The sequence below is a fragment of the Corynebacterium sp. MSK297 genome (genome assembly GCF_030232885.1).
Taxonomy (GTDB): domain Bacteria; phylum Actinomycetota; class Actinomycetes; order Mycobacteriales; family Mycobacteriaceae; genus Corynebacterium.
In genome coordinates this window covers 173,015-281,158 of sequence record NZ_JASPGD010000004.1, presented here as the reverse complement: position 1 = coordinate 281,158, position 108,144 = coordinate 173,015, and the positions used below count along the sequence as shown (strand labels likewise).

The window sequence follows — 108,144 nt, the reverse complement described above, 5'->3', positions numbered from 1 at the left end:
GCGGCCATCGTGGTTATCCCTTTCGAGGAAGTGTGGTTATGGAATCGAAAGGTACTACGGTGGCCGTCGGCATCATTCATGAGGGCCCACCGTCAGTTACAGATACACCACACTAAAGGACGCAACCGACTGTGAAATCTTGTTTTCCCTGCTGCAACGACTGCGCAGTATGCCCACCCAGCGTTTTATCTAGCACAAATTCTTGCGGGATATTTTCGCTTCTCCATCCATAAAGCACATGGCCAGGCATGGAATCTAAGTCCGGCAAATATTCTTCCACCCCATTTACCAAGCGCTTGCCGCCGTTACGGTACTCCGGTACCCGAATACCCGGCACTACAGGTAGCTCTACTAAGAATTTCGCCTCGCCAGATCTCGCGGCCAATGCCGCCTTCCATGCAGCAAACTGCCCCTTAGTTGATGGCTCAGCAAACGTCGCATCGACCCAAAGATCCCACAAGTCGCGGTTAATCTGCGGCAAATCCTCTGGGCGAGCAACCTCAATACCCAAACATCGGCAATTATCGTGATACTCCCTGCCCCTACCAGTTTTCACCACAGTCTCACGAGAATAATCCGCACCACTTTTTTTCGTTTAGGTCGTTTAACCCTGTTTTTGGGGTCTTTTTTACAAATAAGCCCGCCGAAAACGGCCTTTTCCGTTCACTATTTGTAAAAAAGACACAATATGCTGGTCGAGGCCCCGGCCGGACACGCTTTTGTCGTTGAGTCCCACTTTTGACCCAGAACCGACCTAAATCAGACCAAACCAAACTGAGTCTAAAAACAAAAATACCCAAACTACCTGGCATTTGTCCTGATAGCTAGGGTTAAAGATGGTGCCCCAGGTGAGACTCGAACTCACACTGGACGGGTTTTGAATCCGTTGCCTCTGCCAATTGGGCTACTGGGGCGTGCGCTAAATAGCCTATAACACCATTACCGTAATTAACTAATCAGCTGCTCATAAGCTATTTTCGTGACCTTTAGAGAATGGCAGCAGCCACCAATTACCGACACTTCCCGGTTTGGCCATTACTGGCGCCACGCGATGCATATAATAGCGCGCATGGTTACTCATCTCCTCAACATTCTGCGCGGTGCGCTGATCGGTTCCGCAGAACTGGTTCCCGGCGTATCCGGCGGAACCGTCGCGTTGATCGTGGGCATCTATGAACGCGCCCTCCACAACGCCAACCTGCTGCTGAAAGCAAAATTCCGCGAAGTCGAATGGATCTTCCTGCTCACCATCGGCGTCGGCATGTTCGCCGCCGTATTCGGCCTATCCGGCATCCTGAGCTCTTTCGTGGAAGGCACCCCAGATGTTGCCCGCGCCCTATTCTTCGGCATGGTGGCGGTCTCCATCATCGTGCCGCTGATGATGATTGACGAGGACCTGAGCAAAAAGAAAGGCCCGGCGATCATCACGTTCCTGATCGCCGCCGGGCTCGTCGCATTCGTTACCGGGTTTACCTCCGAACCGAACCGGGACCCGTCACTGATCGCGGTCTTCTTCGCCGCAGCTATTGCGGTCTGCGCCCTAGTGCTGCCGGGTGTGTCCGGCTCGCTGATCCTGCTGACCCTGGGCCTGTACAACTTCGTCATCGGCTCGGTCTCCGACCGCGACCTCACCGTGCTGGCTGTCTTCGCCGCGGGTGCACTGACCGGCCTGGTGGCCTTCGTGAAGATCATCAACTACTTGCTGGACCAGCACCGCACCCTGACCCTAGTAGCCATGGCTGGCCTGATGGTCGGCTCACTGCGCGCGATTTGGCCCTGGCAGGGCGACGGTGATGCAAACTTCCTGACGCTCATCCTGATGATGCTGCTTGGCGCGGCCATCGTGGCGGCCTTCGTTATCGCCGACCGCACACAAATGAAAAAGAAGGCACAGGTTTAACCAAATTTTTCGGCGATGGCTTTGGAAACCGGCTCCGGCAACAGGTCCGAAACATCGCCGCCAAAGCGGACCACCTCTTTGACCAACGACGAAGAGGTATAACCGTATTTTTCATCGGTGAGCAAGAAATAAGTATCAATGCCAGATAGCCGCTTGTTCATCTGCGCCATCGGCAGCTCATATTCATAATCCAACGAGCTGCGCAGGCCTTTGACCAAACAATCAATGTTGTGCTCATCGGTGTATTTCACCAGTAGATCGCTCCAGGCATCGACACTGACGTTATCGCAATCGACGGAACGCCGGATCAACTCCATACGCTCTTCGACGCTAAACAACCCCTTCTTATTCGGGTTAGCTGTCACCAGCACCGTGACGTGATCAAAAGACCGCGCAGCACGGGTGATGATATCCACGTGCCCCATGGTCACCGGATCAAACGATCCCGGACACACTGCGGTGGTGCGTTTATTCTGCTGGGTATTATCGCTCATTGCTTCTCCTTGTGTTGCTGGGTAGTCGGAAAGCCAAGGCCCCGGAATTTTCAGTCCGAAATTTCAATTTCGGGGTGTTAGTAGCAGGCTTATAGATATCAGCCGTCGTTCTCAGTTCCACGGTAATTGGCCATATCCATCCGCGCTTTGCCGTAGGTGCGGCGTTTCAATTTCTGCGTGGTCGGAACAAAGCCTTCTGGCCACGGAGCTTCCGCTGAGCGCACTTCCCGCTCGATCACCACCATGGCATCCGGGTTCAGCACTCGTGGTAGCTGATCCAACAGCTCTGCCAGCTCGTCGTTGCCTACCGCATAGGGCGGGTCTGCTAACACCAGATCAAAGCGCTCACCAGTGCGCGCAACATAATCCAGCGCGGGTGCGGCAACCACATCAATCTGGGCGTCTATATCAGCCAACACGGCAGCATTGCCACGGATGATTTCGCAGGCCTCCTGGCTGGCGTCGACAAGCACCACCCGGTCTGCTCCCCTACTGGCAGCCTCCAAACCCAGTGCGCCGGAACCAGCAAACAAATCCAACACCCGCGCGCCGGGAAACTCCAAACGCGCATTCAACGCAGAAAACAGCCCCTCCCGGGCGCGGTCACTAGTCGGGCGAGTGCCTTCTGCGGGCACCGCAATCTTCCTGCCACGGGCACTGCCTGCAATAATCCGAGTCATGCCCACCAGTGTAACCGGCGAAAACCTGGCAAACCGCGCTAGCCTAGCTAGGTCTTAGCTAAATACTCGTAGCCATCATCGTCAATGCCTGCGACCATCGCGCGTGCCATCGCCACATCGTGTTCGATGATGCTTGCGGCTTGCACCTTCGCCTGCTCGATCAGCGCGGAATCATTCTGCACATCCAACAACCTCAACTGCGAATGCACACCAGACTGCTCAGTACCCAAAACGTTGCCTTCCCTGCGGTGCGCAAGATCAATCTGGGCAACAATGAAACCATCATTAGTACCCGCCACCTGCTGCAAGCGTGCATTCGCCGGGTGGCCCTCCGGAGCCAAAGTGTGAAACAAACACACCGAAGGCTGGGTGCCACGGCCAATACGGCCACGCAATTGGTGCAACTGCGAAAGACCAAAGCGCTCCGATTCGCGCACGATCATCATGGTGGCATTAGGCACATCCACCCCCACCTCAATAACGGTGGTGGAAATCAACACGTTGATCTCACCAGCAGCGAACTTCTGCATCACCTCTTCTTTATCCGGCCCGCTCATCCGGCCGAACAACACACCAATGCGCGCGCCTGCAATCTCCGTGGGTACGTCGTCCAGAACCTCACGCTTGGGTGGCTCGAAAGCAGCAAACAAACTGTCCTGCGGCAGCGGGCGCTCATCCTCGCCATAACGCGCACACGGGTCCACCTCTGCCAGATCCTCCGGGGCGGAATTCGGCATAGCCACCGGCGGGATCTCCGCACCCAGCTTCAGGGCGAGCTCAATCACCCCACCCGCACCATCAATGCGTGGGGTGACCACATACGCCTGGCGTCCGGCCGCGAGTTCTTCTTCCAGCCGGTGCCACATGCGATCGGTCCACCCCTGCTGCTCATGCTGCACCACCGAAGAACTAATCGGCTGGCGCCCACGCGGGAGCTGCTTGATCGTCGATTCCGCCAGATCACCAAACACCGTCATCGCAATCGTGCGCGGAATTGGCGTTGCCGTCATCACCAACAGGTGCGCCACCGGGTAGGTCTTCGCGCGCAGCTTATCGCGTTGCTCCACACCAAACCGGTGCTGCTCGTCGACAATCACCAAACTGAGCTCGCAAAACTCCACCGTATCTTCCAACAAAGCATGCGTACCGATGACAATATCCGCCTGACCAGAAACAATCTGCAACAGCGCCTCACGCTTGGCTTTCACCGGCATGGAACCAGTCAGCAACACGACGTTTGCCTCTACCCCTGCCGCGCGCAAGGTAGCGGTGATGCTGCGGGCGTGCTGCGTCGCCAAGACCTCCGTCGGAGCCAACAACGCCGCCTGCTTATCGTTATCCGCCGCCTGCAACATCGCCGCGAGAGCAACCACCGTTTTGCCGGAGCCCACCTCGCCCTGCAGCATGCGCGACATCGGGAAATTACGCTGCATTTCCCCGCTGATCTCAGATAACGCCGATTCCTGATCTTCGGTGAGCCGGTAGGGCAAACCGTCGACAAGCTGGCGATATTTGTCCCCCGGCGGCAAGGGGTTGGCACTAGCCTTTTGCGCATCCAACCGGCGCAGCGCCATCACCAACGCGAGGGTGAGCGCTTCTTTGTCCTTCAGTGTTTCCACAGCCGGGCCATTGCCAAGAAAAGGTGGAAAATGCAGATCCCACAAAGCCTCATTCAGCGTCATACCGCCATTGGCAGGATCTGGCAACAGCGGCATCGTGCGCAAAGATTCATAAATCGCGCCTAAAATCCGCGCAGATTCCAGCCCACCTTTTTGCCGGTAAATCGGAATGAAAGGCTGGGCCGCAAGATAGCCGGTCAGCCCCTCATAGCGCTCCAGCTTTTTCATCGCCCCACTGCTGAAAGCTTTCTTCGGCTTACTATCAGGGCCTGTAGAAGAATTACTAAACACCAAGCATTGCGGGTGCGTAACAGTCAGATGCTTCTGAAAAACCCGCACCTTACCGGTGACCATGATCGTCGCACCTTTCCACACCCCAAAAACCTGGTGGTGGAAAAACACCAAAGTCACACCGTTGCTGAGAGAAATCTCGGTGCGTTTTTTACCCGTATCAATCTTGTCTGCTTTCACCACCGTCGAGATAAAAGTAATCGGGTCGGCAGAATTAAGATCCTCATCCGTGATGATGTCATCGCGGCGCGAGAAAACGCGGGGGAAATACGTGATTAACTCGCCGCACGTGTTGATCTCCAGGGCCTTGGCAATTGCCTTGGCTTCTTTCTCACCGACGACGTCGGCAAGGTCCCGGTCATCACGCCAGCCCAGCACGTCATTCCACCCCTAGTTCAATTGGCCCTGTTTCCGTGGCAAATACGATGACTTCTACGCCCAACTTAGCCAGTGCCTCGGCGTCAATAGCGGCCGGAATCGGGGTGAGCACGGTGATCTGTTCCGCATCGTCTCCCACCAGCTGAGATGCTATGCGTAGTACTTCGGGGCCGAGCTGATCACCGAACTCGGTTGGGTTTTCGATTATTGCTGTGCGCATGGCATTCGCGGCCTCACACATGATTTCGGTGGCTTCGGCTGGGGGCAGGGTTTTGTCGTACACCGAAATCGCGGCAATGCCCGCGCACAGTGAGACGGTTTCGATGACCTCTGCGCCCTGGGAACGCCACTGCTGGTGCTGCTGGGCGTTGGTGTAGCCGTTGCTGAGCACAGTTAACTGTGACATCTCCGCCATGCTGGCAGCTGTCACTGCACCGGGATGAGAGCCACTGGCGTCGGTGAATGCACCACCGCGATGCTGCTGCACAAAGTCCTGTGGCGCGAGCACATGCGCACCTGCTTGAGCGAAGAGCTCGGCGATCTTCGCATCATCCACCAAAGCCACCAGTTGCCGGTGTTTACTCACAGGCCGGATAACTTTGTCATTGCCTACTTCCCCAGCTCCAGAACCAGTCCCGGTCGCATCCTCAGCACCAACGCCAGCTTCCTGGTTGTCGCCGTCCCCATCTGCTTCCGCTGCCTGGCCATCGGGTAGCACCTCCAGGCGAATATCGCTCGGGCGGCCATGCGCCAGGCTTTCTTCAATCACTGCCCCTGCGCGGTGACTGTGAATGTGCACGGTGGCCTCGGTGTCGTTGACGCGGGCGATGATCAGGCTGTCGCCCAATGGTGCGATGCCGGCTTCGAGCTGGTCGACGTCGCCGGTGAAAAAGAACATCACTTCCAGGTGGTGGCTGCGGTTCTGGTCGGCGTGGGAGACGAAGGTATCGGTGGCCAGCGCACTGGCGTGTGGTTCTGTGCGGCCTTCGAGTTCGTCCACCAGCGTTTGCAGCAGCACTAGTAGGCCTACTCCCCCGGCATCGACGACGCCGGCTTCGCGGAGTTCTGGCAGCTGCGAGGGCGTGGCGGCGAGTGCTTGTTCACCGGCGTGGAGGGCGTCGCAGGCGGTGGTAAGTAAGTCTGTTTCTGTAGCTTCGGTCGCTGCCGTGGGATCCGCTGCCTGTGCGCAGGCGCGCAACACACTGATGATGGTGCCTTCTACCGGCGCGGCAATGGCTTTTTCTGATAATTCCACTGCGCTGTGCAACGCTAAGCGCAACTGTGGGGCTTGCAGGCAGCTATCTGGGCAAGAATCGGCAATGCCGCGTAGTACCTGTGAGAGGATCACCCCGGAGTTGCCACGTGCTCCGCGCGCAGCGCCCATGGCTAGTGCAGTAGCAACGTGGTTATCTGGGGTTTCGGTGGCTTGGGCCAGGGCCGAATCCATGGTGAACGACATATTCGAGCCAGTATCGGAATCCGGTACCGGGTACACATTCAGCCCGTTGATTTCGCTGTGCCGACGCTGCAGCTCTGTAGCGGCGCGCTGCGCCCAACGACGCAGACCTGCCCCGTCGAGGCGGGTGGCAGGTGCGGTGGCGTCGGCAAGAGTATCTGGGCGCAAAGACATGATGTTCTAGCTTACAATCTTATAATTGCCAATCAATTGGCTGGCAGCCCTGGTCTGTCAGGTACTGGTTGGCGCGGCTAAACGGGCGGGAGCCGAAAAAGCCGCGGCGTGCCGAAAGTGGTGACGGGTGTGGGCTGGTAATCACTGGACAGTCGAGGAATTTCTCGCATTCCTGGGCTTGTTTGCCCCACAGAATGGCCACCAAGTTTTCTGCCGGTAGGGCGCGCAGGATGGCTTCAGTCACGGCCTCCCAGCCTTGTTTGCGGTGTGAGCCTGCTTGGCCCGGCGCGACGGTGAGCACCCGGTTGAGTAGCAGCACGCCTTGTTCGTGCCAGGGGCGTAGGTCGCCGTCGGCGGTCACGGCGTGGCCAGTATCGGCGGCGAGTTCTTGGTAGATATTCGCCAGTGAACGTGGCGGTGCCCCGGTGGCTGCCGGGTGGGTGGAAAACGACAGTCCCATCGCGTGCCCGGGTGTTGGGTAGGGGTCTTGGCCGACGATGAGCACGCGGACCTTCTCCAGAGGTAGGGACAGCGCGCGGAAAACGTCGTCCTCTGCTGGCAGGTAGTCTCCTTGGCTGGCGTAGCTCATGGCCGCGATGATCTCGTCGCTCACAGTGGACAGTGCTGGGTACCAGGACTTGTCGACGCGATTGAGCAGGCCGGGCCAGGCGGAGAGTTTCTGGGCAAGCTCAGTATCGGTCATTGGAAAGACTCCCATCCTTGGTTGGCTGCGCTGTGTTGGATTGGTGTGGCATCCATACAGACATTGTGCTGCGCGGATTTCGTCCCGGCGGTGATATCACCGATGCGCCGGAAGCCGGACGGCGCGGATTTGGCCGTGGTTGCAAGCAGGGTGTGGTCTTCTCCCCCACCGAGTACCCAATCCCAGGGGTCAATGCCGAGCACCTCGCCAGCGTGGACGAGCAAGTCATCCGGGGCGAGCGCGGCAGAGTCCAGATCGACGCCTACCCCAGAACGTTGGCACAACAACTGCAGTTCGCGCAGCAACCCATCCGAGTTATCCGTCATCGCCGAAGCCCCTGCGGCACGGGCGATCATCCCACGGTTGGGGCTGAGCCACGGAGCGCAGTGGGCGTCGACAAGCGAAGTCAGCTCCCGGGGAATACCCGCCCGGCCAAACCGCTCCAACAACGCCAGCCCGGCGGCCGACCACCCCAGACGACCATGGGCAACCAGCTGCTGCCCGGCGCGCGCCCGGTCCAAAGTCAGCGGGCTACGGGAACCGCCCAACGAACCCACAGCGGTAATCGTGACGATGAGCTGGTTCGACTTGGTGACATCACCGCCGACCAACTCAGCGGTGTACCGGCGGGCCCGGGTGCCAATGCCTGCAGCAATACCGCGCACGACCTCCAGCGGGGTCTCCGGCGGGGCGGACAGCGACAACAACACCGCAGTCGGGCGCGCACCCATGGCCTCAATATCGGCGAAATTTTGCAGGATGGCTTTCTGTCCCACCTCTTCTGGGCTAGACCAATCCAGGCGGAAATGTCGGCCTTCCACCAAAGTGTCCGTGGCGACTACCGTGCGCGAGTTGGGTTGGCCCGGAAATAGTACCGCGGCATCGTCACCGTTAATCACTGACGGCGCAGCTTCGGTAATGGCCTGGATGACCTCACGCTCACTGACTTCACCGAGGGTACGGCGAGTTGGCTGGACTGTCTTGGCTGGCTGGGTTGGCTTATCGCTCACTCATAGCCTTTCATTCGATGCTGTTCGTTAGACTTTCGATTATGACTGCAGATCCCACCAACAGTGCAGAAAATGCAGATAGCGCAGATGGCGCTTCACCAGACAACGAGCTGGCAGCTACCGACCCGGTGGAAGGCATCGGCCGCGCCCCGATTTACACCTCGCTGGGCTTATCACTAGGCCTGGTCGCGGTGGTATTAGCGGGTGCGCGCATCATTGGTGGTGGTGCCCCGACGGTGACACTATCGGATTTGCCCGCCGAACACGCAGATTCTGCCGAATGCCAACAGCTTATCGACTCGCTTCCCGACGAAGTCGCTGACCTCCCACGCGCAGAAATCGCCGAGCCCGCCCCCGCCGGTGTGGCCGCCTGGGCCGCCGGAAGCTCTGGTGCTGGCGGAAACTACCGAGACCAAGTGAGCCTGCGATGTGGCGTGGACACTCCGTTCCAATACAGCGAATATTCACACACGCAAGTGGTTGCAGCCGACGGTGCTAGTTCTAGTGAGAACTCTAGCGGCAGCTCAAGTGACGGTAATACAGCAACCGAATGGCTCGAGGTACAAGACCAAACCCCAGGTTCAACGCTAACCACCTGGTATTCCACCAACCGCTTTCCGACGGTCGCGGTCACCGTGGACCGCGCAGGCGGCAACGCTGCAGAAAATGACGGTGCAGGCACTGGCGCTGCCGGAGAAAATACAGAGCAGGATAGCGCTGCCGCCACTTCCCGCGAGGCCCACAAAGCCATCGCACAATTGACTGGGGCAACAGAGGCCTTAGAACTTCGTAAGCACCAACCGCACCCGGCCCCGTTATCTGAACTCGCCTCCGGCAGCTCCGACGACCTCGCCGCCTGCCAGCCACTGATCAGCGCCGCCCAAGATGGTTTCACCCCGGCCGAAGGCTACGAACTGTACGACGACACCGCCAAAGACACCATCGCCTGGACACACCCGGGCTACGAGCCGATCGTGCTGCGCTGCGGCATCGCGGACCCCGACGTTCCCCTGGGTGAGCGTTTGCAACAAATCAACGAAGTGCCGTGGTTCGAAGACACCGTGCTTGCCGACGGCACTACTGCCTCCACCTGGTACCCGTTGGGTCGGGAAGTTGCGGTAGCAGTATCGACGCCGCAAGCTGCTGCGCAAGAATCGCTCTCACGCATCACTGAGCTGCTGAAGCAACACACTGCGGCCGCCCCCAATGCCGGCTAGCGCGCCGGGCCGACCTAGCTAGCTGCTAGCGCGCCAGCGCGGTCTGAGTCGCTAGCACTCCGGCGCGGTCTGGGTCGCTAGCGCGACAGCGCCGTCTGGGTCGCTAGCGCGACAGCGCCGTCTGGATCATGGTATCCAACAGCTCCGGGTAGGCAACACCACTGGCCTGGAATACCTGCGGGTACATCGAAATCGGCGTAAAACCTGGCATGGTGTTGATCTCATTGATCACCGGGCCGGATGCGGTAACGAAGAAATCCACCCGTGCCAGTCCCTGGCAATCAAGTGCCCGGAATGCGGCCTGCGCCATGTCCTGCAGCTGGCCGGTAAGCTCGTCATCATACGGGGCCGGAATGGTCGGGGTGACAACGTCGGCAAGATACTTAGTTTCAAAACCATAAAAGCCCTCTTCGCTGGCAGCAATATTGTTCAGCTTCGCTGGCACGGAAGCCACGATGCGGCCATCTGGATACTGCAAAACACCAACCTCGACCTCATCGCCGACGATCTCGGTTTCCACGATCGCCTTGCCTGCCACATCCGCATCACGCGCAGCATCCAGCGCAGCCGGGAAATCCTGCCAATCAGTGACCTTGGAAACCCCAATCGAGGAGCCACCGCGGGCCGGTTTCACAAACACCGGCAGGCCTAAACGCTGCTTGTCGTCGTCGGCAAGCACTTCACCTGCCCCGACGACTGCCTCCGGGGTGACCGGCAGCTGCTCAGCAACCAGCAGCTTTTTCGTGTACTCCTTGTCCATGCTCGCCGCCGAAGACAACACACCGGTGCCCACATACGGAATATCGGCTAATTCCAGCATGCCCTGAATGGTGCCGTCCTCACCAAACGGTCCATGGAGGACGGGGAAGACCACATCGAACTCTGCATGCACTTTACCGGTGGTGAGATCGTGCAGCACCCTACGCTGCGGGTTCAGCGATAATGCAAGCTCGTCACGCAGCGTAACTTCCGGCAACTGGCCAGCAACAATTTTTAAGCCCTGCTCGCCTACCGTGAACACACCGTCTTTAGTGATGCCGACAGGAATAACCTCATAACGGTCCGGGTCCAAGTGAGCCATGACCGCCGAAGCGGATACGCAAGAAACCGAATGCTCGGTGCTCCGACCACCATAAAATACTGCCACGCGCGTCTTGTTTGTCATGCGCGTCATGCTACCACCGGCACACCGCGTTTCTGCGGCTTATCCGGGCTACTCCGACTTTTTCGATCGCCCCATCAGCGAAACCATCATATCGGCCACCGCGAGATCTTTATGGCACACCGAATACACCGCCTGGGTCAGCGGCATATCGACGTTATGGTCCTGGGCAAGCTGGAAAATCGAATTCGACGAAATCACGCCTTCCGCCACCTGGCCTTTCGTTGCGGCTTTCGCTTGCGCCAAGCTATCTCCCAGCCCCAAACGCTTGCCAAAAGTACGGTTGCGGGACAACTCCGAGTTACACGTAGCCACCAGATCACCCAAACCGGCCAGGCCTGCGAAGGTGCGCTCGTCGGCGCCCAGGGCGTTGCCTAAGCGGGTAATTTCTGCCAACCCGCGGGTGATCAGCGTGGCCTGGGTATTTTCCCCCAGACTCAACCCGGTGGCCATGCCGCAGGCCAGCGCAATGACGTTTTTACAAGCCCCGCCGAGCTCGCAGCCGATGACGTCGGTATTGGTATACGGGCGGATATAGTGATTCGCCACCGCGGCCTGCACCAGCTTCGCGCGGTTTTCATCCACGCAAGCGATCACGGTAGCCGCGGGCTGTTCCAAAGCAACCTCGCGCGCCAGGTTCGGCCCCGATAAAACAGCGACGCGGTCTTCTTCAATGCCGGCTTCCACGATGACTTCCGTCATGCGCTTCAAGGTGCCGCGCTCAATGCCCTTCGAAATCGACAGCACCGTGGCATCGTTGGGAATCAGCGGCGCCCAGGCACTGACGTTATCGCGGAGAGTTTGCGAGGGCACGCCACACACCACGATTTCCGAACCGCCCAGCGCGGCCGCGATATCCGTGGTGACTTCCAGGGCGTCGGGAAGCGTAATACCCGGCAAATAATCCGGGTTTTCCCGGGTGTTGCTGATGGCTTCTGCCAGCTCTTGACGCCGCGCCCACAAGCAGACGTTATTTCCGGCATCGGCGAAAACTTTTGCCAGCGTGGTCCCCCACGAACCAGCTCCCATGACCGCGACCCTCATTGCGCCTCCTTGAAATACATCCCCACCAGCCTACCGGGTGGGCAGGTGCCACCACCAGACGATAGGCACAAAATTAGGCACAAATTGAACAGGGGGGTTAGGCTCGGGTTGGGCACGTGCTGGTTATGCAAAATGCGATAGTTTTCGGAAAGATAGTCATCATGGTGAAAAAATCCCAGATGAGCGAAGCTGATAAAGATAACCAGAGCGGATTTAGTCTGTCCGCCCGCTACCACCAGATCGCCAAAAACCCCGGCGCCGACTACCCCAAGCCGACGCTGGCCGCCGGTGCCGTCTTGTGGCGCCGCGGGGACAACGGCACTGCAGAGGTCGCGGTCATTCACCGCCCGCGTTACGACGATTGGTCACTGGCCAAAGGCAAAGTTGATCCCGGTGAGTCGTTGGCAAGCTGTTGTGTGCGCGAAATCGCCGAGGAGACCGGCTACCAGGTGCAGCTCGGCTCGCTGCTGGGATCAGTCAACTACCCAGTGCAAGGCCGCACCAAGGTGGTGTTTTACTGGAACGCGGAGGTCACCGGCGGGAAATTTCGGAAAAATGATGAGGTCAACAAACTCCGCTGGCTCAGCGTAAACGAGGCATGCGACAAGCTGACCTACGACACCGACCGGCGAGTCTTGGAACAGGCAGCCACCCGGCATGACGACGCCGTCGACACGCGCGTACTGTATGTGCGCCACGCAAAAGCACATGACCGCAAAACCTGGAGCGGCGATGACAATCTGCGCCCGCTGCATAAAAAAGGGCGTCGGCAAGCAGAATTTCTGGTGCCCATGCTAAGTGCGTACAAGCCGACCGCACTGTATTCCGCAGAACCGGCACGCTGTCAATCCACCATTGCCCCGTTGTCCGACGCACTAAGCCTGCCAGTCACTACCGAGCAGATTGTGGGGGATGCCGGACTGGATGACCTTGCCGCAGCCACCGCGCGATTCCGGGAGATTGCTACCGGCGGTGGAGTCCCGGTCATCGTCTCACAAGGTGGGATGATGCCGGAGATCATCGAGACTTTAGCGGCCGAGACCGACTTTGACATCGAACCGCGGGAATTTAAAAAAGCCGGCACCTGGGTGCTCGCGCTGCGCGAAGGCACGCTCGTCGGTGCCGACTATCTGGCCTCGCCACTGCCAGTGCGCTAGCTACGAACCTGTGGCTTGAAGCCCGGGCGGCGCGATTCGAAATCACTAATCGCGTCGTCATTTTTTAATGTCAGCCCGATATCATCCAAGCCTTCGCGCAGGCGCCAGGCCGTGTAATCGTCGATTTCAAATGGGTAGACATTCCCGCCGATCTTCACGGAACGCGATTCCAAGTCGACCGTCGCCTCAGTGCCGGGTTCTGCTTCCAGCTGCTTCCAAATCAGCTCGATATCGGTTTGTTCCATAATGCCCGCCAGCAAACCGGCTTTTCCAGCGTTACCGCGGAAAATATCGGCGAAACGCGGCGAAAATACCGCACGGAAGCCGTAGTCTCCCAGTGCCCAGACTGCGTGTTCACGAGAGGAACCGGTGCCGAAATCCGGGCCGACGAACAGCACGGAGCCATTACGGAATTCTTCGCGGTTGAGCACGAAATCATCATTTTTGCGCCAGTTGGCAAACAGACCGTCCTCGAAACCAGTGCGCGAGACGCGCTTGAGGTAGACCGCAGGAATGATCTGATCGGTATCAACGTTGGAGTACGGCATCGGCACACCAACGCCGGTGTGTGTGGTGAATTTTTCCATGGGTTGTGCTCCTCTTTGTCCTCGCTACTTTATAAATCCGCCGGGCTGGCCAGGGTGCCTTTGATTGCGGTAGCAGCGGCTACAGCTGGCGAGACCAAGTGAGTGCGTCCGCCGGGGCCTTGACGGCCTTCGAAGTTGCGGTTTGACGTCGATGCCGAGCGCTCACCTGGGCGCAGTTGATCCGGGTTCATGCCCAAGCACATTGAACAACCCGCGGTGCGCCATTCCGCACCAAAGTCGGTAAAGATCTTGTCCAAGCCTTCTTCTTCGGCTTGCTGTTTGACCCACGCCGAGGACGGCACCACCATCATGCGGGTATCCGGAGCCAGCTTGTGTCCGCGGACGACCTCGGCGGCAGCTCGCAGATCCTCAATGCGCGCATTGGTGCACGAGCCCAAGAAAACAGTGTCGATCTTGATATCACGTAGTGGAGTACCTGGCTGCAGGTCCATGTAGGCCAGGGCTTTCTCTGTAGCAGCGCGGTCGCTATCATCAGTGCAGTCTTCCGGGTTCGGCACCACTGCGTCTAGCGGCAATCCTTGACCTGGGTTAGTTCCCCAGGTGACGAATGGGCGCAGCGCAGAGCCATCGATCTCCACCACAGTGTCGAACTCGGCACCGTCATCCGTCGGCAAGGTCTTCCAATATGCAACAGCCTCGTCAAAATTTTCCGGGGCGAATTCGCGCCCGCGCACGTAATCAAAGGTCTTTTCATCAGGCGCGACCATTCCGGCACGCGCACCGGCTTCGATAGACATATTGCAGATGGTCATGCGCGCTTCCATCGAAAGCTTCTCGATAGCCTCGCCGCGATATTCAATGATGTGGCCTTGCCCGCCGCCGGTGCCGATCTTCGCGATGATCGCCAGGATTAGGTCCTTAGCCGTTACGTCTGGCTGCAGTTCACCGCTGACCTCAATGGCCATGGTTTTGAAAGGCTTCAGCGACAGCGTCTGCGTGGCCATAACGTGCTCCACCTCAGAGGTGCCAATGCCCATGGCAATCGAGCCGAATGCCCCGTGGGTGGAAGTATGCGAATCACCGCAAACGATGGTCATGCCTGGCTGCGTGATCCCGAGCTGTGGGCCGACGGTGTGGACAATGCCCTGTTGCTTATCCCCCATGGAATGCAGGCGGATGCCGAATTCTTCGCAGTTTTTGCGCAGCGTGCCCACCTGCGTGCGGGAGGTTTCTTCTTTGATCTCCAGCAGGTTACCTTTGGTAATACCTTGCGTTGGCACATTGTGGTCCTCGGTGGCCAGGTGTAGCTCCGGGTGCCGCATCGCACGACCATTCATCCGCAGCCCGTCAAAAGCCTGCGGGCTGGTGACTTCGTGTAGCAGCTGAAAGTCGATGTAGATCAGGTCTGGTTTGCCGTCTTCTCCTTCGACGACGACGTGATCGCGCCATACTTTTTCGGCCAGAGTGAGTTTTTCTGTCATGGTTTCCACCTCACTTGTTATCCCACATGTTAGGAAGATAGTATCATGGTATGGGACGGTATAGTGAAATCTCGGGAATCAAGGTGCTCGATCGTGCAATTGCGATTATGAAAGCCACCGCGACAACCCCCATGAACCTCTCCGAGCTGTGCGCCGACACCGGCATACCCCGCGCCACCGCACACCGGATTGCCAGCGCATTGGAGATGCACCAGATCTTGGCACGCCACGGCGACGGACGCTGGGGTGCCGGACCAGAACTTCCCGGATCCCAGGATAAACTGGTGGCCACAGCTACCCCATTTATGGAAAATCTGATGGAATCAACTGGCGAATCCGTGCAGCTTTACCAGCGCCGCGGCGACGAGCGCATCTGTATCGCCGCCTGCGAACCAACTTCAGGTTTACACAACGTGGTGCCGGTAGGTTCGACGCTGACTTTGAACTCAGGGTCAGCTGCCCGGGTTTTACTTGCCGACGTCACCCCTGATGAGCGCGACCGAATCCTTGCCACCGCCTCCTATTCGCTTGCCGACGTCACCGAGGCCGCCGAACGCGGTTGGTCGGAATCCATCGGCGAACGCGAACCAGGCCTGGCCAGCATCTCGGCACCGATATTTGATGCCAGTAATTCTCTAGTCGCAGTGCTCTCCGTTTCCGGGTCCACCGAGCGCATGCACCCCAGCCCTAGCGAGTGCTACGCAGGAATTATCCAACAAACCGCGCGGGAGTTGAGCGCACAACTATAGATGTGCAATGGTTTAAGATTAGCTTTATGCGTTTGTTCTCTGCTTTGCGCGGTTACCGCCCCCTCTACAAGGCTACGGTCTCGCTCGTCGGCTGTGTGACTATTGCGAGTTGTGCTGGTTGTTCTGCTGCATCGAATATGGCCGCAAATGTCTTTGGTGATGGCGCGACGACGACACGGACTTCCACGGTAGTCGAAACTGCGTCCGCAGACGCGAACAGCAGCAAGAATGCGAGCGCTTCTACAAACGACGACTCAGCACAAGGATCCACAAGCAGCAGCGATGCTCGCGAACCGCACACGCCGTCGGAAAGCCGGACCGGCTCATCGGAGAGCGCTAGCGAAGCAGAACAACGGGTCTACAACGAATTGAAAAGCCAAGTTTCCGGGCTCAAAGTCGGATCCCATATCCACCTTGATGGCATGAACCTCGAGGTATGCGTGTATGGCGATGGCCTGGGGATCTCGATCACCGCCGTCGATGCGAATAAAGGCAATACCTCATGCGAGTTTGCCGCAAACGTCGCACATGCCCTGATAGACGGTGTTTCTTTCGACGACGGACTGCGCGCAACTTTACCGCGCACGGTTTCCGTTAGTTCCCCGGTAACCGAGCACAAATACGATATGCGCTGCATCAACGAGCCCACGAAAATCATCCGCTGCACCGGCGGCAATGATGCGCTTGTGGTGCTGCGCTAACCAGCCTAGGCACTGCCCCGCCAGCACAGCAGGCCCCCTCCCGTACACAGACACAACGCTGAAAGGTTCGGTGTTGCATGCATGCCAAGTGAAAAAGACACTCCACAGCCGGCACTGATGTGGTTTCGGGATGATCTCCGCTTGCAAGATAACGCGGCACTCGCTTGGGCTGCGAAGCAAGGACCAGTAATTGCCGTTGTTATCGATGAAGATGCAGCTGTAACAGGGGCCCGGGCACTAGGCGCAGCCGCGCGTTGGTGGTGGCAACGCAGCGTGCACCAACTGAACAAGCGTTTGGCTACCCACGGTGTTCCGCTGCTGTATTACCAGGGCGATCCGCGCGAGATCATTCCTACCGTCGTCGAGAAATTCGGGGTATCCGCGGTGGGCTGGTCACGGCGCTATCACAAGCCTTTGCGCGAGCTGGATGCAGAAATTAAACAGGTGCTGCATGAGCGCGGCGTAGCTGCGAAAAGTTTTCCCGGACACTTATTAACCGAGCCCTGGGAAGTGCAGACACAACAGGGCAAGCAATATAAGGTCTACACTCCGTTTGCGAAAACCGCCCGCACTATTGCAGAAGATAATGTTGCCAGCTACCTCAACAATGTCAATGATCAAGCCCGTTCGCCGACAAGTCATGATGAACTAGGTCCAACTGGGATCGCAGGCCCCGGCATAGATTTTCCCGCCCCGCCCCCGCTGCCTGACTGGAACGAGCCCGACTGGACGCATTCCCTAGCCCAACACTGGAGCCCCGGAGAAAACCCGGCCTGGCAGGTCGCCGAAGGGTTTCTAGACCAATTAGCGGCGGCTGCACGGAAACAAGCGCCACACTATGTTGCTGATCGTGACCGTTTAGATAAGCAGGCAACTTCCCGGCTATCACCGTATTTACGCTTCGGCGAGATCAGCATCCACCGCCTGTGGGCTCTGGTTACCGAAGCGAGTGATACTGGGCGCATTGCTGGCGAGGACGCCTCTGCATTCCTACGTGAATTATTGTGGCGCGATTTTGCGTGGCACCGTCTCTATCATTTGCCAGAGCTGCACCGGCGCAATGTGCGGGAGCAATTCGATCATTTCGATTGGCACTGGGATGAAGAAGAAGCCCGACGCCTAGCGAACACGCGCCGAGATCCGCGTTGGCCAGAAACCGAGAAAGACATTCCGGAGGTCGCCACAGCCGACGATTTTCGCGACGTCTTCTCGGCATGGCGGGCTGGGAAAACGGGCATTGCGGTGGTTGATGCCGGGATGCGCGAATTGTGGGAAACCGGCACTATGCACAACCGGGTGCGCATGGTGGTTGCGAGTTTTTTGACGAAGAACCTCGGTATCCATTGGCGCCACGGTGAAGCGTGGTTCTGGGACACCCTGGTGGATGCTGACCCAGCATCGAACCCTTTCAATTGGCAGTGGGCTGCTGGTTGTGGCGATGACGCTGCACCATATTTCCGGATTTTCAACCCTGATACTCAGGCCAAGCGTTTCGACCCCGATTACCGTTATATCCAGCACTGGGTTCCAGAGTACGCGACTCCGATGTATCCGCAGCCGGTGGTAGATCTGAAAGAATCCCGTCGCCAAGCCTTAGCGTCTTACGACGAGATCAAAAACTAACACCCGCGGCCCGAATACACGGACCGCGGGTGAAAGCCAACTGAGCTTATTAGTCAGTCGCTTTTGTCAATCGCTTCTTAGTCGTTGACGTAGAAGGACTGCTTGTTCACGAACTCATCAAGCGCCAGCACGGAAAGCTCACGGCCGAAGCCGGAGTTCTTCACGCCACCGAATGGCAGCACTGGCGTCATGGCCTGTGGCAGGTTGACGTGGATCATGCCGGACTCGATCTTGTCGGCAACCTTCTTGGCACGTTCTTTGTCTTCCGAGAAAACTGCGCCGCCCAAGCCGTAGTTCGAGTTGTTTGCCAGCTCGATGGCTTCTTCTTCCGAGCTCACGGAGTAGATCTCAGCAACTGGGCCGAAGAATTCGTCGTAGTAGGACTCGGAACCAACTGGCACGTCGGTCAGCACAGCTGGGCTGTAGTACGCAGCGGACTCGTGCAGTTCACCGCCGGTGTGCAGCTTGGCACCTTCTTGCACCGCACGCTGTACCTGGTCGTTAAGCTTCTCCGCAGCATCGCGGGAAGACAGTGGGTAGAACTCGCCCTCGTTCGGGTTGAGTGGATCGCCAGGCTTGTAGGATTCTGCGATACGCACCATCTCATCAACGAACTCGTCGTAGATATCCTCCATGACAATGATGCGTTTGTTCGAGGTGCACGCCTGACCAGTGTTGTCGATGCGCTTTTCCCAAGCGACCTTTGCTGCGTCCTTGACATCGTTCGTATCCAGCACGATGTATGGGTCAGTACCGCCCAACTCAAGCACGCACTTCTTCAGTGCTTTACCTGCCTGTGAAGCAACCGCGGCACCTGCGCGCTCGGAACCAGTCAGGGAAACGCCCTGAATGCGCTTATCAGCAATGATAGTGGAGATCTGGCCGTGATTAGCATAAACGTTGTTGAAAACGCCTTCTGGTAGACCTGCCTCGAGGAAGATCTTCTCGAACGCTGCCGACGACTTCGGGCAGATCTCGGCGTGCTTCAAAATAATGCCGTTGCCGTTCATCAAGTTCGGGCCAGCAAAGCGGGCAACCTGGTAGTAAGGGTAGTTCCACGGCATGATGCCCAGCAGAACACCGAGTGGCAAACGACGCATCACTGCCTTACCGCCAGGAACCTCAATTGGCATATCAGCGGAGTATTCTTCTGCACGATCCGCGTAAAACGCCAGAATATTAGCGGAGAACTCAACCTCTCCTTCCAGCTCTGGGATCTGCTTACCCATTTCTTCTGCAGCGATCTTTGCTAGCTCGGTTTTACGCTCACGCAGCAAATCCGCAGCCTTGTTAACAATCTTGGCGCGCTCTGCGAAAGTGGTGTTCCGCCAAGTCTGGAATGCCTCATGAGCCTTGCTCAAAACATCCTGGATTTCCTGGTCTGTCGCCGTATCAAATGATTCGACGACCTCGTTCGTGGCCGGGTTTTGTACGCGATATGGAATGGACATGATAAAAAACTTCCTTTGCAAGATCAGAGAATCGTTTGCAGTTAATGTTCAGTTTGATTAGAGACTACCGAACACCATGTGATTTTCACACCGCGCGAAATACACAGGGCATAACACGCAGATTTTGGCGTTGGTAGTTGTTACCATTATGCAGCGTCTTTGACGACGACGCCGTCGTCCTGCTTCAGATACGCTGCTTCTGGATCGAGAATACCTATGATTAGCTGCTCGTTTCTTGCAATCTCCTCCTCTAAAGCTCCCGGGTTCTTACGCAACAGATCGAATCTTTCGGCCACAGTTGGTGTCGAAAACTCGAGAATCTGTTGCATTCGTTGGCACGCAATTCCGTACGTCTCCGGAACCCCCACCATGCGGCCTGCGACCTTCCACAGGTAGTAAATGTCCTGCTGTTCTTCCTTGGTCCAGGTATAACCCCAGAGCAGTATGTACACGACGCACATGCGCATGCATTGCCCGCACCATGCCAGTATGGAAGAAGCCTTCTCCTCCAGGTTGCAAGCCGTCCGGCAGATACAAAGAGTACGTCCAGTAGGGAGTGCGCCTGGGATTAGCGCATAGCTTCTGCAGATGTATCGTGCAGCGCGTAATCGGTCTTGACGTCAAGGTTGTTTTTCTCAAGGTGTTTTTGCACCAATTCGAAATTATCCAACCATGGCGGCCGCCCATCCTGGGCACGTTTTTGTTTCCGCTTGTTCGCCCCTGGAAGGTGATCTTTTGCGCGGTAGAAAGCCGCCTCAGCCCGAGCTTTCGCAGCAAAAGCCGCTGCAATGGGCTTGAGAGTGGCGTTTTCCCACTTAGTATCTTTCACCATGAATCGAACGTCGTCTTCTCCGACGATGAGGGTGAGCGCACCCAAGACGACAGCTGGAATCTTCTTATCAATTTCCTCGAGAGCGCTCATTAACGCTGTAGAAATCTGTACGCGGTAGTCGCTCGACATGCCACCATTGGCGTAGATGTAATCCGTCATTTTGCGCATTTCATCACCGGTTTTCGGGATAATGCGGTCTTCGGCCCCCATGACATAAAGAACGTAGGCCCAATACATCGCTACATCGTCCCAGTCTCGTCCAGAATGTGGCCGACCGAAGAATTCATCAATAGCCAACGGCATGAGCGCAAACCATCCCTCACCAGAAACCAAGAAGCTCGAGCCGATTGGGCGTCCAAAGGTGTTGTAGTGGTCTTTACCCCAGAGACGTTCCAGTCCGCGATTAGCTTGCGCATGTGCAACACGTACCCGAACTGCGGCTTTAAAACCATCGCTATAGCGATCAAAAACGCCATGGCGCCCGAGATCAACGAAGAACTGCACAGTTTCTTTAACTCGTTGCATGGCTTTATTTTCAAACATGGCCGTTTGTGCAGTTGCGGCAGACGTACGGTCTTCCATTGCAGTTGCCCAATAGGCAAAGGCGATGGCCAACAGCTCTGAAGAAGGCGTGACGTTATAATATGCAACTCGCCCACGCTCAGCTGCTTCCAGGTCCAGCCATTCCGGCAAGTGGTCGACGTGGTCGAAAAACGCCAGCAATTCCGGCTCCGGGTTGTTTACCGCCTCAATTCCCTGATTCAACGCGACTTCGAAATCGGAACGGCCCTTTTTCGCACCGACGCGCTTGAACATCTCAGCCAGCGCGTTGCCTTGTTCATCAGTCTGCCACATGTGGTCATCCAACAAACGCGTTTGCAGCGAATCATAGGTCCATTGATCACGAACGTGATGCCACTTATCGAAAATATTGTGGCGCAGTGTTGACCATGATGGTTTCGCAGTACGACGTTCTGGTGCCGGGCGAAGAGGCATACCATCTCGGTAAAAATAGCGGTAGTCCTCGTAAGGATTTTCCGAACGAGGCAAAATCTCCAATTCCCCAAGCGCGTGGGAAACGTGAGCCGTCTTCTGTTTCTCGTGATGGTTTGTGGTGGGACTAGACATTGTAATCTCCGTAATCTCGATAGCCCTCGAGCAACAATTGTGATCTACATCATTAATGAATTGAGTATATAGCGCCATTCACAAAATCTTGCATTGTTGGCGACGTAATGTTTATATATGGCACAATTGCACAATCAAAATCATCGGATTGTGCAATCAGAATAGAAACTGCGAAGTAGCTAAGAATGATGTCGCACCCTGCGACAAAAAACGCTGGTCGCTAGATTAGTCGTCTTGGTCACAACGGCGCAAGACGAGTTTTTCTCCCTCAGCACGAGATACACACGTAGCAATACGCCCTGCTTGGTGCTGTTCAGTACTAAACACCGAATCACGATGATCAGCAGCTCCTTCCACCACCATCATCTGACAGGTGCCACACGTACCTTCCTCACAGGAGGTATATACCGGAACATCATGCCTATCGAGAACCTCGGCGATCGTTTCCCTGACGCCGATAGTGAACTTTTCGCCATCGACCTCTACGACAAAAGGTTCGTCTCCTTCTTGGTGCGCCGAAGTCCGAGGATGAAAATTCTCATTATGAATACGAGTATCCGGCAAAAACTCACGAGCCACCGCACGGGCGGAATCCATGAACCCGGCAGGACCACACATATATACATGCACACCATGGAAACGAGCTGGATCGTCTTTCCCCAACACTTTCCGGGTAGCACGCTTCAAAAAGCCACCACTGCGTTGTTCTGGTTCCGGTCCTTCAATAACCTCTCGAACCATAGCAGTGTGGTCTGCCCTGCGGTTTTCACCAAAGACAAATTCCACGTTATCGGGACACATCTGCTTGAGTTCTTCGGACAGTGCCGCTTCCTCTGCAGATTTCGCCACGTACAAAACTTGAAAATTTGCGCCTTTTTCGTGCAGCCTGCGAGCGTGCTCGAAAATGGGTGTAATGCCTACTCCAGCAGCAAGAAAAACGTGGCGTTGTGCACCTCTAATCATAGGAAAGTTATTCCGCGGTTCGGAGATTTCTAACCGCGCGCCTTCTTCTAATTCATGCGCAGCAATTGAACCACCACGTGAATCAGGCTCGCGCTTTACCGCGATCCGGTAACAACTAGGGGCATCTCCACCGTTGCTAGCCTCTTTCCGGTCTCCGTGAGTGTCAAAATTGTCCGCGGAATTACCTCCAGAAGATTGTTCATCAGAGGGTAAACGGTACAACGAATACTGCCGCATGAAACCACCAGGCAAGTGCACATCGATATGCGCTCCCGACGTAAAGTTCGGCAATACTTCTTCACCTTCGGGCACCAACTTGAATGCACTGATCGATGGAGTGCATCGAGTGATCTCATCTACGCGAACATACATTGTGTCTACCCTCTCATACCGACGATTAACCTTCGAGAAGTTTCGCTACATAGCCTGTATTGAAATCTCCCGAACGGAATTTCTCGCTGTCCAACAGCATTGCTTGGAATGGTGCAGTGGTAACCACACCTTCCGTCACTAACTCATCAATCGAGCGCAACATCCGAGAAATCGCTTCATCGCGGTCTTCCGCCCAGACAATAAGCTTTCCGACCATCGAATCATAAAACGGCGGAATCGTATAGCCAGTTTCAATGTGGGTATCCATACGCACACCAAAACCGCCTGGGGCACGGAATTCGGTGATTTTTCCTGGACGCGGTGCGAAGTTCTCGTTAGGATCCTCCGCGTTGATGCGGCACTCAATGGCATGGCCTTTGATGTGCACATCGTCTTGGGTGATCGACAGCGGCAAGCCAGAAGCAATACGCAGCTGCTCTTTAATCAGGTCGACGCCGGTGACCATCTCGGTGACAGGGTGCTCCACCTGGATACGGGTATTCATCTCGATGAAATAGTACTTGTTCTCCGTGTTATCGAAAACAAACTCCACGGTACCGGCATTTTTGTATCCAACTTCTTTACAGAGGTTAATAGCCGCCTGTTCTAGCCCGGCACGCAATTCCTCGTCGATAGCCGGCGAAGGCGCCTCTTCAATCAGCTTTTGATTACGTCGCTGCGAAGTGCAATCGCGCTCGCCCAATGCAACAGCGTTTTCGCCATCAGCCAGCATCTGAATTTCGATGTGGCGGATGTCCGTCAGATAGCGCTCGATGTAGACAGATGGATCGTTAAACGCAGTTTCTGCCTCGGACATAATTTCGTCCAAGTCTTTGGCTAGCGTGTCTTCCGATTCCACCACACGCATACCACGGCCTCCACCACCGGCAGCTGCCTTAATCAACAACGGGAATCCTGCTTCTTTGGCAATTTTGAAAGCCTCATCAACATCACTCACCAAGCCATCGGAACCTGGCACAGTCGGTACGCCGGCCTTGCGTGCCACTTTCTTCGCGGCAATCTTATCGCCCATCAAGCGAATGTGGTCTGCCTTCGGGCCGACGAAACCAATTTCTTCTTCCTCGACCATGTCGACAAAGTCTGCTTTTTCCGAAAGGAATCCGTAACCCGGGTGAATCGCATCTGCACCAAAGGCCATTGCTGCAGACATAATCAATTCCGGATTGTTGTAGCTTTTTGCAGCGTTAGCAGGGCCAATGCATACGGCTTGATCTGCCAGCTTCACCGGCAACGAATCTTTGTCACCTTCGGAATATGCAAGGATCGATTTGATGCCGAGCTCACGGCACGCGCGAATGATGCGCAGGGCGATTTCACCGCGGTTAGCGATCAGCACGCTGTTTAATAATGTGCTCATAGGGAACAAACCTCGCAGCTTACTTCGGCTCGATAACCATCAATGGCTGACCGTGTTCGACTGGATCTTCGTTGTCAACAAGAATTTCTTTGACGGTTCCAGCGACCTTGGATTCAATGTTGTTCATCAGCTTCATCACTTCGACGATGCACAGAACCTGTCCTTCTTCGACTTCATCCCCGACCTCAACAAACGCCGGTGCGCCAGGCTTTGGAGCAGCATAGAAAGTACCCACCATCGGCGAGGTGACGGTTTCTCCACTCGCCTGTCCGGCGTTACCGCTAGCTGCAGGGGTTGATTCCTCAGTTGGTTTCTGGCTAGCTGAGTCGGCTTCCGCTGGCTTTTCCGCAGGCGCCTGCTGGGCAGCAGGAGCTGAGGTAGGAGCGTTATTCGAAGGCTGCGATGGAGCTTGCGCCGGGGCGGCGGGGGCTGCATTCAGCCCGCCTGGGGTCCGTGACATCGCAATCTGGATATCACCGTAGCTTACAGAGAGTTCTTCAATGTCTTCGTTGAGGTTGACCCACTTCAACAGGGACTTGAGTTCTTTGAGGCTGGTGTTGTCAGTCATAGCGTGAATTACTTCGCTTTCTTTGTCAGGTTGATGTCGAGATCTGGGGCAGAAATGTGGAATTGACCAGAATCCGCAGAATCGTAAACAGCCTTGATTAACGCTGTCAGTGCACCGGCTGCTTCTGCATCACCACTAGTGCCTTCAGCGACAGCTTTGTGCATCGCATCGACTTGGCCACCGGCAAACATGGCGCGCAGCAAGATCGTATCCAGGTCTTCATCTGGGTGGCGCTCTTGTAATCCCGGCAGCATTGGTTCGAGTTCAGGACGTTCTTCGGAAATTTCCGAAGACCCGTTGGCCAAAATCTTTTCGCGCGCATTCGGCTCGATAGGAGCCAAAAGTTCGCCGTAGTATTCCAAGGCGTATTTCTTCACCTCATTCGGAACCACGCTGTAACGGTCACCCGACATCACGTTCATCACGGCTTGTGTACCAACAAACTGTGCAAACGGCGTAATCATGATTGGATACGCGAGTTCTTCACGTACCCGAGCAACCTCATACAGCAATTCTTCGAAGCGATCGCCCAGACCCGCAGTTTCTAGCTGCGACTGGAAGTTCGTCAGCATGCCTCCAGGAAGCTGATGCATGTAATGCAGACCGCCATACGCACGTGGCTCGCCCAATGGTTTATCTTCATTGTCAGCGATTTCCTGTAGGCGCTCACTCACACGCTCAAGACGTTCGTCGTCAATGTTGACCGTATACCCTAGCGCGCGAAGGTCGCGTACCAGGCGCTGTGTCGACGGTTGTCCAGGACCGTCTGACAGCGGCTCGGTGGATGTATGAATAGCGTCAACACCGAGTTCTGCCGCAAACAGGTAGACCAATGGGGACAAACCGGTCAAGCTGTGCGTGTGGACTTCCAAAATACGATCGCCGATGGCCTCACGAATCGCCGGAATGATGGTCTTGATGCGATCTGGGGTGAGCAAACCGCCGGCGTCTTTGAGCATGATGCGGTCGACGTCTGCGCGTTCGACAAGCTCTTTAGCCTTTTCGACGTAGAGTTCGTCGGTGTGCACTGGGGATAAGCAGTATGACAAGCAACCGAAAGTCTCAGCTCCCAGCTCTTTTGCCAATACCAAACCGTCGACAATGTTATCGACGTCGTTCAAGCCATCAAAAGCTCCAATGACACGGAAGCCATTGGCATAGAGACGTTCAACCCAGCCACGAATTACGTCGTCGGGAAGAAAGTCGAATGATGCCAAGTTCTTGGAGCGAATTAACGCTCGGAACTTGGAATTCGGAGCGGCCTGGTGGACTTTACGCACACGCTCCCACGGATCTTGCTGTAGGTACCGCACAGAAACATCGAATTGAATTGGTGCAACCAAATCGATGTGCTCGAAACCTGCTTGGTCGAGATCTTCGATCATGGACATAATATGCTCGGTGGTCATACGGGTTGCCCAAATGGACTGGTGGGCGTCACGCAGCGTGGTATCAACGATTTTGATTTCGCCACGGCACCCCTCTTCACGTCCACCAGCAGCCAGGATTTCTGCAATGGTCTCTGTGCTGAGTTCTTCCGGACTCAAACCATTCATGTGTCCTCCTACAGGATAATTCTCGGCTCGCGGATTGATTGAGCGAGAAGCCAACGACGAAACTCAATTTAGTGATGGGATTCACTTATTTGATGTCTTCATGCTACCCAGCACACGAAAAAATACCGCAGTAAAAATCTGCAAAAAGATCTCACGAGTTTTGTGTACTTTGCACAGCCACACAGTTTAAGCAGCAATTTCACTTCACAAATCAACCACCCGACCTCCTGATTATCAGACGGCCAAAACCTACCCCTCACCCCCATTCGGGGCGCCTAGTGAACGAACGTTCTCTATGTGAACACCACAAGCTTTTCCCGACCTGAATCGCGCAATACAACACAACCAGCAATAAACATCCTGGATATGACGGTTTTAGATAGGATAAAAATCGAAATAACGAACCAAAATAACGAGGTGTCCCCCAGTTTTATCAGCCTCAGGCCGGTTCGACGCATGCTAGCTTTATGAGCGATTTGGATCACAATATCCAGCGACTATCACGAGCACCACCGCGAACCAAGGAGGGGTAATGACATCCAAAGTTGCCGGAGATTACGGCACTGAACAGCATCAGCCAGCGGATAGAAAGTCACTCGCAGCCAGTGTCGTAGGACAATTGCTCGAATGGTTTGAATGGAGCTCGTATGCCGTATTCGCACCGTTCATCGCAGCCGCCATGTTCGACCAAACAGACCCTGCCTCTGCATTGCTTGCAACATTCGGTGTTTTTGCGATCGGCTTTTTGGCTCGGCCACTTGGCGGAATTGTCTTCGGAATCATTGCCGATAAAAAAGGCCGCAAGAATGTTCTGATGACGACAATTTTGCTTATGGCAACCGCCTCAATCGTGATCGGAGTCATGCCTACTTACGAATCCATCGGGGTCTGGGCATCATTAGGTCTGTTGTTCATCCGCGTGATCCAAGGCTTCGCCCATGGTGGTGAGTCCGCAACTGCGAACTCATATATCCCCGAAATCGCACCGCCGGATAAGCGTGGCATGTGGGGTTCGCTAGTCTACGCAGCAATCTTCGGTGGTTCAGTCATTGCCTACACAATTGGTGGTCTCATCACCACCATACTGACCGACGAGCAGGTCTCCAGCTGGGGTTGGCGCATTCCTTTCTTGCTTGGCGCAGTAGCTGCGCTTGTTGCATTAATTATGCGTCGCAGCATGCAAGAATCAGAGGCTTTCCAAGCAGTCGACAACCCTACTGCGAAACTTCCGACAGCCAACGCGACCACCTCCGCCTCGCGGCCCCACGATGCGGACGGTGAAATTATCACTAAACCACGCATTAAACGACCAGTATGGGTATCGATCTTGTTGGTCATCGGTATGGTCTCGGGCGTCACAGCATCGCACTACACCTGGTCCTCATATATCTCGACCTACGCAATTTCGCACGAAGGCATGGCACCACAAAGCGCTTACTGGGTCACAGTCATCGCTCAATCTTTGGGACTCATCGCCTTGCCCCTATGGGGCAAGCTGTCTGACAAGATTGGACGCAAGCCAGTCATCTACATCTTTGGAGCAGCTCTAGCAGTCACGCAGCTACCAATGATGAATCTCATCAATAACCAACCGTGGACATTGTTGGTCGCATCCGGAGCTTCGTTGATCATCGTTGCCGCCGGTGGCGCTTTGCTCGCTCCAATTATGGCCGAGGTCTTCCCCACCGAACACCGCACCAAAGGCATTGGCCTGGCATATTCCCTGTCAGTGGCAGTATTCGGCGGTAGTGCCCCATACATCTTCCAATTGTTCGTGGCACACGACATGGCCTGGGCATCTAGTGTCTATGTCATTGCGATGGCGCTGCTGACGCTGATCAGCATGAAACTGTTGCCAGAAACCAAGGGTGTCAACCTGCACCACGTGTAGTACAAGTAAACGTACAAACAACGCCCGTGCGGTTTTTACTGCACGGGCGTTATTGCTGCCATACGCGATGACATTCAAAGATAAACTAACGAAAAATGTGGGGCCCGCTGCGTTATTTGAGCAGGAGAAACTATGGTACGACCCGCGCCACCCAACAAAGCTGAAAATTTGTTTGACGTTATTGGGCAACCTCAAAAGGAGCTTCTGTCGCTGCACGAACTGTATCTAAAGTTTCTCCGTCAGCGATTTCCACGAGAGTTAGACCCTTCTCCGAATCGACTCGGAAGACCGCAAGATCCGTGACAATCAAATCGACGCATTTGGCACCAGTCAGCGGCAAGCTGCATTCTGAGCGGATTTTTGAGCTACCGTCTTTGGTCTGGTGTGAGGTCAAAACAATGATTTCTTTGGCGCCGTGGACCAAATCCATTGCACCCCCCATTCCTTTCACCATCTTGCCCGGAATCATCCAGTTCGCCAGATCACCATATTGGGAAATCTCCATCGCGCCCAATACCGCCACATCAACGGAACGAGAACGAATCATCCCAAAAGATTGCGAGGAGGAAAAGAATGAACCACCTTCAGCTACCGTGATGGTTTCTTTCCCGGCGTTAATCAATTCCGGATCAACGTCGTCCTCAGCCGGATACGGCCCAACGCCAAGAATTCCGTTTTCAGAATGCAGGACCACTTGACGACCCTCCGGGAGATATCCAGGGATCAACGTCGGCATACCAATACCGAGATTGACGTAATCGCCATCACGCAGCTCCTGTGCCGCGCGTGCAGCCATTTCGTGTTTGGTCCACGCCATTATTTGCTCACCGTCCTAAATTCAATCCCAGTTTCTTGTGGGCCAACCCCCACGACCCGGTCAACATAGATGCCTGGCAGAGTGACCTCAGCAGGTGCAATAGCGTCAACCACCTTTTCTGCTTGCACAATGGTGACTTTCCCGGACATCGCGGCATCGGGATTGAAGTTTTGTGCAGTTTTTCGGAACACAACATTGCCAAACCGATCCGCCACTGCTGCGTGTACTAACGCGTAATCGGCACGAATACCTTTTTCAAGCACATATTCTTCGCCATCAAACTCCCGGACTTCTTTTTCCGGCGAATATTCCGCCACAGTGCCATCCGAGTTGTAACGAGCAGGGATCCCACCCGATGCAAGCTGAGTTCCGACACCAGCTTTGGTATAAAACGCAGGAATTCCGGCTCCCCCGGCGCGCAGCCTTTCGGCCAATGTTCCTTGTGGGGTGAACTCTACGGTGAGCTCGCCTGCGAGGTATTGCCGTGCGTATTCCTTATTGGTTCCTAGATACGAACCAATGGAGCGGGAGATACGGCCGTTGGAAAGCAACAAGCCGAGCCCGAAGCCGTCAGTGCCGAGATTGTTGGAAATGATGGTCAGGTCTGTAGCGCCTTGCTCACGTAGTGACTCGATAAGGACTGCGGGAATACCCACTAGCCCGAAACCACCGACGGCAATCGATGCGCTGTCGGGGATATCGGCCACTGCGTCGGCAGCAGATTTATATGACTTATCTAACATACTTCGATAGTCTAACTAGAGTTCACTTTGTGCACAACTGTTCGCACTGTGAACATCGCTGTTCGAGCATTACACTTACGAGCACAGTTGCCAAAAATTGCTAAAACACCAAGACGGAAAGGACTCAGCAGTGTCGGATACTCAAATCGTGCAATCACTCACGCGCGGGCTTGCTGTGATCAAGTCCTTCAGCGGAGAACGGCCACGACAAACGTTGTCGCAGGTAGCCACGCACACCGGGCTTGCACGTGCCACGGTTCGGCGCTCGCTACACACGCTGATCTCGTGCGGCTACGCAAGTACCGATGGCGTCGAATTTTGGCTAACACCAAAAATTCTGGAGCTCGGTTACGCCTACCTTTCCAGCCTAGGCCTGCCTGCGCTAGCCCAGCCCCATCTGGAGGCATTGTCACGCAGAATCGATGAGTCATGCTCCCTCAGTGTTTTAGAAGGTGCGGACATCGTCTACATTGCCCGCACAGCAGTGCGCCGCATCATGAGTGCCAATATCACCATCGGAACGCGGTTTCCGGCATACGCCACGTCCATGGGGCGAGTACTGCTCGCGCATTTACCCCGCACCCAGCTCGATGCTTATCTGCGAGACACACCGCTTACCGCAATTACCGAGCGCACCATCACCGATCCAGCGCTATTGCGAAAAGAGCTCAAAACCATCCGAGAAGAAGGCTGGTGCATCGTCAACCAAGAACTCGACGTGGGGTTACGGTCAATGGCAGCACCGATCTACGACGCCCACGGCACCGTCATCGGGGCAGTCAACATTTCCACCCAAATCGCTAACCACGACGAGCACTCTTTACACGAAAACCTGTTGCCAGCTCTCCTGGACTGTTGCGAAGATATCTCGTCGGACCTAGAAGCATCCCAAAACTTTTAGACCCATCACGCAGCCCGTCAGCTCTCCACTTCACCCCAAGCAAAAAGGAAATTCTCATGGCTTCCACAGCCCACGACAACCAAACCATCCCTACCATCGTCATCTGCCACCCAAAGCGCACACCAGTAGGCCGCTACGGTGGTGCTCTGAAAACCGTTCCCGTACAAGATCTCGCCAGCACGGTGGTAACGGCAGTAATGAACGATTCCGGCCTGGATCCCGCTGAAGTAGATGACCTCATCCTGGGACAAGCCTCTCCAAGCAGCGCTGCACCAGCACTCGGTCGCATCGTTGCCTTGGATTCTGGGCTCGGCCAACACGTTCCCGGCATGCAACTGGACCGCCGGTGTGGTTCTGGCTTGCAGGCAATCGCTACCGCCGCTGCACATATTGTTGCTGGTGCAGCTGATCTCATCATCGCCGGCGGTGCAGAATCCATGTCACAGACGGAATATGCCGTGGATGGGTCGATCCGCTGGGGAGTTAAAGGCGGCTCAATGGAATTGCACGACCGGCTCGCACAAGGCCGCGAAAAAGCCGGTGGAAAAAACCACCCGATTCCTGGTGGAATGATCGAAACCGCAGAAAACCTACGCCGGGAGTATTCCCTTCCGCGGAAACCACAAGACGAGCTAGCTGTCAGCTCACACCAGCGTGCAGCGAATGCGCAAAAGCAAGGATTCTTCGACGCGGAAATCGTGCCAGTCCGTATTCCACAGCGTAAAGGCGACGACATCATCGTCGACAAGGATGAACACATCCGACCAGAAACCAGCTTGGACTCATTACAAAAACTGCGTGCGGTTCGATCCAAGTTGGACAACGAGGCCACGGTGACAGCAGGCAACGCCTCCGGACAAAACGATGGTGCGGCGGCGATGATCGTCACCACTGCGGACAACGCCGAAAAGCTGGGCTTACAACCAGCCGTCAAACTCGTGGGCTGGGCCGTAGCCGGAGTAGCTCCAGAAACTATGGGGATCGGCCCAGTAGCAGCCGTCGACAAGCTGTTTCAACGCCTGCAGCTCAGCTTTGACGATATCGACCTGATTGAACTCAACGAAGCGTTTGCTGCACAAGCGCTGGCTTGTTTGCAGGAATGGGGCATCGACGCCGACGATCCCCGCTTAAACCCTTCCGGCTCCGGCATCTCTCTGGGACACCCGGTTGGTGCCACGGGTGCACGCATGATGGTCACCGCAGCGCACTATATGCACCGCACCGACGCACAACGCGGACTAGTCACGATGTGCATCGGGGGCGGCCAAGGCCTGGCAGCCATCATCGAAAAAGTCTAAGTCAAGTCTTTTCTGCTGCGGCTAGACCATCCGCACCAGCACAACGCCGAGGAAGATCCCAACCAGCCCACTGACTCGACGGGCAGTCAGTGGGCGTTGTGTTGCCCCAATCCAACCCCGCGTTTCCAGAAGTTGTCCTGCCGTAATGGTTCCAGATAACGCCGCAATTACCATCAACCCGGTACCCAGAATCGGGGCAAACAGCGCTCCCCCGACGACGAAAAACGCGCCCAGAACACCGCCGAGCCATTTCCACCACGGACCTGCCGGAATGGGGCGGAATACCCGCGAGCACCCGGGCAAAACGAGACTCAAGATAAACAGCACAGCGACGCCAACCACGAGCGAGAGCAGACCTGCATGAATTGGCGATCCAATAACTGCCCCCAAACGCCCGTTGACGGCAGTCTGGGTGGCTGAGCCCATGCCAATCGCAATACCAAAACCACGCCAAGCCCAGGCGGCTAGCCCCTGAGCGTTTCCCTCCCAGAGACGGCCACGGCCGATATCCAGCACCACCGCGGTGGCCCCCAGGACAATGAGCGCACCCAGCAGACGCAACGGCGAAACCGGCAGCACGTCATAGCCGAAAAGCCCAAAGTGATCGACAAGCAGGCCCATCAACATCTGGCCGACAATGGGCATGATGACGGTATGCACGCTCCCTATCTGTGGGAACAACAAGATATTGCCGACAATAAATAGCACCCCAAGTGGACCACCGAGAAATAACCACAGGGGGGGCGTCGGCAAGCGAAGAAAAATCCGGCACAGGCTGACCAGTGAGCAACCACGCCACCGGTAAAAGCGAGCTGACACCGATAAGGAACGAATACAACGCGGTGACGACAGGATCACGAACATCAGCACGTAAACGGGTATTAATAGCGGTTTGTACAGGCACAATTGCACCCACACCGATGGCTCCAGGAAGTGACAACATCGTGCTTATTCTTTCTGCTTCATAAAGTATTTGTGCTCGATTCGTCCCCATTTTGTCACCAACCGCCGGGCCTGACGCACCGAGTTGTAACCTACGCACAATCATCTGTGAAATAACACCGCAAAAATTGTGCACAGTAATCTGCATCACTAGCATGACCGCTAAAGAAAGAAAGGATGACCCATGACATCTTCACCAGTTGACCACAAAGCCGCCACCCAAGAGCAGTTTCCCCCAGATTCTGACGAACAGCGCGCAACCGGCACCCACGGCGAACCACGCCCAGAACAAGACCGCGAACTCAAGCGTGCACCGTTAGACGAAGATTCACTGCTGTGGCGCTACGGTGCTGACAGCCGCCTGCAGCTGATGCGCGGTTACACCGGCATCCTGCAAAACATGCACCCATCGATCGGCCAAGCGCTGCTGGATCACTCGAAGTTCTTCGAAGAGCCTTTCGCCCGCTTGGAGCGTTCCACACCACAGATCATCGAATCGATGTACACCCCATCCGATGAACTGTCGAAAAAGATTCGCGATTACCACGTCAACATTCGCGGCAAATTGCGCGATGGCCAGCGCTACCACTCCCTGAATCCCGATACCTACTGGTGGGCTCACGCAACTTTCGTCTACCGCGTGATCCGTACCCAGGACTTGTTCGGTACCCCGTTCACCCGCGAAGAGCGTGAACAAATCGTCCAAGAAGGTGTCACTTGGTGGGAAAAATACGGCGTATCCAACCGTCCGGTCTTCGACACCTACCAGGAACTGGTCGACTACATCGCTGAAATGACCGAAACCGTGCTCGAGCGCAACGACACCGTCGATTTCGCCCTGCGCACCGCCCGCGTTGAGCCCATCAAGGCACCAGATGGGGTTTCAGAGCGAGTATGGAAGATCATCTGGAAGCCAATCATGCGCAGCATGATCTGGTTGACTATCGGCACCCTGGAGCAATCGCAACGCGATATCCTGCAGGTTCCTTGGACAAAGAAGGATCAAAAGCGGTTTGACCGCTTGGCCAGCTTCATCCGTAAGGTTTACCCGAAACTGCCATTGTCGAAGCGCTACATGAACCCTGGCCGCGACGAGATGATCAAACACGAAATGTTTGACGAAAACGATCAGCTCAAGCCTATCGGCTCTTTCGACTAAGGTGCCTGCTTACGAGCAATCCGCTTATGGCACCGTAAGCTGACACATTCAGCTGTGGCGGCCCGATCGTAGTGATAAAACTGCCCGGGCCGCGTTTCGTTTTTAATACCCCTTTAATACTCCTTCCACAACGAACCCAGAAAGTTACACCATGGCACCACGCATCAAGGTTGCACCACTGCCCGATGATCTTGTGAATGGATATCTCCTGCTCACAGCCAACGTGACTGGCCGATTCCACAACGAATCTGACCGGCAAGACATTGAATCACCATTTTTGGATGAACCATTCGCACACGTTTATGTTGGCGATGAAGAAGTCGTGGACTACGCTTTCGGTCGCGCTCGTCAGGCTCAGCAACGTTGGGCAGACACTCCAATCAAACAGCGGCAACAAATTTTCCGCGATTTTCACGACCGAGTAATCGCACACCGCGAACTCCTCGTCGACATCGTGCAAATGGAAACCGGGAAAAACCGTTTATCCGCTCTTGACGAAGTCCTCGACGTAGTCAGTAACGCTCGCTTTTATGCCAACGCTGCCCCACGCCTGTTGGAAGAAAAATCCATGCCTGGAGCCATTCCTGGCCTCACCCGCTCGAAGTTGCAACGGACTCCGAAAGGCATCGTCGGACAGATCAGCCCATGGAATTACCCACTTGCCTTGGGTATGTCTGACGCGATTCCTGCACTGTTGGCAGGCAATGGTGTTGTGGCAAAACCAGACTCACAAACTCCATTCTCTCTGCTTTCCGTCCTACGGTTGCTCTATGAATCCGGCTTGCCACGCGACCTCATGCAGGTCGTCACAGGTTCTGGCCGTGTGGTCGGAAGCGCAATCGCGAATAAATGTGACTACCTGATGTTTACCGGCTCGACTGCCACCGGACGCATCTTAGGTCGTACTGCAGGTGAACGGCTCATTGGCTTTTCTGCTGAACTGGGTGGCAAAAACCCTTTGCTCATCTCCGCCGATGCCAATCTGGACCGCGCACTCCGCGAAGCAATCTCGGCATGCTTTTCCAACAGCGGTCAGCTGTGTGTATCCATTGAGCGTATCTACGTAGAAGAAGCTGTGTACGACGAATTTGTCTCACGCTTCAGCAAAGCTGTCAAACAAATGCGCCTGGCTTCCGGATTTGATTGGGATGCTGACATGGGCTCGCTGGTGAACGCTGACCAGCTTGAAACCGTCTCGACGTTTGTAGAAAATGCCAAGGACAAAGGTGCCCGCGTCATCGCTGGCGGACGCGCCCGCCCTGAGCTGGGACGATATTTCTACGAACCTACTGTGCTTGTCGACGTTCCCACCGACGCAGACTTATACCACGACGAAGTTTTCGGTCCCGTCGTCTTCATCGAAAAAGCTGCGAACCTGGACGAGGCCATCGCCAAGGCCAACGACACGTCTTATGGTTTGAATGCTGCAGTCTTTGCTGCTTCCGAAACTGGTTGGAAGGCCGCTGGACAACTACAAGCCGGCGGCGTGGGCATTAACGACGGTTACACCGCAACTTGGGCCACCGTTGCGAGCCCTCTAGGCGGCATGAAAGATTCCGGCGTTGCCCGCCGCCATGGCGACGAGGGATTACTGAAATACACGGAGCCACGCAACGTCGCGGAACAACGCGGTATTTCTATGCGCGGGCCAGCTTCGCTACCACGCAAGACGTACGGCACCTTGATGGCACAGGCAATGCTGTGGGGCAAAAAGCTGAAACTACTGCCCTAATTAGAAGCATTCCCTTATAAGGGTGCAAGGGCCTGCTACCCCGGTTGTATTATGATGACGTGCCCCGCACGTCCGACATACAGCCGGGGACTTTGCCTGTGCGCATATTCCCTACGCACTGAATCACAGAGGCACGCGACCACCTGCACACAGCGGTAGGAAACATACGAAAGCCACGATGTTTGTGAAAACACCGTGGCTATAACCAACGAACAATCGTTAGTTTTAAAGCTTATGCTCCGGCACGTTTGAACGCGTTGTCAGCGATCGGCACCATGCGCATTTTGCGTGGCAGTACTGCAAAGATGCCCCGTACGGTACGAGAGAACAAGAAGAAACGACGCTGGTCTTTCTTCGTCCAGCTCCACCCCAGTTTTTCCCGCAGATTTTCTGGAACTAGACCTGTAGAAACCCAAATGAGCAAGCGCGCAACGATCGGAGAAAGCGGCGCCCATAGCTTCGCAGGAATTGCTGGGTGCGGTGGATCGATATCGAGAACCCGGACAATACGAGACCGTTCAATGGTCTCTGTCTTCCGCAGCTTGTTGTCGATGAAATCGTTGACGTAGGCGTCGAACTCTTCGTAATTGGTTGGAGCATCCTTCGGTTCAGCGACACCGTAGTAAGAATACCACTTGCGGCATTCTTGAAAAAGCTGTTCTTTTTCTTGCTTGCTCAGCTTCGGTGAAAAATTACCAGCCAAAACATACGGCATCATTGCGAACGTGGCGTGCGCCCAGTAATAGGCATCGGGGTTCATGGAGTGGTAGCGAGTACCGTCCTCATGAGTACCTTTCACGTTGCGGTGGAAATCGCGAATCATCGCACCATATTCCTCGCCTTCATAGACGGTGCGAATAATGGGGAAAGCCGAACGGACCAGACGGGCGACTTCATTGTCAAAGAAGTTGGAGTGTTCGACCAAGGAGCGGCTGATATCTTTGTGTGTAGTTTGCAGCACACCGGCATACAACGCTGCAAACAGAGAGCGCCAATCACCGAAGCGCTGCCACAAAATGGAATCGGGTCCGAGCTCTGGTAGCTCGACTGCGGGCGCACCAGAGGCCAGATATTGGTTGGATTCACTGTCGGTCATGTGATCACGAGAACTCATGCTGGTAGTCATACGTATCTAGCTTTCTGTGAGTGGGGTGTGCGTGTGTGCAGCTTCCATGAAATCGCGCAACTGAGAGATCAGCTTTTTCCGTTCCGGTGCGGCCGTCTTCCAATAAGACCGATTGGCCGCCAGCTGACCAGGCCCTTTCACCTCAAGGCGACGGACCCAATGCTGTGCGTGATTAGCTTTAGCTTCAATGAGATCAAGCGGGTAGCTAAACAGCCCCTGCACCGCGGGCTCTGGGGCATCCATGAGTAACAGGTTCGGCGCCCCAATAGGAACGATATCGAGGTGTCGATGCAAGCCTGGGACATCAATTTCACGGCCGTGTGGCCCCCGAATTTCGTCCAGGCTGCTTGTGCCGGTAGCAAGAATCAAAACGTCAGCTTTAATAACCTCGTCATCAGCTTCGCCGGTATTCACATCGGTAACGGTGATGTGCCATTGTGCAGAGTCTTTATCGAACGCCGCGGTATCAGCGTGGGTCTCCAGGCGCAGCTGCGCTGGCGAAAAATCCAAGGCCGCTTTGATATGAGCACAAGCAGACTCCGCCGAGCCGTCATAACCGGCGTGCTTAAGGTTACCTTTCCGGAAACCGAATTTCTTAGGGCGGTCAGCAGGACGCGGCCCGGCGTATTTACCACCGACGGTATCTTTTTCCTCGACAACTACTGTGTCGAAACCGATCAATGCGCATTCCGCAGCGGCAGCGACACCAGCTGCACCTGCGCCGACCACGCATACCGTTGGTTTGCGATAGGGCTTCATCGCCATAATTGGCTCCTTAATCTGGCGGGATTGGGTAGTCGAAGTGTTATGGTTTGTTTGATCTGGCTACCTGGCATGCACGCTCAGGTTTGGCGCATCCAGTACATCGCCGTCGACGGACAATGCTTCCAGCGAAACATCACGCAACGAGATGTGATTCATGACTGCATCCGGAACTGCAAGCTCCGTGAGTCCAGCAGCAACGAGTTGATCTGTCAGTTCGTCAATATTGCCCGCAGCGTCGAGCCTGAGAGGAATCGTCTCTACCCCAGCTATAGCCGGGGTGGCGTTCAAGATGCGCGTACGCAGCACCGCAGGATTACCTTTCAACGTCGCTGTGGTTCCTGGACCTGAAGTCAATGCGCTCACTGCACCATCACGTCCAGGGAGATCGAATGCAATATTGTCAACAGACACAGCGTTGCCGCTAAGTTCGATCATTTTTTGTGGTCCTTGCTGAGTTTCCACGATGACGATCGCAATCTTGGCGTTGCCACTCACCGTCACTTCGTCAGCTGTCACCGGTTGCGTCACTCCCACAATGCTCGGAGCAACCGGGTCAACTTGCGCTTCGGCATACGGTTGTGGAGCGCTGACAACGGCGATACTGGCAGCCAGTGCCAATGCCACCGCTAGGACTGACTTGGTGGTTGAAGAGTTACCAAGTAGCTCATCTAGTGTCAGGTCTGTGGGTTTCTTCTTCTGATTATCCGCGGAGGTAGTGTTATGCGCGGCGGAAGAGTCCTGAGCGTGTGGTTCTGCATTTGTGGATGCTTGCCGACGCTTTTGGTTGGTTTTGTCCGCTTTTTTCTTGCGCCTGTCTTTTTTGACGCTTTCGCGGTCTCTTTCATCCCACGCGATAGCGAGGGAACCACCAATGATGCCGAACAATGCCCCAATGATGAATCCACCGAAATTTGAGGCCGGGAGTGAAACCACGGCGAGAACCAATGCGAGGATGCCAGCAAAAACTGTCAGATCCGGGCGTACCCATACACCAATACCGGACATAATGAGCATGATCCCAATCAGCAAAGTCGATACTCCCGACATAGCGGAGACGACTACGAGCAAATCCTGTATTTGAAAAGACAAATATGCCGGCGCCAGAATAATTACTCCAGCGAGGATCATAAACAGCCCGCCCATAAACGGACGCCCACGGCGCCATCGACGAAAACGCCCGGTCATAGACTGTGGTGCTTCTGCGGCGCTGGCTTTGGCGAATTGTTCGGTAACCAGCTCCGGAGACGCTCCGCTAAGCGAGTTTTCACCTGCGGATTTTCCGTTAGGTGGCACAGACATTGCCATCGCCCCTTTCGATGGTAACTGAGACGTTATTCACCGTGAGGTCGTCCGAGGCCAGCGACGTTGCATCGATATTGCGGGCATGGACGTTAATGTGGTCCGAAATCAATCCCCACGACCCTGGAGGAGCATCCGGGTTCCGTTGGCTGACATCCGCACCTAGACGAGGGCGTTGCAGTGTCAGGTCACCTTGCAGAACTTTCGCTCCAACAATCAGATTGTTACCTGCCACAGTGTTCTCACCGTCGGAAGTTAGTTTAAAGCTAACGTCACCAACACCGGGAATCGCACCCAGTTTGGCGGAAAGGCAAAGATCGGAGGCTGTTACTTCACCGAAGCGCAGGCGAGAAACTGGAATATCGCCATTTTCACCCAAGGTGTCGGAGTCAACGAACAGTGAAAAATCTGTTCCGTTCGCTTCTCCCATAGTGACTTTGAATATGGTTCCGGACAGTGCCAAACCAGCGTTCAAACCACCTTGTGCCATGGCTACACCCGCGCCGGCCGCGCCGATCATGCCTGCGGTGAGAGCTGCGACGAGTCGTCGTGCCCGTGTGTGTCCCATGCCTACTCCTTCTGTGAACTCGCCACCACTGTCTGCGGTGCTTCAGCTCACAGTACATTTTCGGGCAAGACACTCCGAATGGTGATAAGCAGTTTTGGTCACATTGCACAATTCACGCTATATTTTTCCTACGAGAATGTTAATTGGCTCACTTATTAATTAGGTAACCATAACCAGATCTGGAGCGTGTGCTTGTCGCTACTTCGCATACACGAGCCAAGCACCGCCAAGTACACACTGACGAACGTCAAGCACACACTCACAAATAAGGAAGGAACGTCCAGCCCATGGATAAACAAATCCGAGTAGTAGTCACCCAACACTTGAACAAAAATAGTCAATCTCTTACTGACTCAATTTGCGAACAAGTCAGCAAAGAGTTTCAGGAAATCTTCAATTCCGATTTCACCGAAACTATGCGGCAGAGCATCTATACCAATCTCATGCTCTTCAAAGACTTCGTTGCCTCCGATGGCGACCCCCGAACTATCCAACCGGGACAACCCTTGAGACGAATGGCACACACGCTCGCAGCACGAGGGATGCCGCTGTCAACCTTGATTATGCTATTTCATGGCACGCACAACGTCTTAGAGCATAAATTACTCCGGCTAACCCATGAGTTATTCCATGAATACGATGTGACCGATATTATTCAGATCCTTGAGCAGCTTCGAGTACTAGCGAACAACTTCGTGCGTATTCGAACAAACTCATTTCCCGCTATTTATGCCGAAGAAGCGGCCCGGCTGCGTGTTCCAGGCGACCCCGCATTGCTCAACGAAGTCCGTAAGGCTTTGCGTGCCCCGGAAGACGTACCTGTGATTATGGATTATTCACTCGACACCTGCCACACCGCTTTTCATCTCTGGGCCAACCCAACTAAGCAATTAGAACACGAAGAGCTGTTTCGCACAGCTAAAGAAATAACGGAAAAACTCGCGCCAATCGCCCCTCGCTCATCGTGCATTCCAGTCCTTCTTTAGTGTGGGGTTGGTGTGCATTAGGCACCGAACAGCTACACGGGCAGCACTTACCGGTGACGAACGACGAATTCCTGTCTATTGTGCCCACAGAATGTCACCTCACCATCGCTGCTGGTTTCACTGGCGCCAGTGGATTCAAGGACGCACACACCCAAGCAGACCGTCTACGGCGAGTAGCCGAAGCCCAGACAAATAAAGAACGCTCGGTCTTAAGCAGCGCCGACGAGGGTGCACTGACTGCCGCGGCTTTTATTGACCGGATCCCCCTAGCCCACAATCTGATCTGGTCAGTGCTGGGTGAACTTTCCGCCAGCGATGAATACTCCTTCGCCATCCGCGAAACGGCACGAAGCTTCTTAAAAAACGGTATTTCCGGCGCGGCGAAAGATATGGTGATTCACCGCAACACCGTCAAATATCGCGTCGACAAGTTCCGTGACGCGCTCGGCACACGTGATATCAACGGCGCCGAAGTGCGCCTTGCACTCGAGTTATCGCACTGGCTTAACAACGCAGAAACGAACTAAAGCCCGAGCAGCACATCAAAAACCGCTTGCATTTTACCAGGTACCAGCGATGATATCGGCGATATGGCGGTTTCCTTCATGCGTGTAGTGGAAGGTCATGTTGTACGGATCAGACTGGTTGTCCAGGAATCCAGCTACCCAGCGCTGTTCCTTCGGGGCACACTGGCCATGGCCATGAGTCGCACGGTTGAGGTCGAAGTATTCGACATCCTTGTCCGCGGCAACAGTCTTCTGCCAGTCTGTCACCGCACGTAAAGAATTACCCAACGGCGCAAACGGGAAGCTCAGTTCTACCTGGTTGAAGTGGACTGGGCAGACAAAGTCATTCATACCCAACATTTCTGGGTACCCCAAAATCTGAATTCGCGCGTTCGGTGCGGCGTGGCGGATACGATCGATCTGATGACCGACGTAGTCACGGTACGACTGCTTTTGGTGAGCATAAATTCCAAAGCCCTTGAAGTTGTCGTTCAGGCCAATCTGCATGTGTACATTGGTGGTTTCTGGATTTAGTTGCTGGGACTGCAACGCCTCATCAACCTGCATCGCCAACGGGCTGTGATTATTCAACATTCCATAGGTAGCCGCACCCGAGCACGAAAAATCAGACACATGAGCACCGTGTCGACGCTCCAATTCCACGCCGATGCGGTCAATACCCTTCGGGCAGCTGCTGTGCTCTGCGAGCGTGACGCCCGTGGTAAACCCTGGGTTAACGAAGTCCACAAAACCGTGCGGTGGGTTGGCCAACAAAGAGTCGCCGAACAGCACCACGTTACGCTGCTGTGCTTCCGCCGCAGGCGTATTTGCTACGACACCGGTTGCTCCCACCACTGCCGCCGCCACGGCAGCGAGTACTTTACGGAACTTCATAGAACCCCTTTAACGATTTTCTGCATTCTTGTGTGACTCTTAAGTACGTGACTACGCTAGCAGCCACTAGAATCACTCTAGCCACATCTATGCTTCGTTAATTTAGCAGCCCCCGTTTCATTCCGCTCGGTTTTTGCAGGATCAATCCACTACTTCTAGTTTTTAGGATTCCGTTTCTTATCTTTAGGCTTCCGCCCGAACAGAAAGAATGCAAGTGGGCCCACGACGTCCGCTAACCAAGTGACAACAAACCACGCTTTCCGGTTACCCCGCAGCCGCTTGTCCGGTGTGTGGTACACATGGTGCCACGTAAACACCTTTTCGAAAACAACATAACCAACCAAGCCGAGCACCAAACGCTTGGCCTGGGGGCTCAGGCTATTCCAGCCCTTAGCCTGTCTGAGCTCGTCGCTAAGCTCCAGATACCTCGACCAATACTTCTGCAGTTGCTTCTTACTACCCATAAGCTCCAAGTCTAGATGGCATAAAGCAAGCGCGCAGGCGATCCGTAATGAATCATCCTGCGCGCTACTTGTACCCCGTACGGGATTCGAACCCGTGTTACCGGCGTGAGAGGCCGGCGTCCTAGGCCTCTAGACGAACGGGGCTAGAACTAGTGAAACCATTCAGCAGTCTCACTGCTGGCCTACCAGGACTCGAACCTAGAACGACGGTACCAGAAACCGCTGTGTTGCCAATTACACCATAGGCCATTGCCGCAAAAACTTACGGAGGAAAATGATCAATATTGATAATACTTATCGTATATTGTTTTCTTCCGTGTCGCTCTGTGCAACGGTTATATACTATAACCATCACTCTAATATTCCACCAAATCAGCAGCGCAGCTACAGTTTTTGCGACTTTTTCGGCGGCTTAACCACGCCCTGTGTTCTGCTCCCATGGGGTCTGCGCACGAGCAGCACGCAGCCGCGTCAACGTCGATTCGCGCCCCAATAGCTCCACGGATTCGAACAGTGGAGGCGAAACCGCGGCACCGGAGATTCCCACACGCAGTGCGCCATAAGCCTTGCGTGGTTTCAGTCCGAGGTCCTCGATCAGAGCCTTGGACAACACCGTTTCCAGCTTCTCGGTTTTCCACTCCTCACCTGCCACGGCCTCAAGCGCAGCAATGGCCTCATCCAAAGGCTGGATGGCTTCTTCTTTCAGGTTCTTACGCGCCGATTTCTCATCCAGCTGCAAATCAGCATCGTCGGTAACCAAGAATTGCAGCAGGTCGTAGGCATCCGAAAGCACCTTGATGCGGGTTTGCACCAAATCAGCAGCGATAGCGAATTTGTCTTCTGGATAATCTGCTGGGAAATCCGTAAATTCGCTCAGGAAAACCCGCAAACGCCGGGTGAATTCCGCAGTATCTAAGCGGCGGATCTGATCTGCGTTGATTGCTTCGAGCTTCTTCTGGTCAAAGCGTGCAGGATTCCCCAGCACATCCTTAACGTCAAAAGCCGCGATCAACTCATCAACGCTGAAGATATCCTGATCACTGGACAATGACCATCCCAGCAAAGCCAGGTAGTTCAACATGCCTTCGGGGATGATGCCGTTGCGGCGGTGGTTGAACAGGTCCGACTGTGGATCACGCTTCGACAGCTTCTTGTTCCCCTCACCCATCACGAACGGCAAGTGGCCAAATTCCGGCGTGGCTTCGGCCACGCCAATGCGCTGCAGCGCGCCGTACAGCGCCAACTGTCGCGGTGTAGAAGAAAGCAGGTCTTCACCACGCAACACGTGAGTAATCCCCATCAGCGCATCGTCGACAGGATTAACCAAGGTATACAGGGGCTCGCCATTGGACCGGGCGACGACGAAATCCGGCTGCGTCGCAGATTTGAATTCCACCTCGCCGCGCACCAGGTCGGTCCAGGCCCAGTCCTGATCCGGCATACGCAAGCGCCACACTGGCTTACGGCCTTCCGCCTCAAACTGGGCGATCTGATCCTCAGTCAAGTCGCGGTCATAGTTGTCGTATCCCAGCTTCGGGTCCCGCCCAGCGGCGCGGTGGCGATCTTCTACCTCGTCGGCAGTCGAATAAGCCGGGTAGACCTCGCCGGCGTCAATCAGCTTGTTCAACACCTCTGCATAGATGTCCTTGCGCTGTGACTGCCGGTATGGTTCATGCGGGCCGCCGATGTTGATGCCTTCATCCCAAGCTAGGCCCAACCAATCCAGGCCGTCGATAATGGCCTGATAGGATTCTTCCGAATCGCGCTTGGCGTCGGTATCTTCAATGCGGAAAATCAGTTTGCCACCGGTGTGCCGGGCGTAGGCCCAGTTGAACAAGGCCGTGCGCACCAGTCCGACGTGCGGAGTTCCAGTGGGCGAAGGGCAAAATCGTACGCGTACATCACTCATAGCAGCCATGGTAGCCCAGTTATCGCACCGTATTGTAGGGGCGGTATTATCGACAGTTATGCAATCGTCCCGCCCTACCACCGCACCGGATTTTTTGCTCTCTCGAGCACACGGATCTGTGCGTACCCAAGGTTGTGTGGACACCTACACCGACATCAACCAAGCCACCCAGGCGCTTGCCGACGGCCAGCACGAAATGATCGTCGGTGCCTTGCCCTTCAATCCCAATGACCGGGCTGCGCTCACGGTGCCAGAATCCATCATTCGGGAAGACGGCCCACTGGAACCGCCCGCCTATTATCGCCAGGGTGACTTGCGCGCGCGGATCACCTCGGTGGATCCAGAACCACAAGAACACCTGCGGCGGGTGGAAGCCGCCATCGACACGATCATCTCGTCACGCTTAGAAAAAGTCGTGCTCGCCCGGGCAGTCGATTTCGAATTTCTTGCCGACGTCGACCCCCGGTTAGTTGCTGCCCGATTAATTGATAACTCTGCTCACCACGACGGTTTCATCGCTGACCTCTCGCCTGCTGGACGCGAAGGCCACATGCTGGTGGGCTCATCACCAGAGGTATTGGTGAAACGACAGGGCTCTACTGTCAGCGCCATCCCCATGGCCGGGTCGGCTGCACGTTCGACAGATCCTGTCACAGACGAAAACGCACGGTTTCAGCTCCAGAATTCTGTAAAAGACCTGCACGAACACGCATTCGTGGTGGATCATCTGCGTGCGGCGCTATCCCCACTGTGCGAGCAGCTGAGCATTCCGACGAAGCCACGGTTGATCAAAACCAATGAAATGTGGCACCTGGCAACCCCGATTAGCGGGCAGCTGAAACAGCCGCAATTAAGCGCGCTGGAGCTTGCCGCTCACATCCACCCCACCCCCGCAATTTGCGGCACCCCAACCGCAGCGGCCGATCATTTGATCCATACCGCGGAATCTGCCCGCGGGTTTTATGCCGGTGCGGTTGGCTGGTGCGATAACACCGGCGACGGCGAGTATTTGGTGGCCATCCGCTGCGCAGAAATCTGGGGCCGCCAGGGACGTACCTGGGCCGGTGGCGGTATCGTGGCTGATTCCGACCCCGAACAAGAATTGGCAGAAACCACAGCGAAGCTACAGACGATTCTGCGTTCGCTGGGTTTATAAAAAATTAAGCACGCTCTACTGGGTTGCCGAGCTTGCCCAAACCTGGGATTTCAATTTCAATGAAATCACCTGGCACCATTTCCTCCGTGCCAGCTGGCGAACCGGTGCACACAACGTCGCCTGGCAACAGCGTCATCGACGCCGTGATCTTTTCCAAAATCTGGCCCACGGTATTGATCATCTGGCCGGTAGAAGAATCTTGCTTGATATTAGTTTCGCCGTCATGGGTGAGATACGCCTTGATCGGATGATCCGATAGATCGAATTTATCGACATCCGTCTCAATCCACGGACCCAACGGAGCGAAGGTGTCGATGCCTTTAGCACGAGCCCACTGGCCATCTGAAAACTGCAGGTCACGTGAGGAAACATCGTTAATGATGGTAAAGCCCAGCGTGACATCTTTCCACTGCTCGGCCTTCAGGTTTTTGCACGGGCGAGAAATCACCAATGCCAACTCGCCTTCGAATTCTACGCGGGTGGCAAAATCCGGAATCTTAATCGGGGCCCCCGGGCCGGTAATCGCTGTTGGAGGCTTCAAAAACAGTGTCGGAGGCAGCGATTCTGCAGATTCTTTGAACACCTCCGCAACGTGGTCTGCATAATTGCGTCCGAGTGCCACAATTTTCGATGGCAGCATCGGAGCCAAGAGTTTTACGTCATCCAACTTCCATTCCTTGCCAGTAAATTCCGGCTCAGTGAATGGGGTGGAAGAAATTTCGCGGGCAACCAGCTCATCATCACCTTCGATGACGACAAAAGCCATACCCTCTGGGTGAGCAATTCGTCCAAAACGCATGCTTTCTACTGTACAAGGCCTATTCCCTAATATCTTTTAAGGTGCGCACATTGCTCGCCGAGGTAATCGCAAGATACGCTTCCGCGCAGGCCAACGCATCGTTTAAAGCGTTGTGGCTGGTGTAATACGGTAAACGATAACGCTCACGAACCCGCGGTAAACGCAGATCTTCCCCGCGCGGGTAGGTTGCCATGCGCTCCATGTGGCGTCGTTCGAGGCTAAACGTGTCGACGACCGTGAGATCTGGGACCGCGCCGTCATACAGTTGCCGACAATGTTTGTGCACAAAGCCCGTCTCTAACGCTGCAAAGTGTGCCAACAGCACACGGCCCTGCAGTGCCTGCAGCAGCTGCTCGATCGCTTCTTCCGGTGAGACACCCGTGGCGACCTCGTCGTCAGTAAGACCATGGATAGTGGCAGACTCGCCTACCTCAGCCCCAGCAACCACCACATAGCCTGCACCAGATAGATCAATGCTGCGACCATTGAGCGGCACCCATCCGATCGAGAGCATCGCATCGCGGGCAGGCTTAATCCCGGTGGTTTCCATATCCACCGCGAGCATCGGCAGCTCATCCAACGCAATATGACCCGCAGGCGCAGCAATATCGAAGGTCTTTTGGCCCCACAACCCCCCGGAGATGGCAGAAATAGCAGAACGAAAACTCACAAGCACCACCTATTGTTTCACCTATAATTTAAGAAATAGTGCGCACAGGGTATTTATTACCAAGCGCGGATTGCATACGCTTGATCACCTGGAAAGAATCTCGGAGATGCTCGCGATCCATTTTCGACAGCCGCTTCGGATCCACGTGGTAATCCGGCTGCTCACCATGACGAAGTTGCCGCGCCTGATGGCGCAAGGTGAGTGTGCGCAGGAAATAGAAAGCGTCGGCAAGATCGCGTGCCCCCTCTCTGGATACACCAGAACCAGCTGCATGTTCTAGCCGGGTTGCAGTGTCAACGGCATCAACCCCGGATGCGATGGCATAGAGCCGCGCCATCTGCACGATGCTGTACGTGCCGCCAGTTTTAATATTTAGCGTGCGTGCGTAATCACCGGAACGCTCCACCACCAAGCCTTTGAAAAACGTCAACGGAGGCTCACGACGCGCAGCTAGGCTTGCCAGATGCGCGTGCAAACGCTTGGACTCGCCGCCCATGCGCACCGCTGTGCGGTGAACGGCGTCGGCAAGCGCAAGATCGCCATAGATCGGGCGGAAATCAAAGAAGGTCTGCGCATGCAATAAAGCATCGGCATCTGGTGCGGTAATCCACGTGTGGAAGGTATCCTCCCAACCACGGGCCGTCTGGCGCCACTGCGGATTTGTCGCCATCATATCGCCTGGGCACCACTCTTGTCCGGCCTCGGCGAGACCCTCGCACACCCAACGCGCCAACTTCGCAAAGTATTCACCATGGAGGTCTGGGTCATAATCATTAGACAACACCATCGCGTTGTCTTGATCCGAGGACAGCCCCATCTCGCGACGGCCTTGCGAGCCCAAAACCACAAAGGCATACGGAACCGGTGGCGCGCCGAATTGTTCTTCTGCCAGTTCCAATAGCCGGCGAGCGATACTGTCTGCGGCGATGGTCATCATCTGCGCGGCTTCCGCAAAATCACCGCTGCGATCGAGAAAACGCGCAATCACCGCGCAGGCCTCACGATAAGTATCACGCAGTTCCTCACGGGAAGTCCGTCGAGAAAAGTCTGCGGTTAAGTAGATAGGGTTGACTCGGAGTAATCGTGCAATATCGGCACCAGCGACTACCCCGACGGCTTTACCTTCTTGCAACACTGGTAAGTGGTGGATTTTCAGCTCGGCCATCAGCAACATTGCTTCAAATGCCAGTGTCTCTGGAGTGACGGTACGCAGGTCCCGCGTCATCACTTCGCGAACCGGCAAGGAGGTATCCAGTGACTGCGCAACCACGCGGCCGGTCATGTCGCGATCGGTAACAATGCCGCACAGGGCTCCGTCGGCAGTAATCAGCAGGGATGAAACTGCTTGTTCCCGCATTTGTTGTGCGGCCGTGGCAATGCTGGTGTCCGGCCTGGTGGCCTGCGGGTTCACGATCATGACATCGCGCAGAGGGGTGCGTAACACCCCCGTAGCGGCGTCGTCGGCAAGCTCCTGTGCCGCACTGCGGATCTGCCGGGTTTGCAAAGAGTAAAAACGCTCAATATCCGGATGCTCTGCACTTGCGCGTTGGAAATCTTCGCGCGATAACTCGAGCACCAGACTGTCTTCTACCGCCACGGTGGTATAGCGTGATTCAGCAACCCCCGGATTCGCCACTAGCGTTGAATAGCCAAAGCTCAAGCCCGGCTCGCGGCGGTCCAGCAGCCCGCCGTCGGAATCTAGCACATCCACGGCTCCAGAACGAATGACATGCAAGATGTCATTACGTTGGCCCGCGGTAATGATCGTGGTGCCACGCCGGATATAGCGCATGGTCATAGATGCAGAAATAGCCGCCAGATCAGCTGGCGGCAAATGCGAAAATGGCTCATGCTCAGCCAAAAAGCTGGTGACTTCCTCTACTTCAACGCTCATGTCCCTAGATTACTGGAGCAGAGCGTAAAAGTAGCGGTTTCCACACAAGCAAACCGGCGTGAACCAGGCCATAGACTAGTTAGCTCGGACTACTGATAAGAAACAAACCATGGACGAGGATTAATCTGATACGTCTCATCCGGAGTAAAGGTCGGATTGTCTTCATCAATGAAGTTCTTCCACGCCATGTACCAACCGTCGGAAAGATCATTACGGACCATATCCCAGGTAGCAAACTTCTCCGCTGGCGGACCATGACCATCGGCATGCAGCACAAAGCCCAGTTCTGGGTGGTTAGTATTTACCGCTTCACGGTTGCGGATCATCTGGTGCTGGAACTGGTGCACCATCAGACCTTTCTGTGGCAAGTTGTTCTCGCGCACCAACTCTGCCAACCAATCAGCAACCTCATTGATCTCTGCGGCATCAACGTGACCCACTTGCTGCAGAGGCACTTCATCAGGCCCCAATTTCCATTCTGGGTCCAATGCAAGGCCCACATACGGCTGCTTTAGCAGCTCTTCGTAATGTTTCGCCTGTTCCAGCAAGCTTTCGCGGCCCGGCTGCAAGTCCAAGAACGCGTAACCGCCATCCGCAACCGCGGCATCAATATACGGCTGCAGTTCCGCTTCGTCAGTGTAGTTGGTGTACAAGCCGTGTGGGCCGGGCTGTGCGGCTGCGATCGTGGCGATGATCTCGAAGGCAGGGATCACGGGCTGGTCATCCAAGTGCTGATATTGATCGACCAGATCGTGCGCATGCCGGATAGCTTCTTCTGGCGGCATCTCCCCCATCACGCCCAATGCCGGACCAGCAGGGTGGCCGTACAAAGCAATCATGCGACGGCCCGGGAATACCAGCCCGCCGCCGCCAGGAAGCTCACCGTTTTCAGCCAAATCCACCGTGCGGTCAACATAATCCTGATCTCCGAATGCCGCGCCCAAGGTGATGATGTCGCCGTTGAGTGCGGCTTCCATGGATTCCGGGGTTGCGCGGATGTCCGGCGCATCCAAGACAGTCACTTCATTGCCTGCTGCCAACACTGACGCAACAGAAGCCAGTGCGGTCTGCTCACTGACATAAATCGGCGTAGCATCTTTCCCAGTTTTCTGGGGAAGCTTTCCGTTGTTTTCCAAGTGTTCCAACAGCCCAGCGATCTTTGGGCCCTCGTAGGCCCACGGCATCGGTGTGGTGTTCTCACCGGTCTGCGCAGGGGCATCAGCAGTGCCAGCGTCGTTGGTAGCAGAAGCATCCGCAACCTCATCGGACGCTGCTTGATCGGATGCTGTTTGATCGGACGCTGCTTCATCAGGCGCTGCGCCGGGCCGGTCGCCGGGGTGCGCCTCTACACTATCCGACCACTCTGACCACTCGTGGCCAGCGGGAGCGATTGGATTGCCGACGGTGATGATGTTGTCGATGTCATGCGACTCAAAAAACTCCACCACATCCATCTCAAACTCAGCCATGGTGGCAATCATCGGCACAGATTCTTCTACCGCAACCGTGGCCGCGGTGCGCTGTGCACCTTCTTCCTCAGCCGCGACAACAACCGTGGAAAAATCATCGTAAAAATCATCAATGGTGACATCACCGGTGCGGTTGCCATCCGATAATGCGGTGGCCACTGGTGGGCCGGATTTTTTGTCACCACTTGCACCTTCACCGGCCGCGTCCTGCTCATGTGCAGAACTGAGCGGTGAGGAATCCTCCTCAGCGTCCGCACACGCCACTAACGCACACGCCATCACAGCCGCAATACTCATTCCGGCTGCCTTCTTTGCACGAGAAGGCGTAGAGCGTGGAGTCGTCGGCGGCGCGGCGGAGCTGGAAACCGAACGTGACAGATATGCTTTCGAGAGCGTTGAGCGAGGATTCATGCTTACTATCCTATGCATTCACCGCTGCGGCGATGCGGTCACCCACCTCAGTGGTCGAAATAGCCTGGTTACCACGAGAACTGATATCCGCAGCCACGGCTTGTTCCACTTTGCTGGCGTTATCTTCGTCGCCAAGATGCCGCAGCATCAACGCCACCGACAAAATCGCCGCAGTCGGATCGGCTACACCCTGGCCTGCAATATCAGGTGCAGAGCCGTGCACCGGCTCAAACATCGATGGGTTGGCACCCGAGGCATCAATATTGCCAGAGGCTGCCAGCCCAATACCACCAGTGACAGCACCAGCCAAGTCGGTCAAGATATCGCCAAACAGGTTATCGGTGACGATGACGTCGTAACGCGCAGGATCGGTCACCATGTAGATAGTGGCAGCATCAATGTGGTGATAATCGACGGTGACATCCGGATATTCCTGGCCCACCTCCTGTACCGTACGCATCCACAAACCACCAGCATTGACCAGAACATTTGTCTTGTGCACCAGGGTGAGGTGTTTGCGGCGATTATTGGCGCGCTCGAAAGCATCGCGTACGACGCGCTCGACGCCATACCGGGTGTTTTGCGAAACCTCGCTGGCCACCTCGTGCGGTGTTCCCTCACGCAGAACTCCACCGTTACCGCAATACAGGCCCTCAGTACCTTCGCGAACCACCACAAAATCGATCTCGCCCGGATTAGCCAGCGGAGTAGTTGAGGTCGGATACAGCTTCGACGGGCGCAGATTAACGTGATGATCCAAAGCAAAACGTAGCTTCAGCAACAACGCGCGTTCCAAAACTCCCGATGCAACCTTGCGGGGATCTCCGATCGCACCGAGCAAAATCGCGTCGTGCTCGCGCAACGCAGCAAGATCTTCGTCGGTCAGCGTGTCGCCGGTTTCCAGGTAGCGCTCTGCGCCCAAGTCAAAACGGGTCACATCGACGTCGTCACGCACGGCCTGCAGCACCTTCAGTGCTTCTGCAGTCACTTCCGGGCCGATACCGTCGCCAGCAATAACAGCGAGTCTCATACAATGGTATCCTTTCTCAAAATGCGGTTTTCTCTTAGCGTACCCGCTAGATAATTAGCTTTTGCCACTGCCCGATATCCGGGAACTTCCGTTCACCATCCAACCAGCGACGAAAGACATCGGTAGCCGTCGGCAAGTCCAATCCCCCGATGCCAAAATGCAGCTCTGCGGCACCGTTGCGCACTTCAATCCAGAAGCCTTCTTCGGCCATGATATTGCCCTGCGTGCCCACCGAACCCGAGGTAGCGGAATAAAAACTCTGGATATAATGCTGGGTATCCCACTGCGAGTGCGTTTTAGCACTGGCTGCAGCTTCCTGCGTGGAATCGTCGGTCTGTTGCTGATTTCCGGCGTGCGCGGTGTACGCAGGCTTGCGATCAATAATTTTCACATAATCCGTACGCGAATACGCGGTGTCAGTCTGCTGCCGCTGAATCGCCGCCAGTACATCTTTAATTCCTGAAGGAGAGGACCAGCCCAAGGTGTACTGCGCCGTAGTCATAGGGTAACGAACCAGGTCATCGCCATAGGCCAGAACCGTATCGCGGTCTATATCCACCAGTCCCAGCGCATTCGGGATCATCGCCTGAAAGATACTGGTCATCGCCGTCGGTTCCTGCTCCGGGGCAAGCGCTACCAGTGCGAGAGACGACTGCAGGGCGATCACTGCGGGCGCTGGTGTAATGTCACCGAGCTTGCCGACGACTGTCTGCAGAGAATCATTGAGCTGGCCAATCCCCGCATGTGCAGCAGTGATGGACGCTGGTGGCATGTCGACAGCACGCACGTCCTCCGGGCGCATCACGGTGGGATCAAAAATCGCGAGCAGCCGCGCATTCACACCTGCGCTACTGCCAATACCATTGCGCACGTCTTTATCACGCACGTCTCCAACACCCACGTCGTCACGCGTGCCATTGTTAGGTTCGCCGGTTGTCTGATCCTCATTACGCGCTTCAGCCATAGCTCCAGCCTAATAGCTGCCACCGCTACGAAACCTTGAACACTGTTTAATGCAGTTCACGGCACTAAAACGCAGGCAACAAGCGTTGTGATGGTTTAAAATACACACATGCCGGAGACCCTGTATTCGATCAAAATGCGAGCCAGCCGCGCCGGGGCCCATATTTCCGGGGCAGAACGCATCGTGCCTGCCCGCTTCGTCAGCCAAGTAAGCAAAAACTTGCACGCCCGCGCACTGGGTCACCCGAAAGGGATCCCCGATTCCATCGTGGTCACCACCACTGCACTTGCTGCAGACGACATTGTCTATGTGCCAGAACTCATGGTAACCGAATTACCGTGTGTTACCCCCAGCCAGGCGCGCGAGCTAGTGACGGACTTCCTCGCAGAGATCACCCCGCATGGCGACACCATCTGGAATTATTTGGAAACCGTGACCGGAATGCGCGGAGCCATGCTGGTCGATGTCGCAACCGGGCACCGTGTGGAACCGAATATGCACCGCGGGGTGCGCGCCAGCACGATGGATCACCGCAGTTCGCTGGACCTCGACGCCACAGCCCAACCCGGCAATAAGAATTATGTCCACGAGGCGCGCGTGCTCGCCGCAAAGGTTGCCTCATGCCCACACGTAGTGGCAGAAATCTGCATCTCCGACGACCCGGACTACACCACCGGTTATGCCTGTGTGCAAGGTCGGTATTACCGCATCCCGCATATGAAAGCTGCAGGCACCAACCAAGGCACCCGCGTGATCGTTATTGACCGCTCCGACGAACAAGCACTCGCCGAAATTTCGGAGTACTTGGAAAACCAAGCGGTGATCGTCGGATGAAACTCGAAGACCTCGCCTCCCAACGGCTAGAAAGCTGGAAGCGCCAAGGGTTGTTACGCACCCCCGTGGAATTTGCTGGCCCGCAAGACCGACGAGCACGACTACACGGACACTCCGACAAACGTATCTTGTTGTCGTCGTCGAATTACCTTGGCCTAGCCACCCACCCAGAAGTCATCGCCGCAGCCCGGTCTGCGCTAGAGACCTTCGGTGCTGGCTCGGGTGGATCCCGCTTGACGACGGGTTCTACCACCTGGCACCGCCGAGTAGAAGAAGAACTTGCTGGATTTGTAGGCTTTGACGACGCCGTGCTGTTCACCACCGGCTATCAAGCCAATATTTCCGTATTACAGACACTAGCCACGCCGGATCTACAGATCTTTTCTGATTCTTTAAATCACGCCAGTCTGATCGACGGTATCCGCCTAGCCGGGGCCTCCGGCGCGCAGAAAAGCATCTACCCGCACCTAGACTACGCCACATTAGAACAACAACTAACGCAATGCACCAGTCCGTACAAACTGGTGGTCAGCGACGGAGTATTTTCCATGGACGGTGACATCGCGGATCTCGCAGTGCTGCGTGAGATCTGCGACCGCCACGGTGCATGGCTCATGATCGATGATGCGCACGGCATCGGGACCGTCGGCAAACATGGAATCGGTGCCATCGAGGCATACGCCACGCGCCCCGATATCCTGATTGTCACCGCGAGCAAGGCACTCGGCGCAGAAGGCGGCTTCGCCGCCTGTTCAGCAGCGGTGGCACACATGTTACGCAATCAGGCGCGCGGCTATGTCTATTCCACCGCGTGTAGCGCACCCAACTGTGCTGCCATCTCCGCGGCGTTACACATCATTCAACAGCCACTGACTGACCACCACCCAGTGGTGCGTCTGCAACAACGAGTCGCTGCACTACGCACGATCGCCGACAGACGGGGTGACGGTAATGACAGCGCCGCCGGGTACTCCCCGATTATCCCACTGCCCGTTGGCGCGGAATCTGCCGCGATGGAGTTGGCAACAGCTCTAGCCCAGCACGGATTTCATGTCCCCGCCATTCGCTATCCCACCGTGGCACGCGGGCAAGCAATCCTGCGAGCTACTGCGATGGCCACGCTCGAGCTTGACGATATTGCCCAGTTCGGTGCAACACTCAAAAAACTTGAATGGCACCGCAGATACTAAGCCTAAAACCAGTTTTAGAAAACCAGCTGGAATGATTCTGCAGACAGCTTGTCTGCAATAGTCTTCTCCAGCTCCGCCGGCACTTCCGCTTCCACACGCAGAATCAGAATTGCGCCGTCGCCCTTAGCTGCCTGCGTCAAAGCAGCAGCCTCGATGTTGATGCCGGCGTTGCCCAGCTCGGTACCAACAATTCCCAAGGCACCAGGAACGTCGGTGTACTGGAAAAACAGGTTGCGCCCCTCCGCCCGCATGTCGACGCCGCGGCCGTCGATACGCACGATCTTTTCAACGCGTTCCGTACCAGTCAGCGCACCAACCACGGTGGCCGACTCGCCGTTAGAGTTCACGACTTTCACCTGAAGCGACGAGCGGTGATATGCCGATTCGGTCTGGCTATCCACGTTGATCTGCAGACCGCGTTGCTCAGCAACCTGCGGTGCGTTCACAAAGGTGATTGCCTCATCGGTAACACCACTAAACAGACCTCGGACAGCCGACAGCCCTAGAACATCAAGGTTTTCTGTCGACAGCTCACCGCAACCGGTAACCTCCAGCGACACTGGCGCGCCATCGAGTAACCGGGAAGCAGCAATGCCCAGCTTGCGTGACAACTCCAGCCAAAGTGCGACCTCTTCATCGACACGTCCACCAGAAACATTGACAGCATCAGCAACGAATTCGCCACGCAGAGCCTTCAACACAGACGCAGCGACATCGGTGCCTGCACGATCTTGTGCTTCCACGGTGGACGCACCCAAGTGCGGCGAAACGACGGTTTCTGGCAAGTCAAACAGCGGCGAATCAGTGCATGGTTCAGATTCGTAGACATCGAAACCGGCACCACGATGGTGGCCGGATTTGATGGATTCAGCCAGCGCAGCCTCATCAACCAGACCGCCACGAGCTGCGTTGATGATAATCTGCCCTTTTTTCGCCTTTGCCAACAGCTCGGCATTAAACATGCCGGCAGTTTCTTTAGTCTTTGGCAGGTGGATAGTCACGAAATCAGACCGTGACATCAGCTCATCCAAGCCCACCAATTCCACGCCCAGCTGCGCGGCGCGCGCCGGGTTTGCGTATGGGTCATAGGCAATAATTTCGGTTTCGAATGCTGCCAAACGCTGGGCAAATAGCTGACCTATGTGGCCAAAGCCGACGATACCGATGGTTTTATTGAAAACTTCGACACCTTTGAACGAGGAGCGCTTCCATTCGCCATCGCGCAGAGTTTTATCAGCAGCAGGAATCTGGCGAGCAGTGGCCATCAAAAGGGCAATCGCTTGCTCACAAGCCGAGTGTATGTTCGAGGTTGGAGCGTTTGCAACCATCACGCCGCGCTCGGTGGCAGCGTCAATATCGACGTTATCCAAGCCAACGCCCGCGCGGCCGACGATGCTGAGGTTTGGTGCAGCTGCAAGGACTTCCTTGTCAACGGTTGTTGCCGAACGCACGAGCAGTGCATTAGCTTCGCCCACGGCAGCTAGTAGCTCTTTGCGGTTTGGTCCGTCGACCCAACGCACCTCGACGGCATCACCCAAGGCGTCAACCGTGGACTGGGCTAGCTTATCTGCAATTAAAACCACCGGCTTGGTCACTGAAATACTCTCCTGCAAAAGATGTTGGGTTACATAGAGTTACTATGAACTTGGGATGTGGTTTGGATTATACAACCCGGTAGGCCCGGTGCTGCGAGCTCTACCGGGATTAAAATTCGCGGATTGGTCTCCGCACAGCGCCCGTTGTAATTTTCATCAGGTACCGAGCTAACGGTTCGCAGACTTTCCCTTCGAGACCTTCTTTTCCGATTTCACGGTATCTTCAGCGCGTTGTGCGGAAAGCTCCGCAACCCGAATTTGATGGGCGAATTCGCGTTCCGTGCCGAATTGACGCCCGAAAGCGACCAGCGGGCCGTCAGCAAGACCTGCCACCATCGATAACGACTCAAAGTTGTGCGTCGGATCTGGATTGGACATAACGCGTACCTTGGCCCCGAACGCCGTAGCATTAGCCACCGAAATAGCTGGTGATTCATTCGTGGCCACCATCACCGGAGCCATTTCTTTATCACGACGCGATTGCGCGTATACCGCCGGAAGCTTATCGTGCTCTCGGGTTTCCAATGGGTCCCAGGTAGCGACGACCTCTTGAGAACCGCCCGGCGTTAACTGCGACAGCGCGTGCACGAGGTTAGCCGGGTCTTTGACCTCAATTTGTTCGAATTCATGCGCGGTGAAATCAGCCAAGGCTTGGTCAGTTCCGGGATCGTTAAAGACCTCTACTGCACCCTTGGCGTCAGCAATTCCCACCCTCCCGACGGTAAGAACTCGTTCCACGTTGAGATCAGCAATCAATTCGTTGATATCCCGGTGCACGCTGCGATCATAAATCACCACTGGCGCGTATTGTGCAATGGCGATGGAGGCGCCCCGGGCAATCGCACCAGCACGATTTTCGACCACAATCAGGGTGCGAGACTGTGCGAAAAACTCTCGCACAGTGTCCAATCCGTAATCTTCAGCGATGATTTGCACCTTATTGGGATATGCGTCATCGACGAAGCGGTTCAGGTTTTCTGACCTGGCCTGATTAACCGAGGTGGGCACGGCGGCGGTGGTCTTTTCAAACGGCCGCGATTCGAAGTTTTGCTGCACCGAACTGCATGAAGCGACCACCATGCCGCTTGCGGCGATAACAGCTGTTACCGCCAAGCTACGGTTACGCCGTGGCATCAAGTGGGTTCTTGACCCAGCTCATCAGGTCACGCAGCTTAGCACCGGTGGTTTCAATCTGGTGCTCGTTGGTCTCCTTACGAAGATCCTCCAGCTCCTTGTTGCCGTTTTCCACGTTGTCGATGAGGCGCTTGGTGAAGGTACCGTCCTGAATATCGCTCAGGATGTCCTTCATGCGCTGCTTGGTCTCGTCGTTGATCACGCGAGGCCCAGATAGGTAACCACCAAACTCGGCAGTATCGGATACCGAGTAGTTCATGTTGGTCAGGCCGCCTTCGAAAAGCAGATCCACGATCAGCTTGAGCTCGTGCAGGCACTCGAAATACGCCATCTCTGGCTCATAGCCGGCCTCAACCAACACCTCAAAGCCAGTCTTGACCAGCTGTTCCGTACCACCACACAAAACAGCCTGCTCACCGAACAGGTCGGTAACAGTTTCTGCTTCAAAGGTGGTTGGGATAACACCTGCGCGAGCACCACCGATGGCTGCAGCATAAGACAGGCAGAGGTCGTGGCCTTCCTTCTTTGGATCCTGTTCGATAGCGATCAAGCATGGAACACCCTTGCCGTCTGCAAACTGGCGACGTACCAGGTGGCCAGGGCCCTTAGGTGCGACCATGCCGATAGTGATGTTGTCGGCTGGCTCAATCAGCTTGAAGTGAATGTTCAGACCATGGCCGAACAGGACAGCGTCGCCATCCTTCAAGTGCGGGGCAATTTCGTTGTTGTAGAGGTCTTGCTGGGCGGTATCAGGCGCCAGAACCATGACGACATCTGCCCACTGGGCAGCTTCCGCGTTGGTCTTGACTTCAAAACCAGCTTCTTCTGCCTTGGCGCGCGACTTGGAGTTCTCGCGCAAACCAATGGCAACCTCAACGCCGGAATCGCGCAAGTTTTGCGCGTGCGCATGCCCCTGGGAACCGTAGCCGATAATGGCTACCTTACGGCCTTGGATGATCGACAGGTCCGCGTCATCATCATAAAAAGTTTCAATAGCCATGACAGATCCTTTCTTATTGATTCTATGGTAATCAGCGCCAGTAATAAGCGTCTAGCCCACCCTCAATTTAGCACATTGCGTATCACGATATGAGACTGGCAAGTCACTATATGAGATTAGAGGTTATTTTCCTGGTGCCATCGTCTTTGGTCCGCGCGCCAGGGCGATACGTCCACCCATGACCAGCTCGCGCACCCCGAACGGTTCCAGTACATCGAGCAACGCGCGAAGCTTGCCCGAAGTACCCGTGACTTCAATCACCACAGATTCTTTTGCCACGTCCACGATCCGCGCACGGAAGATGTTCGCAGCATCTACCACCTGCGGGCGGTTCGAGGCATCCGCAGAGACCTTGACAAGCATCATCTGGCGCGCAATCGCTTGCGCATCTTCCAGCCGAACAACCTTCAAAACCTCAATCAGCTTATTCAGCTGTTTGGTAACCTGCTCGATCACGACATCATCTGCATCGACAACCACGGTCAGTCGGTTAATACCTGATTTTTCGGTGCGCCCGGAAACTAGAGAAATGAGCGAATAACCACGACGGGTAAACAGCTGCGCGACGCGCGAGATAATACCGTCGACGTCCTGCACCAGGACAGACAACGTGTGGCGAGTGGTCTCATTTGCAGCCATGGTTACTTCTCCTGTTCCGGGTGCTCTTGCACGGTCTCGTGGATTTCTGCTGGTGATTCCCCTGCAGAGTTATCTTCGTCGAAAAGCGGACGCAAATCCTTTGCATACTGGATATCGGAGTTGGACGCGCCCGCGGACACCATCGGCCATACCTGCGCGTCTTCTCCGACGACAAAATCGATGACCACAGGGCGATCGTTAATCTCACGTGCCTGCGCAATAGCAGGTGGCACATCTTCTTTTTTGGTCACCCGCAGCGCAACGCACCCCATCGCTTCGGATAGGCGGACAAAATCCGGAACGTAATCACTGTTTTCTTTTTTCAATTTGGTGTTGGAATAGTGTTCATTGAAAAACAGCGTTTGCCATTGACGCACCATACCCAAGTTGCCGTTGTTGATCAGCGCCACCTTGATTGGGAAGCCTTCCATAAAGCAGGTCGTCAGCTCCTGGTTGGTCATCTGGAAACAACCATCACCGTCAATCGACCAAACTTCCTTGTCCGGGCAGCCAGCTTTCGCCCCCATTGCAGCCGGGACCGAATAACCCATGGTTCCCAAACCGCCCGAGTTCAACCACGACCGCGGTTGTTCGAAATCCAGGAACTGTGCCGACCACATCTGATGCTGCCCCACACCAGCAACATAGACCGCATCAGGGCCCGCCGCCTTCGACAATTGCTCGATGACAAACTGTGGCGACAGCGATCCATCTTCTTGTTCGTCATAACCACGCGGGAAGCGTTCTTGCAAGCCACGAAGATAAGTCAACCACGGGGTGAAATCACGGACCGCTCGGGAAGAATTGTTCTGGAATGCGCGCAGCAGCCCTAGCAACACCTCACGAGCATCGCCCACGATGGGCACATCGACCGCGCGGATTTTCCCGATTTCTGCCGGATCCACATCAGCATGAATCACCTTGGCATCCGGGGCAAAGGTAGAAGTATCACCTGTCACGCGGTCGTCAAAACGCGCGCCAACGGTGATCAGCAAATCGGAACGCTGCAAAGCTGCCACGGCTGGCACGGAACCATGCATGCCAGGCATTCCCATGTGCAGCTCATGCGAATCTGGGAACGACCCCAGGCCCATCAACGTGGTAACCACCGGAATGCCGGTATATTCTGCGAATTCACGAAGTTCACGGTGCGCTTCAGCCTTGATGACACCACCACCGATATACAGCACTGGCTTGTCTGATTGAGAGATCAGTTCTGCCGCAGCTGTCAACTGGCGTGGGTGCGGATTAGTCACCGGCTTATAACCTGGCAAGTCCACCGTCGTCGGGAAGACATAATCCATCTCGGCGACCTGTAGATCCTTCGGGATGTCCACCAGAACCGGGCCTGGCCGTCCCGTTGCAGCCAGGTGAAAAGCGGCAACGATCGCCTCTGGGATGTCTTCGACGTGAGTCACCATGAAATTATGTTTGGTTACCGGCATGGTGACACCGCGGATATCAGCTTCCTGGAAAGCATCTGTACCCAGCATTTTCGACCCCACCTGTCCGGTGATAGCCACGACAGGGACGGAATCCAACATGGCATCCGCCAGTGGCGTGACCAGGTTCGTCGCGCCAGGGCCGGAGGTTGCGACCATGACACCGACTTTTCCAGTTGCTTGTGCATAGCCTTCTGCGGCATGGCCAGCGCCCTGCTCGTGACGAGCCAGCACGTGGCGCAGCTTTTGTGAGTTGTACAGCGCATCATAGAGAGGAAGCACCGCACCACCCGGAATACCAAAAGCAATATCGGTCCCGAGGTCCTCCAAGGTCTTCACGATGGCTTCTGCACCGATCATGCGCACACTTGCGGCATTCGAACCGGCGGCGGAAGCACCTGCCGACGGGCTGGGCTGGTTTGTGGCCGACACGTTGTGGGTCTCCATTCCATCAAGATTATTTTTATTTGACGCTCAGGTGATCAGTTCGAGGGCGCAAAGCTGCGGTGTTTTACTGCGGTCCTCTTACGACAAAAGCCCCCGACATGTGCACTGTGGTGGGTGCTGTCGGAGGCGTGCGGTAATACGGCTGCAAGTGTGTCGCGTTCGGACACGCCCCCTAGGGCACTACTACTTGAAGTCGAATTCCGTTGATCACGAGATCTACATTACACAACGGTGTGAGAAAACTCGATTTCACCCCCATCTGGCTCACAAAAGCACTTCCGTGGAGTCTAAAATAACCCCACATGACGCTAGATTTCGTGTTGGAACAGATCTGGCGCTGGTCGATCGAACGGGGCGTAGATTTCGCGTTACTTTTCATCGCCGCGCTGCTGGTTCCACGAGCGGGACGCCTGGCCCACCGCTGGTCACAACACCGTTCACAACGCATCGCCGATTTTGATGAATCTAAATCTTCCTTGGCAGTGGCAGGCGTAGCAATTTATATTGTGCAACTCATCGCCTACTTCGTGCTGTTCGTCTTTTTCCTACAACAACTCGGCTTTTCTCTGGTAGGTGCCACAATCCCGGCCACCGCGGCTTCTGCTGCAGTAGGTCTGGGCGCACAATCGATCATCGCCGACTTCTTGGCCGGGTTTTTCATTCTTTCGGAAAAACAATACGGCATCGGCGACTGGGTGAAATTCGAAGGCAACGGGATTGAAGTCGAAGGCACCATCATCCAGGTCACGATGCGGGCAACCCGCATTCGCACCTTGAATGAAGAAACCATCATTATTCCCAACTCGACCGCACGCGTGTGCATCAACCACTCGCACTATTGGTCCTCTGCTGTCGTCGTCATGCCCGTGCCACTGCTGGAAGTCAAAAGCCCGTGGCAAGCCGTCGAAAGATTCGAAAAAGCGACCAAGCGTGCACTAGAAGTGCCAGAAATTACCGAAGTGCTACGAGGCGAATTAGAGATCCACCCGGCCGTCGGCAATGGTGTCAACCCACCGACAGTCGTCGGGATGCCATGGACGGTCAATATCCGCGCCATGATTTTGACCGAAGCAGGCATGCAATGGATGGTTGAGCGCGCCATCCGCTTATCAGTTATGGAAGAGTTCTGGAGCGAATACGGCTCAGCTCCCACTATCAGCGGCGACCTGCAAGGAGAAATCTCGCTGCGAGAAAAACCCTCCAGCAACGACAACACCGATACCTCCGGTGCTTATGCAGAAAACCCGTGGGTCGATATTTCGCTGGGAACCAACACTCCGGAAGAAAACAGCCAAGAAATCACAGAGCTGACCGCACAAGACTCCGAGCACTACCGCAGGTTCGACCCGCGCACACTCGTCGGCAAGCTATTTTCCTTCAACGGCAACCTACGCCCATCGACGACGGGGCTGTCCCTATTGTTTATTACCTTGCTCGTCGTGCGTGTGCTTGGCTCAAGCATTGAGATCGACGGTGAATTAGTCCACGGCCCACTAGCACCACCAGCCACGGAAACCACGTTGAAGGTATCAACGAATTAAAGATTTTTCATTCATCCCGTAGCATGGTCGCCATGAGTGTTGCAGAACAACCTGCCCAGGGCACAAGTTTCCGCCCAGAGCGCACCCACATCATTGCCGCTGTACTCATCATTGGTATCGCGATCATGGGCATCGCATGGGCTCCACTCGTGCTCGGCTGGTTATTAATATTCCCGCTAGTTTTTATCTACTGGACCGTGCGCGCGAAAACCACAGTTACTGCGGCAGGTATTGCCATCACCTACGCTTTTAAGTCCGATATTTTCATTAACTGGAATGATTTCCAGGGCATCGGATTTCAACGCGCCCGCGTTTTTGCCAGCACCAAAGATGGCAAGCAACACAACTTGCCCGGAGTGACCTTCCAATCGCTTCCCCAACTAGAAGCCGCTTCCCACGGGCGCATCCGCGACGTTCTCACCGAAGGCAAAGAAGCCGCCGACGACAAAGTCGTGATCACGCACCGCGATGGCCAACGCATCATGATGACGCGTGAGGAATTTGAAAAATACGATGGTGTTGCCGCCCAGCATTATGAATCGCACCCGGCATCACAAAAACACGAACAGCCACAACCGCGACGCAGCTCTCGCGATAACAGCGGCTAAAAAATCTGGCTTCTGACTCTATATCTGCTATTTCCTACAGTATCGCCAATCACAATCCAATCAGAAAGGCGCACACGTGTATCCTCTTCGCTCAAAAGTCACGACCGTTGGTCGTAATGCAGCAGGTGCGCGCGCTTTATGGCGTGCCACCGGCACCCGCGACAATGAATTTGGTAAGCCCATCGTCGCGATCGTGAACTCATACACACAGTTTGTTCCCGGGCACGTCCACCTCAAAGACGTCGGGGATATCGTCGCCGAGCAGGTGCGTGAAGCAGGCGGTGTACCAAAGGAATTCAACACCATCGCGGTCGACGATGGCATCGCGATGGGACACTCGGGCATGCTGTATTCTCTCCCCTCACGTGAGATCATTTCCGATTCCGTGGAATACATGGTCAACGCCCACACCGTTGATGCAATGGTATGCATCTCCAACTGCGACAAAATCACACCAGGCATGCTGAATGCGGCGATGCGCCTCAATATCCCCACCGTTTTTGTATCCGGTGGCCCGATGGAAGCGGGTAAAGCCGTCGTCGTTGACGGTGTAGCGCAGGCTTCCTCGGATCTTGTCGACGCCATCTCGGCATCCGCCAATGACAAAGTTTCCGACGCCGAGCTGACCAAGATCGAAGAATCCGCCTGCCCGACCTGCGGCTCGTGCTCCGGCATGTTTACCGCAAACTCGATGAACTGCTTGACCGAGGCCCTCGGATTGTCCCTGCCCGGCAACGGTACGACACTCGCTACGCACCAGGCGCGCCAAAAACTATTCCACAAAGCTGGTCAGCTCATCGTCGAAATGTGTGAGCGCTACTACGGCAACGAGGACGACTCCGTGCTGCCGCGTAATGTGGCCACAAAAAATGCCTTCCGTAACGCCATGGCGCTGGATATGGCCATGGGCGGTTCCACGAACACAATCCTGCATACCTTGGCCGCTGCGCAGGAAGGCGAGGTCGATTTTGACCTGCACGACATCGAAGAAATCTCGCACCAGGTGCCGTGTTTGTCGAAAGTCGCACCCAATGGCATCTACCACGTCGAAGACGTCCACCGCGCAGGTGGCATTCCCGCGATCCTCGGCGAGCTCCGACGCGGAGGGCTGCTCAACGAAGACGTGCACACCGTGCAATACGACACCCTGGATGGCTGGCTCAATGACTGGGATATCCGCGGCGGCAAAGCCATTACCGATGCCGAGGATCTATTTTATGCCGCGCCCGGTGGCGTGCGTACCACCGAGCCATTTTCCAGCACAAACCGCTGGGAATCGCTCGATACCAACGCCGAAACCGGCTGCATCCACGATGTCATGCACGCTCATTCCGCCGACGGCGGTTTGGTCGTCTTGCGTGGCAACCTGTCACCAGATGGCGCAGTGCTGAAAACCGCGGGTGTGGACGAGAGCCTGTGGGAATTCAGCGGCCCAGCGCGCGTGCTCGAATCCCAAGAAGCCGCCGTCAGCTCGATTCTCAAGCATGAGGTACAACCCGGCGAAGTCGTCGTTATCCGTTACGAAGGTCCTGCAGGGGGCCCGGGAATGCAAGAAATGTTGCACCCGACGTCATTTCTGAAGGGCGCCGGGCTGGGTAAAAAGTGCGCTCTGATCACCGACGGCCGCTTTTCCGGCGGCACTTCCGGTTTGTCTATCGGCCATATTTCCCCCGAAGCCGCAGCCGGTGGGCTCATCGGTCTCATTGAAAACGGAGACCCGATCCGGATCTCCGTCAAGGAACGCAGCTTGACTTTAGAGCTGGACGACGCAGAGATTGAGCGTCGTCGACAAGAAATGGAAAATCGCAAGAAACCATGGCACCCAACCGAACGCAAACGCACCGTCACCAAGGCATTGCGTGCCTATGCCAAGATGGCCACCAGCGCTGATAAAGGGGCCGTACGCCAAGTTGATGACTAGCACAAACGCTGCACTGCGGCAGCACAGTGTCCATCACAGTGCCCCAATGCTGACCATCATCGGGCTACTTGCGGGTCTGGCTGCCACAATTTATCGCATCGCTGAGACGACATCGCCGGTGGATATGGTGATTTATCGGCAAGGCGTCGACGCATTTTTACACGGCCGCGAGATATACTCCGAGCCAATGTTGGCGGGTGATCTTGCACTGCCGTTTATTTATCCACCTTTCGGAGCGCTTTTTCTGGCACCCCTGAATGTGATTCCGGGTATTGATGACACCCTGGCTGCGCAGATAGTCATTGCGATTTCTAATGCGCTGCTGCTGTTGTGTCTCTGGCTAGTCTGGCGCTGGCTAATGCAGAATAACCGCTGGGTGTTGCCTGCTGCCACGACCAGCTGGGCGCTGGCATTGATCAGCGAACCGGTAGAGCTCAATCATGGTTTTGCTCAGATCAACGTCATCTTGCTGTCGCTGGTGGTACTCGATCTGGTTCCCCGGAAGCGCAGACTTCCGCAGGGCTGGCTGATCGGCATCGCAGCAGCCATCAAGCTCACGCCACTGGCGATGCTGTTGTATTTCTTGTTGCGCAAAGAGTTCCGCGCGATTATCACAGCGGGTTTTTCTGCGGTACTGGCAACCCTACTGGCCGCTCTCGTGCGTTTTGATGCCACCTGGGAGTTCTACGGCGGCCGTCTGCTAGGAATGGGCTCTGGTGGCGATTTCGGCGTGAACACCTCCTACCAATCCAATAGCTCCTGGCGCGGAATGATCCAGCGCTGGTTCACCAGTGAGCGGGCATTGGAAGACTCCGGAAATCTGGTCACTGCGCTGTGGGCAGTGCTGGTGGTTCTCACGATTGCCGGTGGCGCCTGGCTCATGGTCCAGATGTTACGCCGTGGTTATCTTGTCGACGCCTGGCTTATCAACGCAGTAATCATGCTCCTGATTTCGCCGGTATCGTGGTCCCACCACTGGGTCTGGCTGGCTGTTGCCGTCCCGGTATGGTTCTGGCGAGCGCTGTCATGGCGTAGTCATGGCCTCACCGTAGTCGTCGGAGCCTGGGTTTCCGTCTTGGTCTTCCTCGAGCAGCCGCCCAAGTGGTGGTACGGCGACGCCATAGAAGTACACACACTCAGCTTCTGGCCAAAGCTGTTTATCAGTGATTTTGTCTGGCTGGGGTTAGCCACCCTATTCATCCTTGGCTGGGAATTGACCGGTTCTCGTGACCGTAGACGTCTGCACCACCAGGGCCCGGAGCACCGTGCACCAGCCGATCCGCAAACCCGAACCCAGTGCACCCCAAACTCGGTGCACCCAGAACCCTAAGAATTGAGTGTTTAACTGGCCAACGGGTTGGTACCTGCGAACAGCCACCAGGCAGCAACCACAGCAGCGATACCGAGGATCGCGAAAATCCAGGACGATGCCAGCGGACGTCGTGCCCACCCACGAGCACCATCAAGCGCGTACAAACCGGGGCCGGTGAATTGCACAACCACCGCGATCGCGGCAACCATGACCGGCACCCACAGGGTTTCTTCCCAATTGAAGATGTTGAGGCCAATGTGCGCGTCGGCAAGCTGGTGTACAGCCAGAAAACCACTCACTGTCACCGCAACCATGCTGGCAATCGGCGCCAATAGCCCCAGCAGCAAAAAGATACCAGCAGCCAACTGCAACGACGGCACCACAATAGCCAACAAGTGGTCCTGATTATATGCAGAGAATTCGGATTCTAATCCCGCGATTCCCTCATGGTTGCCCAAGGAGAAAAACGTCCCCACTGCCTGAATAATCAGCCAGGCCGAAAATACAATGCGCAATAAGAACAATCCGAAGTCGATAGTGCCGCGACGCGTCTCGGTTAATTCAGCATGCTCCGTGACGCCTGCACCTGCTGCTTCTTCCTCTGGTGTGTCACTACCCTGGGCAAAAGACGTATCATCCAGGAATTGTTGCTGGCCAGCATACGGCTGTGCAGGTCCCGACAGCTCGTTATTCGACAGCTCGTTATTGGACTGTGTGTTATTCGACTGTGCATTGTTTGCCTGTGAGTTGCTCGACTGGGTGGCCTGGTTTGGAATAGCAGATGCTGCCACCGGCACCGTAGTCTGCTTTCCTGCAGGGTCAATAACCTCAGTAGAGGCAAAATCTTCATCTCGGTATTCGGGACGCTGCGAATCACTGCTTACTTGGTTATCGTTATCGTCTGCACCACCATTGGCGCTGGAAGCCGCAGCCTTATCCGAACTATCTAGTCCGGCTGCAGAACTTTGCTGCGAAAATTGAGCAGTCGGTTCAGAATCGGCACCAAGTCCAGTACCATCAGCACGGTTCCGACTAGCACCAGAATTCGGCTCAATGGTCTGCGGCGCCGCGCGCCCGGCCCGCTGGAAAATCGTGGTGCGTTGTTCGGAAGACGCGAGTCCGTCTTCCGGTTTATCGTCTGATTTCACTTCGGTTTTACCGGCAGAATCTACAGCAGACTTTTTCTGAGATGGCTGCGGCCCCTGATAAGTGGGAACATCAAATTCGTCATCATGAAAATCCGCTTTGTCGGGCTGGGGCGCGGAATTACTCTTGGACTTCGATTTATCTGGGTTATTTTTACGATCGCTCATGGCCCCAATTTATGCGACAGCCCAGCGCATAACCGGCACCAACCCGCCGACGACGGGATTTTTCCCTGTTTCCTTACACCGCGTGCACACTGTGCAGCAGCCACGCAGTCCTTGGTTTTTCGGTAACCGGGTATCGTGTACGCTTGCGGCTATCTAGCACTGGTCCAACAAGTTACGCAGCGCTTTGTGCTCGGCTTCTGTGACCCAGAGATCGTAAACGTATTTCACGTGGACTTGTATACGCCCATAATCACAGCGGAAAGGCTTGTGCGGTGGCAGCCAGGTAGCGGCATCAGCAGCCCCCTTCGCGCGGTTATTAGAAGCATCGACAGCCAGCAGATTGATCGGATCGTTGGCGAAATCGCGACGCTTGGTTTCATCCCACTGAAACGCTCCTTTCACCCAGGCATCGCCAAGCGCGACCACATGCTCGATATCAACCTGATTATCGCCACGGTGAAAGTTGATGGTTTCGCCAGAATATGGGCTGACCAGGCTGCCGCTTTCAACCAAGCACCCTCGGGTTCCATTGCGGATCGAGAATTCGTCTAAATCGCGTTGCAGAATATCATTCCGGGTATCGCAGCCATTGTGCCCGCCTGCAACGTTGACGTCGTCGCTCCACGGCTGGCCAAATAAAGCACGGTCATAATCCGAGTTCGGTGCCCGCCCTTTGATCTCGAGTGCATCGTGCATGGCGCGGTAATCGAGGCCGTCATCCGTATACACGCCCGGCTCTGCATGCGGGAAGGAATCCGCCAGGTCTTTGCCTGTTGAAATTCCAGTAGCTGCATTCTGCTCTTCTGTCCTATCAGCTGCTTGGGCGCCCTGGGTGATTGTGACCGTCGTTGAGACCGTCGAGTCCGTTGATCTTAGTGAGACCGCTGACTCATTTGAGCCATCACCGCGCGCAGATTCCACATCCGAACAACCAGCAAGGAAAACCGAGACTATGCCTGCAAGAGCGAGGCCGGTGAGTTTTTTACCTGCGCACATAATTTGCACACAGTAGCACAACCTCGGCTTTCAACAGGAACGTTGAGACAGCTCTGAAACACGTCACTTAACCGTATATCTGCATCACCCGCAAACACTGCCTCTGGTATGCATGACGATGATATAGTTGATACGTCATATTTTATCGATACGCCAAGGAGGGCCACCGTGGCAGTAGAAAAAGACAAAGACTGGGTCGGCGACGCCCAGAATGCCGCAACCGATGGTGAATTCACTCGCGACACCAGCTACATTGCAGATCGCGTCGTCGCCTCCGTAACCACCGACCAACCACAACCCACAAACGACAAGACGCTATATTGGCCAGTACAATCACACCGCTACCGCCTGGTTGCTGCCCGAGCCTGCCCCTGGGCACACCGCGCGGTGATCGTGCGCCGTCTACTAGGGTTAGAAGACGTAATCTCTTTAGGTCTAGCGGGACCAACCCACGACAAACGTTCCTGGACCTTCGACCTAGACCCAGGCGAAGTCGATCCCGTACTGCACATTCCGCGCCTACAAGACGCCTATTTCAAGCGTTTCCCGGACTACCCGCGCGGCATCACGGTTCCTGCACTGGTCGAAGAATCCAGCGGCAAGGTAGTAACCAACGATTTCAACTCGATGGTCCGAGATTTCCAGACCCAGTGGACCGATTATCACCGCACCGGTGCCCCCAATTTATTACCACCGGAAGAACAACGCGAAGAGATGGAAGAAATCAACGAATTTATCTTCCGGAAATTCAACAACGGTGTCTACCGCGCCGGATTCTCCGCAGCACAAGACGCCTACGAAAAGGCTTATTCTGACGTCTTCGAGGTGCTCGACTGGTTGGAAGAACGCCTGGCAACGCGGCGGTTCATCATGGGCGAGCACATCACCGAAACCGATATCCGCGCGTATGCCACCCTGATCCGCTTCGATGCCGTCTACCACGGACACTTCAAAACCAATCGCAACAAAATCAGCGAGATGCCCAACGTCTACGGCTACTTGCGTGAGCTATTCCAAACTCCGGGCTTCGGTGATACCACCGACTTCACCGAGATCAAGCAGCATTATTACCTCGTACACCGCGAAGTAAACCCCATGCAGACCGTGCCTGCAGGGCCAGATGTCTCCGGTTTGGCGCAACCACACGGACGCGATCATCTTCCCGGCGCACCATTTGCAGAAGGCACAAGTCTGCCCGGCAGAGCGCCAGAAGCAGAACGACTAAAAAACCCCACCAAGATACAACGCGAGCTGTTCAACTAATTCACCCACGAGTAATTCGCCCACAAGAAACGGCGAAAATGCCCTGCGCGGATAGTGTCCGCGCAGGGCATTCCTGCTTCAGGCTAAGAATTAAGAGCCAGTGAACAAACCGCGACACCGTGCACGATCAGCCTCCGGCATGACGTGCACTCTTCGCAGCATGCTAGCTGTTATCAGCATTGCTGTGCTTTTCATCCTTTTCGGATGGAGACTCATCGGCCGGACGAACGGAATCCTGGGCACGGGAATCCGCATAAGTCTCAGCCTTCTTTTCTTCCTTAGCTTCCATCTGGTTTTCGTCGGCAAGCAACTTATAATCCTCGCCGATGCTGAACTCGACGTCTTCGTCCTCATCCAGCTGGCTAGCAACTTCGTCAGATACGTAGTTGTAGAGCTCTTTATCGCCCAAGTTGGACTCAGAAACCAACTTCTGCATCTCCTCGTTGTGCTTCTTCTCCAGCTCTTTGTCTGGGTGCAACGACAAGTACATCAGCTGGCGCAGGCGGTCACGCTTGGTGGCCTCATCGCGAATCCGTGCGAAGGACTTAATCCACGCAGCCACCAGGACGACGACCATGACCATACCCATGTAGCCCAATACCGGGTAGACGTATTCCATCAAGGTATCAAAGCCGACGAAGCTGACAGCGAAGCCCAGCAAGGTGCCGACTATGAAGATGACGCGGTACTGGCTCTCGCGGCCAGCAGACAGGCGCTTGCCCAACGCATAGAACATACCGATGGCAGTGTTGAAGACCATCGCGAAGATCACCAGCGCCATGACCAAGCCCAGGTTCTCGTTGATGTCAGCAACCAGAGTGAGCATTGGGATCGACGTGCCATCGACCAATTCTGCGTTGAACAGCATCGCCATCGTGGCCAGTACCAGCATGATGGCGTAAGCAATACCACCGAACAGGCCACCCCAGCCGGCCTCACGTGGGTCTAAGTAGTCACCACCAATAACCAGCGTCATCGACACGGCCAAGATCAACGCCAGACCATTATAGTTCAGAGCAGAGAGTAGCCAGTTACTAATCGGGCTTTCGATTTCCGCCGACCGCTGCGCAACCATGTTCACATCATCTGGCCAGTTCACAAACGTGTACACCGCTACAGCAAGAATAGCGATGATGATCAACGGGGTTAACAAACCGATGATTCTGGATACCTTATTGACATCCAGCATGCCGGCGACAAGCACCAACCCCAGCATGACAGTGGAACCAACCCACGGCTGCCAACCGAATTGTTGCTCCAAGTTGGAGCCAGCACCCGCGAGCATCACGAAGCCAATGGAGAACAACGTGATAACTACGGAGATATCTAGCAGGATCGACACGATTGGGTGCGTCGTACGCTTGAACACTAGCCGGTGTTCACGGGCGTGGAAATAGCTGCCGAGCTGCAGGAAAACTGTTCCGGCAAGCGCCATCACGATGCCAGCTATCGCAGCACCTGCCAGCCCCCACATTCCATAGGACGAGAAATATTGTACGACCTCACGACCGGTGGCGAATCCCGCACCGACAACGAGGCCCACAAAGGACAAGGCAATACCTGTAATGCGTTTATAGGACACCGAATTATCGCTCTTTCTTTGCTTAAGAAAACTGTTTTCGGATAATTGACGTTCCTACGATACACGCATCACAGCATTCTGTGTTTTATTTTCGCCACTATTAGCTACTGTGCAAGCTTTTCCGCGATCAATTTGTTGACTTGACCTGGGTCAGCTTTCCCCTGCGTCGCTTTCATCACGGCACCGACGATGGCACCGGTGACCTTTTTGTTTCCAGCGCGGTATTTCTCGACGATATCCGGATTGTCAGCCAACGCATCGTCCACGGCCTTCTCGATCGCGCCATCATCGCGCACGACCTCCAGGCCACGCTTGGCGACAACCTCGTCGACGTCTCCGTCGCCTTCCAGCACTCCGTCCACAGCTTTGCGCCCCAACTTGGTGGTCAGCTTGCCTTCCTTAACCAGCTCCACGACGCGAGCAACCTGCGCCGGGGTGATCTCCAACGCTGCCAACTCCACACCAGCCTCATTGGCTTTTCCAGACAAATAGGACACCCACCAGGCACGTGCTTCGTCGGCGCTCGCACCATGCTCAGTGGTTTCAATGATCAAGTCCAACGCCCCAGCATTGACCAGATCACGCATTTCTTTGTCTTTCAGCCCCCACTCTTTCTGAATGCGCGCGCGGCGAATCCACGGCATCTCTGGCAGCGTCTGCTTGATCTCTTCGACCCATTCACGTGGAGCAGAAACTGGAGGCAAATCCGGGTCATTGAAATAGCGGTAATCCTCTGCAGTTTCTTTCGGGCGCCCCTTGGACGTTGAGCCATCGGATTCCTGGTAGTGACGGGTCTCCAGGGCGATCTCCTCGCCGTTTTCCAGTGCGTAAGCTTGGCGCTGCATCTCGAAGCGCACGGCCTGCTCGACTGATCTCAACGAGTTGATGTTTTTCGTCTCCGTGCGGGTACCGAATTCTTCACTACCCTTTGGCCGCAGCGAAAGGTTGGAATCCACGCGCATAGACCCCTGGTCCATACGGGCATCAGAAACCCCCAGCGCAGCGACGAGTTCACGCAGAGCGGTGACATAAGCACGGGCCACTTCCGGGGCGCGTTCACCAGCACCGACAATGGGTTTGGTCACGATTTCGATCAACGGAATGCCAGCACGATTGTAATCAACCAGCGAGGCAGTAGCACCGTGAATACGACCATCAACACCACCAAGGTGAGTCAATTTGCCAGTATCTTCTTCCATGTGGGCACGCTCGATCTCCACACGCCATTCGGTGCCATCATCCAGCACCACATCCAGGTAGCCGTCGTACGCGATCGGCTCATCATACTGAGAGATCTGGTAATTTTTCGGCTGATCCGGGTAGAAATAATTCTTGCGGGCAAACCGCGACGATTCTGCAATCTGACAATTCAGCGCCAAGCCAATTTTGATCGCCCATTCGACTCCCTTCTCGTTCACGACGGGGAGCGCACCAGGTAATCCCAGGGAAACCGGATCCACGTTGGAATTAGGTTCATCACCAAAATGAGCCGAAGAGGTCGAAAACATCTTGGTTTCCGTTCCCAATTCCACGTGAACTTCCATGCCCATCACTGGGTCGTATTTTTCTAGGACTTCGTCATAGTCCAGCAAGTCATACATCGCAGCAGTCATAGCCACCATGGTAGTGGTTTCTGTCTGACTGTCGTGCACAGGGTTTCCGGGCTGCTGCAATCTAGCTGAATGCACTCTAGCCGAATAACGCCTCAGCAATCTCATAACGCTGCATCGGCACAGTTTTTACCTTGGCGACGACTTCTGACAAAGGAACGGTCTCGATAAATTCGCCCCGCAGCACCACTGATGATCCAAACTCGCCCCTGTGCGCCGCGCGCGTAGCATGTACTCCAAACCGACTGGCAAGAACGCGGTCGAACGCCGTAGGAACGCCACCGCGTTGTACGTGCCCCAGCACAGTGGTGCGCACGTCGTAGCCAGTAGAACGCGAGATTTCCTCACCGATTAACTGCCCCATCCCGCCGAGGCGGCGGTGGCCAAATTCGTCGACACCTTTATCATCGACCGCCATGGTTCCCGGCCGCGGTTGTGCTCCTTCGGCGACGACGATGATGCCGTATTTCTCCCCCATCTGAAAGCGCCGTTCCATCGACTTCGTAATCTCGCTGACATCGAAAGGCACTTCCGGAATAACAATATGATGCGCACCGCCGGCCAAACCCGCATGCAAAGCGATCCACCCGGTATGGCGCCCCATGACCTCGACGAGAAAAATCCGCTTGTGCGATTCCGCGGTAGTATGCAGCCGATCAATCGCGTCGGTAGCAACGGCTACCGCGCTGTCGAATCCAAAGGTGTAATCGGTGGCCAGTACATCGTTATCAATGGTCTTGGGCACTCCAATGACCGGCACCCCATTATCCGCCAGCCACTTTGCCCCCTTGAGCGTGCCTTCCCCGCCGATTGCAATTAAAACATCAACGCGGGCGTCGGCAAGATTCGCTTTAATCGTTTCCAGATTGGCTTTGAAGATATCCGGGTGCAGGCGACCGGTCCCCAAAATGGTGCCGCCCCGGACAAGGATCTTGTCGATGGCATCGTCGTCGTAGAGATCGACCCGATCATCATCCAATAGCCCCAACCAACCATCGCGGTAACCGACGACGGTGGAATCATGCTCTTGATTCGCCGTGCGCACGATAGCACGGATAACGGCGTTCAGACCCGGACAGTCGCCTCCCGAGGTCAATGTGGCAATGCGCATGCTTCTACTGTAGGCAACCCGCGACGTGGTGTCAGTAAGTGGTGGGTTGCCCACTGGACTTTCTACTGGATTCAGCACAAACCTGCGGTACCTATGCCACACTCACACGGCACATACCGGCGCCTATGAGTACCTATCAGCACCGAATTAGCTGGTTGCTCAATGAGTTCGGCGTACCACGGGTTCTAGCCAATCTAGATTGTTTGGATGGTCTAAATGGTCTTGCGATAAAACAGCGAAGCCACCAAACCAATGGCGAGCACAACGACCAACAACAACACCGTATTCGCGGTACCAACGGCCAAACCTTGCGCGGCAACGGTGATCTGCATCAGCGCCGACAAGATAGATACTCCCATCACCGACCCCAACTGCCGCGCAGTGTTATATACTCCTGATGCTGCACCCATGATGGGCGCTTCCACATCGCGCATCGTCGTCGCAGAATTCGTGCCCCAAATAAATGATTGGCCGATTCCCAAAAAACTCACAACAATCGCCAGCCACCAGACTGGTTGTTCGTGGGCCATGATCCACCACGCCGCCGCACAGGCTGCCAGCATGACGCTAAAGCCAGCGACCACCAGATTGCGTGGATGAAATTTATCGGCCATAATGCCCGCAATTGGCGAGACAAACAACGAGGTCAACGCCATCGGTGCGATGACAAGACCGGCTGTTTTAGAATCTAGGTCTTGGCCGTCTTGCAACCACAGCATGATCGGCAACATCAAAGATGCAGCCATAAACCCCATGCACGAAATAATGATGATGCCCAAGCGATAGTTGTGATTCTGGAATAAAAACAGCGGGATCATTGCTTCCACGCCACGCGCCTGCGCAGTGCCTTGCAGTTTGATAAAGCCAGACAATCCCGCAACCCCCAAAGCCAGCATCAACCAAATCCACCACGCCCATTTGGCTTCTGGTGCTTGTTGGATCGCACCAACGACCAACAGCATCGACACCAACGAGATCACCACAGAAATCGGGTCGAGATTGCGTGCGTAGGTCGGCATCCGCGGCACCCAGAGCGTAGCCAGGGCGATGGCGATAATGCCGAAAGGTACCTGAATCAGAAAAACTGCGTGCCAGGATGCAGAGTGCACCAGAAATCCGCCCAAAACCGGGCCGGTAATCGCTGCCACCGAACCAATAATGCCCCACACACCGAGTGCACGGCCACGACGCTCCCGGGCAAATACCCGGTTGATCACCGACATCGTCTGCGGCATTTGGATGGAAGCACCAAGCCCCTGCAAGCACCGCGCGGCAATCAATAGTTCAATCGTGGGAGCACAAGCAGACGCCACCGCCCCGATAACAAAAACCGCGATGCCAATCCGGAATAAGCGGCGTTGGCCGAAACGGTCCCCCAGCCGACCGGTAAATAGCAACGGCACGACGACGAATAACAGGTATCCCGACGACACCCACAAAGTTTCTGCCAGCGTGGCATCGAATGCCCGGCGGATGCTCGGGATTGCCACCGCGATCAAAGTCTGATCCAACAAAGACATGAAAAAGCCCAACGAGAGGGCGAACATTGCCTTCCACGCTTGAGCTTCTGGAAGCACCATTGATGTAGGAGCAGAACGGGGTGGCTGTACAGATTCCTGTCGTGGATCGGGCGAGGTAGTCACCCCGCCGATCCTAGCGCGGAACAGCAGCTATAACAGTGTGAATCAGCTATCGCGGTGGCGCCAATCAGCAACCGCCATAGTGCAGACTGCACCGCAGTGCCTAGAGGCCTAGACTAAAAGGCATGGCACTTATCGATAAGAAATCTCCACAAGACGTATCCACCGCAACCACGACCGCATTCGGCTTGGTGGGCGGCTACCTCACCGCCGTACAAACCGGAATCCGGCCACTCGGCGGAGTGGTACTAGGCGCTGCAGGCTACTGGGCAGCTCGTTCCTGGGCAGCAAAAACCAGCCCAGTTACCACCGCAGGCTTACTCGGCGGCTACGTGGCTGCCTTTGGTCTATCACACCCGCTGGCAAAGAAAATTGGTTCCTGGCCAGCAGTAGGCGTAGTCACCGCAGCTACCGCTTGTGCGGCCTATGCCATCTCTGACAGGAAATAACGACGCAAGCTAGTTGCTCGTCAGAGCCTCATAGGCTGCACCGACGCGGTACAAACGGTCGTCGGCAAAGGCCGGGGCCATGATCTGCAGGCCGGTCGGCAACTGAGTGTCGGCCGCCATGCCGGATGGCACGGACATACCGCACACACCAGCCAGGTTCAACGGCAACGTACACAAGTCGAAGTTGTACATCGCAGTCGGGTCTTCCACCTTTTCCCCCAGTGGAAAGGCCGTGGTCGGCGTAGTTGGAGAAACCAAGACGTCGACTTTTTCGTATGCGCGCGCGAAATCCTGCGCCACCAACGTGCGAATACGCTGTGCCTGCAAGTAATACGCATCGTAGTAACCCACGGACAGCGCGTAGGTGCCGACCATAATCCGGCGCTTGACCTCTGGTCCAAAGCCAGCCTCGCGGGAAAGCTCCATCACGCGGTTCGCGGAGTTCTCGCCATCGTCGCCAACGCGCTTGCCGTAACGCATGCCGTCGAAACGTGCCAGGTTAGAAGAGACCTCACACGGCATAATCAGGTAATACGCGGCTAATGCGTCGTCAAAGTGAGGGCAATCAACTTCGACGACTTCCGCGCCATTATCGACCAACGTCTGCACCGCCTTGCGGTATTGGTCCATCACGCCAGTCTGCCAACCATCGCGCTCAAATTGCTTGATGACGCCAACTTTGAGCCCAGTCAGATCACCGTTGGCGCCTGCACGAGCGGCAGCAACCACATCCGGGACTGGTTTGTTGATGCTGGTGGCATCGTGTGGGTCATGCCCTGCGATGACCTCATGCAGCAACGCAGTATCCAGTACGGTATTCGCACACGGGCCAGCCTGATCCAGCGAGGAAGCGGCCGCAATCAAGCCATAGCGCGAAACCGTGCCGTAGGTGGGTTTCACACCGACGGTATTGGTCAGCGCAGCCGGCTGGCGAATGGAACCGCCGGTATCCGTACCAATACCCAACGGCGCCTGCCCGGATGCTAACGCAGCCGCGGTGCCACCACCGGAACCACCAGGAGTACGTTCTGTGTCATAGGGGTTTCGAACTGGGCCAAAAGCCGAGTTTTCATTCGATGAACCCATCGCGAACTCATCCAAGTTGGTTTTGCCCAGGATCGGAATCCCAGCTTCGCGCAGACGCCGGGTCACGGTCGCGTCATATGGGCTGCGGTAGCCTTCCAGCATCTTGGAGGCAGCTGTGGTGGGCGCATCGGTGGTAACCAACAAATCTTTCAACGCCAGCGGTACCCCAGCCAACGGTGAAGCGGGCTTTTCACCGTTGTCCAAAGCCTTGTCCACGGCATCGGCTGCAGCCAACGCTTCGTCGGCTCCAACGTGCAAAAACGAGTTCAGCGTCTCGTTGGTTTCGCTGATGCGATCTAGATAAGCCTGGGTAACCTCCCGCGAGGTGATCTCGCGATTATGGATGCGCTGCGCCAAATCCGCTGCGGTTTCCGAAGTGGTGCCATCGTGTGGACGCGTAAATTCAGTCATTAATTATCTACCTCTGTCGCTCTTTCAGAATTTGTCAGCTGCTCGTATTCGGGCGCTGAACTAACCACGAATCTTCGGAACCACGAAACGATCATCGCGCGCATCCGGAGCTTGGTCCAAGGCCTGCTCCGAATTCAGTGTGCGCACTACTTCGTCGCGACGCATCGTGGCGTCCACAGAATGCGGGTGGCTCATTGGCACTACCCCAGTGGTGTCCACGTTTTGTACTGCAGAAACCACATCGACGATGCCGTCAATCTGTTCTGCATAGGTAGCGATTTCTGCATCGCTCAAAGCCAGGCGGGACAGCTTCGCCAGGTGCTCAATTTTCTCGCGGGAAATTTCTGACACAGTCGATTCAATCCTTCGATATCCGTGAATCCTTTTTCTTCCGTACTATGCTACGCCACTGGACCCATCGATTAACCAACGCCTGCGAGTCTGGTACGTAAGACCACAAACTACTGTTTTGCCCCCAAAGTGACGTGCCAGATTGCTACGATAGTGACAGCGAACTAGACGTTCAGAAAGTGGTGGCAACAACTCATGTCGTTTTTGATCCGTGTCCTGCTCCCGGATACCCCCGGAGCGCTCGGACAATTAGCCGACGCCATCGGCCAAACTGGCGGCAATATCCAGTCCGTCGACATCATCGAATCGTTTTCCGCTGATGCGGTCATGGACGATATCGTCGTTGATTTACCCCAAGGAGTCATGGCCGATGCCCTCATAACGGCAGCCAATTCTGTGGATGGTGTCGAGGTCGATTCGATTCGGCCGTTTTCCGGCCGAGTAGACCGTCGTGGCCAAATCGAGATGCTGTCAGAGCTGGCAACCAGCAGTGGAAGCCTACGCACCTCGCTGCAAGATTTCGTCTCAGTTTTCCCCAAAGCCCTGACTTCTTCCTGGGCAATCATCGTTGATACCACGAACGAGATCACACGTATGGCCGCCTCGAGTGCTGCGCCAGAAGATGATGGCTCCATCCCCGCCGATATTGACATCACCTCGGCCCGCGTGCTGGTTGCCGAGAGTGAAGACTGGATCCCAGATTCCTGGCGCATCCTCGATTCCGCGCTTGCCGGCGCCCCGCTAGGAGACAGCGGGCTGGTACTGATTATCGGCCGAGCCGGCGGCCCAGATTACTTGGCCAGCGAAGTAGTTCACCTCGGCCACCTGGGCAATATCTTGGGAAAGTTGATCGATTAATTCGCGCCAGCTGGTGTCGTACCAGCTGTCTTTTCACCCCGCCAATTCGCCGTCGAGAAGCTGCACGAATTCTGCTTCCGATAAGATTCGCACACCCAGATCACGCGCCTTGGTTTCTTTTGAGCCTGCGTTTTCCCCAGCCACCAGGTAATTGGTCTTTTTCGAGACCGAACCGGTGGCTTTTCCGCCCCGGGAGACGATGGCTTCTTTCGCGCTATCGCGGCTAAAGCCCTCAAGCGTTCCAGTAACCACAATCGTCAGACCTTCCAGCGTCTGCTCCACGCGTTGGTCAGCCTCAACTTCCATCGTCACACCGGCCTCGGCCCACTTATCCACGATCGCACGATGCCATCCGATACCGAACCAATCCTGCAACGAATTCGCGATCGTCATTCCAACGCCATCCACATCAGCGATCTTGTCGACGTCCGCCTCCCGCAGCGCCTGCATGGAGCCAAAACGCGTCGCCAATGCCCGCGCCGCAGTGGGGCCGACGTGACGGATCGACAGCGCGATAAGCACGCGCCAGAAGTCCGCTTGACGTGCGGACTCGAGGTTTTCGAGGAGCTTCTCGCCGGACGCGTTGACCACGCGTTTGGTCTTGTCCTCTTTGTCCAGCCGGGTGTACACGCTGGATTTCGCAAGCGCAGCTTCGTCGATAGCAAACAGGTCAGACTCATCGACCAGCACGCCACTAGCGATCAGATCGTGGGCACCTTTTTCGCCGAGTGCTTCGATGTCGAAAGCCTTGCGAGAAGCCAGGTATTCCAGGCGTGCACCCAGCTGCGCCGGGCACGACTGTGCATTCGGGCACCGCCAGTCAGCATCGCCTTCTTTTTGCGGAGCCAGGATGCTGCCGCACGAAGGACATTCTTTCGGAAATGACCACTCGTATTCGCTGCCATCTCGCTGCGCGGTCACTGGCCCCAACACTTCCGGGATAATCTCACCGGCTTTGCGGATGACTACGGTATCGCCAACCAACACCCCTTTGCGCTTTACCTCCGTTTGGTTGTGCAGGGTCGCCATCGACACGGTGGTTCCCGCAACAAAGACCGGCTCCATCACCGCATAAGGAGTGACACGTCCAGTCCTGCCGACGCCCACCTCTATCCCCAACAGTTTGGTGGTGACTTCTTCTGGTGGATACTTATAGGCAATCGCCCACCGCGGGGCGCGCGAAGTAGCACCCAGACCACGCTGCACAGACAAGTCATCAACCTTGACTACTAAGCCGTCCATCTCGAAAGAAGCATCATGTCGATGCTCACCCCAATACGAGACTTGGTCAAGTACCTCGGCGCTCGTTTCCACACGTTTGGTATATGGCGAAACCGGAAGCCCCCAGGCCTCCAATGCTTGATATGCATCCCACTGCGAGCCCGGCGCGAAGCCTTCCCGGGCGCCCAGGCCATGGGCGATCATGCGCAGCCGACGTTTTTTCACTTCTTCGGTGTTTTTCATGCGCAGCCCACCGGCTGCTGCATTGCGCGGGTTGGCAAAGGTCTCTGGCTTCTTGCCCTTTTCTTCGGCGAGCCGGACGCGTTCTTCGTTGATGGCGGCGAAGTCTTTGGGGTTCATATAAACCTCACCGCGAATTTCGATAAGTTCCGGGACTGGGTATTCGTCGGTTCCGGTGAGCTCGTGTGGGATATCGTCGATAACACGGGCGTTGGCAGTGATGTCTTCCCCTGTGGTGCCATCGCCACGGGTGGCTGCGCGTTCCAGTTGCCCATTGCGGTAGACCAAATCCACCGACAACCCGTCGATTTTCAGTTCGGTCAGATACGCCGGAGCTGGCGTACGCGCGAGCCAGTCACGGAGTTCGTCGTCGGTAAAAGCATTATCCAAGCTGAGCATCGGCTCAAGGTGATCAACATTGGCAAAGCTGGATTCTTCCGGGACTGGTGCGCCGACTTCCATGGTTGGTGAATCGGGCACCGCCAGTTGCGGGTACCGCTTTTCTAATTCTGCAAGCTTATGAAGCAACTCATCGAATTCCGCATCTGGGATTTCTGGTTGCTCGTTGTAATAGCGTTCGCGGTGGTAGCGAACCTTGTCGGCAAGCTCGTTCCAGTGGCGGCGTAATCCTGCTTCATCAAAGTCACTCACGCGCACCTAGTTTAATAGGTATCTCATGGGTGTCTAATAGATGCTGTGGTTTCGCTGGGTGTTCGAACCAGTGCGCCGGTTTGTGCGCCTGTATGTCTAGGCTGTAAGTCATGAGTTTCAACGCGTCCCGCATGCTGGCCTTCGATTTGGAAACAACCTCCAATATTCCGCACGAGGCCCGGATTGTCACTTCCGCCCTGGTCTCGATCGAAGGCTCAACCGTGGATTCACAGGAAATGTTGGCGGATCCTGGAATCGAGATTCCACAGCCAGCCGTCGACGTGCATGGTATTACCACCGAATACGCCCGGGAACACGGCCGCAACCATGACGAGGTGCTCGCAGATACCATCGCGGCGATCAAAAAAGGGTGGGAAGAAGGCAAAACACTGGTTGTCTATAACGCGAATTATGACTTGACGGTGCTGCGGAGTTTGGATCAGGACTTCACGGTGACTGGGCCGGTGTTTGACCCGTTCGTCGTCGACAAGCTAAAGGATAAATACCGCAAGGGCCCGCGCACGTTGGGCAAAGTCTGCGAAGAATACGGCGTGCTGCTGGATAATGCGCACGAGGCCACCGCCGATGCGATGGCTGCTGCCCGGATTGCTTGGAAGCAAGTGAACCAACGTTTCCCGGAATTGGCGAAGCTGGACGATGGGGAGTTGATGGAATATCAAGCCGTGGGCTATTACGAGATGCAAACGGAGTTCAAACGCTATTTGGCCTCGCGCGATCGGGATGTCTCGTCGGTAGCTACGTCATGGCCGATGCAAGGTTAGGCTGGTAAGCATGAAAAAATCACTCGCGACGGCGCTCATTGTCGGGGCGGCAGTGCTGGCAGGCGCCATTATGCTGGGCCCGCAACGTATTGCACTTGCGAACCACGCAACCGGCGATGAACAGCTAGCTACCACATTGGCTGAGCTGTCCGTTCCCGGCCACAACCAGCTTGCGGCTATGACCATCGAGGACGGTGTCACCAACTACGCAGGCTGGGGCGCTGATAACGAGACCGAGATGGAAATTGGTTCGGTCACGAAGATGTTGACGGCTGAACTAGTGCGTCACGAAATCGACAACGGCGCGGTGAAATTAGAAACCACACTGGGCGAACTGATCGACGAGCTCGCCGATCCAGTGGCATCGGTGACGCTAGAAGAAGCCGTTAACCATACCGGCGGGCTGCCCCGGCTGGCGGGCGTCGGGTTTACGGCTAACCTGGGCTTTTCTGTATTCGGTACCAACCCCTACGACGGCATTGGGCGTGACGACGTTGTTGCTGCCGCCAATGGCATCGAAGAATTAGAAAACCGCGGGGAAGAACAATACTCAAACCTCGGTTTCGCGCTACTCGGCTGGGCACTAGCAGAAAACGCCGACACCACCTACGGCGAGATGCTCCACGATGTGCTACTCCAGCCATTAGGCATGCACAATACTTTCGTCGCCGATGAACCACTTCCCTACGATGAACCAGCCGGGTTACTCAACAATGGGCGGCACGCCCAGCCATGGGTAACGGAAGGTTACGCACCCGCGGGCATGGTGCGCTCCACCGCCACCGATATGGCGCGATTCGCCGAATACCTCCTGGACAAAGGGCTACCGGATTACGGCTGGGCCCGCACCACTTCGGCACAAGATAGCGACAGCGACAACAAACACAGCGACAACAACAAAAACAACACCGCAGGGTGGCACAACGGGCAAACCGGCGGCTATTCCAGCATGCTGGTCATCGCCCCAGAAACTGGTCGCGCCGCTTTTGTCGCAGGTAATACCCCGCGTGGTGTGGAACAAATCGGACTACAGCTCGCAGGAGAGGAAGTGCAATAATGTCCGCAATTATTAACCTCATCCTGGTATTTTTGCTGATTTTCAACTGGGGCTTTGCCGCCTGGAAAGCACGGGAGAAAACGGGCGCCGTCTCCATCCAAATCATCAACTTGCTGATCAATCTCGGATTGACGATGTTCATTGCTTACGTCGTCGCCTGGAATTCCGTGGTACCCATCTGGGTCTGGTGGGGCCTAGCTGCGCTGATGGCAGCGTCGGCCACGCTTATCGTCTACCACATGCTGGAACGCCAGTCGATGGGCGTCGGCGCAGGGGCTCGTGCTGAGAAAGAATCAGCAACAACGCGCAATTAAAATCGACAGCGCGCAGCTACAGGTCACCGCTATCGTCGGCAAGCATTCGCGCGATTTCTGCGGTGAGCCGGTAGGTACGTGCGCAATCCAGGGTGTTATCTCCCGGTAACCCGGGTTGTGGGCAGATATCGAGCATGCCTGCACCAGTAACCCGATCAATACCAAGGGTATCGAGCAAACGCGCAACAGAAATCGCTTGCCTACGGGGATTTTCTTCCCGCTCATCCCAGACCATGTCTGCCGGTACGCTTGCCAGCCCCACCCGCATGCCAGATTCCAGCAACTCCGCGAGCTGATCCAGCTTCGCGGTGCCAGTCACACAGCGTTGGTCCACGATGATTTCACGAACCCCACCAGCGGCCGCGCTGTCGCTAGCCTGGTCACGGTGTTCGCGAGATACCTGAGCGATCACGTGGCGCAGTGGACCGTGATCGGCATCCGAGATATTGAGATAATCCACCGCCCCGCCCGCGCACCGTGCCAGCAACGCCGTAGCATCATCGGAGGCAAGTGGGGCGATCTGGTGATAGTCGGTAGCACCGGGAATAGCACCACGCACACAGTGGGCTAAATACGGCTCATCGAGCTGGAGCACGGTGGTAGCAGAAAACCTCCGGGCGATATCTGCGCGAAAATTGGAAAGGCCAACAGCCAAAGCGTCGGCAAGATCAAATAACGCGGAACGATCGCGCAACACTCGGTGGCCGTCAGCCATCTCTATTTGGCTAGCCAAACTCACCGGCCCCATAACCTGTACCTTGATCACCCCGCCTGGGTGCTGCCAGGTCTCTTCAAGCACATCCGCATCACGCGCCCGCAGATCGCGAAGAAACCACGACCACCGCTGCGGACGAACTTGCAATTGCCAACGGCGCGCTCCCCGATCCACGCTCAGCGATTCCAACAACGCGGCAGTATAGCCCACCGCATCAGAACCCAAGCCACGCTGTGGCAGCTGCGGCAGATGCAGACGATCACCGAATTCGCTAATGACCATATCCCCCGCTACCTCCATCGAGGTGCCAGCCAGCGGGCCAAGCCCCAAATACCCCGTTCGATTCATCTGCTTCATGGAATACTTATCAAACGCTGCCACAGTGTGAAACGACCCTAGGCGGCCGTGTCACAAATTGTGCCCGAGCCCAACACGATATCGCCCAAGCCATCATCAGTCGGTAAATACAGCACGGCTGCCTGGCCACGCGCTACACCGGACAAAGACTCGTGCAACTCCAGGCGCATGAAATCGGCCTCACGGTCAATCACCGCGCGACACGGCACCACAGAACCATGCGCGCGCACCTGTACCAAGCACTCCAGCTCACCATCCATCGCTGGATGCAGGAATTTCAGCCGGTCTGCACCGATGGTGTGAATGCGTAAGTCTTCTTTCGAGCCCACCAGAACCGTGCCCGTTTCAGCATCAATATCGGTGACATAGCGCGGGCGGCCATCCGAGGCCGGAGTTTTAATATCCAGCCCCTTGCGCTGGCCAATCGTATAATTCCAAGCGCCGTCATGCTCTTTCAGCCGTTCGCCAGAATTCTTGTCGACGATCATGCCCGGGCGCATGCCGATCGAACGGCCCAAAAATGCCTGTGTTTTCCCGTCCGGGATGAAGCAAATATCGTAGGAATCCGGCTTGGACGCTGTAGAAAAACCGTGGCGGGCTGCTTCTTCTCTGATCTGCGGCTTCGGCGTATCACCAACCGGGAACATGCAGTGTGCCAATTCATCAGCGCTGATTACGCCCAAGACATAGGACTGGTCTTTGTTCTGGTCCGGTGAACGGCGCATATAACCATCATCGTCGATAGTGGCATAATGTCCGGTGGCAACAGCATCAAAGCCTAAGGCCATGCCCTTTTCCAACAGCGCGCGGAACTTGATTTTCTCATTACAGCGCAAGCATGGGTTCGGGGTTTCACCGATCGCGTAGGAATCCACGAAATCATCAATGACTTCTTCCTTAAATCGTTCGGAAAAATCCCAGACGTAGTACGGAATGCCCAGCTTGTCACAAATGCGACGGGCATCAGCAGCATCTTCCAACGAGCAGCAACCGCGGGCTTTTTCTCGGGTTTGCTGCGCGTCTTGATGCAGAGCCAAATGAACGCCAACCACATCGTGGCCTGCCTCGACCGCGCGTGCGGCTGCCACTGAAGAGTCGACGCCGCCGGACATTGCTACCAAAACTCGCATGTTTCATAGTGTAAGCCCAGTGTCAAAGCCGGGCTTGGCTCGAACGTCGACAAGCCCCGTAAAATAGCGCGCTATGGGACGCAAGCGGGCACAAAATCAGGTGCGGGATACTGCCTCCATCATCGGGCAGTACGTGATCAACACCGGGCATGCAGAAATCAAGCCCGATGCCTTCCGCGACAATGGCTTTTACCTCTACGTCAATGGAGTTCCCAGCTCGCACATCGTTGTCGGCGAACCTGAATATTTGGACTTCGCCTACATGCGTTGGTTTGCCGCGGCCATCGAGAAATTTCTTGGCAAGCACGGGTGGGATACCAACCGCCTCCGAGTCACCCACCTCGGCGGGGCTGGCTGTTCCATGGCGCGCTATCTAGCATGGCGCTGGCCGCAATCCCGGCATACCGTGGTAGAACTCGACGCCCGGTTAGGCGAATACGTACGCGATTGGTTCGATATTCCGCGCTCACCAACAGTAAAAGTCCGGCCCGGCGATGCTGCAGAAGTCACAGCAAGTTTTGCCCCAGAAAGCCGCGATATCGTCATCCGCGATGTATTTTCCGGCGATAGCACACCGTCGACGCTCACCACCACTGAGTTTGCACAGCAGGTTTATCAGGCTCTGACCCCCGGCGGGCTATATCTGGCCAACTGTGGTGCGCGCAGTGGGATCCACGACGCACGCACAGAGGTTGCGCGATTGCAGGAGATCTTCGCGGAGGTGGCTGTGATCAGTGATGCAGGAACCCTACAGGGGCGCAGTGGGGGCAATATGGTGCTATTGGCTACAGATGCACAGCTGCCACAGGCAGACACCCCGGCTGCTGACCAATTACGCAGCGTGCTACTGCGTGGGGCAGTCCCCGCGCAGTACCTCGATGCTGAGCAAACCAAGAACTGGTCACGAGAATAGCAGGTTAGAGCTCAGAGACCTTGCGCGCTGTTTCGATAATCTCCGGTAGCTGCTGGCAAACAGCATCAATGTCGTCTTCGGTCGTGGTATACCCCAGGCTAAACCGCAGTGCGCCGCGGGTGCGGGCGTCATCTGCGCCCATCGCCTCAAGTACATGGCTTACGCGGTTCACTCCAGCCGCGCACGCCGAACCAGTCGAAATCGCAATCCCCGCGCGATCCAGGAGCATAATCAGGCTATCCCCATCGGTGCCCAAGAAAGACACATGCAGATGCGTCGGCAAAGCAGGCTCAGTCGTATTAACCACCACATCATCGATGCGCGTAGTGATAAACGTGCGTAGCTTGTCGCGCAGGCGCGCCAGACGGGCCGCTTCGCGTTCGGATTCCCGCAATGATTCCTGCAACGCCGCCGCCAAACCCACGGCGCCAGCTACGTTGACTGTTCCCGGACGAATCCCACGTTCTTGGCCGCCGCCGAAATACACCGGTTTCGGCGCTGGAGTGCGCTGAGCCAGCAACAGACCAGTGCCACGCGGGCCACCGAATTTGTGACCGCTAGCCGCAAGAGTCGTTGCCTGCAACTCATGGAAATTAATCGGCAGCTTGCCGACAGCTTGGACTGCGTCGACATGGACCGGAGTACCCACTGCTGCCGCGCGCTGGGTAATTTCTGCAATTGGTTGAATGCTGCCGATCTCGTTATTGGCATACATACACGTCGCTAGAGCAGCCGGAGTATCTAACGGCGAAAGATCACACACCCGGGCAGCACCGTCGACCGGTAGATCAACGACCTGCGCCCCGCGGCCCGCAAGCATGCCAGCGACATCGCGAACCGCCGAGTGTTCCGCGGCCGGGACGATTATCCGATTGGACTCACTCGCCGCATACAGCCCCTGCAGTGCGATATTGTCTGACTCCGTTCCGGAAGCAGTGAAAATCACCTCGATGGGCTCGCAACCCAAAAGCTCCGCGACGGTCTCGCGGGCTAAATCCAGCACGCTGCGGGCCTTTCGGCCTGCCGCATACTGGCCATTCGGGTTCAATGCACCGGAGGCTTCCACCCACGCATCAATCGCTGATTGACGCATGGGGGTGGTGGCAGCATGATCGAGATAAGTCATAGACACCAGCCTAGCTGCTAGCTCAACGCGTGCCAGCGCCATGTGAGTATTAGCTGCCTGCGCGCGCTTGCAATTCCGCGGTCAAAGCCGGTGCGATCTCGTGCAAATCGCCCACCACGCCCAAATCGGCGACGCTAAAGAACGGCTCGTCAGCATCCTGGTTGACTACGATGATGTGCTCCGCGGTCTGCATACCCACCAGGTGTTGAATCGCACCGGAAATACCAACACCGATATACAGCTTCGGGCTCACAGTCACACCCGTCTGGCCAATCTGGTGGGCTGGCGCGTACATACCATCATCGACGGCATCACGGGTAGCACCCACCGCAGCACCCAAGCTATCGGCAAGCGGCTCTATGACTTCGGCGAAATTCTCCGCAGAACCGACGCCCCGGCCACCGGCGACAATGTTTTTCGCCTGCAGCAGATCTGGGCGATCCCCCTTGACAGCCGGAGTGAACGATTCCACGCGAACCTCATTGTCGGCAGCACCATCCACCGAGAACTTCTCGACGATGCCCGCACCCTTCACCGGGCTAGCCTCGGCGTCGACAGCACCCGGGCGTAGGCTATAAAGCGGACAATCACCGTCGGCTTGGGCGAGCACCTCAATCGAACCGCCGAAAATCGAATGCACGGCGGAACCATCGGCATTGATTCCGACGACGTCGGCAAGAATCCCCGAAGCCAGGCGCGCACCCAACCGGCCGACGATTTCGTTGCCCGCAGAATTAGCGGAAACCACGATCGGCGCCGGGTCCGCTGCAGCAAGTGCACTCAGCGCTTCCACCTCAGGCATAACCAATCGCTGGTCATAATCTGCGACTTCCGCACAATAAATCTTTTCTGCACCGGCGCTGGCCAGTTCGTCGGCAAGCCTATCGCAACTGCCCGGCGCACCCACTGCAACTGCGCGTACCGATCCCAGCGCACGAGCTGCGGTAAACAGTTCCTGCGTTACCGAGCTAATCTGACCATTTTCGTGTTCTACCAGCACATACACGTGTGACATAGCAGTAATACTCCCTCAGTGGCGTCGTTAAATAAGGTTGTTTTCGGCCAAGTAGTCGGCAATCTTACGGGCCTGCTCTTCCGGGCTACCGGAATCAATCACAGCACCGGCGGTTCGCGGTGGGCGCTTTTTATGCTGGAGTACCCGCGTGGTCGCATTGTCGGCGCCAACCATATCCGCGTCCAAGCCAATACCCGCAATGTCGACGGTGGTAATCTCGTGCTTTTTGGCTTGGCGCAAACCTTTAAACTTCGGGAAACGTGGGCTTGCGGATTTATCTGTCACAGTAACCAAGGCAGGAAGATTCGCCGAGAGCTGCCAGGTACCACGGTTATTCTCGCGGGTTGCGGACACGGTTCCACCGTCGACAGTAAGCTCATGGACCGCGGTCAACGCTGGAATCTCCTGGAATTCTGCCACCAACCCTGGCACCGTACCGGTGGAACCATCAGAGGAATAATTACCGCCAATAATCAACTGCACGTCATCGATCGACTCCAAGGCGCAGTGTAGGGCAAATGCGGTTCCTAACGCATCACTACCACCCAACGCCTCATCGCTCACGTGCACGGCATCGTCGGCACCCATCGCGATGGCTTTCCGCAGGGCATCCTCGTGGTGCGCAGGGCCCATGCTCAACGCAATCACCTGGTACTCAGTACCCTGCTTGCCCGCTTCCTCCCGAATGCGCAGCGCTTGTTCCACCGAAAATTCGTTAATCTCATCGATAATCACATCGACGGATTCCCGATCCAAGCGGGCATCATCACGTAGGGTTTTCGTGGACCAGGTATCCGGCACAGTCTTCACCAAAACCACGATAGTGGGCATTTTCTGCCACCTACCTTTCTTTGCTGTTTCGTGCGTCAACAAATCGAAGGCACACGTTATGTATTTCGTTTATGCCGTTTGTCACGGTGTGTCATTGTGTCATTCTACCGAATGCAACTGTACCACTTGGTCTAGTATTTCTAGACAGATCAGGGCAGTTTTAGATTCATGCCTTCTCATATGATCCTGCCTATACGATCTTCCGGCTGGTACTCCAAGAATTCACGATACGCTGAGTCCTGCCAACCTTTCCCGACGATGGGATGAATAACGGAATCGCGTGCCATCTGCATCACATCAGTCACCGTTGCGCAATCAGCAAGTTTGCGCAGCTGCGCCCACGTCGGCAAGACAAACCGCACCAAACCTGCCCGCCAGCCGTCGAGAAGCAACTGTGGAGAAAACCAATTCGCGTCCTCAGCTTCCCCGCCCGGGTCTGGTGCCGGGCATTGCCCATCCGGCACACGCGCGACAAAGGAAAACGTATCGAACCACAACTGCGTACGATCCGACTTTCCAACCCAACGAGCCCACGGAAGCAGCAAATCCGAACGCACTTTGAGATCGTGCTCCTGCATGAGATCCGACAACGCGATCTCGTGTGATTCCAAGCGGCGCCGCGCATAATCATACGGAGCCACATTCGCGATCGGGGCACCGTCGCCATGCACCGCCAACAACGCTCCGGATTCTTCAAATAACTCACGGACCGCAGCAAAAACCAGCGCATGTGCCTTATATTTATTGGTCTCCATCCGCCGCGCCAACGACACCGCCGACGGACCACACCAATGATCACCGGAATTCCACGATCGGGCAGGGAAATCGCGGCGATCCACCCCACCGCCCGGAAAAACCGTGATTCCTGGGAAATTCCGCATCGTGGACACGCGCTCTTGCGCAAATACCTCAAGGCCCTGCACGCCATCACGGACCAATAACACGGTGGCAGCTAGGCGGGCACCCTGATAACCCGTCATATCTTCCGGGTTGATAGCATCCACCTGATCGGATTGATGCTGGCAATGAAACTGCGAATGCGCAGGAAATTCCGGCATTATTGTCTCACCTCGCTGCTACTAGCCTGCGCGGTGTGAACCACGGCCCCGGCGAGCACGCCGGGCAAAAAAGCGCGAACCCAACCGGTCAACCTGAATCGGCTGATGGAACGCCTTCGTCAGATTTTCCGAGGTCAAAACGTCGTCAAGCAAACCTTGAGCGACCACCTCTCCCTCATCCAACAACAATGCGTGGGTAAAGCCCTCCGGAATCTCTTCCACATGGTGAGTAATCATCACAATCGCTGGTGCATCCGGGTCCAACGCCAGATCCCCCAAATAGCCAACGAGATCCTCGCGTCCGCCCAAATCCATTCCGGCTGATGGCTCATCGAGAATCAACAACTCCGGGTCGGTCATCAACGCACGGGCCAGCAGCACACGCTTACGTTCTCCCTCCGACAGCGTGCCCCAAGTGCGTTCCATCAGGTGAAACGCACCCACTTGATCCAAAATATCGTACGCCCGCTCGAAATCGAGCGAGTCATAGTCTTCGCGCCAACGCCCCAAGACCGCATATCCAGCCGAAACCACCAGGTCGTCGACACGCTCACCAGCCGGGATCCGATTCGCTAACGCTGCAGAAGAAATGCCGACCATCGCTCGGACATCGCGCATATTGGCGGCACCAAATTTTTCCCCCATGACAAACGCTGTGCCCGCTGACGGGAACTCCTCCGCCGACGCCATACGTACCAACGAGGTCTTTCCGGCGCCATTCGGCCCAATGATTACCCAGCGCTCGTCTAACTCGACCTGCCAATTAACCGGCCCAACCAACGTATTGCCGCCACGCCGCAGGGCGACATCGCGGAAATCAATGAGCAAATCCTCACTGGTAGTAGGCTCTGTGGCTCCGGACGTAGAAGTCATAATCTCAATCGTCTCTTTCTTGACGTTACTCACGCTATGCAGACAAAACCGATTGTTTTCAAGCCCTAGATAGGATAAACGGATTAACGGCTCTGTCCCCCGCCAACGTTGGTCTTCGGGAGGTCTCACCTACTAGCTTAAAGCACTCGTTTACCGACGGTGCTACGTAGTGGCACAACCGCAGGGCCCAAGACCACCAGCGCCGAAAATTCCCGGGCTTCGTCGTGGCGAAGCGTCGAAACCGACCATTTAGAACAACGCACTCGCTAGTTCAGAACGTGCCTGTTGCACGCGGGGGTCTGCTGGATCAAACAACTCAAACAAAGAAATCACGCGGGTACGCAGACGGTCTTTATCATCACCAGCTGTGGTTGTCATCGTGGAAATCAGTCGGGCAAAAGCTTTCTCCGGCACGCCAGCTAAAACTTCCGCATCGGCTGCGTCGAGTTGTTTGTCGACATCATTCGGATCCTCATCTGCCTCTACCACGGCGTCACCACTGCGATTCGCGGGGGCGAAACGTTCGATAACTTCGACTGTCTTGCGTGCCAAACTGGCTTGTTGATCAGCTGGATCATCAGCCAGAATCGCGTCGTAATGCTCACGAGCTTGCGCATAATCACCCGCCGAAAGTGCTTGTTCGGCAGCATCATGACGCGGATCAAGACCCGCATCGGCACTATCGTCGTTGCCCGCGGTGTGTGCGGGATCAACGATAGGCTGCGAAGGACCAGACAATTTTGGACCAACCTGCTGGATAAGTGCCTCAACCCACTGCTGTAAAACCTCCGCTGGCTGAGCCCCTTGGAACTGTGTCAACGGCTGCCCTTGCCCCAAGGCGACCACCGTAGGCACCGCATCCGCGCGAAATGCCTGTGCGATGGCAGGATTCTTATCAGCATCCACATAACCGAAAACTACTTTGCCCAGTGTGGCAGCGCCAACGACGAGTTGTTCAAAATTCCGCTTCATCTCATCAGATTCCGCCGCGCGGGACGTGCCCAGCAGCACGACAACCGGCACCTCAGTCGAACGCCGAACCACATCGGTTTCAAAGTTCTGATCAGTAATCTCAAAATACGCCGAGATAGTATCGCCAGCCTGTTTTGCGGCACCAGAATTCCGAGACTGAGGCTGTTGACCTCCAGCTGTTTGTGGCCCCGACTGGGCGCGATTTTTTAGCTGCTCCAAATCTACCGCTGAGGCAGCAAATCGAGCTGGTTCGTGGCCAGGCTGCCCTTGTCGCTGGGCCACACGGGACTCGCTGGGGTGCGGCTGCCCTGGTTGCTGTGGATGAGTCATCGAAGTTGTGCCCTCCTAGAAAAGCATTGGCGATTGGTTTTTCTATGGTTCCGATTAACGCAACGTTATTTCATGCAAAACGCTCTTACGAAAGGTGACGGTTGACAGCCTCAACTTTGGCGGTAAGGCCGTCGGTTACGCCTTTTCTAATATCAGCCTTGATCACGAGCGAAACCCGCGGCGAGACTGCTTCCACTGCAGCCGTCGCTTTCTTCACGACGTCAAAAACCTCGTCCCAGTCGCCTTCCAACAGGGTAAACATCGAATTCGTCTCATTCGGTAGGCCTGATTCACGTACTACCCGAACCGCCTCGGCAACCGCCTCTGACATTTCTCCCGTTTCATTCGTGGTCGTGGGTGCAACAGAAAAAGCCACAATCATAGGACCTAGGCTACCTGTTATGCCGACATTGTTTCGTCTGATGAGAATCACGAGAATGAACTTTCTACCGAGCTGTGATCCTCGATGTTACAGGCAACAGTCTTAACGCTGTTGCCAACAACGGGAATGCCAGTGACGGCGGTCATCTCCCTGACCACCAGAATCGCGCGGCCATGCAACAATGTGCGCCACACCCGGAGGAATATCCACGTTACAACCAGGGCACACATAGTATTTCACGGCACGAACTGCCGCGATCTGCCGGTACTCATAAGGTCTGCCGAAATCCCAGCTAGGGCCTTCTGTCACTTGGGTTCCGAATAGCGATCCGCCATCGGAAGGAATGCTCGAAGGCGAATACTGTGCCCGGCGTGCTTTCCCAGCCTTTTCCTTTCGCACCCCGGCTATGTCCGTGAGCACCGCGTCGTTTATTCGCAGCCATTTAAAACAACCGCAACTCGTTAGGCTCGAGGCCACGCAGTTGCTGATAATCCAACGTCACACATCTAATTCCGCGATCACGGGCTAAAGTTTTGGCTTGCTCTTTTATTTGCTGAGCCGCAAAAATTCCGTGAACTGGTGCTAGCAAGCTGTCTCGATTCAGCAGTTCCAAATATCGCGTGAGCTGTTCTACGCCATCAATACCACCACGACGCTTAATCTCCACGGCAACGGTTTCACCATCGGCGTTGCGAGCCAGAATATCAACCGGCCCGATTCCCGTGGGGTATTCCCGTCTCACCAATGAATAACCGTCGCCAAGCGTCGTAATGTGCTCAGCAAGCAGCTCTTGTAAATGCGCCTCGACTCCGTCTTTGACCAGCCCCGGGTCCTCCCCAAGTTCGTGGTTCGTGTCATGGTGGACTGCATGAAGGGTGATACGCAGTTGCTCACCCTGCGGGTTTTCTACCACCCATATTTTTTCTTCTGTTTCGTCACCGTCAATATCGGTGATCGCGGATTCAGTCAACGTGCACGGTGAGGTCATCCAATTCAACGGCTTATAAGCGCGATTATCCGCGTGAACCGACACGGAACCATCAGCTTTAACCATGATAAGACGGTCTGCAGCAGGCAAGTGGGCATCCAACCTGCCGACATAATCGACAGAACAGTGGGCAATCACTAAACGCATGCCCACTACCCTAGCGCAGGGTACAATACCCCAGCACAGTCAGCGCATTATCTACGCAATTGCTGTGGCTTGGGCGCCGTGCGTTCTTGTCGGCTATCTGGTGCAGATTCCAACCAAGAAGTAATCGCCATGGCCGCAGAATTATCAACAGCCAATTCAAAATGATCATCCGGCGTCGAGACCTCCAGCACCTGCAAGTGCGGAGACATAAAAGAACCCTCGGCATCTGTGACCGAACGCTGACGGTGAAGTGACAATTCTTTGCGTTCAAGTACCACATCTGCTGAGGGTGATAAGGAGCGAAGTTTATACATGTTGAGCTGCTGTCCATTGCACACAACCCGGCCATGCCGCCAGCCATGCGTCCCTTTCGCTGGGAGCCGACGAGCGATAACGGCGTTTCCTTTAGATCGCAGCGTGAAAAATTTCCATGCGGCCAATCCTGCGACAATTACCAGCGCTAGTAGTCCGCAAAACGGTACAAAGCTACCCATAAAATCCTGCATTAAGCTGCCACCTTAACCAACAGAAGAGATTTGGGATTATTTTAGTACCTGCCGACGTATTTGTGAAATATGTCAACCAATTCACGAGGAACCTGCTGCGACCGACTGTCAGAAAACCGGTTTGGGGAAATTTCATACGATCCCTCGGCGAAAGAAAGGAAACGGCAGAACCTCCAGGATCGTCCAGGATTCCGCGAATACACGGAGGTGAGAACTGCACGCAGAAAGGCTCTCCCCGAAATCTTCGAGAAGAGCCTTTTCTTCTGGGTTTATAGCCACCTAACCAGCAATGATAGTTAGGCCTGGGCGCAAACCGTAGTGATCTGAGAAGCCTAAATCATCTCCATGCGGCGCTGTGCGCGTCGCGCAGTTGCACCATGTGCGCGCACATACTCGTCGTCAGAATCTTCATATTCTTCGATAACCGAAGAATCCAGCTCATCGGAGGTAATCGCCCAATCGGCCAGTACGGTCACCTTGTCCTTGGATACGGACAAGAAACCGCCCTGTACACCGAAGACGACACGTTCGCCGTTGGACCCAGTAATGGTAACCACACCATTGTCCAACAACTCGCCGAGTAGGGGTTGGTGCCCAGGCAACACGCCGAGCTCACCATCGGTGGTCTCAGCAGTGACCATGGTGGCCTGGCCGGACCAAAGTTTACGGTCGACCGCGACGAGTTCCACGGTGAATTCAGCCATGTGTGTCGCCTACTTCCTACTTCTCGTTCATCTTCTTGTACTTTTCCTCAACATCGTCGAGACCTCCCAAACCGTCAAAGGCCATTTCTGGGTAGTGGTCGAACTCTCCATCACAAATGCGCTCGAAAGCGTCGATGGTGTCTTCTAGCGGAACAGTAGAACCCGGCAGGCCTGTGAACTTCTCAGCAACGTAGAAGTTCTGGCCCAAGAAACGCTGAATACGACGGGCACGTTGAACGGTGACCTTATCTTCTTCGGACAGCTCGTCCATACCCAGGATGGCGATAATGTCTTGCAGTTCCTTGTTCTTCTGCAAAATGTTGATCACGCGCTGGGCGATTGCATAGTGACGCTCACCAACGATGCCGGGTTCAAGGATACGAGAGGTCGACGACAATGGGTTCACGGCTGGGTAAATACCCTTGGAAGCAATCGAACGATCTAACTCAGTAGTTGCATCCAGATGCGCGAATGTCGTCGCTGGGGCTGGGTCAGTGTAGTCGTCGGCAGGAACGTACACAGCCTGCAGCGAGGTAATCGACTTACCACGAGTCGAGGTAATACGCTCCTGCAGAACGCCCATTTCATCGGCCAGGGTTGGTTGGTAACCCACAGCGGATGGCATACGTCCCAGCAAGGTCGACACCTCGGAACCAGCCTGGGTGAAGCGGAAAATGTTGTCAATGAACAACAGAACGTCCTGGTTTTGGACGTCACGGAAGTATTCCGCCATGGTCAGGCCGGATAGGGCAACACGCATACGAACCCCTGGCGGTTCGTCCATCTGACCGAAGACAAGCGCAGTGTCTTGCAACACGCCCATCTCATCCATTTCCAAGAAGAGGTCAGTCCCCTCACGGGTGCGCTCACCGACTCCGGCGAACACGGAGGTGCCTGAGAAGTTCCGGGCAATACGGGTTATCATTTCCTGAATCAGCACGGTCTTGCCGACGCCAGCGCCGCCGAACAGGCCGATCTTGCCGCCCTTCACGTAAGGGGTCAACAAGTCAATGACCTTGATTCCGGTTTCCAGAATCTCGGTTTTGCCTTCCAATTCGTCGAATGGTGGCGGATCGCGGTGGATTCCCCACTGTTCGCCGTCGCGGCCCAGACCTGGTTCGTCCAAGCACTCACCGAGTGCGTTGAACACGTGGCCCTTCACGCCGTCTCCAACCGGAACGCTGATTGGACTACCGGTATCAGTTACCTCAGCGCCGCGGACGAGTCCGTCGGTCGGAGCCAAGGCAATGGTACGGATCAGGTTATCGCCGAGGTGCTGTGCAACCTCAAGCGTGATGGTCTTGGCGACTGCCTCGAGGGTGACCTCGACAGTCAGTGCGTTGTACAGAGCAGGCATCGCTCCACGCGGGAATTCCACGTCGACGACCGCACCGGTGACGCGCACGACGCGGCCGGTAGCGTTCGCGCTACCTTGCTGCGTGTTCTGCTCATCAAGAGCTGTAGTCATGATTTAGTCACTTTCTCCGCTGCCGGCAAGCGCACCAGCGCCACCGACGATCTCGTTGATTTCCTGGGTAATCTGTGCCTGACGAGCCTGGTTAGCAACACGTGACAGGTCATTGACCAAATCCGTAGCATTGTCCGTCGCGGCTTTCATTGCCGTACGACGCGCGGCAGACTCAGCAGCCGATGCTTCCAGAAGCATTGCGTACAGGATACGCGACACGTACTTCGGGAGCAGCGATTCCAGCAATGATTCTGGATCCGGCTCAAATTCCATCTGTGCTTCGGTTTCACCATGCGTGGTACTGAAGTCCTGATCAATGACTTCCTCGTCCTGATAAACAGGCTCAATGGGAAGCAATTGATGAACATTGACTTCTTGGACGAGCATCGACTCGAACTCAGTGTGGACAACGTGCACTGAATCAAATCCGAACAAGTCCTCGTTTTCGGCGACGTTAACTCCGTCGCGGTACGGCGCAGTGCCCTCTGAGCTGGCCTGAAACCCCTCAATAAGATGCTGGCGCATATCATGGGTGGCTTCCATGCTTGGGTCCTGGGAAAAACCGGTCCACTGTCCAGCGATGTCGGCGCCACGGAATTGGTAGAAATCAACTCCCTTTCCACCGGCAACATATCGCTTGACCTCGTAGCCTTTTTCCTCCAGAAGCTTCTCAAGTTCGTTGGCACGCTTCAGCACGTTGTAGTTATAGCCACCACACATGCCACGATCCGAAGTAATGACCAATACTGCAGCGGTCTTCACGTTCTCGCGAGGCTGCAACATTGGGTGTTCCAACGTTGTTGCTGATGCCAAACGCTCCATAACCTCTTGCATCTCGTCGGCATAAGGCTGAGCTTCTTCAACGCGTGCCAAGGCCTTGTTGATGCGCGACGTGGCGATCATTTCCTGCGCTTTAGTGATTTTCTTCGTAGAGTTCACTGACCGAATACGGTCGCGTAATTCGCGAAGAGTAGCCATGGTTTCCTTCCCTCCCTTCTTTCCTTATCTCGAGGCAATCACAGTAACTAAGCAAGTTACTTTTTGACGCTCTTGCGGGAGACGTTGAGCTGGTTCTTCTCCACTTCGGACTCTTCCAAAGCTTCCTCGTGGTTGTCGATCACAGGCTCACCCGAGGTGGTCTGGAAACCCTTAGCGAATTCTTCGTTCGCGTTACGCAAAGCTTCCTTGGAATCATCGTCCAGTGGCTTGCCGCCTTGAATCTGCTCATAAACCTCAGGAACTTCACCCTGCAGGTATTCGTGCAAATCTGTTTCGTAACGACGAGTGTCTTCCACTGGAACGTTATCGAAGGCGCCTTCGGAAGCCAGCCAAATCGAAACGATCTGGTACTCCACGTTTTGAGGGCTGGACTCAGGTTGCTTCAGAAGCTCAACCAAGCGTTGACCGCGGTCAAGCTGCTGCTTGGAAGCTGCATCGAGGTCAGATGCGAAAGTAGCGAATGCTTCGAGGTCGCGGTATGCGGCCAAGTCCAGACGCAGGTTACCAGCAACCTTCTTCATACCCTTGGTTTGTGCTGCACCACCGACACGAGAAACAGAAATACCCACGTCGATAGCTGGGCGCACGCCCTGGTTAAACAGATCAGACTGCAAGAAAACCTGACCGTCGGTAATGGAAATAACGTTGGTCGGGATGAAGGCTCCGACGTCGTTAGCCTTGGTCTCGATAATCGGCAAAGCCGTCATCGATCCAGCACCAAGTTCATCATTGAGCTTCGCAGCACGCTCCAGCAGACGGGAGTGCAAATAGAAAACGTCGCCTGGGTAGGCTTCGCGTCCTGGTGGACGACGCAGCAACAGGGAAATCGCACGATAAGCTTCGGCCTGCTTAGTCAAGTCATCGTAAATGACCAGAACATGCTTACCTTCGTACATCCACTGCTGGCCCAAAGCAGCGCCGGAAAATGGTGCCAACCACTTGAAGCCTGCAGCATCAGATGCTGGTGCGGCAACGATGGTGGTGTATTCCAGAGCGCCGTGCTCTTCCAGTGTGCGACGAACACCGGCAATGGTGGTGCCCTTTTGACCAACTGCGACGTAGATACACCGAACCTGCTTATCCGGGTCGCCGGACTCCCAGTTTTCCTTCTGGTTCAGGATGGTGTCGATACACAGGGCAGTCTTACCGGTCTTGCGGTCACCAATGATCAGCTGACGCTGACCACGGCCAATTGGAGTCATCGCGTCGATAGCTTTAATACCAGTCTGCATTGGTTCTTCGACCGGCTGACGGTCCAAGACGCCGGCAGCCTGCAGCTCGAGCGCGCGCTCTTTATCAGATTTGATGTCACCTAGGCCGTCGATTGGTTGGCCCAGGGGGTTAATTACGCGGCCAAGAAAATCTTCGCCGACTGGGATGGACAGTACTTCTCCGGTCCGCTTAACCTCATCACCTTCAGCCAGTGATTCGAAGTTACCCAAAACAACGACACCAATGGAATCAGTATCGAGGTTCTGCGCGACGCCAATAACGCCGCCAGGAAACTCCAGGAGCTCATTCGCCATCACGGACGGTAGGCCAGAAACGTTGGCAATACCGTCGGCTGCCGAAATGACCACGCCGACCTCCTCACGGGAGGCCGTCGCGGAATAGCTCGAGGTGTAGTTCGCAATCGCGCTACGGATCTCGTCGGAGGAGATCGTTAGCTCCGCCATGTTCTTCCTGCTCTCGGTTGTGTTTTTCAGCAATTACTTAACAAAGATCGTCGGTACGTGGCAACGCACGTGCGACGGTTAACCAGCTGCGAATGCCGTGCGCATGCGCTCCAGCTTTGCTTTAGTCGAACCATCAATTACTTCGTTGCCAACGTGAATGCGCACGCCACCGAGGATGCTGGTGTCAACCTCGTTATGGATGGACATCCGGTGATCATAAATAGAGTGAAGCTTCTCTGCGAGCGCCGCGGACTGCTCGCTGGTCAAGTCTCCAGCACTGACCACACGAGCAATTCTGTACCCGCGTAATTCTGCCGCTTGTTCAGCGAGAGCCACAAGATCGCTAGCGGGATCTTTTTCGATCCTACCCACTGCCTGTAGCGCAAGTGCTTCACTAAACATCGTGACGTTCTTACCTTCGAGGAGTCGAGCAAGCAGTGAGCGTCGCTTCGAAACTTCTACACGGCGATCGGAAAGCAGCATAGAAAGCTCGCCTTCCCGATGGAGTACGCGAGACAACGCAAACAATTCTTGTTCTACGCGCTCAAGTTGGTTGTTGTTCTCCGCGCCGCGCAAAATGATGCGACGTGCTGCAGCAACCAAACCGACCCGCAGGTCGCGTGGGTTTGACCAACTCAGCTCAACCGCTTTTTTCACAACAGTCAACGCGCTCGCAGCGAGGTGTTTGGAAAACACGTCGTCCGCTAACGTGACTCGTTGTGCAGAAGGGGCTGCATTGTTGGCAAGCGCAACGCGCAAGGGCCGATCGCTTTCGATCGCTTCGACGACCTCGAAGATTTCTAAACCGGTCTGCGAGTCTACTTCCACGGCATTAGTCGACTGAGACGAGGTCTCGTCAACAACTGTGTACAGTCGCTGCAATGCTTCGCGGCTCGCTGCTTTCATGCTTGCCTACTTCCTTGCGGCTGGTGCCACGTTGTCGAGTTCGGACAAGAACGAATCTACCGTGCCGGATTGCTTCGTAGCATCCGACAGCTCGGTACCGAGCAAACGCTCGGCCAGGTTAATCGAATTCTGTCCCAGATCGGCACGCAGATCCGCAACCACTTGTTCACGGTTTGCAGAAAGCTGTTTATTTCCGGCTTCAATGATACGAGCAGCTTCTTCTTCAGCTTTCGCTTTGTGCTCTGCTTCGATCTGCTCGCCACGCTTGCGTGCGTCCTCACGGATAGTCGCAGCTTCAGCACGTGCATCAGCCAATTGCGCGTTGTATTTTTCTAACGCAGCTTTTGCTTCCGCCTGTGCAGCTTCAGCACGGTCCATTCCGCCCTTAATCCGGTCCTCGCGCTCATCGAGGACTTCTTGGAACTTCGGGATCACAAATTTCGCGAAGAGGAAGACGACAACTGCAAGCGGAATGATCGACCAGACGATGTCGTAGTTCGCAGGCGTAAGGAGCGAATTGCCACCTTCGAGTGGCATTTCCTCTCCATGCTCCGCAAGCAAATAAGTGACGTTCATAGGCTCTCCAGTCTTAAAAAGTGTGGGGTGGTTTCCGCGCTCTTTTTAGAACAGGAAGCCTGCAACGAGGCCGATGAGGGCAAGAGCCTCGACGAAGGCGATACCAAGGAACATAGTGGTGCGTAGCTGGCCGGCCATCTCTGGCTGCCGAGCCATGCCCTCTACGGTCTTACCTACCAGGATGCCGATACCCAGACCAGGTCCGATGGTTGCCAAACCGTAGCCAATGGCGCCTAACTCGATGGAGGACTCAGTTGCCTGTGCCAAGATGATCTCGTTCATGTGAAAGTCAATCCCTTTCGTGGTTCTCGGAACTACTTACCGAGAGTGTAGTTGCTGTGGGGTTATGTAATTAGCCGCGTGGTTCGCGAGTTTGTCAGTGTGCGTCTGCGTGCAGGGACAATTCGATATACACCGCAGTCAGCAAAGCGAAGATGTATGCCTGCAAGAAGATAATAATTACTTCGTACAGGGTAAACAGGATCGCTGCCAATGCCGTCACACCGGACATTGCCGTCCAACCATTAAGCTGCCAGAAGAAGAAGTTAGTGGCGCTGAACAGCAGTACCAAAATGATGTGGCCTGCAAGGAAGTTTGCCATCAAACGCAGTGCCAGCGTGATCGGACGCAGGATGAACGTCGAGAAGAACTCGATCGGCACGACCAGAAGGTGCAGCAATGGTGGCAGGTTCGGGATAACCACCGAAGACTTTACGAATTTACCGAAACCGTAGCGTTTTGCACCGGCATAAATCATGGTGACATAAGCCAGCAACGCAAGAGCGATCGGCATTCCGATACGTGCGTTTGCGGAGATGTTCAGACCTGGAATGATCGTCGAGACGTTCATGAACAAAACCGAGAAGAAGATTGCCGCCAGAATTGGCAGGAACCGCCTACCCTCTTTTTTGCCCAGGATGTCTTCTGCGATATGGATCCGAACAAAATCCAGCGCGTACTCCATGACGTTCTGCAAACCTGAAGGAACCAGCTTGGGGCTCCTAAAGGCGACGAGGAAGACCACCAACATGATCGCCAACATGAGAAGGCGGACCAACATCAAGCGGTCTAGCGCGAACCAACCACCCAAGAAATCATCAAGGATGATGTGGCCATAGTATTGCCCCGGGAAAAATTCTGGGTCCAGTTCAGGCGAGTGGAACTCACCTCGAAAGGCCATAGTTGTAACGCTCAGCGTTCTCTCCCGTGTTCGGGCCGCATGAATTACTCATACGGTGCGATGGACGTCTTCAAACTCGCTGCCATTACCACGGACTCCGTCGCACATCAGCGCGGTAACAGCAGGGGAAACAGCGCAGCATTTCAGTCACACCCTTACAGTTTCCTGTGAAAGGCGCACCACTATTGCGGTTACCCGTGCAGTATACTATCAGCGTATTTCGATTCTGTCGCCTCGTGGGGGTGAATTTTTCTTTATACAGTTCTAGCTGCTTAAATGACAGCTTATTTTTAGAGAGAAACAAGCAGTTGTTTTTTGTTAAGGCGAAGGCTTTCTATTGCCAGAAGATTTACACCCGAGACCTACCACTCCTGGTTAACCCTGATGAAAGAATTTCCAGCGTTGATTGAGTGAGATCTTATCCGACAAAGGTTACTTTCGAGGTCACAATTGCCCAGACCTCTGTCCCCAATGTCAACACCAAGACCACCACGACCGTGACGAATAGAGACACCGTGTGGTAAAAATCCAAGTCCCGGATAGCAAATAACACGATAACTAAGACGACGATTTTGAGCAGCCAACTACCCAAAACCACAGCCATGGTGGTTGCAGGCGTGCTGCGCGAAGTCAGCAAAACACTCACGGCAGTGAACAAAACGAAGCTTCCGCCAATTGCCGCCCCCAATACCACTCCTGACAGGCCCGGTAGTCCAGCTACCGCACCCCACACAACGAGTGAGATTAGCGTCGCGATGATTAAGGCACGGGAGCCTAATTTCAGCCCGCGCCTGAGTGGCAACGAATGGTCCTCATAGGGAGACACCGATTCACTGACACCGTCGTGTGCAGAAAATTTGTGTGTAGATTCATTTGGGCTAGTCATGGATTTCCTATTCATTATCGATAATTAGCAACGCAACAACGTAGAAACGTAGCTGACGCTAAAAAGGCGGCTGGTTAGTCACAAACTTCAAAGGTGGTTCGCTTCGACCAATCTTTCCCGCACGCAGCGGAATCATCGTGACAACTCCAGCGACCAGTAGCGCCAGGACGGTTCCACCAAGCGCCAGCCACGCCGGTACGACCGAAAAACTCACCGCCCCAAATGCCACCACGGCCACCCACAAATAAAGTACCAACACCGTGCGACGATGTGTATGGCCCAATGACAACAGTCGATGGTGAATATGTTGTTTATCCGCAGCCATGGGCGACTGTCCGCGCGCCAACCTGCGCACCACGGCAAGAATCAGGTCTAGAACCGGAACAAATACAGCAGCCAAAACCACAATGAACGGCGATATTAACGCCACAACATCCGCTGTCCCGTACAGCGCCATATTAATTTTCCCGCTTGCCGACGTCGCTGCGGCAGCCAATAACGTACCGATCAGCATTGCCCCCGAATCCCCCATAAAGATCCGAGACGGTTCAAAGTTATGCGGCAAAAAGCCCGCGCACACCCCAACCAAACCGGCGGCGATGATCGCAGGAGGATAGGCCGAAACTGCCCCACCCTGGTCGTATAGAACGGTAAGCGCGAAAACCAGAATGGCACCGCCTGCGATCATTCCAAGCCCAGCTGCTAACCCATCGAGACCGTCAACGAAATTCATGGCGTTAATGAGCATAACGGTAAAAAATACAGTCAAGACCAGAGACTGGATTTGATCAAGGACTACGGTGGTGCCCTCGCCAATCGGCAGAAACAGCAAGGTCCATGTCAATCCCAACATGCTCATCAGGCAGGCAGCAACTATTTGCCCGACTAGTTTGACGATTGCACTAAGATCAAATAAATCGTCGAGTACTCCAACCAGCACAATAGCGAACGCTGACCAGAGCACTGCTGTCATCTCTGGAGTCACCGGCATAAATCCGCGATTCAGGGCAGGCAATTGCATTGCGAGCGCGACAGCAAGCAAAAAACCACTGAACATCGCTACTCCACCCAACCGGGGCGTCGGCTGAGTGTGCACATCCCGCGCTCGAACTTCTGCCATGCGGCCAGAGCGCACGATGACGCTGCGGATTGCGCCAGTGAACAAAAACGTGACAACGGCTGCCACCAAGACCACCAGCCCAAGTTCGCGTATGGGAATTCCTGCTGCACCCATTAGTTATTCTCTCTGCGTAGCGCCTCCGCCGGCAGTTCGAGTACTTCCGCAATACGTTCGATACTAATCGCACCTTCTCGCAAAACCACCGGGTATGGTCCAGAAAGATCAACAATGGAGGACGCCTCGCCTACCGGAGATTCACCGTCGTCCAGATACACCGAAACTGCGCGGCCTAACTGCCTTTCAGCCTCGGTAACCGATGTGGGTGATTTTTGCCCAGAGATATTCGCAGACGATACCGCCATAGGACCGACCTCTTGCAAAAGATTAATCGCCACCGGGTGCAATGGCATGCGAAGCATCACAGTACCCCGGGTATCCCCTAAATCCCATGGTAACGATGGGGCTTGAGGCACAATGAGAGACAGACCACCAGGCCAAAATGCTTCGATCAATGTTTTCATGCGCTCTGGAAATTCACGGACTAACCCTCGCACCGTCGCCCAGGATCCCACGAGCACGGCAATTGGCATGTCGCGGCCACGTTGTTTTGCGGCAAGCAACCGGGCAACCGCATCATTATCGAAAGCGTTACAGCCCAAGCCATAAAGCGTATCTGTGGGCATGACAACCAGTTGACCAGCACGTGCAGCGTCGGCGGCTGCTGTGATGCCAGCCGCACGCTGAGAATTATCATCGCAGGAGTACGTGGTGCTCATTTCCGGTCCTCGCAGCCCTTCCTCATTTTCGAACCCATTATTCCTGTCGTACTTCACGTCGCCGGTGCTTAGCACCAACGAGATCATGTGGCTATTTTACGCTCGTATCCATTCCGAGTAGCCACTGCGTGCATCGACATCATCGTTTCGATGCCGTAACGAACCGATTCCGGCCAGTCAGATCCATCAACGGTTGCACATCGTACAGTTCTGGTTCTGCCTTGATTACTTCCTGCACCTGAGTGGAAGTCGCGTCATCGTGCTCAATACCTACGACGCCGCCTGGGCGCAATAACCGTGAGACCTGCGGTCCGAGTTTATTGATTGTGTCCATCCCTGTCTCACCTGCAAAAACTGCATCATCTGGATCTGCATAGACTTCTAGATCCAACGAATCATCACGCGGAACATAAGGCGGATTACACACGATGAGATCGACCTTGCCTGTCAGTTCTGCAAGCAACATAGGGTCAAGCACGTCCCCCCGGACGATTTCGTAGTGGATACTGTGTTGAGCGTGGAGATTTAATCGGTTCTTTTCCGCCCACTCGAACGCGCGCGGCGAATACTCCACCCCAATGACGCGGGCATGCCGAACTTCATACGCAATATACGCTGCTAAAGCTCCGCTGCCGGTACAGAAATCCAACACAGTTGGGCTAACGACACCAGAGTTAAGCTTTTCCACAGCCCAATGCGCAAGCACCTCGGTCTCCGGCCGCGGAATAAATACACCGGGCCCTACCAGCATCTCTAGAGGACCAAACGGAGCCGTGCCAACAATATGCTGCAACGGCTCACGGTCTTCACGGCGTTCGATTGCAGTTAGCAGCCCTGCCGGAGTGGGTTCACGAAGGTGCAGGAAAATCTCGGTCGCAGTCACCCCAAGGTAGTGCGCTGCAAGCAATCGCGCCTCACCTGCAGCATTAGTAATACCAGCTGCCTGGAAACGACGCGTGGCATCACGAAGCGTCTCGTGGAGCACCGGCTGATTATCCTGCACTGAATACACACCGCAGCCTATTTAGCCTCGAGGCGTTCTGCGCGTTCTTGTTCCTGCAGGGCCTTAATCAGATCGTGCATGTCACCGTTCAACACGCTATCCAAGTTGCTGGCTTTGTAACCGATGCGGTGATCTGCAATGCGGTTTTCCGGCCAGTTGTAGGTACGGATGCGCTCAGAGCGATCCATTGAACGCACCTGCGAAGCACGCTGTTCACCAGCTTCTTCTTCGGCTTTTTCACGTTCAATCTGATCCAAGCGCGCCTGCAACACCTGCATGGCACGAGCCTTGTTCTGGATCTGGGAGCGTTCCTGCTGGCAGGTCACTACCAGCCCCGTCGGCAAGTGCGTAATGCGGACGGCCGAGTCAGTGGTGTTCACGCCCTGTCCGCCCTTACCGGAGGAACGGTAGACATCGATACGCAGATCTTTTTCGTTGATATCGACGGATTCTACTTCATCAGGCTCCGGGTACACCAACACGCCGGCGGCGGAAGTTTGGATACGTCCCTGAGATTCGGTGACTGGGACACGTTGCACGCGGTGGACACCACCCTCGTACTTGAAAAACGCCCAGGCGCCGTCGCGACCAGGGTTTTTTGCGCGGAAAGAAATTGTCATATCTTTCACACCGCCCAGATCAGACTCATTTAGCGCCAACACGTTCCAGAGAAAGCCTGCTTTATCAGCGAAACGCTCGTACATGCGGGCGAGGTCCGCAGCGAACAGCGCAGCTTCTTCTCCACCTGCACCGGCTTTGATCTCCATGATGATGTCTTCGGCATCCTGCGGATCACGTGGTGCCAGCAAGTCAGCCAGTTTCTCCTGCAGTTGCTCGACCTGGTCTGCGAGCGCATCAGCTTCTGATTGAAAATCATGGTCCTCATAGGCCATCTCGCGCGCAGCTTCCAAGTCTTCTTGGGCGGCCGTTAGCTCTTCATAGGTGAGCATAATTGGGCGCAGCTCAGCATATCGCTTCGACAACCTGCCAAATTGTGCCTGGTCACCAGCGATCGATGGATCCGACATCTGAGCTTCAATGCCGCGGTATTCGGAGACGACGTCGTCGACAAGCGATACCTCATTAGCCATGAATTAATCCTCTTCTTCAAGCGCCGCAGCCATCGGAGCCGACGACGCAACCTGCATCAAGAATTCGCCATTCGATTTCGTCTTCCGCAGCTGCTTGATCAACAGATCGATAGCCTGGTGCGAATCCAACGCCGACAAGATACGACGCAACTTCGTCATGATGCGAGCTTCTTCAGGAACCAGCAGCAGCTCGTCCTTACGCGTACCTGATGGGTTGACATCGACGGCTGGGAAAACTCGACGTTCAGAGATCCCGCGGTCCAGCTTAAGCTCAGCGTTACCAGTACCCTTGAATTCCTCGAAAATCACGGTATCGCCAGTCGAACCGGTCTCCACCATTGCAGTGGCAATAATGGTCAACGAACCGCCATCTTCGATATTGCGGGCAGCGCCCAAAAAGCGCTTCGGCGGGTACAACGCATTGGAGTCAACGCCACCGGACAAGATGCGGCCGGAGGCTGGTGACGAATTGTTATATGCGCGTCCCAGACGAGTGATGGAATCCAACAGTACGACGACATCCTGGCCTTGTTCGACCAGGCGCTTAGCACGCTCAATAGCGAGCTCAGCAACCGCGGTGTGCTCTGACGGTGGGCGGTCAAACGTCGAGGCGATGACTTCGCCATTGACGTTTCGCTGCATATCCGTGACTTCTTCGGGGCGCTCGTCGACGAGCACAACCATCAGATAGCACTCTGGGTTGTTCGTTGAAATCGCGTTCGCGATGTTCTGTAGGATTGTCGTCTTACCCGCCTTTGGTGGAGATACGATCAACGCACGCTGACCTTTA

The 108,144-nt window shown here is 55.5% G+C and carries 102 protein-coding genes and 3 tRNA genes (1 of these 105 running past the window's edge); 27 read left to right on the top strand and 78 right to left on the bottom strand.

Going from position 1 to position 108,144, the window contains the following annotated elements:
• Window positions 1-112: 112 nt before the first annotated feature.
• Together QP888_RS06415 and QP888_RS06410 are read right to left on the bottom strand one after the other, a co-directional pair.
• Entirely contained in the window at window positions 113-511 is a 399-nt protein-coding gene (locus QP888_RS06415) for a hypothetical protein (RefSeq protein WP_284812658.1), read from the bottom strand.
• Window positions 512-837: 326 nt separating this feature from the next.
• Window positions 838-914 (bottom strand) — tRNA-Leu (locus QP888_RS06410).
• 155 nt (window positions 915-1,069) lie between these two features.
• On the opposite strand from QP888_RS06410, the gene QP888_RS06405 reads away from it, so the two are divergent.
• Entirely contained in the window at window positions 1,070-1,900 is an 831-nt protein-coding gene (locus QP888_RS06405; RefSeq protein WP_284812657.1) for a DUF368 domain-containing protein, read from the top strand.
• Here QP888_RS06405 and coaD read toward each other — a convergent pair.
• From coaD to QP888_RS06375, 6 genes are all read right to left on the bottom strand, one after another.
• On the bottom strand, window positions 1,897-2,394 hold the full coding sequence (gene coaD / locus QP888_RS06400; protein WP_018120086.1) for a pantetheine-phosphate adenylyltransferase: 498 nt from the start codon (window positions 2,392-2,394) through the stop codon (window positions 1,897-1,899). The genes QP888_RS06405 and coaD overlap by 4 nt on opposite strands.
• 98 nt (window positions 2,395-2,492) lie before the next feature.
• Window positions 2,493-3,074, bottom strand: coding sequence for a 16S rRNA (guanine(966)-N(2))-methyltransferase RsmD (rsmD, locus tag QP888_RS06395; protein ID WP_284584865.1), 582 nt, complete (start codon window positions 3,072-3,074; stop codon window positions 2,493-2,495).
• A gap of 47 nt (window positions 3,075-3,121) precedes the next feature.
• A complete protein-coding gene (locus QP888_RS06390) occupies window positions 3,122-5,362 on the bottom strand; it encodes an ATP-dependent DNA helicase RecG (RefSeq protein WP_284812656.1) in 2,241 nt (746 codons plus the stop codon).
• A 1-nt stretch (window position 5,363) separates the two neighbouring features.
• A complete protein-coding gene (locus tag QP888_RS06385) occupies window positions 5,364-6,992 on the bottom strand; it encodes a DAK2 domain-containing protein (protein WP_284812654.1) in 1,629 nt (542 codons plus the stop codon).
• Between the two features lie 19 nt (window positions 6,993-7,011).
• Window positions 7,012-7,695 (bottom strand): uracil-DNA glycosylase, encoded by a 684-nt coding sequence (locus QP888_RS06380; RefSeq protein ID WP_284812653.1) that lies wholly within the window; start codon window positions 7,693-7,695, stop codon window positions 7,012-7,014.
• Window positions 7,692-8,705: a thiamine-phosphate kinase gene (locus tag QP888_RS06375; protein WP_284812652.1), complete on the bottom strand. Its 1,014-nt coding sequence runs from the start codon at window positions 8,703-8,705 to the stop codon at window positions 7,692-7,694. Before QP888_RS06375 ends, QP888_RS06380 begins: the two co-directional genes overlap by 4 nt.
• A 41-nt stretch (window positions 8,706-8,746) precedes the next feature.
• Here QP888_RS06375 and QP888_RS06370 point away from each other — a divergent pair, with 41 nt between their 5' ends.
• Complete coding sequence (locus QP888_RS06370) at window positions 8,747-9,922, top strand: DUF3515 family protein (protein WP_284812650.1); 1,176 nt, start codon at window positions 8,747-8,749, stop codon at window positions 9,920-9,922.
• Between the two features lie 103 nt (window positions 9,923-10,025).
• Here the strand turns inward: QP888_RS06370 and QP888_RS06365 are convergent, their stop codons facing one another.
• A complete protein-coding gene (locus tag QP888_RS06365; RefSeq protein ID WP_284812649.1) occupies window positions 10,026-11,087 on the bottom strand; it encodes a D-alanine--D-alanine ligase family protein in 1,062 nt (353 codons plus the stop codon).
• A 48-nt stretch (window positions 11,088-11,135) separates the two neighbouring features.
• Window positions 11,136-12,128: an NAD(P)H-dependent glycerol-3-phosphate dehydrogenase gene (locus QP888_RS06360; RefSeq protein WP_284812648.1), complete on the bottom strand. Its 993-nt coding sequence runs from the start codon at window positions 12,126-12,128 to the stop codon at window positions 11,136-11,138.
• 161 nt (window positions 12,129-12,289) lie between these two features.
• Between QP888_RS06360 and QP888_RS06355 the strand changes: the two genes are divergently transcribed.
• A complete protein-coding gene (locus QP888_RS06355; RefSeq protein WP_284812647.1) occupies window positions 12,290-13,285 on the top strand; it encodes an NUDIX hydrolase in 996 nt (331 codons plus the stop codon).
• Here the strand turns inward: QP888_RS06355 and leuD are convergent.
• Window positions 13,282-13,872, bottom strand: a complete 591-nt coding sequence (gene leuD / locus QP888_RS06350; RefSeq protein ID WP_284812646.1) for a 3-isopropylmalate dehydratase small subunit — start codon at window positions 13,870-13,872, stop codon at window positions 13,282-13,284. The two genes, QP888_RS06355 and leuD, sit on opposite strands and share 4 nt — an antisense overlap.
• 29 nt (window positions 13,873-13,901) lie before the next feature.
• The gene (gene leuC, locus QP888_RS06345) at window positions 13,902-15,335 is read right to left on the bottom strand and encodes a 3-isopropylmalate dehydratase large subunit (protein WP_284812681.1); all 1,434 of its coding nucleotides are present in this window, start codon (window positions 15,333-15,335) and stop codon (window positions 13,902-13,904) included.
• A 29-nt stretch (window positions 15,336-15,364) separates the two neighbouring features.
• On the opposite strand from leuC, the gene QP888_RS06340 reads away from it, so the two are divergent.
• From QP888_RS06340 to QP888_RS06330, 3 genes are all read left to right on the top strand, one after another.
• Entirely contained in the window at window positions 15,365-16,063 is a 699-nt protein-coding gene (locus QP888_RS06340; RefSeq protein WP_284812645.1) for an IclR family transcriptional regulator, read from the top strand.
• A gap of 26 nt (window positions 16,064-16,089) precedes the next feature.
• Window positions 16,090-16,764, top strand: a complete 675-nt coding sequence (locus QP888_RS06335) for a hypothetical protein (protein ID WP_284812644.1) — start codon at window positions 16,090-16,092, stop codon at window positions 16,762-16,764.
• Window positions 16,765-16,845: 81 nt separating this feature from the next.
• A complete protein-coding gene (locus QP888_RS06330; protein ID WP_284812643.1) occupies window positions 16,846-18,387 on the top strand; it encodes a cryptochrome/photolyase family protein in 1,542 nt (513 codons plus the stop codon).
• A 77-nt stretch (window positions 18,388-18,464) separates the two neighbouring features.
• On the opposite strand, the gene QP888_RS06325 is transcribed toward QP888_RS06330, so the two are convergent.
• The 7 genes from QP888_RS06325 to QP888_RS06295 all read right to left on the bottom strand — a co-directional run bounded on the left by QP888_RS06325 (window position 18,465) and on the right by QP888_RS06295 (window position 26,635).
• Window positions 18,465-19,838, bottom strand: coding sequence for an NAD-dependent succinate-semialdehyde dehydrogenase (locus QP888_RS06325; protein WP_284812642.1), 1,374 nt, complete (start codon window positions 19,836-19,838; stop codon window positions 18,465-18,467).
• Window positions 19,839-19,984: 146 nt separating this feature from the next.
• A complete protein-coding gene (locus QP888_RS06320; protein ID WP_284812641.1) occupies window positions 19,985-20,305 on the bottom strand; it encodes a hypothetical protein in 321 nt (106 codons plus the stop codon).
• Between the two features lie 101 nt (window positions 20,306-20,406).
• Window positions 20,407-21,798 (bottom strand): oxygenase MpaB family protein, encoded by a 1,392-nt coding sequence (locus QP888_RS06315; protein WP_284812640.1) that lies wholly within the window; start codon window positions 21,796-21,798, stop codon window positions 20,407-20,409.
• Between the two features lie 225 nt (window positions 21,799-22,023).
• Window positions 22,024-23,133, bottom strand: a complete 1,110-nt coding sequence (locus tag QP888_RS06310) for a PDR/VanB family oxidoreductase (RefSeq protein WP_284812639.1) — start codon at window positions 23,131-23,133, stop codon at window positions 22,024-22,026.
• Between the two features lie 25 nt (window positions 23,134-23,158).
• On the bottom strand, window positions 23,159-24,511 hold the full coding sequence (gene accC, locus QP888_RS06305; RefSeq protein WP_284812638.1) for an acetyl-CoA carboxylase biotin carboxylase subunit: 1,353 nt from the start codon (window positions 24,509-24,511) through the stop codon (window positions 23,159-23,161).
• Window positions 24,512-24,530: 19 nt separating this feature from the next.
• Window positions 24,531-25,079: an acetyl-CoA carboxylase biotin carboxyl carrier protein gene (gene accB, locus QP888_RS06300; protein WP_284812637.1), complete on the bottom strand. Its 549-nt coding sequence runs from the start codon at window positions 25,077-25,079 to the stop codon at window positions 24,531-24,533.
• Between the two features lie 8 nt (window positions 25,080-25,087).
• Window positions 25,088-26,635 carry a hydroxymethylglutaryl-CoA lyase-like TIM-barrel protein gene (locus QP888_RS06295; RefSeq protein WP_284812636.1) on the bottom strand — a complete coding sequence of 516 codons (1,548 nt, stop codon included), beginning with the start codon at window positions 26,633-26,635 and terminating at the stop codon, window positions 25,088-25,090.
• Between the two features lie 532 nt (window positions 26,636-27,167).
• Between QP888_RS06295 and QP888_RS06290 the strand changes: the two genes are divergently transcribed.
• Window positions 27,168-28,526 (top strand): MFS transporter, encoded by a 1,359-nt coding sequence (locus QP888_RS06290; RefSeq protein WP_284812635.1) that lies wholly within the window; start codon window positions 27,168-27,170, stop codon window positions 28,524-28,526.
• 178 nt (window positions 28,527-28,704) lie between these two features.
• Here QP888_RS06290 and QP888_RS06285 read toward each other — a convergent pair whose 3' ends face one another.
• Complete coding sequence (locus QP888_RS06285; protein WP_284812634.1) at window positions 28,705-29,343, bottom strand: 3-oxoacid CoA-transferase subunit B; 639 nt, start codon at window positions 29,341-29,343, stop codon at window positions 28,705-28,707.
• Entirely contained in the window at window positions 29,343-30,086 is a 744-nt protein-coding gene (locus tag QP888_RS06280; protein WP_284812633.1) for a CoA transferase subunit A, read from the bottom strand. The genes QP888_RS06285 and QP888_RS06280 overlap by 1 nt, the downstream gene beginning before the upstream one ends.
• 130 nt (window positions 30,087-30,216) lie before the next feature.
• On the opposite strand from QP888_RS06280, the gene QP888_RS06275 reads away from it, so the two are divergent.
• Together QP888_RS06275 and QP888_RS06270 are read left to right on the top strand one after the other, a co-directional pair.
• Window positions 30,217-30,987: an IclR family transcriptional regulator domain-containing protein gene (locus QP888_RS06275; RefSeq protein ID WP_284812632.1), complete on the top strand. Its 771-nt coding sequence runs from the start codon at window positions 30,217-30,219 to the stop codon at window positions 30,985-30,987.
• A gap of 56 nt (window positions 30,988-31,043) precedes the next feature.
• Entirely contained in the window at window positions 31,044-32,285 is a 1,242-nt protein-coding gene (locus QP888_RS06270) for an acetyl-CoA C-acetyltransferase (RefSeq protein ID WP_284812631.1), read from the top strand.
• 21 nt (window positions 32,286-32,306) lie between these two features.
• Here the strand turns inward: QP888_RS06270 and QP888_RS06265 are convergent, their stop codons facing one another.
• Window positions 32,307-32,984 (bottom strand): DMT family transporter, encoded by a 678-nt coding sequence (locus tag QP888_RS06265; RefSeq protein WP_284812679.1) that lies wholly within the window; start codon window positions 32,982-32,984, stop codon window positions 32,307-32,309.
• Entirely contained in the window at window positions 32,866-33,228 is a 363-nt protein-coding gene (locus tag QP888_RS06260) for a DMT family transporter (RefSeq protein ID WP_284812678.1), read from the bottom strand. The genes QP888_RS06265 and QP888_RS06260 overlap by 119 nt, the downstream gene beginning before the upstream one ends.
• Window positions 33,229-33,411: 183 nt before the next feature.
• On the opposite strand from QP888_RS06260, the gene QP888_RS06255 reads away from it, so the two are divergent.
• Together QP888_RS06255 and QP888_RS06250 are read left to right on the top strand one after the other, a co-directional pair.
• Window positions 33,412-34,386, top strand: a complete 975-nt coding sequence (locus tag QP888_RS06255) for an oxygenase MpaB family protein (RefSeq protein ID WP_284812630.1) — start codon at window positions 33,412-33,414, stop codon at window positions 34,384-34,386.
• A gap of 151 nt (window positions 34,387-34,537) precedes the next feature.
• Window positions 34,538-36,118: a succinic semialdehyde dehydrogenase gene (locus tag QP888_RS06250; protein WP_284812629.1), complete on the top strand. Its 1,581-nt coding sequence runs from the start codon at window positions 34,538-34,540 to the stop codon at window positions 36,116-36,118.
• A gap of 232 nt (window positions 36,119-36,350) precedes the next feature.
• On the opposite strand, the gene QP888_RS06245 is transcribed toward QP888_RS06250, so the two are convergent.
• The 4 genes from QP888_RS06245 to QP888_RS06230 are packed head-to-tail and all read right to left on the bottom strand — an operon-like array spanning window position 36,351 to window position 39,876.
• Entirely contained in the window at window positions 36,351-37,232 is an 882-nt protein-coding gene (locus QP888_RS06245; protein ID WP_284812628.1) for an oxygenase MpaB family protein, read from the bottom strand.
• Window positions 37,233-37,250: 18 nt separating this feature from the next.
• Window positions 37,251-38,009: an FAD-dependent oxidoreductase gene (locus tag QP888_RS06240; RefSeq protein ID WP_284812627.1), complete on the bottom strand. Its 759-nt coding sequence runs from the start codon at window positions 38,007-38,009 to the stop codon at window positions 37,251-37,253.
• A gap of 60 nt (window positions 38,010-38,069) precedes the next feature.
• The gene (locus QP888_RS06235) at window positions 38,070-39,308 is read right to left on the bottom strand and encodes a DUF6114 domain-containing protein (RefSeq protein ID WP_284812626.1); all 1,239 of its coding nucleotides are present in this window, start codon (window positions 39,306-39,308) and stop codon (window positions 38,070-38,072) included.
• The gene (locus QP888_RS06230; RefSeq protein ID WP_284812625.1) at window positions 39,292-39,876 is read right to left on the bottom strand and encodes a DUF6230 family protein; all 585 of its coding nucleotides are present in this window, start codon (window positions 39,874-39,876) and stop codon (window positions 39,292-39,294) included. Before QP888_RS06230 ends, QP888_RS06235 begins: the two co-directional genes overlap by 17 nt.
• A 287-nt stretch (window positions 39,877-40,163) precedes the next feature.
• Here QP888_RS06230 and QP888_RS06225 point away from each other — a divergent pair, with 287 nt between their 5' ends.
• On the top strand, window positions 40,164-40,862 hold the full coding sequence (locus tag QP888_RS06225) for an RsbRD N-terminal domain-containing protein (RefSeq protein WP_284812624.1): 699 nt from the start codon (window positions 40,164-40,166) through the stop codon (window positions 40,860-40,862).
• A 53-nt stretch (window positions 40,863-40,915) separates the two neighbouring features.
• On the top strand, window positions 40,916-41,389 hold the full coding sequence (locus tag QP888_RS06220; RefSeq protein WP_284812623.1) for a helix-turn-helix domain-containing protein: 474 nt from the start codon (window positions 40,916-40,918) through the stop codon (window positions 41,387-41,389).
• Window positions 41,390-41,422: 33 nt separating this feature from the next.
• On the opposite strand, the gene QP888_RS06215 is transcribed toward QP888_RS06220, so the two are convergent.
• The 5 genes from QP888_RS06215 to gltX all read right to left on the bottom strand — a co-directional run bounded on the left by QP888_RS06215 (window position 41,423) and on the right by gltX (window position 44,644).
• Entirely contained in the window at window positions 41,423-42,262 is an 840-nt protein-coding gene (locus QP888_RS06215; protein ID WP_284812622.1) for a GDSL-type esterase/lipase family protein, read from the bottom strand.
• Between the two features lie 155 nt (window positions 42,263-42,417).
• Window positions 42,418-42,726: a hypothetical protein gene (locus tag QP888_RS06210; protein ID WP_284812621.1), complete on the bottom strand. Its 309-nt coding sequence runs from the start codon at window positions 42,724-42,726 to the stop codon at window positions 42,418-42,420.
• Between the two features lie 71 nt (window positions 42,727-42,797).
• A tRNA-Glu gene (locus QP888_RS06205) sits at window positions 42,798-42,870 on the bottom strand.
• 33 nt (window positions 42,871-42,903) lie between these two features.
• A tRNA-Gln gene (locus QP888_RS06200) sits at window positions 42,904-42,975 on the bottom strand.
• A gap of 163 nt (window positions 42,976-43,138) precedes the next feature.
• Entirely contained in the window at window positions 43,139-44,644 is a 1,506-nt protein-coding gene (gene gltX / locus QP888_RS06195) for a glutamate--tRNA ligase (RefSeq protein ID WP_284812620.1), read from the bottom strand.
• Window positions 44,645-44,693: 49 nt separating this feature from the next.
• On the opposite strand from gltX, the gene QP888_RS06190 reads away from it, so the two are divergent.
• On the top strand, window positions 44,694-45,791 hold the full coding sequence (locus QP888_RS06190) for an isochorismate synthase (protein ID WP_284812619.1): 1,098 nt from the start codon (window positions 44,694-44,696) through the stop codon (window positions 45,789-45,791).
• Between the two features lie 4 nt (window positions 45,792-45,795).
• Here the strand turns inward: QP888_RS06190 and QP888_RS06185 are convergent, their stop codons facing one another.
• From QP888_RS06185 to QP888_RS06160, 6 genes are all read right to left on the bottom strand, one after another.
• Window positions 45,796-46,590, bottom strand: coding sequence for a fumarylacetoacetate hydrolase family protein (locus QP888_RS06185; protein ID WP_026167789.1), 795 nt, complete (start codon window positions 46,588-46,590; stop codon window positions 45,796-45,798).
• A gap of 19 nt (window positions 46,591-46,609) precedes the next feature.
• Entirely contained in the window at window positions 46,610-47,266 is a 657-nt protein-coding gene (locus tag QP888_RS06180) for an exonuclease domain-containing protein (protein WP_502869132.1), read from the bottom strand.
• Between the two features lie 22 nt (window positions 47,267-47,288).
• Window positions 47,289-49,154, bottom strand: a complete 1,866-nt coding sequence (locus QP888_RS06175) for a DUF294 nucleotidyltransferase-like domain-containing protein (protein WP_284812618.1) — start codon at window positions 49,152-49,154, stop codon at window positions 47,289-47,291.
• 89 nt (window positions 49,155-49,243) lie between these two features.
• Complete coding sequence (locus QP888_RS06170; RefSeq protein WP_284812617.1) at window positions 49,244-51,034, bottom strand: hypothetical protein; 1,791 nt, start codon at window positions 51,032-51,034, stop codon at window positions 49,244-49,246.
• Between the two features lie 10 nt (window positions 51,035-51,044).
• A complete protein-coding gene (locus tag QP888_RS06165) occupies window positions 51,045-52,064 on the bottom strand; it encodes a 3-isopropylmalate dehydrogenase (RefSeq protein WP_284812616.1) in 1,020 nt (339 codons plus the stop codon).
• A gap of 46 nt (window positions 52,065-52,110) precedes the next feature.
• Complete coding sequence (locus QP888_RS06160; protein ID WP_284812615.1) at window positions 52,111-53,028, bottom strand: hypothetical protein; 918 nt, start codon at window positions 53,026-53,028, stop codon at window positions 52,111-52,113.
• Between the two features lie 108 nt (window positions 53,029-53,136).
• Here QP888_RS06160 and QP888_RS06155 point away from each other — a divergent pair, with 108 nt between their 5' ends.
• Together QP888_RS06155 and QP888_RS06150 are read left to right on the top strand one after the other, a co-directional pair.
• Window positions 53,137-53,862 (top strand): 6-carboxyhexanoate--CoA ligase, encoded by a 726-nt coding sequence (locus QP888_RS06155; protein WP_284812614.1) that lies wholly within the window; start codon window positions 53,137-53,139, stop codon window positions 53,860-53,862.
• Window positions 53,859-55,052 carry an aminotransferase class I/II-fold pyridoxal phosphate-dependent enzyme gene (locus QP888_RS06150; RefSeq protein WP_284812613.1) on the top strand — a complete coding sequence of 398 codons (1,194 nt, stop codon included), beginning with the start codon at window positions 53,859-53,861 and terminating at the stop codon, window positions 55,050-55,052. Before QP888_RS06155 ends, QP888_RS06150 begins: the two co-directional genes overlap by 4 nt.
• Window positions 55,053-55,066: 14 nt before the next feature.
• Here QP888_RS06150 and serA read toward each other — a convergent pair whose 3' ends face one another.
• From serA to QP888_RS06125, 5 genes are all read right to left on the bottom strand, one after another.
• Window positions 55,067-56,647 (bottom strand): phosphoglycerate dehydrogenase, encoded by a 1,581-nt coding sequence (gene serA / locus QP888_RS06145; RefSeq protein ID WP_284812676.1) that lies wholly within the window; start codon window positions 56,645-56,647, stop codon window positions 55,067-55,069.
• A 168-nt stretch (window positions 56,648-56,815) separates the two neighbouring features.
• A complete protein-coding gene (locus QP888_RS06140) occupies window positions 56,816-57,781 on the bottom strand; it encodes a hypothetical protein (RefSeq protein ID WP_284812612.1) in 966 nt (321 codons plus the stop codon).
• Window positions 57,768-58,781, bottom strand: a complete 1,014-nt coding sequence (gene ilvC / locus QP888_RS06135) for a ketol-acid reductoisomerase (RefSeq protein ID WP_284812611.1) — start codon at window positions 58,779-58,781, stop codon at window positions 57,768-57,770. The genes QP888_RS06140 and ilvC overlap by 14 nt, the downstream gene beginning before the upstream one ends.
• A 123-nt stretch (window positions 58,782-58,904) precedes the next feature.
• Window positions 58,905-59,420, bottom strand: coding sequence for an acetolactate synthase small subunit (gene ilvN, locus QP888_RS06130; RefSeq protein WP_284812610.1), 516 nt, complete (start codon window positions 59,418-59,420; stop codon window positions 58,905-58,907).
• A gap of 2 nt (window positions 59,421-59,422) precedes the next feature.
• Window positions 59,423-61,309 carry an acetolactate synthase large subunit gene (locus QP888_RS06125; protein ID WP_284812609.1) on the bottom strand — a complete coding sequence of 629 codons (1,887 nt, stop codon included), beginning with the start codon at window positions 61,307-61,309 and terminating at the stop codon, window positions 59,423-59,425.
• A 302-nt stretch (window positions 61,310-61,611) separates the two neighbouring features.
• Between QP888_RS06125 and QP888_RS06120 the strand changes: the two genes are divergently transcribed.
• From QP888_RS06120 to QP888_RS06105, 4 genes are all read left to right on the top strand, one after another.
• On the top strand, window positions 61,612-62,850 hold the full coding sequence (locus tag QP888_RS06120; protein ID WP_284812608.1) for a mechanosensitive ion channel family protein: 1,239 nt from the start codon (window positions 61,612-61,614) through the stop codon (window positions 62,848-62,850).
• Window positions 62,851-62,882: 32 nt separating this feature from the next.
• Window positions 62,883-63,458 carry a PH domain-containing protein gene (locus tag QP888_RS06115; protein ID WP_284812607.1) on the top strand — a complete coding sequence of 192 codons (576 nt, stop codon included), beginning with the start codon at window positions 62,883-62,885 and terminating at the stop codon, window positions 63,456-63,458.
• Window positions 63,459-63,534: 76 nt separating this feature from the next.
• Window positions 63,535-65,379, top strand: coding sequence for a dihydroxy-acid dehydratase (gene ilvD, locus QP888_RS06110; RefSeq protein ID WP_284812606.1), 1,845 nt, complete (start codon window positions 63,535-63,537; stop codon window positions 65,377-65,379).
• Window positions 65,372-66,709 (top strand): glycosyltransferase family 87 protein, encoded by a 1,338-nt coding sequence (locus tag QP888_RS06105; protein WP_284812605.1) that lies wholly within the window; start codon window positions 65,372-65,374, stop codon window positions 66,707-66,709. The genes ilvD and QP888_RS06105 overlap by 8 nt, the downstream gene beginning before the upstream one ends.
• Before the next feature lie 11 nt (window positions 66,710-66,720).
• Here QP888_RS06105 and QP888_RS06100 read toward each other — a convergent pair whose 3' ends face one another.
• The gene (locus QP888_RS06100; protein WP_284812604.1) at window positions 66,721-68,004 is read right to left on the bottom strand and encodes a DoxX family protein; all 1,284 of its coding nucleotides are present in this window, start codon (window positions 68,002-68,004) and stop codon (window positions 66,721-66,723) included.
• 153 nt (window positions 68,005-68,157) lie between these two features.
• Window positions 68,158-69,000 (bottom strand): HNH endonuclease family protein, encoded by an 843-nt coding sequence (locus tag QP888_RS06095; RefSeq protein ID WP_502869131.1) that lies wholly within the window; start codon window positions 68,998-69,000, stop codon window positions 68,158-68,160.
• 168 nt (window positions 69,001-69,168) lie between these two features.
• Here QP888_RS06095 and QP888_RS06090 point away from each other — a divergent pair, with 168 nt between their 5' ends.
• A complete protein-coding gene (locus QP888_RS06090; RefSeq protein ID WP_284812602.1) occupies window positions 69,169-70,263 on the top strand; it encodes a glutathione S-transferase C-terminal domain-containing protein in 1,095 nt (364 codons plus the stop codon).
• Window positions 70,264-70,426: 163 nt separating this feature from the next.
• Here the strand turns inward: QP888_RS06090 and QP888_RS06085 are convergent, their stop codons facing one another.
• The 4 genes from QP888_RS06085 to QP888_RS06070 all read right to left on the bottom strand — a co-directional run bounded on the left by QP888_RS06085 (window position 70,427) and on the right by QP888_RS06070 (window position 76,146).
• Window positions 70,427-71,845: a YkvI family membrane protein gene (locus QP888_RS06085; RefSeq protein WP_284812601.1), complete on the bottom strand. Its 1,419-nt coding sequence runs from the start codon at window positions 71,843-71,845 to the stop codon at window positions 70,427-70,429.
• Window positions 71,846-71,949: 104 nt separating this feature from the next.
• Window positions 71,950-73,458, bottom strand: a complete 1,509-nt coding sequence (gatB, locus tag QP888_RS06080) for an Asp-tRNA(Asn)/Glu-tRNA(Gln) amidotransferase subunit GatB (protein ID WP_284812600.1) — start codon at window positions 73,456-73,458, stop codon at window positions 71,950-71,952.
• A gap of 76 nt (window positions 73,459-73,534) precedes the next feature.
• Window positions 73,535-74,566: a 6-phosphofructokinase gene (locus QP888_RS06075; protein ID WP_284812599.1), complete on the bottom strand. Its 1,032-nt coding sequence runs from the start codon at window positions 74,564-74,566 to the stop codon at window positions 73,535-73,537.
• A 212-nt stretch (window positions 74,567-74,778) separates the two neighbouring features.
• Entirely contained in the window at window positions 74,779-76,146 is a 1,368-nt protein-coding gene (locus tag QP888_RS06070; protein WP_284812675.1) for an MFS transporter, read from the bottom strand.
• A gap of 185 nt (window positions 76,147-76,331) precedes the next feature.
• Between QP888_RS06070 and QP888_RS06065 the strand changes: the two genes are divergently transcribed.
• Complete coding sequence (locus tag QP888_RS06065; protein WP_284812598.1) at window positions 76,332-76,655, top strand: hypothetical protein; 324 nt, start codon at window positions 76,332-76,334, stop codon at window positions 76,653-76,655.
• Window positions 76,656-76,664: 9 nt separating this feature from the next.
• Here the strand turns inward: QP888_RS06065 and gatA are convergent, their stop codons facing one another.
• Both gatA and gatC read right to left on the bottom strand, forming a co-directional pair.
• A complete protein-coding gene (gene gatA / locus QP888_RS06060; RefSeq protein WP_284812597.1) occupies window positions 76,665-78,152 on the bottom strand; it encodes an Asp-tRNA(Asn)/Glu-tRNA(Gln) amidotransferase subunit GatA in 1,488 nt (495 codons plus the stop codon).
• A gap of 60 nt (window positions 78,153-78,212) precedes the next feature.
• Window positions 78,213-78,503, bottom strand: coding sequence for an Asp-tRNA(Asn)/Glu-tRNA(Gln) amidotransferase subunit GatC (gene gatC / locus QP888_RS06055; RefSeq protein ID WP_284812596.1), 291 nt, complete (start codon window positions 78,501-78,503; stop codon window positions 78,213-78,215).
• Between the two features lie 195 nt (window positions 78,504-78,698).
• Between gatC and QP888_RS06050 the strand changes: the two genes are divergently transcribed.
• Window positions 78,699-79,361, top strand: a complete 663-nt coding sequence (locus QP888_RS06050; protein ID WP_284812595.1) for an ACT domain-containing protein — start codon at window positions 78,699-78,701, stop codon at window positions 79,359-79,361.
• 33 nt (window positions 79,362-79,394) lie between these two features.
• Here the strand turns inward: QP888_RS06050 and ligA are convergent, their stop codons facing one another.
• Entirely contained in the window at window positions 79,395-81,473 is a 2,079-nt protein-coding gene (gene ligA / locus QP888_RS06045) for an NAD-dependent DNA ligase LigA (protein ID WP_284812594.1), read from the bottom strand.
• Window positions 81,474-81,583: 110 nt separating this feature from the next.
• Here ligA and QP888_RS06040 point away from each other — a divergent pair, with 110 nt between their 5' ends.
• The 3 genes from QP888_RS06040 to QP888_RS06030 are packed head-to-tail and all read left to right on the top strand — an operon-like array spanning window position 81,584 to window position 83,626.
• Window positions 81,584-82,255, top strand: a complete 672-nt coding sequence (locus QP888_RS06040; protein WP_284812593.1) for a 3'-5' exonuclease — start codon at window positions 81,584-81,586, stop codon at window positions 82,253-82,255.
• Between the two features lie 10 nt (window positions 82,256-82,265).
• Entirely contained in the window at window positions 82,266-83,312 is a 1,047-nt protein-coding gene (locus QP888_RS06035) for a serine hydrolase domain-containing protein (protein ID WP_284812592.1), read from the top strand.
• Window positions 83,312-83,626, top strand: coding sequence for a hypothetical protein (locus QP888_RS06030; RefSeq protein WP_284812591.1), 315 nt, complete (start codon window positions 83,312-83,314; stop codon window positions 83,624-83,626). The genes QP888_RS06035 and QP888_RS06030 overlap by 1 nt, the downstream gene beginning before the upstream one ends.
• Window positions 83,627-83,642: 16 nt before the next feature.
• Here QP888_RS06030 and QP888_RS06025 read toward each other — a convergent pair whose 3' ends face one another.
• Window positions 83,643-84,698: a uroporphyrinogen decarboxylase/cobalamine-independent methonine synthase family protein gene (locus QP888_RS06025; RefSeq protein ID WP_284812590.1), complete on the bottom strand. Its 1,056-nt coding sequence runs from the start codon at window positions 84,696-84,698 to the stop codon at window positions 83,643-83,645.
• A gap of 38 nt (window positions 84,699-84,736) precedes the next feature.
• On the bottom strand, window positions 84,737-85,828 hold the full coding sequence (gene mnmA / locus QP888_RS06020; protein ID WP_284812589.1) for a tRNA 2-thiouridine(34) synthase MnmA: 1,092 nt from the start codon (window positions 85,826-85,828) through the stop codon (window positions 84,737-84,739).
• A 73-nt stretch (window positions 85,829-85,901) separates the two neighbouring features.
• On the opposite strand from mnmA, the gene QP888_RS06015 reads away from it, so the two are divergent.
• Entirely contained in the window at window positions 85,902-86,741 is an 840-nt protein-coding gene (locus QP888_RS06015) for a spermidine synthase (protein WP_284812588.1), read from the top strand.
• Between the two features lie 4 nt (window positions 86,742-86,745).
• Here the strand turns inward: QP888_RS06015 and QP888_RS06010 are convergent, their stop codons facing one another.
• The 24 genes from QP888_RS06010 to rho all read right to left on the bottom strand — a co-directional run.
• Window positions 86,746-87,867 (bottom strand): cysteine desulfurase family protein, encoded by a 1,122-nt coding sequence (locus QP888_RS06010; protein WP_284812587.1) that lies wholly within the window; start codon window positions 87,865-87,867, stop codon window positions 86,746-86,748.
• Window positions 87,868-87,916: 49 nt separating this feature from the next.
• A complete protein-coding gene (locus QP888_RS06005) occupies window positions 87,917-88,882 on the bottom strand; it encodes an electron transfer flavoprotein subunit alpha/FixB family protein (RefSeq protein WP_284812586.1) in 966 nt (321 codons plus the stop codon).
• A gap of 27 nt (window positions 88,883-88,909) precedes the next feature.
• A complete protein-coding gene (locus QP888_RS06000) occupies window positions 88,910-89,713 on the bottom strand; it encodes an electron transfer flavoprotein subunit beta/FixA family protein (protein ID WP_284812585.1) in 804 nt (267 codons plus the stop codon).
• A gap of 176 nt (window positions 89,714-89,889) precedes the next feature.
• Window positions 89,890-90,771, bottom strand: coding sequence for an NUDIX hydrolase (locus QP888_RS05995; RefSeq protein ID WP_284812584.1), 882 nt, complete (start codon window positions 90,769-90,771; stop codon window positions 89,890-89,892).
• A gap of 21 nt (window positions 90,772-90,792) precedes the next feature.
• Complete coding sequence (locus QP888_RS05990) at window positions 90,793-91,644, bottom strand: ABC transporter ATP-binding protein (RefSeq protein ID WP_284812674.1); 852 nt, start codon at window positions 91,642-91,644, stop codon at window positions 90,793-90,795.
• Between the two features lie 249 nt (window positions 91,645-91,893).
• Window positions 91,894-92,946, bottom strand: coding sequence for a tetratricopeptide repeat protein (locus tag QP888_RS05985; RefSeq protein ID WP_284812583.1), 1,053 nt, complete (start codon window positions 92,944-92,946; stop codon window positions 91,894-91,896).
• Between the two features lie 85 nt (window positions 92,947-93,031).
• Complete coding sequence (locus tag QP888_RS05980; RefSeq protein WP_284812582.1) at window positions 93,032-93,328, bottom strand: MTH1187 family thiamine-binding protein; 297 nt, start codon at window positions 93,326-93,328, stop codon at window positions 93,032-93,034.
• A gap of 102 nt (window positions 93,329-93,430) precedes the next feature.
• Window positions 93,431-93,727, bottom strand: a complete 297-nt coding sequence (locus QP888_RS05975) for an Rv1322 family protein (protein WP_284812581.1) — start codon at window positions 93,725-93,727, stop codon at window positions 93,431-93,433.
• Window positions 93,728-93,770: 43 nt separating this feature from the next.
• The gene (gene nucS, locus QP888_RS05970; protein ID WP_284812580.1) at window positions 93,771-94,463 is read right to left on the bottom strand and encodes an endonuclease NucS; all 693 of its coding nucleotides are present in this window, start codon (window positions 94,461-94,463) and stop codon (window positions 93,771-93,773) included.
• Window positions 94,464-94,510: 47 nt separating this feature from the next.
• Entirely contained in the window at window positions 94,511-94,957 is a 447-nt protein-coding gene (locus QP888_RS05965; RefSeq protein WP_284812673.1) for a DUF2550 domain-containing protein, read from the bottom strand.
• A 344-nt stretch (window positions 94,958-95,301) separates the two neighbouring features.
• Window positions 95,302-95,673 (bottom strand): F0F1 ATP synthase subunit epsilon, encoded by a 372-nt coding sequence (locus QP888_RS05960; protein ID WP_284812579.1) that lies wholly within the window; start codon window positions 95,671-95,673, stop codon window positions 95,302-95,304.
• A gap of 16 nt (window positions 95,674-95,689) precedes the next feature.
• Complete coding sequence (gene atpD, locus QP888_RS05955) at window positions 95,690-97,141, bottom strand: F0F1 ATP synthase subunit beta (protein WP_284812578.1); 1,452 nt, start codon at window positions 97,139-97,141, stop codon at window positions 95,690-95,692.
• 3 nt (window positions 97,142-97,144) lie between these two features.
• Window positions 97,145-98,119: a F0F1 ATP synthase subunit gamma gene (locus QP888_RS05950; protein ID WP_284812577.1), complete on the bottom strand. Its 975-nt coding sequence runs from the start codon at window positions 98,117-98,119 to the stop codon at window positions 97,145-97,147.
• Window positions 98,120-98,175: 56 nt separating this feature from the next.
• Window positions 98,176-99,849, bottom strand: coding sequence for a F0F1 ATP synthase subunit alpha (gene atpA / locus QP888_RS05945; protein WP_284812576.1), 1,674 nt, complete (start codon window positions 99,847-99,849; stop codon window positions 98,176-98,178).
• A gap of 45 nt (window positions 99,850-99,894) precedes the next feature.
• On the bottom strand, window positions 99,895-100,722 hold the full coding sequence (locus tag QP888_RS05940; RefSeq protein WP_284812575.1) for a F0F1 ATP synthase subunit delta: 828 nt from the start codon (window positions 100,720-100,722) through the stop codon (window positions 99,895-99,897).
• 6 nt (window positions 100,723-100,728) lie between these two features.
• The gene (locus QP888_RS05935; RefSeq protein ID WP_284812574.1) at window positions 100,729-101,298 is read right to left on the bottom strand and encodes a F0F1 ATP synthase subunit B; all 570 of its coding nucleotides are present in this window, start codon (window positions 101,296-101,298) and stop codon (window positions 100,729-100,731) included.
• 45 nt (window positions 101,299-101,343) lie between these two features.
• On the bottom strand, window positions 101,344-101,580 hold the full coding sequence (locus QP888_RS05930; protein WP_018120014.1) for an ATP synthase F0 subunit C: 237 nt from the start codon (window positions 101,578-101,580) through the stop codon (window positions 101,344-101,346).
• A 94-nt stretch (window positions 101,581-101,674) separates the two neighbouring features.
• The gene (gene atpB / locus QP888_RS05925) at window positions 101,675-102,478 is read right to left on the bottom strand and encodes a F0F1 ATP synthase subunit A (protein ID WP_284812573.1); all 804 of its coding nucleotides are present in this window, start codon (window positions 102,476-102,478) and stop codon (window positions 101,675-101,677) included.
• 418 nt (window positions 102,479-102,896) lie between these two features.
• Window positions 102,897-103,364 (bottom strand): Cg1360 family ATP-synthase-associated protein, encoded by a 468-nt coding sequence (locus QP888_RS05920; protein WP_284812572.1) that lies wholly within the window; start codon window positions 103,362-103,364, stop codon window positions 102,897-102,899.
• A 58-nt stretch (window positions 103,365-103,422) separates the two neighbouring features.
• Window positions 103,423-104,598, bottom strand: a complete 1,176-nt coding sequence (locus QP888_RS05915; protein ID WP_284812571.1) for an MraY family glycosyltransferase — start codon at window positions 104,596-104,598, stop codon at window positions 103,423-103,425.
• Window positions 104,598-105,260 carry an L-threonylcarbamoyladenylate synthase gene (locus QP888_RS05910; RefSeq protein ID WP_284812570.1) on the bottom strand — a complete coding sequence of 221 codons (663 nt, stop codon included), beginning with the start codon at window positions 105,258-105,260 and terminating at the stop codon, window positions 104,598-104,600. The genes QP888_RS05915 and QP888_RS05910 overlap by 1 nt, the downstream gene beginning before the upstream one ends.
• Before the next feature lie 139 nt (window positions 105,261-105,399).
• The gene (prmC, locus tag QP888_RS05905; RefSeq protein ID WP_284812672.1) at window positions 105,400-106,245 is read right to left on the bottom strand and encodes a peptide chain release factor N(5)-glutamine methyltransferase; all 846 of its coding nucleotides are present in this window, start codon (window positions 106,243-106,245) and stop codon (window positions 105,400-105,402) included.
• Window positions 106,246-106,280: 35 nt separating this feature from the next.
• A complete protein-coding gene (prfA, locus tag QP888_RS05900) occupies window positions 106,281-107,354 on the bottom strand; it encodes a peptide chain release factor 1 (protein ID WP_284812569.1) in 1,074 nt (357 codons plus the stop codon).
• A 3-nt stretch (window positions 107,355-107,357) separates the two neighbouring features.
• On the bottom strand, window positions 107,358-108,144 hold the 3' end of the coding sequence (gene rho, locus QP888_RS05895) for a transcription termination factor Rho (protein WP_284812568.1). It continues 1,265 nt past the right edge of the window; the window shows 787 of its 2,052 coding nt (coding positions 1,266-2,052); its start codon lies off the right edge, out of view; its stop codon occupies window positions 107,358-107,360.

Excerpts from the sequence above, each read along its gene's own strand:
- atpD (WP_284812578.1), bottom strand. The coding sequence starts at position 97,141 with ATGACTACAGCTCTTGATGAGCAGAACACGCAGCAAGGTAGCGCGAAC.
- QP888_RS06330 (WP_284812643.1), top strand. The coding sequence starts at position 16,846 with ATGCCAAGTGAAAAAGACACTCCACAGCCGGCACTGATGTGGTTTCGG.
- QP888_RS06385 (WP_284812654.1), bottom strand. The coding sequence starts at position 6,992 with ATGTCTTTGCGCCCAGATACTCTTGCCGACGCCACCGCACCTGCCACC.
- rsmD (WP_284584865.1), bottom strand. The coding sequence starts at position 3,074 with ATGACTCGGATTATTGCAGGCAGTGCCCGTGGCAGGAAGATTGCGGTG.
- ilvN (WP_284812610.1), bottom strand. The coding sequence starts at position 59,420 with ATGGCTGCAAATGAGACCACTCGCCACACGTTGTCTGTCCTGGTGCAG.
- QP888_RS06170 (WP_284812617.1), bottom strand. The coding sequence starts at position 51,034 with ATGAATCCTCGCTCAACGCTCTCGAAAGCATATCTGTCACGTTCGGTT.
- QP888_RS06155 (WP_284812614.1), top strand. The coding sequence starts at position 53,137 with ATGCCGGAGACCCTGTATTCGATCAAAATGCGAGCCAGCCGCGCCGGG.
- QP888_RS06075 (WP_284812599.1), bottom strand. The coding sequence starts at position 74,566 with ATGCGCATTGCCACATTGACCTCGGGAGGCGACTGTCCGGGTCTGAAC.
- QP888_RS05940 (WP_284812575.1), bottom strand. The coding sequence starts at position 100,722 with ATGAAAGCAGCGAGCCGCGAAGCATTGCAGCGACTGTACACAGTTGTT.
- QP888_RS06070 (WP_284812675.1), bottom strand. The coding sequence starts at position 76,146 with ATGGTGCTTCCAGAAGCTCAAGCGTGGAAGGCAATGTTCGCCCTCTCG.
- QP888_RS06140 (WP_284812612.1), bottom strand. The coding sequence starts at position 57,781 with ATGCCACGGCGTAACCGTAGCTTGGCGGTAACAGCTGTTATCGCCGCA.
- accB (WP_284812637.1), bottom strand. The coding sequence starts at position 25,079 with ATGACTGACAACACCAGCCTCAAAGAACTCAAGTCCCTGTTGAAGTGG.
- QP888_RS06280 (WP_284812633.1), bottom strand. The coding sequence starts at position 30,086 with ATGTTAGATAAGTCATATAAATCTGCTGCCGACGCAGTGGCCGATATC.
- ilvC (WP_284812611.1), bottom strand. The coding sequence starts at position 58,781 with ATGGCTATTGAAACTTTTTATGATGATGACGCGGACCTGTCGATCATC.
- QP888_RS06355 (WP_284812647.1), top strand. The coding sequence starts at position 12,290 with ATGGTGAAAAAATCCCAGATGAGCGAAGCTGATAAAGATAACCAGAGC.
- QP888_RS06225 (WP_284812624.1), top strand. The coding sequence starts at position 40,164 with ATGGATAAACAAATCCGAGTAGTAGTCACCCAACACTTGAACAAAAAT.
- QP888_RS05930 (WP_018120014.1), bottom strand. The coding sequence starts at position 101,580 with ATGAACGAGATCATCTTGGCACAGGCAACTGAGTCCTCCATCGAGTTA.
- QP888_RS06215 (WP_284812622.1), bottom strand. The coding sequence starts at position 42,262 with ATGAAGTTCCGTAAAGTACTCGCTGCCGTGGCGGCGGCAGTGGTGGGA.
- QP888_RS06030 (WP_284812591.1), top strand. The coding sequence starts at position 83,312 with ATGTCCGCAATTATTAACCTCATCCTGGTATTTTTGCTGATTTTCAAC.
- QP888_RS06405 (WP_284812657.1), top strand. The coding sequence starts at position 1,070 with ATGGTTACTCATCTCCTCAACATTCTGCGCGGTGCGCTGATCGGTTCC.
- QP888_RS06285 (WP_284812634.1), bottom strand. The coding sequence starts at position 29,343 with ATGGCGTGGACCAAACACGAAATGGCTGCACGCGCGGCACAGGAGCTG.
- accC (WP_284812638.1), bottom strand. The coding sequence starts at position 24,511 with ATGAGCACATTATTAAACAGCGTGCTGATCGCTAACCGCGGTGAAATC.
- QP888_RS06365 (WP_284812649.1), bottom strand. The coding sequence starts at position 11,087 with ATGACAAACAAGACGCGCGTGGCAGTATTTTATGGTGGTCGGAGCACC.
- QP888_RS06035 (WP_284812592.1), top strand. The coding sequence starts at position 82,266 with ATGAAAAAATCACTCGCGACGGCGCTCATTGTCGGGGCGGCAGTGCTG.
- QP888_RS06015 (WP_284812588.1), top strand. The coding sequence starts at position 85,902 with ATGGGACGCAAGCGGGCACAAAATCAGGTGCGGGATACTGCCTCCATC.
- QP888_RS06175 (WP_284812618.1), bottom strand. The coding sequence starts at position 49,154 with ATGAGCGTTGAAGTAGAGGAAGTCACCAGCTTTTTGGCTGAGCATGAG.
- atpB (WP_284812573.1), bottom strand. The coding sequence starts at position 102,478 with ATGGCCTTTCGAGGTGAGTTCCACTCGCCTGAACTGGACCCAGAATTT.
- QP888_RS06230 (WP_284812625.1), bottom strand. The coding sequence starts at position 39,876 with ATGGGACACACACGGGCACGACGACTCGTCGCAGCTCTCACCGCAGGC.
- QP888_RS06335 (WP_284812644.1), top strand. The coding sequence starts at position 16,090 with ATGCGTTTGTTCTCTGCTTTGCGCGGTTACCGCCCCCTCTACAAGGCT.
- QP888_RS05935 (WP_284812574.1), bottom strand. The coding sequence starts at position 101,298 with ATGAACGTCACTTATTTGCTTGCGGAGCATGGAGAGGAAATGCCACTC.
- QP888_RS05950 (WP_284812577.1), bottom strand. The coding sequence starts at position 98,119 with ATGGCTACTCTTCGCGAATTACGCGACCGTATTCGGTCAGTGAACTCT.
- QP888_RS06320 (WP_284812641.1), bottom strand. The coding sequence starts at position 20,305 with ATGCGCATGTGCGTCGTGTACATACTGCTCTGGGGTTATACCTGGACC.
- QP888_RS06360 (WP_284812648.1), bottom strand. The coding sequence starts at position 12,128 with ATGAGGGTCGCGGTCATGGGAGCTGGTTCGTGGGGGACCACGCTGGCA.
- QP888_RS06240 (WP_284812627.1), bottom strand. The coding sequence starts at position 38,009 with ATGGCGATGAAGCCCTATCGCAAACCAACGGTATGCGTGGTCGGCGCA.
- QP888_RS05985 (WP_284812583.1), bottom strand. The coding sequence starts at position 92,946 with ATGACTCATCCACAGCAACCAGGGCAGCCGCACCCCAGCGAGTCCCGT.
- QP888_RS06125 (WP_284812609.1), bottom strand. The coding sequence starts at position 61,309 with ATGGAGACCCACAACGTGTCGGCCACAAACCAGCCCAGCCCGTCGGCA.
- gatB (WP_284812600.1), bottom strand. The coding sequence starts at position 73,458 with ATGACTGCTGCGATGTATGACTTGCTGGACTATGACGAAGTCCTAGAA.
- QP888_RS06315 (WP_284812640.1), bottom strand. The coding sequence starts at position 21,798 with ATGTCTAGTCCCACCACAAACCATCACGAGAAACAGAAGACGGCTCAC.
- prfA (WP_284812569.1), bottom strand. The coding sequence starts at position 107,354 with ATGGCTAATGAGGTATCGCTTGTCGACGACGTCGTCTCCGAATACCGC.
- QP888_RS06185 (WP_026167789.1), bottom strand. The coding sequence starts at position 46,590 with ATGCGTTTTGGACGAATTGCTCACCCAGAGGGTATGGCTTTTGTCGTC.
- QP888_RS05915 (WP_284812571.1), bottom strand. The coding sequence starts at position 104,598 with ATGGGTGCAGCAGGAATTCCCATACGCGAACTTGGGCTGGTGGTCTTG.
- QP888_RS06040 (WP_284812593.1), top strand. The coding sequence starts at position 81,584 with ATGAGTTTCAACGCGTCCCGCATGCTGGCCTTCGATTTGGAAACAACC.
- QP888_RS06255 (WP_284812630.1), top strand. The coding sequence starts at position 33,412 with ATGACATCTTCACCAGTTGACCACAAAGCCGCCACCCAAGAGCAGTTT.
- coaD (WP_018120086.1), bottom strand. The coding sequence starts at position 2,394 with ATGAGCGATAATACCCAGCAGAATAAACGCACCACCGCAGTGTGTCCG.
- QP888_RS06005 (WP_284812586.1), bottom strand. The coding sequence starts at position 88,882 with ATGTCACACGTGTATGTGCTGGTAGAACACGAAAATGGTCAGATTAGC.
- gltX (WP_284812620.1), bottom strand. The coding sequence starts at position 44,644 with ATGGCTGCTATGAGTGATGTACGCGTACGATTTTGCCCTTCGCCCACT.
- QP888_RS06260 (WP_284812678.1), bottom strand. The coding sequence starts at position 33,228 with ATGTTGTCACTTCCTGGAGCCATCGGTGTGGGTGCAATTGTGCCTGTA.
- QP888_RS06290 (WP_284812635.1), top strand. The coding sequence starts at position 27,168 with ATGACATCCAAAGTTGCCGGAGATTACGGCACTGAACAGCATCAGCCA.
- QP888_RS05960 (WP_284812579.1), bottom strand. The coding sequence starts at position 95,673 with ATGGCTGAATTCACCGTGGAACTCGTCGCGGTCGACCGTAAACTTTGG.
- QP888_RS06000 (WP_284812585.1), bottom strand. The coding sequence starts at position 89,713 with ATGCCCACTATCGTGGTTTTGGTGAAGACTGTGCCGGATACCTGGTCC.
- QP888_RS05980 (WP_284812582.1), bottom strand. The coding sequence starts at position 93,328 with ATGATTGTGGCTTTTTCTGTTGCACCCACGACCACGAATGAAACGGGA.
- QP888_RS06310 (WP_284812639.1), bottom strand. The coding sequence starts at position 23,133 with ATGTATGTTCGCGTAGATGAGATCACTCGATGCACTCCATCGATCAGT.
- QP888_RS05920 (WP_284812572.1), bottom strand. The coding sequence starts at position 103,364 with ATGACTAGCCCAAATGAATCTACACACAAATTTTCTGCACACGACGGT.
- QP888_RS06235 (WP_284812626.1), bottom strand. The coding sequence starts at position 39,308 with ATGTCTGTGCCACCTAACGGAAAATCCGCAGGTGAAAACTCGCTTAGC.
- QP888_RS06115 (WP_284812607.1), top strand. The coding sequence starts at position 62,883 with ATGAGTGTTGCAGAACAACCTGCCCAGGGCACAAGTTTCCGCCCAGAG.
- QP888_RS06245 (WP_284812628.1), bottom strand. The coding sequence starts at position 37,232 with ATGAGTTCTCGTGATCACATGACCGACAGTGAATCCAACCAATATCTG.
- QP888_RS06105 (WP_284812605.1), top strand. The coding sequence starts at position 65,372 with ATGACTAGCACAAACGCTGCACTGCGGCAGCACAGTGTCCATCACAGT.
- leuD (WP_284812646.1), bottom strand. The coding sequence starts at position 13,872 with ATGGAAAAATTCACCACACACACCGGCGTTGGTGTGCCGATGCCGTAC.
- QP888_RS05910 (WP_284812570.1), bottom strand. The coding sequence starts at position 105,260 with ATGAGCACCACGTACTCCTGCGATGATAATTCTCAGCGTGCGGCTGGC.
- QP888_RS05965 (WP_284812673.1), bottom strand. The coding sequence starts at position 94,957 with ATGGGTAGCTTTGTACCGTTTTGCGGACTACTAGCGCTGGTAATTGTC.
- mnmA (WP_284812589.1), bottom strand. The coding sequence starts at position 85,828 with ATGCGAGTTTTGGTAGCAATGTCCGGCGGCGTCGACTCTTCAGTGGCA.
- QP888_RS06190 (WP_284812619.1), top strand. The coding sequence starts at position 44,694 with ATGCAATCGTCCCGCCCTACCACCGCACCGGATTTTTTGCTCTCTCGA.
- QP888_RS06120 (WP_284812608.1), top strand. The coding sequence starts at position 61,612 with ATGACGCTAGATTTCGTGTTGGAACAGATCTGGCGCTGGTCGATCGAA.
- QP888_RS06050 (WP_284812595.1), top strand. The coding sequence starts at position 78,699 with ATGTCGTTTTTGATCCGTGTCCTGCTCCCGGATACCCCCGGAGCGCTC.
- QP888_RS06010 (WP_284812587.1), bottom strand. The coding sequence starts at position 87,867 with ATGACTTATCTCGATCATGCTGCCACCACCCCCATGCGTCAATCAGCG.
- QP888_RS06370 (WP_284812650.1), top strand. The coding sequence starts at position 8,747 with ATGACTGCAGATCCCACCAACAGTGCAGAAAATGCAGATAGCGCAGAT.
- QP888_RS06210 (WP_284812621.1), bottom strand. The coding sequence starts at position 42,726 with ATGGGTAGTAAGAAGCAACTGCAGAAGTATTGGTCGAGGTATCTGGAG.
- QP888_RS05990 (WP_284812674.1), bottom strand. The coding sequence starts at position 91,644 with ATGACTTCTACGTCCGGAGCCACAGAGCCTACTACCAGTGAGGATTTG.
- QP888_RS05995 (WP_284812584.1), bottom strand. The coding sequence starts at position 90,771 with ATGCCGGAATTTCCTGCGCATTCGCAGTTTCATTGCCAGCATCAATCC.
- QP888_RS06165 (WP_284812616.1), bottom strand. The coding sequence starts at position 52,064 with ATGAGACTCGCTGTTATTGCTGGCGACGGTATCGGCCCGGAAGTGACT.
- QP888_RS06340 (WP_284812645.1), top strand. The coding sequence starts at position 15,365 with ATGGGACGGTATAGTGAAATCTCGGGAATCAAGGTGCTCGATCGTGCA.
- QP888_RS06325 (WP_284812642.1), bottom strand. The coding sequence starts at position 19,838 with ATGTCCATTCCATATCGCGTACAAAACCCGGCCACGAACGAGGTCGTC.
- QP888_RS06095 (WP_502869131.1), bottom strand. The coding sequence starts at position 69,000 with ATGTGCGCAGGTAAAAAACTCACCGGCCTCGCTCTTGCAGGCATAGTC.
- QP888_RS06270 (WP_284812631.1), top strand. The coding sequence starts at position 31,044 with ATGGCTTCCACAGCCCACGACAACCAAACCATCCCTACCATCGTCATC.
- QP888_RS06065 (WP_284812598.1), top strand. The coding sequence starts at position 76,332 with ATGGCACTTATCGATAAGAAATCTCCACAAGACGTATCCACCGCAACC.
- gatA (WP_284812597.1), bottom strand. The coding sequence starts at position 78,152 with ATGACTGAATTTACGCGTCCACACGATGGCACCACTTCGGAAACCGCA.
- QP888_RS06150 (WP_284812613.1), top strand. The coding sequence starts at position 53,859 with ATGAAACTCGAAGACCTCGCCTCCCAACGGCTAGAAAGCTGGAAGCGC.
- QP888_RS06025 (WP_284812590.1), bottom strand. The coding sequence starts at position 84,698 with ATGAAGCAGATGAATCGAACGGGGTATTTGGGGCTTGGCCCGCTGGCT.
- QP888_RS06100 (WP_284812604.1), bottom strand. The coding sequence starts at position 68,004 with ATGAGCGATCGTAAAAATAACCCAGATAAATCGAAGTCCAAGAGTAAT.
- QP888_RS06380 (WP_284812653.1), bottom strand. The coding sequence starts at position 7,695 with ATGACCGATACTGAGCTTGCCCAGAAACTCTCCGCCTGGCCCGGCCTG.
- QP888_RS06160 (WP_284812615.1), bottom strand. The coding sequence starts at position 53,028 with ATGGCTGAAGCGCGTAATGAGGATCAGACAACCGGCGAACCTAACAAT.
- QP888_RS06250 (WP_284812629.1), top strand. The coding sequence starts at position 34,538 with ATGGCACCACGCATCAAGGTTGCACCACTGCCCGATGATCTTGTGAAT.
- nucS (WP_284812580.1), bottom strand. The coding sequence starts at position 94,463 with ATGCGTTTAGTGATTGCCCACTGTTCTGTCGATTATGTCGGCAGGTTG.
- QP888_RS06295 (WP_284812636.1), bottom strand. The coding sequence starts at position 26,635 with ATGAATGGTTTGAGTCCGGAAGAACTCAGCACAGAGACCATTGCAGAA.